Below are 82,974 nucleotides of genomic sequence, written 5' to 3' on the forward strand. Positions count from 1 at the left end.
ATTCAGGAAGTACGCGTTATCGTTGGCATTTTTCGCGAGCAAGCTCGCTCCTACAGGGGAGAGCCTTCAGGCCAGGGCTTGTTCGGTGGCTTCAATCACGCTGTAGCGGTTCGCTGGCACCTCCAGGCCGAGGTTGTCGCGCAACGTATGGCCGCTGTACTCGGTACGGAACAACCCCCGCTGTTGAAGCACCGGCACCACCAGCTCAGTGAAATACTGCAAGCCATCCGGCAGCACCGAATTGATGATGAAACCATCGCTGGCGCCGCTCTCGAACCAGGTCTGGATCGCGTCCGCGACCTGTTCCGGGGTGCCGACAAAGTCGCGCTGGGGCCGCGAGAAACGCAGGGCCACTTCGCGCAGGGTCAGGCCTTCGTCACGGGCCAGTTGCTTGATACGCTCGGAGCCACCTTTCTGGCTGTTGGCGCCCAGGTCGCCCAGTTCGGGGAAGGGCGCATCCAGCGGGTACTGGCTGAAATCATGGTCGTTGAACGGCCGGCCGAGGGCGACGATGGCGTCTTCCACCGTGACCAGCGCCACGGCTTGCTGGTAGCGGCTTTCCACTTCGGCCGCATCACGCCCGACAATCGGGCGAATGCCAGGCAAAATCGACAGGCTGTCCGGGTCGCGGCCAAAGCCCTTGGCGCGGCGTTTCAAGTCGGCGCTGTAGGCCTTGCCCTCGTCGATAGTGTCCACATGCACGAAAATCGCATCGGCGTTTTCAGCGGCAAAGTTACGCCCATCCTCCGAAGTGCCCGCCTGGAAAATCGCCGGTTGGCCCTGGCGCGAACGCGCGATGTTCAGCGGGCCTTTGACCGAGAAGAATTCGCCCTTGTGGTTAAGCGCATGCAACTTGCCTGGGGTGAAGAATTCGCCGCTGTGTTTGTTATAGGCAAAGGCATCGTCCTCCCAGGAATCCCACAGACCCTTGACCACATTCAGGTGTTCCTTGGCGATGCGGTAGCGCACGGCATGGGGCGGGTGCTCGGCCTTGCCGAAGTTATCGGCGGTGCCACTCAGCCATGAGGTGACCACGTTCCAGCCAGCGCGGCCGCCGCTGATATGGTCCAGCGAAGCGAACTGGCGTGCCACCTGGTAAGGCTCGGTGTAGCTGACGGTCACGGTGGCGACCAGGCCGATGTGAGTGGTCAGCGCGGCCAGGGCCGAGAGGATCGTCAGCGGCTCAAAGCGGTTGAGGTAATGGGGGCTGGACTTGGGGTGGATATGCAGGCTGTCGGCGATGAACACGAAGTCGAACCGGGCGGCTTCGGCCAGTGCGGTCTGCTGCTTGTAGAAGCCGAAATTGGTGCTGGCGTCGGGTTGTGCCTGCGGGTGGCGCCATTCGCCCCAACCGTGGCCGACGCCGTGCACCATGGCACCGAGTTTCAATTGACGTGGCTTACTCATGTTCTGCTCCTTAGCGCGAGGCTTGTTTGAGGGGGATACGCTGGGCGTTGAAGCTGGAATCGAAGCCCTGGGAGACGTCGATGTGTTGGCTCAGCAGGCCTTCTTTTACATAGGTGTCGGCGGTGGCTTGCAGGCCGTGGATCACCGTATCGTCAATCGTGACGGGCGACAGATGAGTGTCCTTGGCCACTTCGATATGCACGGCCAGTGGCAGGCCAGTGATCTTGGCCTGGGCAGCGGCGTATTGTTCGGGATGGGTATTGGCCCAGGCGTAGGCGCGATCAATGCGGGCGACAAAGTCGTCCAGTTGCACGCGCTTGTCGGCAATGGCTTGGCCTGTGGCGGCGAAGTACAGGTGATTGCTCAGCAGGTGCTTGCCGCTGACCAACACACGAGCATCGCTTTGTGAGGTGACCACGGTGGTGTAAGGGTCCCATGTCGCCCAGGCATCGGCGGTGCCGTTGTCGAGTACCAGCCGGGATTCGGCGGGCAGCAGGAAGATGAACTGCACATCCTGGGTGGTCAGCCCGGCATCGTTCAGGGCCTTGATCGCCAGGTAATGCCCGATGGAGCCGCGCCCGGTGACGATTTTCTTGCCCTTGAGATCGGCCGCGGTCTTGATCGGTGAATCCTTGGGCACCAGCAGCGCGGTGGTATTACGGCCTTCGGCATGGATGATGCTGATCACCTTGATCGAGGCACCGGCGCCGAGGGCGAACACATAAGGGGCATCGCCCAGGGCGCCGACATCCACGGCACCGGCATTCAGCGCTTCGCCCAGGGGCGAGGCCGAGGGGAATTCCGACCATTTGATCTCGTAGGGCACGTTCTGGCTTTCGCCCGAGGCTTCCAGCAGCGCCTTTATCGTGGATTTCTGGTTGGCCACGCGCAGCGGTTGCAGGTCGCCAGCCTGGACGGTAGAAAGCAGGCCGAAGGCGAGGGCAGCGCCCAGCAATAGGCGTTTGAATGGAATGGCGTACAGCATGGGCAAAACTCCAGGCGTTAGGTAAAGGAAAGTACCTCCGCCTGGAGAAGGGGTCGGTTGAGCGAAACGGTGCGGCGGTGAATCAGATCACGTAGAAACCATGGGTGCCGTCGCGGGCCAGTTGTTCCACGAGGCCGAACTCCCAATCCAGGTAAGCCTGCATGGCTTCCCGTGGGTTGTCGGTGCCTTCGTAAGGGCGGCGGTAGCGGTCAATACGCGGGGACGCCAGGTGGCTTTCGCCTGACTCAAGGGGCAGTTGCGCCTGGATCCAGCCGGCCGTGCCGTCCTGCAGCAAAAAGACCGGCTTGCCGGTGAGCGCCTCGACTTCCGGCACCGCCAGGCGCGCCAGTTGGCTGCTGCCGCAGGTCAACACATAGCGCTGGGCGCTCGGTACCTTGGCCAGAGCCTCTGGCAGTTGCGCGCGAAGCACCCACCAGGCGCCGGGGATATGACGTTTCACGTAGTTGGCGCTGGCGGTGAAGTCCAGCACCAGGGTGTCGCCATGGCCGAGCCAGTCGGCAAGGGTGTGGGGGCTGATCAGTTCGGCCTGGGGCGGTTGCGGTACTGGCGCGACCCATGCCCCGCGCTCGCTGAAGTGCTCCGCTTGCAGGTCATCCAATACGTACACCTGCCAGCCCAATTGGGCCAGCCATGACGCGGACATATTGGCGCGCACGCCGTCGTCATCCACCAGTACCAGGCGCGCACCGCGCACACTGGCAACGTGGTCGGTTTCCTGCACCAGTTGCCCGCCCGGGGTGGCGCGGGCGCCCGGCAGGTGGCCGGCTTCGAATTCTTCTACGGTGCGCACATCGAACAGGTAAGTGGTGCGTGTCGCGTCCTGTTGCCAGCGCTGCAGATCATTGAGGGTGGCACGTTTTACCGAGGCTTTGTCGGCAACACCACGGGCCTCTTGGGCGGCGAGCTGGCGATGGTTTTCCGAGGTCGGCGCAAAGCGGCGCGCCTGCCCATGGGCGAGGGTCTGCCCGGCCAAGGTCCAACCGATGGTGCCGTTGCGCAGGGCCGCCACCGGGTTGGGGAGGCCGGCATTGATCAACGACTGGGTGCCGATAATGCTGCGAGTGCGCCCGGCGCAATTGACGATGATGCGCGTGGCCGGATCGGGCGCCAGCTCACGGGCGCGCAACACCAACTCGGCCCCCGGCACGCTGATGCCCGTGGGGATGCTCATGGTCTGGTATTCGTCGAAACGCCGTGCATCGAGCACCACCACATCGGCCTGGCTGTCGAGCAAGGCCTGGACCTCTTCGGCGGCCAGGGACGGCGTGTGACGCTGGTTCTCCACCAGTTCGCCAAACGCCTTGCTCGGTACATTGACGTCGATAAACAACTCGCCACCGGCCCGGCGCCAACCGTCCAGCCCACCCTCCAGCAGGCTGACCTGGGTGTAGCCCAGTGCAACCAGGCGTTCGGCGGCGCGCTGGGCCAGCCCTTCGCCGTTGTCGTACAGGGTGACCTGGGTATCGCGGCGTGGAATGCGCGCGTACACCTCCAGTTCCAGCTTGGACAAGGGGATATTCGCGGCGAACAGCGGGTGGGCCTCGGCAAAAGGGGCTTCCTCACGCACGTCGATCAGGGCGACTTCTTCGCGTGCCAACAGGGCCTGGCGAAGCTGCGCAAAGCTGCGGGTCGATAGGGTGGTCATAGGGCAGGGCTCTTTTCTTTGGACAGGTCCCAGATGTTCGGGAGATAGGCGTTGGAATAACCGGAGATAAACAGTTTTTCGCTGCCGTCGGGTTGATACACCGCCCGGCGCACCGCGCCGATATTGGCGCCGTATACGTGGATGCTGATGGACACCTGGTCGTCGTGGGCATTGCTGACCTGATGGATATCGCCGACCTTGGGCGACACCGCCTCGACCTGGCCGGGCAGCAATTGCACGGGTTCGCCTTGCGCTGCCAGGCTGCCGCCCGACGCCCGGGCAAACCCCTGGGAAAACTCCGCCCCGCGCAACATGCCGATCAGTCCCCACACCCTGTGGTCATGAATCGGCGTGCGTTGCCGCGGCCCCCACACAAAGCTGACCACGCTGAAGCGCTGGCGCGAATCGGCATGCAGCAAGAATTGCTGGTAGCGCTCGGGGGCGGGCTGGGCGAATTCGTCGGGCAGCCAATCATCGTGGCTGACCAGTTGCGCCAGCAGCTTGCCGCCACGGTGCAGCAGGTCGCCTTCACGCGGTTTGCCGTCGATCAATTCCGCCAGGGCGCCTATGAAGGCTCTGAGTCTCTCGGGGTGTCGGGCCTGGGTCATGACCATTCCATCGGGCTGTTGGTGTGCCTTTATCTAAGCATAATGTTTATTTTTAATATGCTATTTTTTAATGATTAGCTTATAGCTGAAGGTAATTTAGAACCGGTTTGAATAGCGTTAGACGTTATTGATCGCAGGGTGGGCTATCCAGACCTGTGTGCGGCCACTATGCTTCACGCACATCTTAATGACTGATCTGTATGTGCGGCCCAAATGAAAATTGACGATATCGATGCCTTTGTCGAAGTGATTCGTTGCCAGTCCATCAGCCATGCCGCCGCGTCGTTGCAGCTGACCCAGCCAGCCATCACCCGCCGCGTGCAGAACTTCGAGCAGGCCCTGGGGGTGGAGTTGTTCGACCGCAACACCAAGCCCCTCAAGCCGACGCTGATCGGTACCCGTGTCTATGAGCAATGCCGGTTGATCCTGCGCGAGATGGATGCCCTGCGCGAACTGGTGGCCACCGATGCTCCGCCCACCGGCGTGCTGCGCCTGGGTGTACCGCAGACCATCGGCGATGTGGTGCTGCTGGACGCGCTCAAGCACCTGCGCAGCGAATACGCCGACTTGCGCGCCCAGGTTGCCACCGGTTGGGGCAGCCAATTGGTCGGCAAGATCGAACGCGGCGAACTGGATGCGGCGGTGGCGTTGTTCCCTGCGGGCAAGATCTTCCCGGACAACCTAGTGGGTGAGTCCATCGGCAAGATGGAGTTGGTGGTGGTGTGTGCCAAGGCGCAACTGCCGAAGAAGCCGTGCAAGCTGGCTGACGTGTACCAGAGCGGTTGGATCCTCAACCCGGACGGCTGCGGGTTCCGTGCGGGGTTGCAGCGCACCTTGTCTGACCAGGGCCTGGCGCTGCGGGTGAACCTGGAAACCTTTGGCACTGAACTGCAACTGGGGCTGGTGGCTGATGGCCTCGGCCTTGGCCTGGTGCCACGTCCGTTGCTGGAACGCAGTGCTCATCGCGAGCACTTGGCGGCGATGCCTCTCAAGGACTTCAAACCGGTGATGGATTTGTGGCTGATCTATCCGCATTTTCTCGGCAACCTGCAAGGGCCGGTGGATGCGTTTGGTCAATGGGTGGCGGATGCTTTGCACAAGATTCGCAGCGCTGCCTGACGGCCTCCCAGCCGACACCTATCTACCTGACGCCCCACAATCCAAATGTGGGAGCGGGCTTGCTCGCGAATGCGGACTGACAGTCAACACAGTTGGATGGTGTACATATCCATTGCTGCGGTAACGGCCACTTAGGGTTCCGCCCTGACGGCGGCTCACTTTTGAACAGCGCAAAAGTAAGCAAAACGCTCTTGCCCCACCACTCGGCACCTCGCTTAGGCTCGGTGTGCCCGTAATCCGCCAGTGATTTGGGGGGCCGCCGCCACGCGCCATCCATGGCGCGGGGCGGCTAAACCGGCATCCCTGCCGGTTTACCCCCCAAATCCCTGTCGAATTCCGGCCAGCGTGGTTTGACGGGGCGCCTGAGATCAAAAGCAAGATCAAGAGCGGCTCGCTTCGCATCGTGGTTACCGTTCCCAGATGGCTGGCTTGCCCTTTTTGTAGGAGCGAGCTTGCTCGCGAAAAACGCTCAGGCGCCGCGTTCATTCAGGAAGACCGCGTTATCGTTGACGTTTTTCGCGAGCAAGCTCGCTCCTACACAAGGGTTGCATCACTGCACGTCCACTCGCTGCACCTGCAGCCCTAACTGTTCATACGCCTGCACATCCGGCGCGTCCCACTCGGTAATCAGCGTATGAATACGGCTGCACGGCGCAACCACAAAGGGTTCCACTGCGCCGAGCTTGTCTGAGGTGGTCACGGCGATGACGTGGGACGCGCTGTCGAGCAAGGCTTGCTTGACGGCCACTTCACCAAAGTGCAGCGAGGTGATGCCCACTTGCGGGTGCAGTGCGCAAACCCCTGTGAATAACAAGTCGGCCTTCACGCTCTGGATCAGGCGCACCGCTTCATGGCCGCCGGTGGAGAGGGTGGCTGGGTTGAGTTGGCCGCCGGCCAGGATGATCTTCACGTGCGGATGGTCGGCCAGGGCGATGGCGATCATCGGTGAGGGGGTGACCACGGTAAGGTGCAGTGCAGGGGGCAAGCACTGCGCGATCTGCAAGGTGGTGGAGCCGGAATCGAACAGCACGATCTGGCCGTCTTCAACCCGGCCAGCGGCCACGCGTGCGAGGTGGCGCTTGACCTCGTTGGTCTCGCCGACACGGGTAAAGAAATCCTTGCCGGTATCCTTGGGCCGGGGCAGGGCGCCGCCGTGTACGCGTTGCAACAGGCCGGCGGCGGCGAGTTCGCCGAGGTCGCGGCGGATGGTGTCCTGGGACACGGCGAAATGCTCGACCAACTCGGAGGCGGTGACCTTGCCGTCGCGTTCCAGCAACAACAGAATCTTCTGCTTGCGCAGGGAAGGCAGGTCGATGGCTTGATGGATGTTGTGCATGTTTATGCGCTTTATTGCGGGTTTGTGCGAGATTAATCGCCAGCCCATCTAAACGCAACGGCTGGTTGCCCACGCGCCTGCCGGTTACTCTCTGTGTTCAGTTCAGGGAGAGGTGACCCGATGCCGTTGATCACAACCATCGAAGACTTACGCAAGCTGGCGCAAAAGCGTGTGCCCCGCATGTTCTACGACTACGCCGATTCCGGCTCCTGGACTGAGAGCACCTACCGCGCCAACGAAATGGATTTTGCACGTATCAAGTTCCGCCAACGGGTGGCGCGCAATATCGACGAGCGTTCGATCCGCGCCAGCATGATCGGCCAGGACATGGCCATGCCCGTAGCGCTGGCGCCGACTGGCCTGGCGGGCATGCAGCATGCCGATGGCGAAATCCTCACTGCCCGTGCCGCTGCTGCGTTCGGGCTGCGCTACACCTTGTCGACCATGAGTATCTGTTCGCTGGAAGACATCGCCGAGCATGTCGGCCAGCCGTTCTGGTTCCAGCTGTATGTGATGCGCGACCGCAGTTTTATCGAGCAGTTGATCGAGCGCGCCAAGGCTGCCGGGGTGGATGCATTGGTGCTGACCCTGGATTTGCAGATTCTGGGGCAGCGCCACAAGGACTTGATCAACGGCCTGTCCGCGCCGCCCAAGCTGACCCTGCCGAACATTCTCAACATGATGACCAAGCCGCGCTGGGTGATGGGCATGCTGGGTACTCAGCGGCGCGGCTTTGGCAATATTGTCGGGCATGTGAAGGGCGTGGCCGACATGAGTTCGCTGTCGTCGTGGACCGCCCAGCAATTTGACCCGCGCCTGAGTTGGGACGATGTGGCGTGGATCAAAAAGTGTTGGGGCGGCAAGCTGATCATCAAGGGCATTCTCGATGTGGAGGATGCACGCTTGGCGGCCGATTGCGGTGCCGATGCGCTGGTGGTGAGCAACCACGGTGGCCGTCAGCTCGATGGCGCGCCGTCGAGCATCAGCCAATTGCCGGCGATTGTCGAAGCCGTGGGCAACCGCATTGAAGTGTGGCTCGATGGGGGGATCCGTTCCGGCCAGGACGTGCTCAAGGCCATGGCACTGGGCGCCAAGGGCACCATGATCGGCCGCCCGCATTTGTATGGGTTGGGGGCGATGGGCGAGGCGGGCGTGACCAAGGCGCTTGATATCATCGCCCGCGAACTGGACGTGTCCATGGCGCTCTGTGGCTATAAGGATATACGCGAGGTGAATCGCGAAATCCTGTTGCCCGGTACCTTTCCTGGAAGCACGGCTTGAGCAAAAAAAACGCAAAAATATAAAAAGAGTTGTCCACGAAAACCGTGGGTATCTCTGTGGATAACTTTGCGAAGGCCCGACAGCGTTGGCGATTTCCGCGAAGATCATTATTTGATCAACTTGCATTTCGGGCCAACATGGCCAGGGTTTGCGCTTGACAGCCAAGCGCGAACCCAGTGCCGAAAAGCGAATTTATGAGGCGTTATCGCGGCCTGTGGAGTGTGTCACCACCTGGGCGGGCATCTTTGTGCGCATCAGGTTTTCCAGCGCCTGGCCATAACTGCGCCCGGCCAGGTTCATGCTGTTGTTGTGGCTGGCGCCTGGCACCAGCAACAGGTGCTTGGGTTGCTGGGCGGCTTCGAACAACTGCTGGCTGAAACGCGGCGGTACGTAGCGGTCGTCGAGGCCGTGGACCACCAGCAGCGGCATGTGGATGTCGGCAATCTTGTCGATGGAATCGAACTTCTGCGACAGCAACCAGCGCACCGGAAATGAGGTGTTGGCAACGGCCGTGGCGACATCCGCCAGGGAGGTGAAGGTGGACTCGATCACCAGCCCGCGCACCGGCAGCGGCACCTGCTTGCCCAGCTCGGCGGCGAGGTCGATGGCGACCGCGCCCCCCAGGGAGTGCCCGTAGATCAGGCGTTTGCCGGGGTCTGGTTGCAGGGTCTGGAAACGTTCCCAGGCAATGCGCGCGTCCTCGTACACCGTGGCTTCCGAGGGCAGGTCGCCCTGGCTTTGGCCAAAGCCGCGATAGTCGATGGCCAGGACCGAAAAGCCCAGGGCATGCAATTGCTCGATGCGAAACAATTGGCCCGTGAGGTTCCAGCGTACTCCGTGCAAGTAGAGGATAGCGGGCGCGTCTTTGTTGGCTGTCGGGTACCACCAGCCATGAATGTTTTGCCCTGCTTTGAAACTGGCGGGCTTGAGTTCAAATTCCTGCACCGCCTTGGGCAGGCCGGTGTACCAGCCGGCGGTTCCCGGCTCGATGCGAAATACCAGTTCGCGCTCTTTGTGTTGCAGCACGGCGCAGCCGACTGGCAGGCCGACAATCAACACCGCCATGCACAGCCAGACAAACCAGCGCAGGCCCCGGCGAGGTATAAAAGCAGAAGACATGAAGGTTCCAGAACAAAGGTGAAGCACGGGTTTTACCAGATGGCCTGGGCGGGCAGGCATTAATGCGACGATCGTGGCCGATGAAAGTGTTACAGCATTGAACAATCCTCGTGCGGGTTGATAGGGTGGATGGCTTGAACCTGCCCCACCTGCAAAGGCCCACACATGAATAACAGCCCCGTGCGCATCACCGCCGAAGAAACCCTCTCGGACAACTGGTACCTGCTGAAGAAATACAGCTTCGACCTGCGCCGTCGCGACGGCAGTTGGCAAGCCCAGACCCGCGAGGTGTATGACCGGGGCAACGGTGCCACCATCCTGTTGTACAACCGCGAACAACGCACGGTGTTGCTGATTCGCCAGTTCCGCATGCCTACGTTCGTCAACGATTACCCCGGCTACCTGATTGAAGCGGCAGCCGGTTTGCTCGACAACGCCAGCGCCGAAGAGCGCATCCGCCTGGAGGCCGAGGAAGAGACCGGCTATCGCGTGGGGCATGTGGAGAAAATCTACGCGGCGTTCATGAGCCCAGGATCGGTAACCGAGCGGATTCACTTTTTTATCGGTGAATACCAGCCAGGCGACCGAGTGGGGGCGGGTGGTGGCCTGGAAGAAGAGGGCGAGGATATCGAGGTGTTGGAGCTGGGCTTCGAGCAGGCGCTGGCGATGGTGCAAAGTGGGGAGATTGTGGATGGCAAGACGATTATGTTGTTGCAGCATCTGGAGGTGCGGATGTTGAAAGAGGGGTGGTGAGGTATGCCTTCCTGTGCATAGGTATCTACACAACTTCGGCACGACGCTGAATCTGTGGCGAGGGAGCTTGCTCCCGTGACGATTAGGCAGCCGACGCCTATCAACCTGACACACCACGATCAAACTGTGGGAGCGGGCTTGCTCGCGAAGGCGGTCTGACAGTCAACACAGTTGGATTGTGTACCTATCCATTCCTGCGGTAACGGCCACCTAGGGTTCCGCCCTGACGGCGGCTCACTTTTGAACAGCGCAAAAGTAAGCAAAACGCTCTTGCCCCACCACTCGGCACCTCGCTCAGGCTCGGTGTGCCCGTAATCCGCCAGTGATTTGGGGGGCCGCCGCCACGCGCCATCCATGGCGCGGGGCGGCTAAACCGGCATCCCTGCCGGTTTACCCCCCAAATCCCTGTCGAATTCCGGCCAGCGTGGTTTGACGGGGCGCCTAAGATCAAAAGCAGATCAAGAGCAAGATCAAGAGCGGCTCGCTTCGCATCGTGGTTACCGTCGTCGGCTACAACCTACAGAGTTATGTAGATACCTATGCCTTCATGTGGGAGCGGGCTTGCTCGCGAAGGCGGTGTATCCGCTAGCACATGTGACAACTGACCCACCGCTTTCGCGAGCAAGCCCGCAGGTATGTGGCAACGAGCAGACTGACGGTTATTGTCAGAAATTTCCCACAGGAGTACAAATGTACTCCATGACAAACCTGACTCCCCGCCGCACCGCCATCCTGACCTTCATCCGCGAGCGCATCGCGCAACAAGGCCAGCCTCCCAGCCTCGCCGAGATCGCCGAGGCGTTCGGCTTCGCCTCGCGCAGCGTCGCCCGCAAGCATGTGGTGGCGCTGACCGAAGCCGGGTTTATAGAGGTCAACCCCAACCAGGCCCGTGGCATTCGCTTGCTCAATCAACCGGCGCGTCCCGAGTGGCTGGATGTGCCGGTGCTCGGCCGCGTGGCGGCCGGTCGGCCGATTGGCGCCGATGCCGAGGTGCACAGCCGCTTGCAACTGGACCCCGCCACCTTCGCCAAAACCCCCGACTACTTGCTGCGAGTGCAGGGCGATTCGATGATTGAAGATGGCATTCTCGATGGCGACCTGGTGGGCGTACGCCGCACTGTCGAAGCCTTGAACGGGCAGATTGTGGTGGCGCGCCTGGACGGTGACGTCACCATCAAGCGTTTCGAGCGCCACGGCGACAGGGTTCGCCTGTTGCCGCGCAACCCGGCGTATCAACCCATCGTGGTCGGGCCCGAGCAGGACCTGGCCATCGAAGGCGTGTTCTGCGGCCTGGTGAGGCAAGGCTGATGGGCGCCGTGGTTGCCCTGGACTCGCTGTTCAATGGCGGGCGAGTCTGGAAGGGCCGGCCCGCCGCGCCACCGGCCAGCGTACATCCCACGGGGCTGGCGGCGCTGGATGCGGTGCTGCCTAGTGGCGGCTGGCCGGAATCGGCCTTGAGTGAAATCCTGATGGCCCAGGACGGGGTGGGCGAGTTGCAACTGGTGCTGCCCACACTGGCGCGCTTGTCGGCCCTGGGCGAGCGCATTGTGCTGGTGGCGCCGCCCTATACCCCCTATCCCCATGCGTGGCAGAACGCCGGGGTGGATGTGCGCCAGTTATCCATTATCCGGGCCGAGGAGCGCGACGCACTGTGGGCGGTGGAGCAATGCCTGCGTTCGGGCAGTTGCGGTGCGGTGTTGTGCTGGCCGCGCAAGGCCGATGATCGCGCCTTGCGGCGTTTGCAGGTGGCGGCCGAAACCGGGCAGACCCTGGCGTTTGCCTGGCGCTCCCTTAGCGAGGCGATCAATGCCTCGCCCGCCGCTCTGCGCCTGGCGGTCGAGGCCAGGCCCGCGCAAGTGCGGGTGCTCAAGTGCCGTGGCGGGCTGGCCCATCCGGCGCCGATTGCCCTGGCGGGGCATTGAGGTTGCCATGCGTTGGGTGTGTATTGTCTTCCCGCAATTGGCGCTGGACGGGGCACAGCGTGTGCACCCCGAACCCGAGCAGCCGCTGGCTTTGCTGGCCGGCACGCCGCAGCGGCGCGTGTTGCAAGCCGTCAACGCCGCCGCCCGCGCCTTGGGCCTGCGCCCCGGGCAATCGTTGACGGCAGCCCATGCCCTGGCCAAGCAGTTTGCCTGTGTCGAATACGACCCGTTGGAGATTGAGCGGTTGCAGCAGTTTCTGGCCGCCTGGGCCTATCGCTTCAGCTCCCAGGTCAGCCTGTATTACCCACGGGCCTTGTTATTCGAGATCGAATCGAGCCTGGGCCTGTTCGGGCCCTGGCCGCAACTCGAGGCGCGTTTGCGCAAAGAGCTGACCGAGCTTGGCTTTCGTCACCGCATCGTCGCTGCGCCCAACCCGGCGGCGGCGCGGGTATTGGCAAACGGCTACGACGGCCTGGCCGTGGCCGATGACAGCGCCTTGATGCAGGCCCTGGCGTCGCTGCCTATCGACCGGGCGGGCCTTGAACCCCAGGCCGCCACCGCCTTGTCGCGCATGGGCCTGCGCAGCCTGGCCCAGGTGCAGGCCTTGCCCCGGCATACCCTGGCGCGACGCTTTGACGCCAGCCTGCTCAAGCACCTCGACGCCCTGAGTGGGCAGCGACCATTGGCCCTGGATTTTTATCAACCGCCGGACCAGTTCGATGCACGCATCGAGTTGAATTTCGACGTGCAATCCCACCAGGCGCTGTTGTTCCCCTTGCGGCGCTTGACCGGCGACCTGTCGGCGTTCCTGTGTGGCCGCGACAGTGGCGTGCAGCGCTTTGACCTGCACCTGGAACATGCCCAGACACACGACAGCGTGATCAAGGTGGGCCTGCTCAGCGCCGAGCGCGAGCCTTCGATGTTGTTCGAACTGGCCCGTGGGCGCCTGGAGCAGGTACAGGTCACCGCGCCGGTGCGGGGCGTGCGCCTGGTGGCCGAGGACTTGCCGGTGTTCGTGCCGCAACGCCAGGACCTCTTCGACGACCGCCCGCAACAAACCCTGCCGTGGGAACAATTGCGCGAACGCCTGCGTGCGCGCCTGGGGGATGAGGCGGTGCAGGGCCTGCGTTTTCAGGCCGACCACCGCCCAGAATGCGCCTGGCAGGCCGCGACCGACAGCCAGCCGTGCCCGAGCTTGAACAAGGTCCGGCGCCCAGGCTGGTTATTGCCGCAACCGACCTTGCTGGCCGAACACGGCGTACAGATCCTGATGGGCCCGGAGCGCATTGAATCCGGCTGGTGGGATGGTGCCGATGTGCGCCGCGACTATTACCTGGTCCAGACCCGCGCCGGCCAGCAGGGTTGGGCCTATCGCACGGTGGGGCAAGGCGATGGGCTGTGGTTGCAAGGGTGGTTTGCATGAGCCTTGGGCCGTCACCTACTGTAGGAGCGAGCTTGCTCGCGAAGGTCGTCAACGATAACGCGGGAAACCAGGATGAACGCGGTGCCCTCGGGTTTTTCGCGAGCAAGCTCGCTCCTACAAGGGAGGGCGGTGCATGAGTTATGCCGAGCTGCACTGCCTGTCCAATTTCAGCTTCCAGCGCGGCGCCTCCAGTGCGCTGGAACTTTTCGAGCGCGCAAAACGCCAAGGCTACAGCGCCCTGGCGATCACCGATGAATGCACGCTGTCGGGCATCGTGCGGGCCTGGCAAGCTGCCAAAGCCGTTGACTTGCCGTTGATTATCGGCAGTGAAATGCACATCGAAAACGGCCCGAAACTGGTGCTGCTGGTGGAGAACCTGAGCGGTTATCAGCACCTGTGCCGGCTGATCACCCTGGCCCGGCGGCGGGCTGAAAAGGGCCGCTATCGCCTGCTACAGGAAGATTTCGAGCAACCGCTGCCCGGCCTGTTGGCGTTGTGGGTGGCGCAAGACAGCGACACCCAGGCCAGCCTCGACTGGCTGCGCCGCACCTTCGACCAACGCCTGTGGCTGGCGGTGCACCTGCATTGTGGCCAGGACGATGCGCGCCATCTGCAACAGCGCTTGCAACTGGCCCACAGCCTGCAAATCCCTGCCGTGGCCTGCGGCGATGTGCATATGCATGCGCGGGGCCGCCGGGCCCTGCAAGACACCATGACCGCCATCCGCCACCACGTGCCGGTGGCCGAAGCCGGCACGCGCCTGCACCCCAATGGCGAACGCCACCTGCGCAGCCTGGATGCCCTGGCGGCGCTGTACCCCCAGGCCTTGCTGGACGAAACCCTCGCCATCGCGCGGCGCTGCACTTTCGACCTCGGCCAGCTGCGCTATCACTATCCACGCGAGCTGGTGCCCGCAGGCCATGATGCCCAATCCTGGCTGCGCACCCTCACCGAAGAAGGCATCGCCCAGCGTTGGCCCGAAGGCATCGACGACAAGACCTTGCAGCAAATCCAGCGTGAACTGCAGCTGATCAGCGAACTGGGCTACGAAAGCTATTTCCTCACCGTGCATGACATTGTGCGCTTCGCCCGCAGCCGTTCGATCCTGTGCCAGGGCCGAGGTTCGGCGGCTAACTCGGCGGTGTGTTTTGCCCTGGGCATCACCGAAATCAACCCGAGCCTGACCAACCTGCTGTTCGAGCGCTTCCTGTCCAAAGAGCGCAACGAGCCGCCGGATATCGACGTGGACTTTGAGCACGAACGCCGCGAAGAGGTGCTGCAATACGTGTTCCAGCGCTATGGCCGCACCCGTGCAGCCTTGACGGCGGTGGTCAGCAGTTACCACGCCACAGGCGCAGTACGCGATGTGGCCAAGGCCCTCGGGCTGCCGGCAGACCAGATCAACGCCTTGGCCGATTGCTGCGGGCGCTGGAGCGATGAAGCGCCACCGTTGGAGCGCCTGCGTGAAAGCGGCTTCGACCCGGACAGCCCACTGCTGCGCCGGGTCTTGACGCTCACCCAGCAACTGATCGGTTTTCCCCGGCACCTGTCCCAGCACCCTGGCGGCTTTGTGATCAGCGAATACCCGCTGGACACCCTGGTGCCGGTGGAAAATGCGGCCATGGCCGAGCGCACCATTATCCAGTGGGACAAGGACGACCTCGACGCCGTTGGTTTGCTCAAGGTGGACATCCTCGCCCTGGGCATGCTCAGCGCGATCCGCCGCTGCTTCGATTTGCTGCGCCGGCATCGCCACCGAGACTTGAGCCTGGCCACGATTCCCAAGGAAGACCCGGCCACCTACGCCATGATCAGCAAGGCCGACACCATCGGTGTGTTCCAGATCGAGTCGCGGGCGCAGATGTCGATGTTGCCCAGGCTCAAGCCGCAGACGTTTTATGACCTGGTGATCGAGGTTGCCATTGTGCGCCCCGGGCCGATCCAGGGCGGCATGGTGCATCCGTATTTGCGGCGGCGGAACAATGAAGAGCCCACGACCTATCCGTCGCCGCAATTGAAAGCCGTGCTGGAGCGCACCCTGGGCATCCCGCTGTTCCAGGAACAGGTGATGCAAATCGCCATGGTCGCCGCCGACTACAGCCCCGGCGAAGCCGACCAGTTGCGCCGTTCCATGGCCGCCTGGAAACGCCACGGCGGCCTGGAGCCCCATCAGCAGCGCCTGCGCACCGGCATGCTCAAAAACGGCTACACCGAAGCCTTTGCCGCGCAGATTTTCGAGCAGATCAAGGGCTTTGGCAGCTATGGTTTTCCTGAGTCCCACGCCGCCAGTTTTGCCTTGCTGACGTATGCCAGTTGCTGGCTCAAATGCCATGAACCGGCGGCCTTCGCCTGCGCCCTGATCAACAGCTGGCCCATGGGCTTCTACAGCCCGGACCAGATCCTGCAGGACGCGCGGCGCCATCGCTTGCAGATCCGCCCCGTGGATGTGCAGGCCAGTGACTGGGACTGCAGCCTGGAGCCCATCGACGGCCAGCAACCGGCGATTCGCCTGGGCCTGCGCATGATCTCGGGGTTTCGCGAGGACGATGGGCGGCGTATCGAAGCGGTGCGTCAGCGTCGACCATTCAGCGACATCGCTGACCTGGACGCCCGCGCCGGCCTGGATGCACGTGCCCAGGCGCTGCTCGCGGACGCCGGGGCCTTGAGCGCCCTGGCCGGCAACCGCCATCAGGCGCGCTGGGACGTGGCCGGTGTGCATCAGCAACTGGGCTTGTTTGCCGGCCTGCCGAGCCCCGATGAAACGCGGGTGGCATTGCCCGAGCCCACGGTAGGCGAAGATTTGCACGCCGATTACGCTAGCCTCGGTACCACCCTGGGGCCCCATCCCCTGGCGTTGTTGCGCGCCGAGTTACGCCGGCGCCGCTGCCGCAGTTCCCAGGAGTTGCTAATGGTGGAACATGGGCGCAACGTGAGCATCGCCGGGCTGGTCACCGGCCGCCAGCGCCCAGGCACGGCGAGCGGCGTGACCTTTGTTACCCTGGAAGATGAGTTCGGCAACCTCAATGTGGTGGTCTGGCGCGACCTGGCCGAGCGTCAGCGCCAGGCGCTGGTAGGCTCGCGTTTGCTCAAGGTGGACGGCCGTTGGGAGGCGGTGGGTGAGGTGCGGCATTTGATCGCCGGGCGGCTCACCGATTTGACGCCGCTGCTGGAGGGGATTGTGGTGCGCAGCCGGGATTTTCATTGAGTTCAGTAGTTTCTGCATTCCTGTGTATTCAAGATGAAACCATCCATCGCCGGCGCGCTCCAAAACTTGCGACTGTCTTGTCCCCGCACAGAGCCCAATCATGCAATTTTTATCCAACCCCCACGGCTGTGAAGGCTGGGCCGGCGAAATGGCCCAGCGGATTCGCACATTTGACTGGTCCAGCACCGACCTTGGCCCCTTGGATCAGTGGTCCACGAGCCTGGCGTGCACCGTGCAAATGATGCTGGCCTCACCCGTGCCGATGGTGATGCTGTGGGGGCGGGCGGGGTACATGATCTACAACGACAGCTATTCGGCATTTGCCGGCGGGCGCCATCCCTACCTGTTGGGTACACCGGTGGAACTGGGCTGGCCGGAAGTGGCCGAGTTCAATCGGCATGTGGTGGATACGTGCCTGGCGGGCGGCACCTTGTCGTTCAATAACAAGGAGCTGGTGCTATCGCGTCACGGCCAACCGGAAAGCGTATGGCTGGACCTCTATTACCGCCCCGTGGCCGGGGACAACCAACAGCCGGCCGGGGTGCTGGCGATTGTGGTGGAAACCACCGAACTGGTGAAGTCCGAGCGGGTGCGCCAGGAGCTCACCCATAATCTGGAGCAACGCGTGGCCGCTGAAGTGCAGGCGCGGTCGGCCGCCGAAGACCAGTTGCGCCAGTCACAGAAGCTGGAAGCGATTGGCGGCCTGACCGGTGGCGTGGCCCATGACTTCAATAACCTGCTGCAAGTGATCGCCGGCAACCTGCATTTGCTTGCCCGGCATGAGCCGGACAACCCCCAGGTGCAACGTCGCGTCACCGCCGCCATCGCCGCCGTGGAACGTGGGGCCAAGCTGTCCTCGCAACTGCTGGCCTTTGCCCGTCGCCAGCCCTTGTCGCCGGCGGTGTACAACCCGCAGCGCATCTACGCCGGCCTGGGCGAGCTGTTGCAACGGGCGCTGGGGGAAACCATTCATATCGACGTGCAATTGCCCCAGGATTCCTGGTGCATCAATGTCGACCGCAACCAGCTGGAAAACGCGTTGCTCAACCTGGCGATCAACGCCCGGGATGCCATGCAGGGCGAGGGTGTGATTCGTATCACCGGGGAAAACGTCATCCTCAACCCGCACGATTGCGTCGGTAAAAGCATCAAGCCCGGCGAATACGTGCGCCTGGCGGTGGCCGACACCGGCGTGGGCATGTCCGAGGCGACCCTCAAGCGTGCATTCGAACCCTTCTTCACCACCAAGCGCGAAGGCCACGGCACCGGCCTGGGCCTGAGCATGGTGTTCGGTTTTGTGCGCCAGAGCGGCGGGCATGTGGACATGTGGAGCGAGGAGGGCAAGGGCTCGGTGGTGCAGATGTATTTTCCCCACTGCCTGGAGCCTGAATGCTTTGACGACGACAGTGATGCGGATCCGCAAGGCAGCGGCCAGGAAACCATCCTGGTGGTCGAAGACAACGAAGGCGTGCGCCTGACGGTGGTCGAGTTGCTGCAGCAGTCGGGCTATACCGTACTGACCGCCGAAGATGGCGACCGCGCGATGCAAGTGTTGCAGCGCGGCGTGTCGCCGGACCTGATCTTTACCGACGTGGTGATGCCCGGTCGGGTCAAGAGCACCGACCTGGCCACTTGGGCCCGCGCGCAGAACCCGCCGGTGCCGGTGCTGTTTACCTCTGGTCATACCCGCGACATTCTGTCTTCCAATAATCTGCTCAGCGCCGATATCCACCTGCTGAGCAAACCCTACAGCCCCGATGCCCTGACCCAACGCGTGCGCAGGGTGCTAAGCGCAAGACAAGGTTGCCCATGACATCAACGCGCAACATCCCGCCGCTCACCGCCCAGCAAACGGGCTTTGTCAGGGTGCGTGGCGCCCGTGAACATAACTTGCGTAATGTCGATGTGGATATTCCCCGGGACGCCCTGGTGGTATTTACCGGCGTGTCTGGCTCCGGCAAATCGTCCCTGGCGTTTTCCACGGTGTATGCCGAGGCCCAGCGCCGCTATTTCGAATCGGTGGCGCCCTATGCGCGGCGCTTGATCGACCAAGTCGGCGTGCCAGATGTAGACAGCATCGAAGGCTTGCCGCCCGCCGTGGCCCTGCAACAGCAACGCGGTACTCCCAGTGCGCGCTCGTCGGTGGGCAGTGTCACCACCTTGTCGAGCTTGATCCGCATGCTCTACTCCCGCGCCGGCCGTTATCCGAAAGGGCAGGCCATGTTGTACGCCGAGGACTTCTCGCCGAACCTGCCCCAGGGCGCGTGCCCGCAATGCCACGGCCTGGGCCGCGTGTATGAAGTGACCGAGGCGCTGATGGTGCCCGATCCGTCCTTGACCATCCGCCAGCGTGCAGTGGCGTCCTGGCCGTTGGCGTGGCAGGGCCAGAACCTGCGCGACATCCTCGTGACCCTGGGCTATGACGTGGACATCCCGTGGCGCGAGCTGCCGAAAAAGCAGCGCGACTGGATTCTGTTCACCGAAGAAACCCCCACCGTACCGGTGTACGCCGGCTTCACTCCACAGCAGACCCGCGAGGCATTGAAACGCAAGTTGGAGCCCAGTTACCAAGGCACCTTCAGCGGCGCTCGGCGCTATATCCTGCACACCTTCGCCCACACCCAAAGCGCGCTGATGAAAAAGCGCGTGTCGCAGTTCATGCAAGGCAGTGCCTGCCCCTTGTGCGAGGGCAAGCGCCTGACCCAGGCGGCGCTGTCGGTGAAGTTTGCCGGGGTGGATATCGGCGAGTTGTCGCAATTGTCCCTGGCGCAATTGGCCGACTTGCTGCGGCCGGTGGCAGCGGGGCAAGACACCATGAAGCTGTCGGTGGAGAAACGCCTGGCGGCCCAACGCATCGCCCAGGACTTGCTCGAGCGGGTCAACACCTTGATCGAGCTGGGCCTGGGCTATCTGTCCCTGGAGCGTAGCACGCCGACCTTGTCGTCCGGGGAGTTGCAGCGTCTGCGGCTGGCCACCCAATTGGGTTCGCAGTTGTTCGGCGTTATTTATGTGCTCGATGAGCCGTCGGCGGGTCTGCACCCGGCGGATGGCGAGGCGTTGTTCACTGCGCTTGATCGTTTGAAAGCCGCAGGCAATTCACTATTTGTAGTGGAACATGACCTGGAAACCATGCGCCGCGCCGACTGGCTGATCGACGTGGGCCCGGCTGCCGGCGAGCATGGCGGGCAAGTGCTGTACAGCGGGCCACCCGCAGGGTTGGCGGATGTCGAGGCCTCGCAGACCCGCGAATACCTGTTTGCCCAACCTCGCCCGACCAATGCGCCAAGCCGCGAGCCGGCCGGGTGGCTGACGCTGGAGGGCGTGACGCGAAATAACCTTAAAGATTTGAACGTGGATTTCCCACTGGGCTGTTTCACCGCGGTGACCGGTATTTCCGGCTCGGGCAAATCCAGCCTGGTCAGCCAGGCGCTGTTGGAGTTGGTGGGCACGGGCCTGGGGCGCGTGCTGGAAAGCGACGACGAACCGAGCCTGGAGGATGCCGCACCGCAAGCCAGTGGCGGGCGCATCAGCGCCGGGCTGGAACACATCCAGCGCCTGGTGCAGGTGGACCAGAAGCCCATCGGCCGCACGCCGCGCTCCAACCTGGCGACCTACACCGGGCTGTTCGACAACGTGCGCAAACTGTTCGCCGCCACGCCAGCGGCCAGGAAGCGCGACTACGATGCCGGGCAGTTCTCCTTCAACGTCGCCAAGGGCCGTTGCCCGAACTGTGAGGGTGAAGGTTTTGTCAGCGTTGAATTGCTGTTCATGCCCAGCGTGTACGCGCCATGCCCGACCTGCCACGGCGCGCGCTATAACCCCGATACCCTGGCGATCAAATGGCAGGGCTTGAACATCGCCCAGGTGCTGGGGCTGACGGTGGAGCAGGCGGTGCAGGTGTTTGCCGAGCAGCCGGGCATCCTGCGTTCGTTAGTCGTGCTGCGCGATATCGGCCTGGGTTATCTGCGCCTGGGGCAGCCGGCTACCGAGCTGTCCGGCGGTGAAGCCCAACGCATCAAACTCGCCACCGAACTGCAACGTAACGCCCGGGGCGCCACCTTGTATGTCTTGGACGAACCCACCACCGGCTTGCACCCCAAGGACGTCGATCGTTTGCTCAGCCAGTTGAATCATTTGGTGGAGGCAGGGCATACGGTGGTTGTGGTGGAGCACGAAATGCGCGTGGTGGCCCAAAGTGATTGGGTGATTGATATCGGCCCGGGGGCAGGGGACCTGGGCGGGAAGGTGGTGGCGTGCGGTACGCCGCAAAAGGTTGCCAAGAGCAAACACAGCCGCACCGCACCTTATCTAGCCCAATCACTGATCTAACGGGTGCTGATGTCCAAAATGTGGGAGGGGCAAGCCCAGATGCCAGTCCTGTGGGAGCGGGCTTGCTCGCGAAAGCGGCAGGTCAGTCAACATCAATGTGTGCTGGGCCGACGTCTTCGCGAGCAAGCCCGCTCCCACATTAAGCCCAGTGTTAGTCAGTGAGGTTGTGCTGGATCTGCTCTTTGGCCAGCTTCACCACATTCTCCAGGGTAAACCCGAACTTCTCCTGCAACTTGGCCAGCGGGGCCGAGGCGCCGAAGCTGTTCATCACCACTTTGGCGCCGGTCTGCCCGACGTAGCGGTCCCATCCCAAGGGCCCCGCTTGCTCCACCACTACGCGGGCTTTCACCGCCGGTGGCAGGACGCTGTCACGGTAGGCTTGCTCCTGGTCTTCAAACAACTCCCAACTGGGCATCGACACCACCCGAGCGCCAATGCCTTGCTCTTTGAGCTGCTCATACGCGGCCACCGCCAGGCTGACTTCGCTGCCGGTGGCGATCAGGATGACTTCAGGTTGATCTGCACCGGCCAACACATAGGCACCTTTGGCCGCACCGGAGGCGGCGGCATAGTGGTTGCGGTCGAGGGTCGGCAGTGCCTGGCGCGATAACACCATACAGCTGGGCCGATGGGTTTGTGCCAGTGCCACCTTCCACAGTTCCAGGGTTTCATTGGCATCGCCTGGGCGCAGGGTCAACAGCCCCGGGGTGGCGCGCAATTGGGTCAGGTGTTCGATAGGTTGGTGTGTCGGCCCATCTTCGCCGACGCCGATGGAGTCATGGGTAAACACGAAGATCACCGGCAACTCCATGATCGCCGCCAGGCGGATCGGCGGTTTCATGTAGTCGCTGAACACCAGGAAGGTCGAGGTGTACGGGCGTAGGTAGGACAGCGCCATGCCATTGGCAATCGCGCCCATGGCGTGTTCGCGGATACCGAAGTGCAGGTTGCGCCCGCTGTAGTCATCGGCGCTGAAACGCCCGGCACCGTCGAAGGTGAGGTTGGTCTTGGTCGAGGGCGACAGGTCTGCCGAACCGCCCAGCAGCCAGGGGATCTGTTGGGCGAAGGCATTCAATACCTCGCCGCCCGAGGCACGGCTGGCGACGCCTTTGGCATCGGCGGCAAAGTCTGGCAGGTGCGCTTGCCATTGTTCGGGCATTTCCCCGGCGCGCATGCGTTGCAGTTCATCGGCTCGTTGCGGGTCGAGGGCGGCCAGAGTCTGGTTCCATTCGGCAAACAGCGGTTCGGCACGTTCGTAAAGAGCATCGCGCAGCAGTGTGCGGGCCTCTTCGGGCACCAGAAAACTTGAATCCTGCGGCCAGCCATAGGCGGCCTTGGTCAGGCGAATCTCGTCCTCGCCCAGTGGCTCGCCATGGGCCGCAGCGGTGTTGTGTTTGTGCGGTGAGCCGTAGCCGATCACGCTGTCCACCACGATCAAGGTGGGGGCACCAGTATTGGCCTTGAAGGTTTCCAGCGCCACGCTCAACGCCTGCAAGTCATTGGCATCGGTGACGTGTACGGTGTGCCAGCCATAGGCCCGGAAGCGTTGGATCACGTCTTCACTGAACGCCAGCTCAGTGTGGCCCTCGATGCTGATGGTGTTGTTGTCGTAGATCCAGCACAGGTTATCGAGCTTCAAATGCCCGGCCAGGGACGCGGCTTCGCTGCTGATGCCTTCCATCATGTCGCCGTCACCGCACAGGGTGTAGACGTCGTAGTCAAACAGCACCTGGCCGTCGCGGTTGAAGCGCTCAGCCAGCCAGCGCTCGGCCATGGCCATGCCCACGCTGTTGGCGCAGCCCTGGCCCAACGGGCCCGTGGTGGTTTCCACGCCGGTGGTCATGCGGTACTCGGGATGGCCAGGGGTCTTGGAGCCGATCTGCCGGAACTGCTTGATATCGTCCAGGCTGACAGCCGGCTGGCCCGAGCGCTGGCCATGGGCATCGATCTCCACCACACCGGCCAGGTGCAACAGCGAATACAGCAGCATCGAGGCATGCCCCACCGACAATACAAAACGGTCACGGTTGGGCCAGTCGGGATGCTCGGGGTGATAACGCAGGAAGCGACTCCACAACGTATAACCCACCGGCGCCAGGCCCATGGGCGTGCCCGGATGGCCCGAGTTGGCCTTCTGCACGGCATCCATGGCCAGGGTGCGCAGGGTGTTGATGCATTGGGTGTCGGCAGCAGTGGCAACGTGATTCATAAAACCGTTCTCCCTGGGGTGGCGATCTACAGTTGAGGGCAGGGTGGGGCAAAGGTTTGATCCCATCGCATGCGCCGCGACGAACGGGATGCGATTGATCTCAAACATGACAAGACCGGTTGGAATGGGCTAGCTTCAAGGGCGTAGACCATCGATCAATCTGTGGAGGTACGCCATGCCAGTGAAACACGACCTGTATCAGGACTTGGGGTTGAGCAAGGAAGTTGTTCACGAACGCAGGGCGCAGGACAAACGGTTGGATTCGTTGCTCACCCAATATGATGCTGCCGACGGGGAGGTGCTGGCGGCGGAAAAAGCCAGTGCCAGCGATGAGGAGGTGGAAAAGCTGAAGAAGAAACGGCTATTGGTCAAAGACGAAATTGTGGGGCGGCTGGGTTGAGCAATCCCTCGCCACACATTTGGAATGTGCACATTTGTTCAGAATTGTTTGGAGGACAAGTGCCGTTTCACTCCTTATGATGCGCCCCGTCCACTCGGCTCTGGGGCTTGTTGCGGCGCAAGGATTGCGTTGTTGAGCCGGGTGGGCATCCTCAGAATTCATGCAACACAGGGCTGAATCGGTCGGGATGGAAATGCTGCCTGTGGGAGCTGGCTTGCCTGCGATGGCGGCCTCCCAGCCGACGCCTATCCACCTGACACCCCGGCAGTCCAAATGTGGGAGCTGGCTTGCCTGCGATAGCGGCCTGTCAGCCAACACCTATCTACCTGACACTCAGAGATCAAACTGTGGGAGCGGGCTTGCTCGCGAAGGCGGCCTTGCAGGCAACACAGTTGGATGGTGTACATATCCATTGCTACGGTAACGGCCACTTAGGGTTCCGCCCTGACGGCGGCTCACTTTTGAACAGCGCAAAAGTAAGCAAAACGCTCTTGCCCCACCACTCGGCACCTCGCTTAGGCTCGGTGTGCCCGTAATCCGCCAGTGATTTGGGGGGCCGCCGCCACGCGCCATCCATGGCGCGGGGCGGCTAAACCGGCATCCCTGCCGGTTTACCCCCCAAATCCCTGTCGAATTCCGGCCAGCGTGGTTTAACGGGGCGCCTGAGATCAAGATCACAAGCAGATCAAGAGCCAGATCAAGAGCGACTCGCTTCGCATCGTGGTTACCATTAAGGCCGTGGCGCCTGGCGTTCAGTCATTTCAACAGCGTTTCAACGCATATATCCATAGAGCGCTGCTGCGTCTGCTGATACAACTGCAACTCATCAATCGTCCTGCGTCCCAGCGCCTGTTCGAAGGCCGCTCGGTTGGAGTTGCCCGCGTAGTGACTCTGCGCCCCATCCCCCAGGTTTGACTGGAAAATTCCCGCCGCACTGACCGGCAGAAAATCCTCGTACACCAGCGGTTCCACCGCCACATGGCCGGCGTTGACCAGCCCCTCCAATGTGCGGGGCTGGTCGGCATGGCTGCGTGCTGCCAGGCCTTTATCGGTGACGAAGTAGCGAAAATACGCCAAGCCCTGTTCGCGCATGTGCGGGTAGTTATCGGGGAAGGCGTGAAAGTGCTGCTCCATCAAGTGCACATAGCGTTCGGCGTTGGCTTCATTGGGGAAGGTGCCGAGTTCGTCGCGGGCGGCGTTCAGCAGTTGGTCGTACAGGGCGCGGCCTTTGGGCGTGAGCGCGACGCCGCGTTGTTCGATTTCGCCGAAGCGCGCGCTGTGGCTGCCGTGGGCGTCGGTGAAGGCGATGGGTTCGTCCAGGGCCTTGAAGCTGGTCTGGCGCAGCAGGATCGGGCACTGGCGCCGGGGTGGGCCTTCGATCACGGCTTTGGGGGTGATGCCTTTGCCGGGCATGGCGGCCTGCACCTGGTCGATGTCCAGGGTGCGTGGGGTGAGGTGGTTGATGTGCGGGCCCTTGAAGGCGACGACATCGGCGATCAGGCGGTGCTGGTCGCTGAGTTGCTGGTACTGGGCACCGGTGACCGTGGCAGTGTGGTGCCAGCGGAACGTCTCCAGGGCCTGGCGGATAAAAGCCTCGGCGTCGCTGGCATTCAAGCCGCCTTGGGTTTCTGCTTGTTCGATCAAGGCCAAGGCCTCGGCGGTAAAGATCGAGCGCTTAGCCAGGGCGCTTTCGGCGAAGGCGCGCAGGTCGGGGTTTTCGATCAGTTCCAGGCGCAGCAATGAGGTGAACACGCGAAACGGGCTGGTTTGCAGCGCGTGTTCATGTACGGCGCGAAAGGCGGTGGAGTGCACGGGCACGCCGGCGGGGGTGAGGTCGTAGTAGCCCACCGGTTGCATGCCCATCACCGCGAATAAACGGCTGATGGTTGCCAGTTCCGCAGCGGTGCCCAGGCGGATGGCGCCGTGGCGTTCCATGTCCAGGCGCTGGATTTCGCCGGTACGTTGCAGGTGGTGCGCCAGGGCCGGTTCGCTGTCGAGCACGCGGGCATTGGTCTCGGCCACCAACTCCAGCAGCGCGCCATACAAGGGCACTTCATCTCGATACATGTCGGACATGGCCTTTGAAAAGCCCTTGCGGATCTCATCGGGGCTGACATGGGCGGTGGCGTGCATAGAAAAATTCCTGATGACTGGAGCGATGAACGTGGCCTTTGCCTGATTTTGTTGAGCCGCCGGCTGGCTTGCAAACGAAGATTCCTCTGGACTTCATTCTGCAAATGAATGAGTTGACCCTGCGTCCAAGTCTTCATGTGCAAGCGGGCGTCATTGCGCTCTACACTGCGCCTCACTGTGTAGGTGAAGGAGGACCCGATGACGGCCAAACCCGCAACCAACCTGCTGGGCACCATTGAAGGCCAGCGCCTGGCAACGCAACACGCCGAGCGGTGGCGCGAGTGGGGCCCGTACTTGAGTGAACGCCAATGGGGCACGGTGCGCGAAGACTACAGCGCCGACGGCGACGCCTGGGCCTACTTCCCCCATGAGCACGCACGCAGCCGCGCCTATCGCTGGGGCGAGGACGGCTTGGCCGGTTTCAGTGACAAGGCACAACGCTGGTGCCTGGGCCTGGCGCTGTGGAACGAGCGCGATGCAATCCTCAAGGAGCGCCTGTTCGGCCTCAACAACGCCGAAGGCAACCACGGTGAAGACGTCAAGGAACTGTACTTTTTCGTCGATGGCGTGCCGAGCCATGCCTATATGCGCATGCTCTACAAATACCCCCATGCGGCCTTTCCGTACGCCGACCTGATCGCCGAAAACGCCCGTCGCGGGCTGACGGACGCCGAGTATGAAATCCTCGATACCGGTGTGTTTGCAGACAACCACTACTGCGACATCAGCGTCGAATATGCCAAGCATCAGCCCGACGATATCTTCATGCGCGTCACCGTGCATAACCGTTCGGACCAACCCACACGCCTGCAGGTACTGCCCCAGCTCTGGGCGCGCAATGACTGGAGCTGGACGCTCGATGCACCCAAGCCCAGCTTGACGCTGGACGGTGAGCGAGTGCTGGCTCGTCATCATGAACTCGATGATCGCCACCTCAGCGCCTGGGGCCAGGAGGGGGGGCAATGGCTGTTCTGTGAAAACCAGACCAACCGACCCAAACTGGACGGGCAACCGGCGCCGGGGCCGTTCAAGGATGGGATCAACGATTACGTGGTGGGCGGGGTTGAGTCGGCCATTCGCCGGGACGCGGGCACCAAAGTGGCCGCGCATTTCACCCTTGAACTGGCGGGCCAGGAAAGCAAAACCCTTTACCTGCGCTTTGCGCCTGTGGACGCGCCCGATGTCAATGCGCGCAAGCTGTTCGAACAGCGCCGCCAGGAGGCCGATGACTTCTACGCGGTCTTGCAACAGGGCCTTACCGATGACGATGCGCGCAATGTGCAACGCCAGGCCCTGGCAGGCCTGCTGTGGTCCAAGCAGTTGTACTATTTTGACGTGAACCAGTGGCTCGACGGTGACCCGGCCCAGCCGGCGCCACCGCCCGAGCGCTTGCACATCCGCAATACCCATTGGCGGCACCTGTCCAACTTCGACATCCTCTCCATGCCCGACACTTGGGAGTACCCGTGGTACGCCTCCTGGGATCAAGGTTTCCAGGCAGTGGCCATCGCGCTGATCGATCCTGGTTACGCCAAGCAACAGCTGTTGTTGCTGGTAAAGGACCGCTTCATGCACCCCAACGGCCAATTGCCGGCCTATGAATGGCGCTTTGACGACGCCAACCCGCCCGTGCATGCCTGGGCCAGCTGGCGCGTGTATCAGCAGGACAAGGCACTGACCGGCGTGGGTGACATGGATTTTCTGGAGCGGATCTTTCACAAACTGTTGTTGAATTTCTCCTGGTGGGTCAACCGCAAGGACGCCGAGGGCCGCAACCTGTTCCAGGGCGGTTTCCTGGGCCTGGACAACATCGCCTTGTTCGACCGTTCGGCCACGTTGCCGCCGGGCTACCAGTTGGACCAGGCCGACGGCACCGCCTGGGTGGCGGCCTATGCCCTGGACCTGATGCGCATCGGCCTGGAACTGGCCAAGCGTAATGGGGTGTATGTGGATATTGCTGTGAAGTTTTTCGAGCACTTTCTCTACATCGCAGGCGCCATCAACCGCGTCGATGACAGCGCCGAAGGCTTGTGGGATGAGCAGGACCAGTTTTTCTACGACGTGCTGCACCGCCCTGATGGCCAGAGCGAACCGGTGCGCCTGCGCTCCATCGTCGGGTTAATGCCGCTGTTCGCGGTGCTGGTGCTGGAACAGCGCGAGCACGAAGGCCTGGAAGGCTTGCGCGAGCGCCTGCTGGGTTTTATGCATCATCGGCCAGACCTGGCCAGGCTGGTTTCGCGCTGGACCGAGCCGGGGCAGGGCAACCGCCTGTTGCTGGCGCTGCTGCGCGGTGAACGCACCAAGGATTTGCTGCGGCGCATGTTGGATGATCAGGAGTTCTTGTCGGCCTTTGGCGTGCGCGCCCTGTCCAAGGCCTTCGCTGAGCAGCCCCTGGCGCTGAAGATGAATGGCGACACCCTGTGTGCCAGTTACCAACCCGGTGAATCCGACTCACGCTTGTACGGCGGCAACTCCAATTGGCGCGGGCCGCTGTGGATGCCGGTGAACTACATGTTGATTGAATCGTTGCGCGAGTTTCATCGCTATTACGCGGAGCATTTTTCCGTGGAGTACCCGACGGGCAGTGGGTATCTGGCGTCACTGGAGGAGGTGGCTGACAGCCTCAGCGAGCGGCTGACGCGGTTGTTTCTCAGGGATGAAAACGGGGTGCGGCCGTCGATGGCGGGGTATGCGCAGTTGCAGGAGGACCCGGCCAGTCGTGACCTGGTGTTGTTCCATGAGTATTTTCATGGGGAGACAGGGCGAGGGTTGGGGGCTTCACACCAGACCGGCTGGAGTGCATTGGTGGCGTTACTGTTGCAACCAAAACCCTGAGCACCCCTGCGGATTTGCTTTTCTGTGGGAGCTGGCTTGCCTGCGATACAGGCGCCGCGGTGTGTCCGGAAAAGGGAGTAGATGCCATCGCAGGCAAGCCAGCTCCCACAGAGGGCTTTATTCACTGCGAGAATGCAGGCAAAAAAATCCCGCCTGGTGAGGCGGGATCAGCATTCAGGGTTGCCCTTGAATCAGGAAGGGAACAGCTCGCTCAGCTTCATCGCCAGCATCATGTCGCCTTCGGTGCGCAGCTTGCCGCCCATGAACGCTTGCATGCCGTCGGTGGAACCGTCGACGATGCCTTCCAGGGTTTCGCTGTCCATCACCAGGGTGACCTGAGCGTCAGGGTTTTCACCTTCTTTAAGCTCGCAGGTCTGGTCCTTGACCACCAGCGAGAAATTCTTGGTGTCGTCGATACGGAAACCGAATACCAGGTCCAAGCCTACGGCAGCGCTTGGGTTGAATTTGGCTTTCATTGCTTCTACTGCTTTAGCTACGTCAGTCATGGTTTCGATCCTTAAGGGTAGAGTCCAGTGACCTTGGGGTCACGGTTGGCCGCAGTTCATCGGAAAGTGATGAGCTGCGGCGCCTTCAACAGTTGCAAGTGGGCATGACTGTTGAAGGAAGCCAGTGCCACCTCGCGACCACGGAACTTCAGGTGGTTGAGCGAGGTGTTAACAATTTGCCAGTTCATGTCGAAGGCCTGGGCGGCAGGCATTCGGGTAATCAGGTGGAGCAGGGCGGTGATGGTGCCGCCGGAGGTGAATACGGCGATTTTGTCGGTGTGGTTCGCGGCTTCAAGGATGCGCTGCAAGCCACCCTGGACCCGCTCGACAAACCCCAGCCAGCTTTCAAGCCCCGGTGGATCATAGGTGCCGGCCAGCCAGCGTTCGATGATGAGGGCGAAAATGCGCTGGAACTCGCTGCGGTTCTGCGGGCCATTGCGCAGGATGTGCACGGCATCCGGTTCACTGCCGAGCAGGTCGGGCAACAGGCCGCGAATAATCGCTTCGCCGTCGAACTCGTTGAACGCGCTGTCTGTTTCCAATGCTGGCACCGGCAAGCCCAGGGCGCGGTACTGATCGAACGTGGCGCTGGCGGTGTGCTGCTGGCGACGCAGGTCGCCGGCGATGCAGCGGTCAAAGGCAATGCCCAGGTCTGCCAGGTGGCGACCGAGCACTTGCGCTTGTTCCACGCCAACGGGCGAGAGGACGTCATAGTCGTCTGCACCGAAGGAGGCCTGGCCATGTCGAATCAGATAAATGCTGCCCACGTCCGTTTTCCCGGTACGTTGAAAGTCTGGCGAGGTTATGAGGATGCCTGCGAGCTGTCAATGAAAAAACATACGCTTGTTTTAAAAGCGCGTTGGAGCCCGCCTGCTGGCGGTTTGATCACTGGCTCCTTCGCGGTGGCGTCGGTATGCTGGGGCCATCCGCGCCTGGCGCAGTGCTTTTTTTAAGGAGACATATGGATTTTCTGGCCGAATACGCGAGCTTTCTGGCGAAGACCGTCACCCTGGTGGTCGCTATTCTGGTGGTACTGATCAGCTTTGCAGCACTGCGCAGCAAAGGTCGTCGTAAATCCGCCGGCCAATTGCAGGTCAGCAAGCTGAATGATTTTTACAAGGGCTTGCGCGAGCGCCTGGAGTCGAGCCTGCTCGACAAAGACCAGCTCAAGGCCCTGCGCAAGTCCGAAAGTAAAGCCGAAAAGAAGAAAGACAAGAAGAAGCCCGAGGCCAAGCCACGGGTATTCGTGCTGGATTTCGACGGCGACATCAAGGCCTCGGCCACCGAAAGCCTGCGCCATGAAATCACCGCACTGCTGAGCCTGGCCACGCCCAAGGACGAAGTGGTGCTGCGCCTGGAAAGCGGCGGCGGCATGGTGCACAGCTATGGCCTGGCCTCTTCGCAACTGGCGCGTATTCGCCAGGCCGGCGTGCCATTGACGGTGTGCATCGACAAAGTGGCGGCCAGCGGCGGCTACATGATGGCGTGCATCGGCGAGAAGATCATCAGCGCACCGTTCGCCATTCTCGGCTCCATTGGCGTGGTGGCGCAGTTGCCCAACGTCAATCGCCTGCTGAAAAAGCACGACATCGACTTTGAAGTGCTGACGGCCGGTGAATACAAGCGCACGCTCACCGTGTTCGGCGAAAACACCGAGAAGGGCCGGGAGAAGTTCCAGGAAGACCTGGACATTACCCACCAGTTGTTCAAGAACTTCGTTTCGCGTTACCGCCCACAGTTGGCGATTGACGAGGTGGCGACCGGTGAAGTGTGGCTGGGCGTCGCCGCCCTCGACAAGCAACTGGTCGATGAGCTGCAAACCAGCGACGAATACCTGGCGACCAAGGCAAAAACTGCCGAAGTGTTCCACCTGCACTATGCCGAGCGTAAGAGCCTGCAAGAGCGCGTTGGCCTGGCGGCCAGCGGTTCGGTGGACCGGGTGCTGTTGACTTGGTGGAGCCGCTTGACCCAGCAGCGGTTCTGGTAAGCCAGTACTGAAAACCAGGTAATCCCTTGTGGGAGCGGGCTTGCTCGCGAATGCGGTATATCAGTCAATAGATTTGCTGGCTGACACTCCGCATTCGCGAGCAAGCCCGCTCCCACATTGGTTTTCGGCCATGTCAGGTCAAACGGGGTTTAATCGAGTCCGCCAACTGCGTAAGGATCAGGCAGCACGACACCGCCCCCGCATCCAGCACCCCCAGCGAACGCTCACCCAAACGACTGGCCCGGCCAATCTTGGCCACCAGGTCCTTCGTCGAATCCCGCCCCTGAGAAGCAGCGCTTTTCATCGCTTCGAGCGCATCGTTGAACGACGCTCCCGACGCCTGCGCCCGTTCAAAAGCCTCCACCGCCGGGATCAACGTATCCATCAAGCACTTGTCGCCCACGCCCGCTTCGGTGATGTCCTGCAACGAGGTCAAGCCGCCGCGCAGCAGGTGAGCAAAGGTGGCGGCGTCGATGTCTTCACGGCCGCGCACTTCGTCGGCCATGCCGATAAACAGGCTGCCATACAACGGCCCCATGGAGCCGCCGATGCCTTCCATCAGGCTCAGGGTCAGTTCGTCCAGGGCTTCGGCCAGGGTCAGTTGGCGGCCTTGGATCGTGCGGCCGCAATGGGCAAAGCCCTTGGCCATGTTGATGCCATGGTCGCCGTCGCCTATGGCGCCGTCGACTTCGCTGAGGTACTCACGGTTGGCCACGATCACGCTGACCAGGTCGGCGACAATGGCGCTACCGTCATGGGTGGAAAAATGCTGGCTCATGGATCACTCCGCCTGGGTCATGCCGATGGAGCGGCAGGGTTGGTCGATCAGAGTTTTCAGCTCGGCGTCGAGGCCGAGCAGGGTCAAGGTCACGCCCATCATTTCCAGGGACGTGAAGTAGTTGCCCACGTAGCAACGGTGAATCTTCAAGCCTTTGGCCTTGAGCTGTTTTTCCACCTCGGCGTAGAAAATATACAACTCCATCACCGGCGTGGCGCCAAGGCCAGAAACCAACACCACCACGCTGTCGTCCTGGCTGAAATCGCGGTCAGCGAGGATCGGCGCCAGCATGCGCTCGGCCATGGCGGCGGCCGGTTCAATCGGGACGACTTCAATGCCCGGTTCGCCATGATGGCCGATACCCAGTTCCATCTGGCCGTCGGGAATCTGGAAGTTGGGCTTGCCCACCGCGGCGATGGTGCACGGTGTAAGGCCGATACCAATCGAGCGGCAGTGGTCGACGGTTTTCTGTGCCACCCGAATCACGCCGTCCAGGTCGTAATGCTGGGCAGCGGCGGCACCGCCGATCTTCCACATGAAGATCTCCCCGGCCACGCCGCGACGCTTGGCGATGTCGGCCTTGGGCGCGGACGCCACGTCGTCGTTGGCGACCACCGTACGGATGCGCATGTCTTTGCTGGCGGCCATTTTCATCGCCAGCTTCACGTTCATGTTGTCGCCCGCGTAGTTGCCATACAGGCAGGCAACGCCTGCACCATGGTCGGCAGCGCGGAAGGCGTCGAAAAAGCTTTTGGCGGTGGGCGAGGAAAAAATCTCGCCGACGGCCACCGCATCCACCAGGCCTGGGCCTACATAACCGAGAAACGCCGGCTCATGCCCGGAGCCGCCGCCGGTGACAATGCCGACGCGGCCTTGGGCGGATGGCCTGGCCTTGACGATGACCCGTGGGTTGGTTTCGTACTGACGCAGTTCAGGGTGCGCGACCAGGATGCCGCGCAGCATGTCTTCGACCACTTGGTCGGGATCGTTGATGACTCGATTCATAACGCGGGTTCCTGTGTTCTTGTTCTAAGGGGCGGCACTATTCCCCTGTGGGAGCTGGCTTGCCTGCGATGGCGGTGTGTCAGTTGGCGCATTTTTATCTGGTGCACCGTCATCGCAGGCAAGCCAGCTCCCACAGGGTTGTGTGTTGTCGCTGCAATCAGGGTTCGAGCACAACCTTCAGCGATTTATCGCCGCGCTCCATCACCGCAAACGCTTCCTTGAAATCCGCCAGCGCAAACTTGTGGGTCACCACATCGCGCATGTCGATTTTGCGGTTGCCGATAAAGTCGATGGCCCTGGGGTACATATACGGCCCCAGGTGCGAGCCGAGAATATCCAGCTCCTTGCGGTCGCCGATGATCGACCAATCCACCGTAGCCTCGTCATTGAACACGCTGAACTCCACAAAGCGCCCCAGCTTGCGCAGCATCGCCAGGCCCTGGTTCACCGCCTTGTGGTGCCCGGTCGCTTCGATATAGATGTCGCAGCCGTAGCCATCGGTGATCTCACGGATTTTCGCCAGCACATCCACCTCGGCCGGGTTCCACACTTCGTCGGCGCCCATCCGCAGGGCGAGGGCGGCGCGTTCGGGTTTCATGTCCAGCACGATGAGCTTTTTGGGGTTGCGCAACCGCACCGCACCGATGATGCCTAGGCCCAGGGTGCCGGCGCCGGCAACCACCACGATGTCGTCATGGTCGACGTTGGCGCGCTCCGCTGCGTGCAGCGAGCAGGCCAAGGGTTCGATCAGGATCGCTTCATCGGGGGCGATGGATTCCGGCACTTTGTGGATGATGCCTTCCTTGGTGAAGATCATGTATTGGGCCATGGCGCCCTGCACATTGTTCTGGAAGCCATACAGGTCGTGCTTCTGGCACATCCAGTACTGGCCGTGGTTACAGAAGCGGCAGCCCCAGCACGGCACGATCTGCTCGGAGATCACCCGGTCACCCACGGCCACGCCACGCTTCTCGGCGCCTGGGCCAAGGGCGACCACGCGGCACACGAACTCATGGCCGGGGATCATCGGTGGTTTCACGTAGCGCGGTTGCTCGGCATCGCCCCAGAACGACGGCGCGCCGCGATAGGTCTTGATATCGCCCATGCAAATGCCGCACAGCTCGACCTTGGTGAGGATCTCGTCGGGGCCGGGGGTGGGCACGTCGACGGTTTCCAGGCGGTAGTCTTCCGGGCCGTGGCAGACCACGGCCTGCATGGTTTTCGGGATGCTTGGGGCGAGTTGTTCAGGTGTGCGTTCGGTGACGGTGGACATGACAAAACCTCACGACATAACGATGAATTACTGAATGCTGTAGCCGCCGTCGATCACCATGTTGGCACCGGTGATCATCTGCGCGGCATCGCTGAGCAGGTACAGCGCCAGCCCGGCGATTTCTTCCGGCTGGGCAAAGCGCCCCGCCGGGATCTGCAATTTGGCCCGTTCACCCACCTCGCCGGCCCAGGCTTTTTTGCCCAGGGCGGTTTCGACGATGGTGGGGGAGATGGCGTTGACGTTCACCTGCGGCGCCCACTCCATGGCCAACACTTTGGTCATGCCGACGATCGCGGCTTTGCTGGCGCAGTAGGCGACGTGACGGTCCAGGCCAATCACGGCGGCCTGGGACGCCAGGTTGACGATGCGCCCGCTGCCTTGGGCGAGCATATGTCTGGCACAGGCCTGGGCCACGAAGAAACTGGCCTTGAGGTTGATGTCCAGGGTGGTGTCCCAGGCGCTTTCGCTGACCTCGATGGCCTTGTCCAGCAGCACTACACCGGCACTGTTGATCAGGTAATCCAGGCGTTGGAAATTCGCGAATACACGGTCGATGGTGGGTTGTATCTGGCCGACCTGGCCGAGGTCGACGGCAATGCCCAGGTGCCCGGCACCCAGGCTAGCGGCCACCTCGACCACGGCCGGGTCGCGGTCGAGCAGCGCCACCCGGGCGCCGCGTTCCGCCAGCAAGGTGGCGCAGGCCAGGCCGATGCCGGCGGCGCCACCAGTGATCACCGCGCAACGACCGCTGAGGTCGAAGGCTTGGTTCCAGAAACCAGACATGAATGACTCCATTTCGAAAATGGTGAAAATCCACTGTGGGAGCGGGCTTGCTCGCGAATGCGGTGGATCAGTTGACGAATGTGCTGCCTGGCACACCGCATTCGCGAGCAAGCCCGCTCCCACATGTGTGATGCATCAATAGGTCGAAACCGTTACTTACCGCCGCTGACTTGCTTGTACAGCGCATCCGCATTGGCATTGGTCACCGGCACCCAGGGCAGGATGTAGTTCTTGGCCGTGCCGTCGGCCCATTTCACATCCTTGGCATAGCGCTCCCAAATCACCGATTGCGGCTTGTAGTCCTTGCCGGCCAGGGCGCGCAGTGCCACGTCCAGCGCGCCTTGGGACTGGGCCTGGGCGTCCTGCAGGAAGGTGGTGACTTCGTCCTTTTTCGCCGCCTGGATCGCATCCGGCATGCCGTCGATGGAGGTGACGGGCACGTCCTTGGACGTAAGGCCATGGGACTTGAGGGCCTGTACGGCGCCCAGGGCCATGTCGTCGTTCTGAGCGATCACACCGTTGATGCCTTTGGGGTGGGCGTTGAGCCAGTCTTCGGTGAGGGTCATGGCCTGGGCGCGGTCCCAGTTGGCGGTTTTCTTTTCGATGATTTTGATGTCCGGGTGTTTGCCCAGCACTTCCAGCTCGCCTTTTTCCCGGTCGATCTGGGCTGACTGGCCAATCGGGCCCTGGATGATCACCACGTTGCCCTTGCCATTGAGTTTGTCGACCATGGCCTGGGCCTGCAGGCGGCCACCTTCCACGTCGTCGTTACCCACATACGGCACGCTGGCATCGGCTACTTTCGTATTGGAGGCGATGACCACCACGTCGTTGTTCATGGCGGCCTTGACGGTGCCGACGCCGGCCTTGGTATCAATCGGCACGAAGAGAATCGCGTCGTAGCGTTGGGTCACCATGTTTTCGATCTGGTTGTTCTGGGTCAGGGCGTCGTAGTTGCCGTCGAACACGGTCAATTGCACGGTGCCATCCTTGACCGCCGGGTGTTCCTTGAGCTCGCGGACCCAGTTCTGCATGAACTGGCCCTTGAGGCCGTAGACGGCCGCGCCGATCTTGTAGGTCTTGCCATCGGCGGCCAGGGCGATACTGCTCGCGAGCAGGGAGAGGGCCGCCGCGGCGGCCAGGGTGGTACCCAGTTTCATAAGTAGAACTCCGGTTATTGTTATGGGTCGTTCTTCAGCGTTTCTTCTTGCGCCACACGTCGATCAGGACTGCGAACACGATGATCAGGCCCTTGGCGACCTGCTGGTAATAGGAGGACACGCCGAGCAGGTTCAGGCCGTTGTTGATCACGCCGATCAACAGTGCCCCGAACAAGGTGCCGACAATGCTGCCGGTACCGCCCGACAGGCTGGTGCCGCCGATCACCACTGCGGCAATCGCGTCCAGCTCATAGGAAACCCCGGCCTGGGGCAGGGCAGAGGTGGTGCGTGCCGACAGCACCACGCCGGCCAACCCGGCGAGCAGGCCCGAGACCACGTACACCGAGAACATCACTTTGCGCACGCCAATGCCGGAGGTGCGCGCGCTTTTTTCATTGCCGCCCACCGCGTACACATAACGGCCATAGGTTGTGTAGCGCAGCACCATCCAGAAAATCAGCGCGACCACGGCGAAGATGATGATCGGCACGCCCACCGGGCCGACCTTGCCGATGCCCAGGGCCAGGTAGGTGTCGGGCAGGTCGGTGATCGGGCTGCCGTCGTTGAGGATAAAGGTCATGCCCCGGGCGATGCTGAGCATGCCGAGGGTGGCCACAAACGGCGGGATCGACAGGTTGGCGATCATAAAACCATTGACCACGCCGAGCATCGCGCCGGCAAACATCCCCGCGCTGACCGCCGCCAACAGGCCGTAACCCTGGGTGGCGACCATGGCGCTGCACAACCCGGCGAACGCCAGGATCGACCCCACCGACAGGTCGATGCCCTTGGTCAGGATCACGTAGGTCATGCCCACGGCGAGAATGCCGTTGATGGAGGTCTGGCGCAGGATGTCCATCCAGTTGCGCCAGGTCATGAAGTATTCACTGGAAAACGCCATCACCACGCACAGCAGGATAAACACCAGCGGCAGGCCGAAGCGGTCGAGGGACAGGCGCAGGCGATTGCGCGGCGCGGCGGTAACGGGGGCGACGATGGTTTTGGCATTCATGAGGCAAGACTCAACAAGGCTTCCTGGGAAAGGGCGGTGTCGGTGCTGACGGTGACCAGCCGGCCGCCTTTGAAGACGGCGATGCGATCGCTCAAGTGCAGCAGCTCCGGGGCTTCCGACGACACCACGATGGCTGCGCCGCCAGCGCGCACGAACTGGTCGAGCAGGTGGTAGATCTCCTGTTTGGCGCCTTCGTCGATGCCGCGGGTGGGCTCATCGCAGAGCAGGCACACCGGCTCGGTGGACAGGCATTTGGCGAGCACCACCTTTTGCTGGTTGCCGCCGCTCATGGACGCCACCGGTAGCTCCAGGGAGCTGGTCTTGATTTGCAGGCGCTTGACCATGTCTTCGGCCAGTTGCGCTTCCTTGCGTGCGTTGATCAGCGACCAACTCGACAGGCGCTTATAGGCCGACAGTGCAATGTTGGACAGGATGCTGCCGGTCAGCACCAGGCCGCTGTCCTTGCGGTCTTCGGTGACCAGCGACATGCCGGCGTCGATGGTTGCCTTGGGCTGGCCGATGGGCATGGGTTTGCCTTGCAAGGTAACGCTGCCTGAATCCGCCACGGTCAGGCCGTAGATGCAATTGAGGAATTCACTGCGCCCGGAACCCATCAGCCCATAAATGCCGAGGATCTCGCCACGGCGCAGTTGCAGGCTGATGTCGTGGAACTCGCCGTTGCGGCTCAGGTTATCGACTTGCAGGCAGGTGCTGGCCGCACATTCGCGGCCGACCTTGTGGTCGATGCGCGTCAGTTCCTGGCCGACAATGCCGCGCACCAGGTGGTCGCGGTCGATATCGGCCATGCGCCCGCTTTCCACAAAGGCGCCATCGCGGAAGATGCTGTAGTCATCGGCGATCTGCGCCAGTTCGCTCAGTCGATGGGACACGTACACGATGCCGGCACCGCGCGCGGTAAGGCGGCGAATGGCCTTGAACAGGGTTTCGGCCTCGCGCTCGCCGATGGCCGAGGTGGGCTCGTCCATGATCATCACCTGGCAGTCATGGCTGAACGCCTTGGCGATTTCCACCAATTGCATCTGCGCCACGCTCAGGCGGTGCATGGGGCTGGTGGCGTCGACGTCGAACTCCAGGCTTTCGAGCAGTTCGCGGGTGCGGCGGTTGAGGGCCTTGCTGTCGACGATGCAACCGGCGCGGCGCGGTTCGCGGCCCAGCCAGATGTTTTCGGCGACGGTCATGTAGGGGATGGGTTCGAGCTCCTGGGTGATCATCGCGATCCCCGCCGCCAAGGCTTCACTTGGGCGATTGAACTGCACCGGTGCGCCGTTGAGCAGGATGCTGCCAGCGTCACGCTGGGTGATGCCCATCAGGATGCTCAGGAACGTCGACTTGCCAGCACCGTTGCCGCCGCACAGGGCGTGGACGCTACCGGCGCGCAGGGCAAGGCGCCCGTCACGCAGGGCGGGCACCCCGGCATAAGCCTTGGCGACATGTTCAGCCTGGAGCAGTAATGGCGTGGCCATCGGCGTGTCCTCGTGCTGTGAATTCTTATTAGGTCGCACAGTCATGTTTCGCTGTGATCATATGTGTATCAAATGAAATTCTGATCAGTCAATCTCTTTCACTTAAAAGGTGTGATTCTCATCTGCGAGCCGTTGATTGCCGTTATATAGGGCTTTGACTGGCGGGTCAGCTAAATCTCGCTTGACATGAAGGGGTGAATGCTTGCGAAATGCGTGAGAGTTATTTCACTAAGTGATCATTTGATCAGTGGAGCCAAGCGCTATGAACACACCTTTCCCGGTGGCTATCGGATGTGATGAAGCGGGTTTTGAGCTCAAAGAGCTGTTGAAGCGCCATATCGAGGGGTTGGGATACCCGGTGACCGACTTCGGTACGCATTCCATGGCGCCGGTGCTGTACCCAGACATCGCCCTGGCCGTGGCCACGGCCATCAATGCCGGGCAACAGCGCCTCGGTGTGCTGGTGTGCGGCACCGGGATTGGGATGGCCATCTCGGCCAATAAGGTGCTGGGCATTCGTGCGGCCCAGGCCCATGACACCTATTCGGCGGAGCGCGCGCGCAAGAGCAACGATGCGCAAATCCTCTCCATCGGTGCGCGGGTCATCGGCGCGGAGTTGGCCAAAAGTATCGTCAGTGCGTTTTTGGCCTCGGAGTTCGAAGCGGCGCGGTCCGGGGCCAAGGTCGAGCGCATCAATGCGATCGAGCGTGATGGGCATCAGTAGTGGACGGCGCAGGGCAAGAGTCGGGAGAATGCGCCTTTGACGCCGAAACGGAAGCCCGTCCCCATGAGTGACAGTACCCAGCGCATGGCCAGTGATATCGATCAAATGACCGAAGTGGCGATGCTCTATTACCTTGAGAACGTCACTCAGGAGGCCATTGCCAAGCGCTTTGACCTGTCGCGGGCCAAAGTCAGCCGCCTGCTCAAGCGTGCGCGCGATGAAGGGATTGTCGAGGTGCGCGTGTTGCAGCATCCGGCGATGAACAACGAGCTGGAGCGGGCGTTGGTAGAGCGCTTCAAGCTTGACCGCGCCTTGATCGCCGTCGACCACAGCGACCCCGACACCCAGCGCTCGGCGGTCGCCAGCCTGGTGGCCAACTACCTCAACAAGACCCTGGGCGACGGCATGATCGTGGCCGTGGGCATGGGCCGTAACGTCGGCGCGGTGGCCGACAACGTGTTTCTGCCGGTGACCCGCAACTGCACCTTCGTGTGCGCCATCGGCGGTTCGCTCAAGGCTGGCGAATACATGAACCCTGACCACATCTGCCGACGCCTGGCCCTGCGCTTTGGTGGCGAGAGTGAAAGCCTCTACGCCCCGGCGCTGGTGGCCAACCCGGAACTGCGCGGAGTGCTGATCAACAACGATACGGTGCGTTCGACCCTTGACCGCGCCCGGCGTGCCGATATTGCCCTGATCGGCATCGGCGACATGAGCGAGAACAGCAACATGGTGCGCATGGGCTGGTTCTCGCCCCAGGAAATCGCCCAGGCGCGTTTGTCTGGCACCGTGGGCGACATGATGGGCTATGACTTTATCGACATTCATGGCCAGCCGGCGGTCAACGCCATTCAAGGGCGCGTGATTGGGTTGACGGTGCAGGAGCTGTTTCGCATCCCGGATGTGGTGGCGATTGCCAGTGAGAACACCAAGGCGGCGGCGACTTTGGGGGCGTTGCGCTCGGGAGTGATCAATACGCTGGCGACCACCGTCACCAATGCCCACACCATCTTGGCGCTGGATGATGCTACTCGTAAATCCTGACTCAACAGAGATCAGAATGTGGGAGGGGGTTGTGTGGGAGCGGGCTTGCTCGCGAAAGCGAAGTGTCAGTCACTGAATCTTTGACTGGGCCACCGCATTCGCGAGCAAGCCCGCTCCCACACAAGCCCGCTCCACAGGAGTTTTATTTCGGCCTGAAATACAGGTTTTGTAATAGTTTTGCGCTGTGGGAAATTTGTATTTCGAATGTAGGATTCAAGTCCTTTTGTCATCTCAGGACTTGCATGAACACCCTCTCGGAGCCTCCCAGTCGTCTTTCCCCAAGACCACCGCTGTCGCTGTTCCCGCTCAAACACCCCGTATTCCGTCAACTAACCTTGTCCCGGTCTTCTGACCGCACTTTGCCGTGCCTGGCGTTCTGAACCCTTTAAAGACAGAGAATTTATAAATGGAATGGTTAGCGGATCCCACGGCCTGGCTTGGCCTTGCGACTTTGATTGTGCTGGAACTGGTGCTGGGTATCGACAACCTGGTGTTTATCGCGATCCTGGCGGACAAGTTGCCACCGGAGCAGCGTGACCGTGCGCGGTTGATCGGCTTGTCCCTGGCGTTGTTGATGCGCCTGGGCCTGTTGGCGAGTATTTCCTGGCTGGTGACCCTGACCCAGCCGCTGTTCGAGGTGTTCGACAAGAGCTTCTCCGGCCGTGACCTGATCATGCTGTTCGGCGGTATATTCCTGCTGTTCAAGGCCACCATGGAGTTGCATGAACGCCTTGAAGGCCATGTGGCGCAGCACAAGGGCAACGTGGCTTACGCAATGTTCTGGCCGATCGTCGCGCAGATCGTGGTGCTGGATGCGGTGTTCTCCCTCGACGCGGTGATTACCGCCGTGGGCATGGTCGACGAGCTGGCGGTGATGATGATCGCGGTGATCGTGTCCATCGGCCTGATGATCGTGGCGAGCAAGCCGCTGACCCGTTTCGTCAATGCGCACCCGACCGTGATCATGCTGTGCCTGGGCTTCTTGATGATGATCGGTTTCGCCCTGACCGCCGAAGGCCTGGGCTTCCATATTCCCAAGGGCTACCTGTACGCGGCCATTGGTTTCTCGATTTTGATCGAGGTGTTCAACCAGATCGCCCGCGCCCGTCGCAAGAAATCGGCCCAGGGTGTGTTGCCAGTGCGTGAGCGTACCGCCCATGCGGTGATGCGCTTGTTGGGTGGCCGTAGCCTGGCGGTGGAAGAGGTGGATGAAGAAGTGGCTGACCTGTTGGGCGAGCCGGATGCTGCCCAGGGCCCGCTGTTTGACCGACGTGAACGGGTGATGATCAGCGGCGTGCTGCAACTGGCCGAGCGGCCGATTCGCACCCTGATGACCCCAAGGGCCAAGGTTGACTGCATCGACCTGGCGGACGACCCCGAGACAATCCGTCTGAAACTGATGCATTCGTCCTACTCGCGTCTGCCGTTGATCCGTAACGGTGCAGTGGATGAGCCCCTGGGTTTTGTGCACAAGAAGGAACTGCTCAAGGAGTACCTGGCCGGCAACGAGCCGAACCTGGAACACCTGGCGCGTCGGGCGATCAACCTGCTGGACAGTTTTTCGATCCTCAACGCCCTGGAGCAGATGCGCCAGGAGTCCACCCACATCGCCTTCGTGATCAACGAATTCGGCGACTTCATGGGCGTGTTGAGCATGACGGACATTCTGGAATCCATCGCCGGTGAATTGCCCGATGCCAGCGAAATCGAAGGGCCGGACATTGTCGAGGAGGGCGCGGGCTTTCGTGCCAATGGGGCCTTGAACCTTAATCAGGTGAGTCGACGCACCGGCTTCAAGGCCGTGGCGACGGACGATTATCAGACCCTGGCCGGGCTGGTGATGAGTCTATTGGATCGTTTGCCGGTTGTGGGCGATAGCCTGGAGCACGAGGGGTGGCGCTTGACGGTGGCAGCGGTGGAAGAGCGGAGGGTGACGCAGGTCTGTTTGTCGCCGCTAACGGCGCCTTGATCTGAAGGCGAGCGAACCGCTTGAACGCGTCTTCAAGCGCTTGCTCGCCGAGTCCGGGAACGGCTTCTTTTAATTGTTGATCCTTATAGATCAGCAACATTGGAATACGGTCCACGCGTGGATGACGCGGGGTTTCGACACAGTCGAGGATCATCACCTTGACCTGGCCCTCGTAGCGCTGGCTTATCCGCATGAAACGTGGCATTGCGTCAGTGCATGCCGCGCAATCATGGGAAATGAACACAACGAATACCGGTTGCTCCGTATCGAGTTCGCGGTCAAATTCCGCTTTATTTGCGATGACCGCATTGACGTAGTTCATCGGGCGTCTCCTTGTCACTCCTTGGCTCAAGCTAAGTTGGAAAATCGTCCAGGTCTACTGTCAGCCTTCACAGGTCCTTCTTCGTGCGCTAGGCACCTGTAGCATCATTCAGGTGCGCCCAGTAACATCATTGTGGGGCGCTGCGTAGCAAAGCCATCCACTGACGGCGCAATGCCGTTTACCGCTTCAATCCCTATCACGCTGATCCATAAAGCATTTTTTACTCCCATAGGTTTCTTCCGACGCCTGTGGCACACTTTCTGCTGTCTATTCCGTTGTTACATACTAGGTTCCGGTATAGCGGAATAAACAATCCCTGGAGTACTTGTCATGCATCACCGACCTTCCGTATTCAAAACGTGTGTTTTTCTCGTCGCTGCATCGGCTTCCCTCGCCAGCGTGGCGCAGGCGGCGGACAGCAAGCTTGATGATGTGCTCAAGCGCGGGCACTTGATCGTGGGTACAGGCAGTACCAATGCGCCGTGGCACTTCCAGGGAGCGGATGGCAAGTTGCAGGGATTTGATATCGACATCGGCCGCATCGTGGCCAAAGGCTTATTCAATGACCCGAGCAAGGTGGAGTTTGTGGTGCAGTCGTCTGATGCACGTATTCCCAACCTGCTCACCGACAAGGTCGACATGAGCTGCCAGTTCATCACCGTTACCGCCAGCCGTGCGCAGCAAGTGGCCTTTACCCTGCCGTACTACCGCGAAGGCGTCGGCCTGCTGCTGCCCAACAACAGCAAGTACAAGGAAATCGAAGATCTCCAAGCCGCAGGCGATGACGTTACCGTGGCCGTGCTGCAGAACGTGTATGCCGAAGAGCTGGTGCATCAGGCACTGCCCAAGGCCAAGGTCGATCAGTACGACAGCGTTGACCTGATGTACCAGGCCGTGAACTCAGGCCGCGCCGATGCCGCCGCCACCGACCAATCCTCGGTCAAGTACCTGATGGTGCAGAACCCCGGTCGTTATCGCAGCCCCACTTATGCCTGGAGCCCGCAAACCTACGCCTGCGCGGTCAAGCGCGGCGACCAGGACTGGCTGAACTTCGTCAATACCGCGCTGCACGAAGCCATGACCGGTGTGGAATTTCCCACCTACAAAGCCTCGTTCAAGCAGTGGTTCGGCGTGGACCTGCCAGAACCGGCGATTGGTTTTCCCGTGGAATTCAAGTGACCCGCAACAACAGGGGCGTGCCTGAACACGCCCCATACAGGTACTGCTGACCATGAACTATCAGTTGAACTTTGCCGCCGTCTGGCGTGATTTCGACACCTTACTGGCGGGGCTCGGCCTGGGCCTGCAGTTGGCGTTGCTGTCGATCGCCATCGGCTGCGTGATCGGCCTGTTGATGGCGTTTGCCATGCTCTCCAGGCACCGCGCGTTGCGTATTTTTGCCTCGGTGTATGTGACGGTGGTGCGCAATACCCCGATCCTGGTGTTGATCCTGTTGATCTACTTTGCCTTGCCCTCCCTGGGTATTCGCCTGGATAAGATCCCCTCGTTCATCATCACCCTGTCGCTGTATGCCGGTGCCTACCTCACCGAAGTGTTCCGCGCAGGCCTGGTGAATATTCCCAAGGGCTTGCGTGAAGCCGGCCTGGCCATCGGGCTGGGCGAGTGGCGGATCCGCGCTTACATCACCGTGCCGGTGATGCTGCGCAACGTGTTGCCGGCACTCTCGAACAACTTCATCTCGCTGTTCAAAGACACCTCCCTGGCCGCTGCGATCGCGGTGCCGGAGCTGACCTATTACGCCCGCAAGATCAACGTCGAAAGCTACCGGGTGATTGAAACCTGGCTGGTCACGACCGCGCTCTACGTGGCTGCCTGTTACCTGATTGCCATGCTGCTCCGTTACCTGGAACAGCGTTTGGCTATCCGTCGCTGAGGAAGGGTCCCCATGTACGAATCCCCCAGTTGGCTGCATGAATTGTGGATCGCCCGCGAGACCCTTTGGGCCGGCTTCCAGGCCAGTGTGGCGGTCTCGGCGCTGGCGATTATCTGTGGCACCCTGATCGGCATCGTCGCCGGCTTGATCCTCACCTACGGCAAATTCTGGATGCGCGCGCCGTTCCGTCTGTACGTCGATTTGATCCGTGGCACGCCGGTGTTTGTGCTGGTGTTGGCGTGTTTCTACATGCTGCCGGCCCTTGGCTGGCAAATCAGTGCGTTTCAGGCCGGTGCGGTTGGGCTGACCTTATTCTGTGGCTCCCATGTATCGGAAATCGTGCGTGGTGCGCTGCAAGCCATTCCCCGTGGGCAGTTGGAAGCGGGCAAGGCCATTGGGCTGACGTTTTATCAGTCCCTGGGCTACGTACTGTTGCCCCAGGCGCTGCGGCAGATCTTGCCGACCTGGGTCAATTCCTCCACGGAAATCGTCAAGGCTTCCACCTTGCTGTCGGTGATTGGCGTAGCCGAATTGCTGCTCAGTACCCAGCAGGTGATCGCGCGCACCTTCATGACCCTGGAGTTCTACCTGTTCGCCGGGTTTCTGTTCTTTGTCATCAACTACGCCATCGAATTATTCGGGCGCTACATTGAAAAGCGGGTGGCCTTGCCATGAACCAAGCTCAAACCAACCCAGCGCTGCTGGACATACGTGGCCTGCGTAAACAATACGGCCAGGTGGAAGTGCTCAAGGGCGTCGACCTGTCCATGCAGCGCGGCAATGTGGTGACGTTGATCGGCTCCAGCGGCTCGGGCAAGACCACTTTGCTGCGCTGCGTGAACCTGCTGGAAGAGTTCCAGGGCGGGCAGATCACCCTGGACGGCGAGTCCATCGGCTACAGCGATGTCGGCGGCAAGCGCGTACGCCACCCGGAGCGGGTGATCGCCCAGCACCGTGCAATGACCGGCATGGCGTTTCAGCAATTCAACCTGTTCCCGCACTTGACCGCGCTGCAGAACGTTACCCTCGGCTTGCTCAAGGTCAAGAAGATGAGCAAGGATGAGGCGGTAGCCCTGGCCGAAAAATGGTTGGACCGCGTCGGCCTGCTGGAGCGCCGCAATCACTTTCCCGGCCAACTGTCCGGCGGCCAGCAACAGCGTGTGGCGATTGCCCGCGCCATTGCCATGAACCCCAGCCTGATGCTGTTCGACGAAGTCACCTCGGCCCTCGACCCGGAGTTGGTGGGCGAAGTGCTCAGCGTGATCAAGGGGCTGGCAGAGGAGGGCATGACCATGTTGTTGGTCACCCACGAAATGCGCTTTGCCTATGAGGTTTCGGACCAGATCGTGTTCATGAACCAGGGCCGCATTGAAGAGCAGGGCAGCGCGAAGGACATCTTCGAACGGCCGCAGTCGCCGCGCCTGGCGGAATTTCTCAAGAACATTCGTTTTTAACAAGGAGCAACTTTTATGAGCATTACTCGTTACGGCACCGGCAGCACCGCAGGTGGCGGCCAGCCACGTCCGTTCGCCCGCGCCGTGGAAGCCGATGGCTGGCTGTATGTGTCGGGGCAGGTGCCTGCGGTGGACGGTGAAATCATCAATGGTGGCATCATTGAGCAAACCCGGCAGACGATGCGCAATGTGGTGGCGATCCTTGAAGAAGCCGGCTACGAGCTCAAGGACGTGGTGCGGGTGGGCGTATGGCTGGAAGACCCACGGGACTTCTGGAGTTTCAACAAGGTGTTCGGTGAATACTTCACCCCGGAACACGCCCCGGCGCGCGCCTGCGTGCAGGCCAACATGATGGTCGATTGCAAAGTCGAGATCGATTGCGTGGCCTACAAGAAAAAGGGCTGAATACCCACTTTAAACCCACGACAAATCAATTGTGGGAGGGGGCTTGCCCCCGATAGCGGTGTGTCAGTCAAAAATGTATTCACTGACACTCCCTCATCGGGGGCAAGCCCCCTCCCACAGGGGAATTGTGTCGTACCCAACAACTTGACGGGGCCAGAACCGCCATGACCGAAGACACCATCAAACGCCGCGCCAAAGGCCTGGACCGTGCGTTCGATATCCTCGATTTTCTCAAGGAAATCGGCCAGCCCCTGCGCCCGAATGATATTGCCAGTGGCATTGGCAGCCCCAAATCCACGGTCTATGAACTGGTCGCCTCGTTGCTGGAGCGGCGCATCCTGGAGACTGTGGGCAAGGACGGCCACGTGTACCTGGGTCGGCAGCTGTATTTCCTCGGCCAGGCACACTTGCGCCACTTCGATCTGACCCGCGAGGCCGACCACGCCTTGCAGGAGATTGTCAGCCAGACCCACGAAACCGCGCAGATGTGCCTGCTCAACGGGCGCAAATACACGGTGGCGCTGATGCGCGAAGGCCAGCGGCATTTCCGTATATCTTCGGATATCGGTGAAAACGCGCCCATCCCGTGGACGGCCTCGGGGCGCTTGTTGCTAGGGCATTTGAGCGACCAGCAGATCGTCGACCTGATCGACCCCGACGATTTCATCCTGCCGGACGGCCTGCGCCTGCCGCTGGACACTTTCCTGGCGCAGATCCGCCAGGCCAGCCTGGATGGGTTCTTCTCCTTCGACAGTGTGGCCGACACCTTCACCCATTGCTTTGCCGCCCCGGTGCGCGATGCCCAGGGCATCAGCATCGCGACCCTGTGCATCGTCGCCCCCCGGGCCGATGCCAGCAAAAACTACCACGACTATCGCCGGGTACTGATTGACAGCGCCAACAGCCTGGCCCGGCGCATCAACGAATAGGAGTTTTCCATGTCTGCCCTCAATGCCGTTGAAAAAGGTGCCGCCGCCGTCGGTGCTCATTTGGTCCGCGATGTCAGCCTGCCGGCCCTGGTGCTTCACCGTGATGCCCTGGAACATAACATTCGCTGGATGCAGGACTTTGTCCGCAGCAGCGGCGCCGAGCTGGCGCCACACGGCAAGACCAGCATGATGCCCGCGCTGTTCGAGCGCCAGATCGCTGCCGGTGCCTGGGGCATCACCCTGGCTACCGCCGTGCAGACCCGTGCAGCCTACGCCAGCGGCGTGCGTCGCGTGCTGATGGCCAACCAGTTGGTGGGCGCGCCGAACATGGCCTTGATCGCTGACCTGCTGGCCGATAAGGATTTTGACTTCCATTGCATGGTCGACCATCCGGACAACGTCGCCGACCTGGGCCTGTTCTTCGCCGCCCGTGGCCAGCGCCTTAACGTGATGATCGAGTACGGCGTGGTTGGCGGCCGCTGCGGTTGTCGCAGCGAGCAAGAAGTGCGTGAGCTGGCCAAGGCGATCCAGGCCCAGCCGGCATTGGCCCTCACCGGTATCGAGGGTTACGAAGGCGTGATCCACGGCGAGCATGCCATCAGTGGCATTCGCAACTTTGCCGCCAGCCTGGTGAGCCTGGCGGTCGAGCTGCAAGACAGCGGCCTGTTCGACCTGCCCAAGCCGATCATCACCGCATCGGGCTCGGCCTGGTACGACCTGATCGCCGAGTCGTTCGAGACGCAGAACGCCGCCGGCCGCTTCCTCAGCGTGTTACGCCCTGGCAGTTACGTGGCCCACGACCATGGCATCTACAAAGAAGCGCAGTGCTGCGTACTCGAACGCCGCAGCGACCTCAACGAGGGCCTGCGCCCGGCTATGGAAGTCTGGGCACACGTGCAGTCGCTGCCGGAGCCTGGTTTTGCGGTGGTTGCCCTGGGCAAGCGCGACGTGGCCTACGACGCCGGTTTGCCGGTTCCGCTCAAGCGCTACAGGGCCGGGATCGTGCCTGCGCAAGGGGATGATGTGAGCGGGTGCAAGGTAACGGCGGTGATGGACCAGCATGCGTTCATGACCGTGGCGCCGGGAGTGGAATTGCGCATTGGCGACATTATTTCGTTTGGTACGTCCCACCCTTGCCTGACCTTTGACAAGTGGCAGGTGGGGTGCCTGGTGGATGAGCAGTTGCAGGCGGTTGAGTCTCTGCGTACCTGCTTCTAGACCGCGTCGCGTCCTTCGCGAGCAAGCCCGCTCCCACATTCAACTGCATTCCTTCAGTTGAGATACGGTCAACTGTGGGAGCGGGCTTGCTCGCGAAGAGGCCATCAGCCACACCAGAGAGCCAAGGCATGAACACCCACCCCCGCATCGCCCTCATCGGCGAATGCATGATCGAACTGCAACACCGCGCCGACGGCAGCCTGCACCAGAGCTTCGGCGGCGATACCCTGAACACCGCGGTGTACCTGCGCCGCGAGCTGGGCGATGCCGGCAGCGTTGACTACGTCACCGCCCTGGGCGATGACAGCTTCAGCGATGCCATGTGTGAGCATTGGCACGCCGAAGGCCTTGGCCTGGGGATGGTCCAGCGCCTGCCTGGGCGCCTGCCGGGCTTGTACTGCATCCAGACTGATGCCCAGGGCGAACGTAAATTCCTCTACTGGCGCAACGAAGCGGCCGTGCGCGACTGCTTTACCACACCGGCTGCCGAGCCGGTCCTGGCGGCCTTGCCGGGCTATGACATGCTGTATTTGAGCGGCATTACCCTGGCGGTGCTGGGAGATATCGGACGTGAGCGCTTACTGCAGGCGCTGATCGAAGCCCGTCGGCGCGGCGCCAAGGTGGTGTTCGATAACAACTACCGGCCGCGGCTGTGGGCCGATGTGCAAACGGCCCGTGAGGCGTATCGCAGGGTGTTGGTCGAGGTGGACATTGCCTTGCTCACCGAGGATGACGAACGCGCGTTGTTTGGCTATGAGAATAGCGAGCAGGTATTTGCGGCGTACCCGTCGATTGCAGAAGTGGTGCTCAAGCGCGGAGCGGATGCCTGCCTGATTCGTTGCGCGGGCGAGCGCTTTGCGGTGCCGGCGTTGAAGGTGGAGAAGGTGGTGGACACCACGGCGGCGGGGGATTCGTTCAGTGCGGCGTATTTGGCCAGTCGGCTCAAGGGTGGCTCACCGCAAGAGGCTGCATTGGCGGGGCATCGGTTGGCGAGCCGGGTGATTCAGGTGCCGGGGGCTTTAATACCGAGATGAATGGCCGCCTGCGGCGGTTCGCGAGCAAGCCCGCTCCCACAGTTAACGCGGTCGAATGTGGGAGCGGGCTTGCTCGCGAAAGCGGTCTGGAGCCAAATGCTCAATCGCGGTAAAACACCTGCACCAGGTGATAGCCAAACTTGCTCTTGATCGGCCCGTGCACCACCTTCACCGGTTTCTTGAAGATCACCGCATCAATGGCCCCCACCATCTGCCCGGGCCGCACTTCGCCCAGGTCACCGCCGCGTTTGCCTGACGGGCAGGTGGAGTACTTCTTGGCCAGCACATCAAAGGCTTCGCCCTTGGCAATGCGCTGCTTGAGTTGTTCGGCTTCTTCGCTGGTTTTCACCAGGATATGACGGGCTTGGGCTTTCATGGGGCTCTACCAGCTGTGCGACGGCGCGCGATTATGCCTGAACTCAGGCCTCGACGCCGATCATGCTACGGATTTTGTTGGCCAACAGGTCAATGGAAAAGGGCTTGGCGACCATGTCCATGCCGTCTTCCAGGAACCCCTGGCGCTCGGCGGCTTTCTCGGCATAACCGGTCATGAACAGCACGCGCAGGCCGGGGCGATGCTGGCGGGCGATTTCCGCCAGTTGCCGGCCGTTCATGCCGGGCAGGCCGACGTCGGTCACCAGCAAGTCCACACGCAAATCCGACTCCAGCAACGGCAGCGCCGCACGGGCATCCGCCGCCTGGTGCGCGGTGTAGCCCAGTTCGTCGAGCACATTGACCACCAGCATACGCACCGCCGGGTCGTCCTCGACCACCACCACCGCTTCACCGGCCAGGGCCACGGGTGCTTCGGTCAGGCTGGTGGGCAGGCTGCTTTCCAGCGCCGTGCCATACAAACGCGGCAGGTACAGGCGCACGCAGGTGCCCTGGCCGGGCTCGCTCTGGATGGTTACGTGGCCGCCGGACTGCTGGGCAAAGCCGTAGATCATCGACAACCCAAGGCCAGTGCCTTGGCCGATGGGCTTGGTGGTGAAGAACGGGTCGAAGGCCTTGGCGAGGATTTTCGGCGCCATGCCACTGCCGTTGTCGCTCACGCCAAGCATCACATAGTCGCCGGCCTTGACCGGTTCCAGAGTGGTGATGTCGGTGCCGTCCAGGTAACTGTTGGCGGTTTCGATCAGCAGCTCACCGCCGTCAGGCATGGCGTCGCGGGCGTTGATCACCAGATTGAGCAGGGCGTTTTCCAATTGGCTGGCGTCGGTATTCACCGGCCAGATGTCCTTGCCCAGTTGGACCTTGAGTTCGATATGCGCGCCCTTGGTGCGCCGGAACAGGTCTTCCAGGGATGCCACCAGTTGGTTGGGGTCGGTAGGGCGACGGTCCAGCGACTGGCGCCGCGAGAACGCCAGCAGCCGGTGGGTAAGGGCGGCGGCACGATGGGCGGAGGACACGGCGGCATCGGCAAAGCGGCCGATATCGTCGCTGCGCCCGGCGGCAATGTAACGCTGCATCAGGTCCAGGCTGCCGATGATGCCGGTGAGCATGTTGTTGAAGTCATGGGCGATACCGCCGGTGAGCTGGCCGACCGCTTCCATCTTCTGGGCATGGCGCAGGGCATCTTCGGCACGTTCGCGCTCGAACATCTCGTTTTGCAGGCGCTGGTTGGCCTCGGCCAGCGCCTGGGTGCGCTGGGCCACGCGTTCTTCGAGGTTCTCGTTGAGGTGGCGCAGGGCTTCTTCGGTGAGCTTGCGTTCGGTCTCGTCGATCACAAAGATGTAGAAACCATTCACCGAGCCGTCATTGCTAAAGCGCGGCAGGTACTTCATCAACGCATGGCGCGGGCGGCCATCGCGATGAGGCGTCACCGTCATGAAGCTGCACGCCTTGCCCTTGAGCGCGGCGGCGATCTTGTCTGCGCGCCCGGCATACACCTCGTCGCCGAGCACTTCGCGGATGGTCTTGCCGTACAGTTCCTGGGGCGTCTTGCCGTACCACTCCAGGTAAGCGCTGTTGTTGAGGCGAAAGCGCTGGTCGTGGTCGACGTAGCCGATCAACACGGGCATGGCGTTGATGATCAGTTGCAGCTCGGTCTGGCTCTGGCGCAAGGCCTGCTCGGTGTTTTTGCGCTCGGTGAGGTCCAGTGCGGCGCCGAGGAACCGCGCCGGCCGGCCGTGATGATCCTTGTAGCAGCGGCCACGGGCGAATACCCAGCGCACCTGGCCATCGGCTTGCTGCAGGCGGTACTCCTCGGCGTATTCGGTGCCGTGGGTGATGCAATGCTTGATGCTGCGCGTCACCGTGCCCCGGTCTTCAGGATGCACGCCGTGCAGGTAAGCGCTGATAGGCAGCAGGCTTGAATCATTGGGGTCGACGCCATGCAGATAGGCGAAATGGGCGTCGGCGATGAAGCGGTCTTCACCGATATCCCAGTCCCAGGTGCCCACCGCGTCGGTGGCTGCCAATGCGAGTTGCAGGCGTTGCTCGGTGTTGTGCTGGGCCTTGAGGCTTGCTTCGGAACGCTGTTGCAGTTCGAGGGTTTTACTGCGCCGCTCATTGGTTTCAATGGCGGTGACCAGGATGCCGGCCACCTGGCAGCTTTCATCGCGCACCGGGCTGTAGGTCAGGTCCAGCCAGATTTCGGTATCGCAGCCCTGGCGGTGCAGCACAAAGCGTTGCTCGCTGAAGGTGCGCACCTGGCCGCCGAGCACGGCGTCGTAGACCGGCGCGGCGAAGCTTTCAAGCTCCGGCCAAGTGTGGTGCGCCGGCTGGCCCAGGGCGCCGGGGTGTTTGCTGCCAATCAGGTGGGCAAAGCCATCGTTATAGAGTTGCGTGAGTTGCGGGCCCCACAGCAGCACCATCGGCATGGGTGAATGCACGACAATATCGACGGCAGTGCGCAGGCTTTGCGGCCACTCACTGGCCTCACCGAGTGGGCTTTGTGCCCAGTCCAGCCGCTTGATCAACGCAGCGGCTTCGCTACCGGTGGATGTTCCATTCATAAAAAGCCCTGAGCATGACGCTTTGAAAAATGACAACACCCATTGTCCCAAGGAAAGACAACGGGTGACTACCCCCGAAAAATAGCATGCCTTGAGGGTTTTTCTTCAAAACGCTGCATCAGCGCTGAAACCTTTCATCTAATCGGCCAGCTCAGCCCTGTCGCGAAATTGCTCCAGCGCCTGGGGGTTGGCCAGGGCATCGGTGTTTTTCACCGGCTCGCCATGCACCACATTGCGCACCGCCAATTCGACGATTTTGCCGCTGATGGTGCGGGGGATATCCGTGACAGCGAGGATCTTCGCCGGCACGTGCCGCGGTGTGGTGTTGGCGCGAATCACCTGGCGGATCTGCTGTTGCAGCGCCTCGTCCAGTTCGATCCCGTCCTCCAGGCGTACAAACAGCACCACGCGCACGTCGTCCTGCCAACGTTGACCAATGGCGAGGCTCTCCAGCACCTGCGGGATTTTTTCTACCTGGCGATAAATCTCGGCGGTGCCAATGCGCACGCCGCCGGGGTTGAGCACCGCGTCGGAACGCCCATGAATCAACAGGCTGCCGTTGGCGCGTTGCTCGGCATAGTCGCCCTGGGCCCATACGCCGGGGAACTGGTTGAAATACGAGGCGCGCAGTTTTTGCTGCTGCGGGTCGTTCCACAACCCGATGGGCATGGCAGGGAAATGCCGGGTGCACACCAGTTCGCCTTTCTCTCCGATCAGGGGCCGGCCCTGGTCGTCCCACACTTCGATGGCCATGGCCAGGCTCTTGCACTGCATCTCACCGCGCCGCACGGGCAGCACAGGGTTGCCGATCACAAAGCAGGAGACAATGTCGGTGCCTCCCGACATCGACGACAGGCACAGCTCGGATTTGATCTCGCGGTACACGTAGTCGTAACTCTGGGGCGACAGCGGCGAGCCGGTGGAAATCAGGCCCTTGAGGCTGCCCAGATCGTGGCTCAAGCGCGGCTGCAACCCGGATTTTTCCAGGGTGGCGAGAAATTTTGGGCTGGTGCCGAACACGCTGATTTTTTCCGCATCGATCAGGTCGAGCAAGCGTTCGGGGCCCGGGTGGAACGGCGAGCCGTCGTACAGCACCGCGGTGGCGCCGATCGCCAGCACCGACACCAGCCAGTTCCACATCATCCAGCCGCAGGTGGTGTAGTAGAACAGGCAGTCCTCGCGGTTCAGGTCGGCATGCAGGCCGTGTTCCTTGAGGTGCGTCAGCAATACGCCGCCCGTGCCGTGAATGATGCACTTGGGGATGCCGGTGGTGCCGCTGGAATAAAGGATATACAGCGGGTGATCGAACGGCACCGCGACAAATTCGGGTTCGCCGCCGGCTTGATAGAAGTCGTCCCACAGTGCGACGTGGGCGTGGGTGGTGTAGTCCCCAGCCTGAGCCTCGGGCTTGGCGTAAGGCACGATGATCAGCTGTTGCAGGGAGGGCAGGCGCTCAAGGATTTCATTGAGCTTGGCGCTCTGGTCGATGCGCTTGCCGGCATAGCGGTAGCCTGCGCAGGTGATCAGCACCTTGGGCTCGATCTGGCCGAAGCGGTCGATGACGCCCTGGGTGCCGAAGTCTGGCGAGGAGCACGACCAGATCGCGCCGAGGCTGGTGGTGGCGAGCATGCCCACCAGGGTTTGCCAGGTGTTGGGCATGCAGGCGGCCACCCGATCCCCCATGCCGACCCCCGCCGCCCGCAGGCTTTTTTGCACGCCGGCCACGTGTTCCGCCAGTTGCGCATAGCTCAACTGTTCACGTTGGCCGTCTTCGCTGATGGCAACCACTGCAGGATGATCGTCGCGGCGGCGCAACAGGTGTTCGGCAAAGTTCAGGGTGGCGCCGGGAAACCACTGGGCGCTGGGCATCTCGATGTCTTCGATCAGGGTGACGCTGGGCGGGCTGCGAAACTGCACGTCAAAGAACGCGACAATCGCCTGCCAGAAGTCCGGGCGCTGGTCGATGCTCCATTGGTGCAGGGCGGGGTAGTCGTGGAGCTGAACGCCGTGGCGTTGGTTGATGAAGCGGCGGAACTGGTCCATGCGCGTGTTGGCGATGCGTTCCGGGGAGGGTTGCCAGAGGATGTCGGACATAAGCTGCCTCTTGTTAAAATTGTGGGAGCTGGCTTGCCTGCGATAGCGGTGTATCAGTGATAGATCGGGCAACTGACCCAATGCTATCGCAGGCAAGCCAGCTCCCACATTAGATAGGCTGTGTGTGAATTACTGGGCCAGCCAGCCGCCATCGATGTTCCAGGCCGCGCCGCGCACCTGGGCGCCGGCTTCGCTGCACAAAAACAACACCAGCTCCCCGAGCTGCGACGGCGTCACAAACTCCAGCGACGGCTGTTTCTCCGCCAGCAGATCCTGTTGCGCCTGCTGTGGGTCGACCCCGGTGGCCACACGATCATCAATCTGCTTCTGCACCAGTGGCGTCAGTACCCAGCCCGGGCAGATGGCGTTGCAGGTCACATTGCTGGTGGCGGTTTCCAGGCCCACCACTTTGGTGAGGCCGATCACCCCATGCTTGGCCGCCACATACGCCGCCTTGCCCACTGAGCCGACTTGGCCGTGCACCGAAGCGATATTGACGATGCGCCCCCAGCCCTTGGCCTTCATGCCCGGCAAGCTCAGGCGGGTGCTGTGGAACACCGAGGACAGGTTGATGGCGATGATCGAATCCCAGCGTTCCACCGGAAAGTCCTCCACCGCTGCCACATGCTGAATGCCGGCATTGTTGACCAGGATGTCCACGCCACCGAACTCGCGCTCGGCGTAAGCGAGCATGTCGGCGATCTGCGCGGGGTCGCTGACGTCGGCCGGGTGATGCCCGACCTTACCGCCAAACGCCTGCACCTGGGCGATCACCGCGCTGGCGTCGCCAAAGCCGTTGAGAATCAGGTTGGCGCCAGCCTTGGCCAGGCTCAGGGCAATGCCTAAGCCGATGCCGCTGGTGGAGCCGGTGACCAGGGCGGTCTTGCCATTCAAAGTCGTCATGAAAACCTCACACAATGCCGGTGGCGTAGAAAGTGCCGATCACCACGAACACCGCAAGGGTCTTGATGATCGTGATACCAAAAATGTCCTTGTAGGCTTCGCGGTGGGTCAGCCCGGTGACCGCCAGCAAGGTGATCACCGCGCCGTTGTGGGGCAGGGTGTCCATGCCGCCGCTGGCCATGGCCGCGACCCGGTGCAGCACCTCAAGGGGGATATTGGCCGCGTGGGCGGCTGCAATAAAGCTCTCGGACATCGCGGCGAGGGCGATGCTCATGCCGCCGGAAGCAGAGCCGGTGATACCGGCCAGCAAGGTCACGGTGATCGCTTCGTTGACCAGCGGGTTGGGGATGCCCTTGAGCCAGTCCGCCAGTACCAGAAAGCCCGGCAGCGAGGCGATCACGGCGCCAAACCCATATTCCGAGGCGGTGTTCATCGCCGCCAGCAATGCACCGCTGACCGCGCTTTTACTGCCTTCGGCCAGCTTGCTCTTGATCGCCGAAAAGCCGAACACCAGCACCACGATAATCCCCACCAGCAACGCTGCCTGCACCGCCCAGATCGCGGTGAGCTTGGCGATTTCGGTGGTCACCGGCGCGCTCATGCCCGGCAGGCTGAGGCTGTGGGTCTTGCCGTACCACTGCGGGATCCAGTGGGTGAACAACAGGTTCATCACCCCCACCAGGATCAGCGGCGACAGCGCGAGCCACGGGTTGGGCAGGCTCAGGTTGTCGGCGGTTTCCGGCTCATTGCGCAACTCGGTGCCATAGCCTTCACCGGCACGCTTGGCCTTGTTGCGCTGGCGTGCGAGGTAGAGCATGCCGGCGCAGAACACGAAGATCGTACCGATCAGCCCCAGCCACGGCGCCGCCCAGGCGGTGGTGTTAAAGAAGGTGCTGGGGATGATGTTCTGGATCTGCGGGGTGCCGGGCAGGGCATCCATGGTGAACGAAAACGCGCCGAGGGCGATGGTCGCCGGGATCAGGCGCTTGGGGATATTGCTCTGGCGGAACATCTCGGCGGCGAACGGGTACACCGCAAACACCACCACGAACAGCGACACGCCGCCATAGGTGAGCAGGGCGCAGACCAGCACAATCACCAGCATCGCCTGGCGGGTGCCGAGCAAGCGGATCGCAGCGGCCACGATCGAACGCGAAAAGCCTGACAGCTCAATGAGCTTGCCGAACACCGCACCGAGCAGGAATACCGGGAAATACAGCTTGATAAAACCGACCATCTTTTCCATGAACACCCCGGTAAAGGCAGGGGCGACGGCGGACGGATCGGTGAGCAGCACCGCGCCAAGGGCGGCGATGGGGGCAAACAGGATAACGCTATAGCCACGGTAGGCGGCCAGCATCAGCAGCGCGAGCGCAGCCAGGGCAATGATCACACTCATGGTGTGTCTCCATCGGATTGTTATTTTTGTGGGGTAACACTGGGGAAACGCTATAGCTAAATGCGTGCCAAGCGTATAAATATTTGAAAAATAACGATTTAATGGATGTTGATTCAGGCGCTGTCTCCATTGTGAGACTGTGTGCTGGCGGGGTGTGATCAAACCAACTCGATTTCCAAAGCACGCGCTGCGGCGCTGTCTGTGACAACGGACTGTCTCTTTTATGAGGCTTTAGTCTCTAGATAGAGAGTTTTTGCGTTTGCGCCGTAGATCGCCATAGCGGATAGACGTCAGACAGGTAGATGGGGGTGCGGTAGTAAGTATAAAGGTGAAAAGGGTGGTTCAGCGTCAATGGCTCAGTGTGTGCCAAGCGTCGCGCCAGGGCAGCACGCAACTCTGGGCGATTGGAGTTAGAGTTCCAGAGGCCGTTCTGGTGTGCAACGCACACCATGGCGTAGGCATTTTCAGCAGCAAGGTCAGTGGCGCAGGCGATGATGCAATCGAGGAGTTCATCGACGAGTGCGTTGGTCGCGTAATGCTTGATCGGGTTGATGCCGCGAATCAGCAGAGCAGGCTCGTTGCCAATGGTCAGGGTATACAGTTGTACATTGCCCACCAGGCGCCCCCGTCGCTCGCTGAAAATATTCAGGTGAAAGTGATCGTCTCTTTCGAACAGCCCGCGGTTGATGTCGGTACAGATACCCGTCGTTGATTTGGCAAAAAAAGACGCTGCATTTTTTGAAAGATAAATTCGGAGGCGGTCATAAGGCTTGCGCTCTTGATTGATGAAATAGCGATAGCCTTGCAAATGCGGTACAAAGCCTCGGTTGAATCGTTTCAAGCCTGCACGTTCTACGTGCCCGCAATGATCCCGTAACTCGCACAGCGTTTGTTGCAGATCACTGATGCCGACGGTAATTGGCCTGAACAGGGTATAGATCGTCTCTGCGAGCGACGGTTGGGTATCACCTTCGTTCCCCGTCGACGAGGGCAATAGCGGATGGTTGCCCAATACGCGCTGGCTGGCTTTTAGATTGTTCAGGTACAGCTCATTTACGAGGGACGAAGGGTCGTCGCAGTCCAGGCATCGTGACAGCCAGTAAGGCGTAGTCAGACCATGTTTCACCGCGTTTTCGAGTTTTTTGGTCTGTGCGATGGCGGTGATTGCGTCAGCGGGGGACATCGCGCCCAGGGTCGTCAGTAAAGTGGCGAGTTCAGTCGGGGTTCTGGCAATTACATTGCGCAGAAGTGTGCGAAGGCGCCCCAGGATATCTTTGTCGCGTATGTGTTCAAACAGGCTTCCCAGTGCGTCAATTGCGCCGGGGTGGATAAACACGAGCTGGCGAACGTCCGTCAGGATTCTTTGATCGACGAATACCGCCAGTAGACGATCACGGTGGGCGTTGCTGTCAAGCAGGCGCTTGGCTGATGGGTTGCCCAGTACGGTCCACAGCAATTGGAACAATTCCACAGGGCAAGCGGGGCTGCTGGAGTCTGGATGCAGTTGTGCCTGGAGCGAGAGAAAGCGTTGCGCCATGCCCGGGTCGATACCGTAGTGATCCAGGGCCGGTTCCATGTAGCGCAACGCTGCCTGGGCTGAGGTGCGGGCAGTTGCAATGTGCTGCGAGGGGTTGAACCCCTGCAGGGATTGCTCGACCAGCAGCATCTGGTGTTCGGATTCCAGTTTTGAATATGCCTCATAGGACTCGGCGTGTTCGGGGTGGGAACCCGGCTGAAGCTCTTGTGCGAGTACTTTGCCTCGTTTGGGCGGACATGCCGCCTCCAGGTTCTGGCTGAGTGCGTCCAGTGACACGCTCAAGGTTGAAGCCATGTCGTCAAAGGGGGGCAGGGCACTCTTGAGGCGTCTGCGCATGGCGATCCGTTGTCCTGCAGCCCATTGCCCAGAGGGTTCGAGGGATTGCCGGTCGCCAGTGTGGCCTGTGATGTGCATCGAAGGCTGGTTCTGCAGCATCAGTGCAGGCCAGTGTGGCCGGGCCGCATCCAGTCGCCAAGGCGTGTCGGGGGCGAGCAACTCCACGACCTGCCGGGCGATGGCGCTCAATATCCCTTCATAGCCGTCAGGACCGCATTGGTGATGAGCAATCACAACGTGTAGCAGGTCAGGCAGGTTGCCGGCGCCGTCGATAAAGAAGTAGAACCGCTGGGTGCCAAACATTAATTGTTCGGTCGTATAGGCACTGAACAACGGCGAATCACATTCGCTGCTGTCGCAGAGGGCGACCAACTCGCGAACCCGTTGCTGTTCATGAAAGCCCAGTGACGCGGGCGGTGGCAGTTGCACAAAACCCTGGCGTTCCAGGTGCAGCTTGATCAGTGCAACGAGTTGACTGTTCTGGTGCCGGCGATGCCGGTGAAAGTGATGGTTTTTTGCTTCCGAGCTCGGCACGAAGTCGATTTTTTGCGCTGGCAAAAGAATCGAAAATTGCTCCAGAACCACTTCGTACTGATTCGGATGAGTTCGCGGGTCGACGCTCTCCTTGAGCACATCCGGTCTGATTCTCAAGCGGCCACTGACTGAAATGATGTCTGCCTGGCGAATCTGCGCCGTGGCATCCCGCAGCGCCGCATCCAGGACAATCACTTGTAATGAAAAATAGTGGCTGGCCACGCGCAAGAAGGTCATGCCGCCCAGATGCCGTACCGCTTCGCAGCGCCCATTAAGGGAAATGACCCGGTCTTTATGCTCAGGCAGCTCATCCGGGTATAAAACCAGCGAAGCGTCAGGTCTGTCAGCGGTTTCAGTAAAGTGGCCCATTACAATGATCGTCCCTGTAAAAAGGTGCATCGACACGGCGACAGTGCCGGTTGCCACTAGGCGATGGTCAGCAATTGATTCAATGCTTGGTGGAAATCCGCCAACAACGCCTGGGCATTCACCTGCGAGATCCCATCGCGGTAATAGGACAGACTGCCGATCAGCCCGCTGTCGGTGCGCACCGTGTTAAGGGACACATCGGTCTTGATGCCTGTGGACGGCACGCCGATCCCCCGCAACGGCGCATCACCCAAATGGCGCTGCCTTGACGGGTAGTTATGGTGGTTGTACCAGTAGGGAAACCGGGACCCATAGGCACTGGAGCGTGGTGAGCAGTTGGCTTCAAATAAGTGTGGAGGCAACAACGCATGGCCGTAGGCATCGAGCACGCAGTGATTGATCTGCTCAAGAAGGTGCAGGGAAGGTGACCAGTGGCTAAGCTTGGGTCTGATGACCATGGGATGAACGAAGTACCCCACCACGGATTCAAGGGCCGCATCGATCCGATTGGCGACTGGTGAGCGCACATACAGATCCTCGGTGCCGGTGTTTCGGGCCAGTGCCACCAGGAATGCGCTCAGGATGATGGTGTACAGGCTGAATCCGCTGCGATTGCACAGGTGTTCTATAGCGGGGTACTGCGCATCCAGGTTCAATGGGATGACCGCGCTGCGAAACGTAAACGCGTCCGGTCGCTGGCCCGCTCCGCGCAAGGCAAAAGGTTCGGGTAAATGTTCGAGTGCCTGTCGCCAGAAATCCAGATGCTTGTCCAGCAACTTCTCGGTAAAGCGTTGATGCTGGGCATCCGTATAGTCTGAGTAGCTGAGGCAATGCACGATCTGCTCGGGTGCGACGCTGCCCCTGGGTGCCTGATAGTGCGCGCATAGCTGCTCCATCAGCACCGCGCCTGACCAGCCATCGAAGGCAATGTGGTGAGCAGTGATAATCAGCACATCATTGGCCTCAGGGCACTGAATATAGGTGGCCCGGATCAACGGGGGGCTGCTCAGGTCGAAGGCGGTCAGTGAAGCTTGCACCACCAGATCTGTAACGGTGTCGTCGGACTGGTTTTGCGGCTCAAGGTTGATGACGTGAAACGGCAATGGGAAATCATCGATAACGTGCTGCGTGCGACGCCACTGGCCGTGTGCGTTTAGCGTGAAGCTGCAGCGCAGTGCCGGTTGCTGTGCCAGTACCGTAGCAAATGCCTCGCGCACCCTGATCGCTGAACAAGTGCCCTGAATGTAGAACGCCAGCACTACATTTTCCAAGTAGGCCGGGGTTTGCGCGGGTTTATCCAGTATCTCCAACTGAGCCAGCCCGGGCGTCTGTTCACCCACTCGTCGGCGCCAGGCATAAGCGTCGAGCAACATAGCGTTTTCAGCGCCATGGCTGGCACATTCGCCGAGTAGCGTCACTTGTTGAGCCAGAACCGGATGATCGAAAATATCCTTGGGGCTCAGATAGACGTTGAACAGGTTCGCAATCCTGCCCAGCAGCATCATCACCGAGAGGGAGGTCGCCCCGCGTTCAAAAAAGTGGCTGTCAGAGGAAATCGATTGCTGATTGAGAACTTCCGTCCAGATGGACTGCAATTGCACGGCCGTCGAGGTTTGCGCGTCGATTTCGGTGGGGCCGGTATCCGGTTGAAAAGCCAGTTCACGCAAAGTGTTATGGTTGATTTTGCCATTGGGCAACAGTGGCAGTTCGCTCAGTGCCTGTATTCGGCTGGGGTGCATATAGGACGGGAGCTGAAGGGAGAGCGCCTGCCTGATGCGTTGCTCAACGGCGTGTGTATCCGCATCGCCCTGTGGCACAAACGCCACGCAAATCTGTTTTTCTGCGCTGACGAGCGTATCAATGTAGGCGGCGGCGCTGTGCACGCCGGACGTCTGCTGCACGATTTCCTCTATGGCCAGAAGCTCTACTCGGTGCCCGTTGATTTTGTACTGGCTATCGCGACGTCCCAGGTAGTGAAGATCGCCTGTGGTGGAAAAAAAGCCAATATCGCCCGTTTTGTAAGTTCGCAGAGCGTGTCCATCGAGGTTAAGCGATGTGAAGCGCAGCTCATTTTCATGAGGGCTGTTGACGTAGCCAATGGCGACACCCGGTCCCGCAATGACTATTTCGCCTTCTTGATGCGGTAGAGCAACAGGTTTCCCCTGCTCATCCAACAGGTATACCTGCATACCGCGAATGGGCTGGCCGATGGGGGCAGGCAACGCCCTGTCGGCATCTGGGTTCACCCGCCAGAAGGTCGCGTCTATAGTGGTCTCGGTAGGCCCATACAGGTTGACCAACGGGGTGCGGGTTTTCGCCAGGAACAGGTCCGCCAACTCCCAGGTCAATGACTCACCACCACAAAATACCAGCCGGCAGGGGATGTGTTCGAATTGCCTCAGCCTCACCAGCTCGCGCAGCAGTGTAGGTACAAACTGGGCGATGGTTATATGTTCTCTCTGCAGTGTCAGCAAAATCCCCAGCGGATGCTTGGCATAAGCTGCGGGGAGCATGACGGTACATGCGCCGGCCGCCAGCCCCGTCCATAGCTCCCAGACCGACGCATCAAACGCTATCGAAGTGCGTTGCAAGATAATGTCAGCCTCGTTGACAGCGAACGCTTCTATGAACCACTGCGTATGGTTCAATAACGCGCCGTGGCTGATCAGTACGCCTTTGGGGGCGCCGGTGGAGCCAGAGGTGTAAATACAGTAGGCGCACGTACTGGGTCGTGGCCCGCTGATGTTTTTACGAGGGTAGGCTTGGCTGAAAATTGTGTGTGGGTTGACGGTCGTGGCGCAAAAGCCCTGACGAGGGAATGACTCTGCATCGCTGAAAATACATTCAACCCCGGCGTTATCCAGAATGTTTTTGATTCTGTGCTCAGGGTTGTCGATGTCAATGGGTAGATAGGCACAGCCATGCTTCATTATCCCCAGGCAGACAGCCATTAGCTGGACGGTTCTTTCCATGGCGACTGCAACAATAGCATTACGTGGAACGTCGTTATGCTCCAGGTAACCGGCAATCAGATCTGCCTGCTGGTCCAACTGTCGATAGGTCAAGTGCTGCGCACCGCATTTGACGGCGATACGATCAGGCGTGGAGTTCACGTGATATAAGATCATGTCTAAGATACTGTCGTAAGTGCCATGATTCATATCAATTTTCTCCTAGGGTAGATAATAGCCGGTGGCGTGATATTTATCCTGCTGAATAGGCTCTCGCCCTGCAACTACCAAGTTTGGTAGTTGCGCTGACTTCGTTGCAAAGTATGCTTTGTCCATTAGCGCCGCAGCACGGCAGTTTAAACTGGCGCGGCCTCACTAGAGTGACAAACCATGTTTGCAAGTTATCTGGACGTTGCCAAAAGCATCTCTTATATGTCAGTGCCCATTGCCGTCGGCATCGTTATCCAATCGTTATATTTGCTTATCGATTTGTTCTTTGTCAGCCACTTGGGGGCAAATGCAGTCGCAGGCGTCACGTCGACTGCCACTGCCGCGCTGCTCACCGGCATGCTTGGGCAACTCTTGGGTATCGGGGCGGTCGCGTTGATTGGTCAGGCACTGGGGGCCGGCCAATTTGCACTGGCGCGACGGATCTTTGTCCATGCGGGCCTGATGGCTGTTCTTTGCAGTTGCGCTGTGGTCGCTGCCGGATACATGGGCGGGGCTCACATGCTTTCCAGGTTGGCCTCGGGCGCGGCGGCCCAAGAGCTTGGCGAGTCCTACTTGAACGGGTACATACCAGGATTGGCCCTGCAGATAGTCATGACTGTCGCGACTTTCGGGTTACGTGCCGCCGGCGAGCCCTATGGGCCTTTGATCGCTCAATGTGTTTCGGTCCCCATCAATCTTGTCCTAGCGCCTTTGTTGATTTTCGGCGTGCCGGGTGTCAATGGCTTGGGCACCTTCGGCGCCGGCCTGGCTACAACGGTCGCCACCGGGGTTGCTGTGTTGATAATTCTTCGCAGAGCATTTGATCGCTACCGTCAGTTTGCCCAACCACCAATGGCGTTTCGGTGGGAATACTCGACTGCCAGAAGGATCTTTTCAGTCGGGCTGCCTGCCGGTATGGAAACCCTCGTTATTTATATGTACACCGCGCTGATGTATTGGGCCGCTGCAAAGTTAGGTGCGCCTGTGCAAGCGGCGATCGGTATAAGCCTGATGCTCATCCAGGCACTTTTTATTCCGTCTGTTTCCGTGGCGCACGGTTGCGTGCCAGTCGCTGCGTACTATATCGGCGCGGGTAACAGGCGAAAGGTCAAAGAAATATACGTTGTCGCATTCGCGCTGGTGACCAGTGTGATGGGCTGCCTGACGTGGGTATGTAACCTATGGGGACATAGCCTGGTGTCGTTTTTTTCCAGCGACCTTCAGGTTCTCGATGACGCAACTTATGTGCTGGCGTGCCTGGCCTTGAATTTCGTCACATCGGGATTAAGCCATATCAATAGTTCCATATTGCAAGCGGCCGGGCGAACCATCTGGTCGCTGCTGGCGATTTGCACGCGTTTGGCAATATTCATCGTGCCGTTGTATCTGCTGATCGACGCTGGCCAAGTGACTTTGCAACGTTTGTGCCTGTTATCCAATCTGGCGTTTTTGTCCCAGGCACTGGTCAGCAGTTACGCGGCCTACCTTGTTATTAAACATCCTGTTTTCACAGCATCAGTGCCTGAGGCGGCTACTTCACGAGGGTTTGATTCGTTGTTAATGGAAAAGGAGCAATAGAACTCATGAGCAACTCAACAAACTTTGAAAACAGATGGCATTCAGCGTCTGAACTAAAGCAATTCGAAAATCGCTACGCGATCAGCTCAACACTATTGAGAGAGTACAAGATTTTTTTATCGTGTGATGTCATGTTCGACTCATCTGAGTTGCTCGGATCACTCATTGATACACGCTGCGCCATGGTGATTTATACGCCAACTGTAAAAGCATTATATGGCGAGGCCATTCGTCGAAAGTTTTCCCAACTCGAGTGCGGCGAGCGGGTGTGTTTTTTCGAGCTTGCCGTTACCGAGGAAAATAAAGATATCACTATGTCGCTCGAGGTCTGTCGATTAGCCAAACAGATCAATTTACCCCGCCATGGCCAGATTATCGCAATTGGCGGCGGCGTATGCCTGGATATTGTCGGCTTTGCCGCGTCCATTTACAGGCGTGGGGTCAGGTGCATAAAAATACCGACGACATTCATTGGCATGATTGACGCAGCAGTCGGCATCAAGAACGGCATTAACTATGAAGGGAAAAAAAGTGTCCTCGGTTCGTTTTATCCGGCGGAGTACACCATTGTGTGTCCCAGCTTTTTAAAAACGCTAGCGGTAGAGCATTTGAAAGCAGGGTTTGCCGAAGCGATCAAGATAGCCGTCATCAAGGATCCAGTACTGTTCCGGCAGTTGGTCAACGTCTCAACGACCCTGCATGAGGAAAAGCTTCAGGGTGGTGTGGGCTGGGACGCGATTGATCGGTCGGTAGCGGGCATGCTGACGGAGCTGTCGGAGAATCTGTATGAGCTTGACAGCTATCAGCGCTATGTCGACTTCGGCCACACATTCAGCCCTCATATCGAGGCAGCGACTGCCTATAAAATCAGCCATGGTGAAGCGGTCGCAATCGATATTGCATTGTCGGCTGTCATCAGTGCCCAACGCTCGATACTTGCCTGGCAAACCTGCGATCTGATCGTCAATACCCTTAAGAGCGTAGGGCTGCGCGTCAGCGTTCCGGCTGAAGTGGATACCCCGGCACTTTATGATTCCCTGGCCGCAGTGGTTGCCCATCGTGCTGGTGCGCTGAATCTGGTTATTCCCCTCGCGATTGGCGCGGTCGGCTACTTGGAGCAGTGGCAAGAGCTGACGTTTGAGCAACTGCAACAGGCTGTCACTTACCTGGCTGTCAATAATGACTGATCTGGGCTGCGCAACCTGGAGTTTGCCCCAATCCTGCCGGCCTGCTGTGTTGCCCCAACACCTGGTGCTGCATGCTGGCGTTCAAACATTGGCGCAACTGCGTCTTTTGAGGGCATGTCCAGTCAATGATGAACAAGCCCTGAATGTAGGCCTGGGTGGCTACAGCGGTAGCCATAAAGTCAGTGCCATCGGCTTGAACCTGGTTGAGGCGTTCGGACTGAACGGGCAGGGCGCACGCAGGTTTCAAACCGAGTTTTTTGAAAGTGCCGTGCATATTGTCAAGCAAGCGGCGTTTCTGGAAGTGCCTGCCGTTTATATTCCCAGCTTCAACAAAAATGAAATAGTGCAGGCGAGTGACTTCGCCGCGACCGCTACGTTTTTCCGGCGACTGTGCCGCGCCGTTCGGGGACTGCCGGTGATGATCGCCAGCGAAAACAGTCTGTCCGCGGGGCACCAATCAGCACTGGTGCATCAGGTAGATGAACCAAACTTCAGAATCTTGCTGGATATCTTCAACCCGTTGCGTTGGGGACATTCGGTTGAAGAAATTCTTTGTTCAGTCCATCCCTATCTGCTTGATCAAGTGCATGTGAAGGACGGTATCTTGCCAGCGTATGACAATGTTCCCCTTGGGCGGGGTGAGGGCAATGTCGCAGGAATTATCGACACTATTGAACGTCTTGGATTTTGCAATACCTACATTCTGGAAAATAACTACTCCTTGCTGTCCATTGCTGGATTGAATGCGGACATCGCGTTTGTGCGCTCGCGTTTATCTGGTGTGCAAAGAACACCGTAACCGGGGTGAAAGACAAGAGATGTTTGAACAAAAGAGACTGCGTCAGCTGTTAGAACACTCAACGCCAATGGCCAGGGTTTCATCTTGCCTATCTGTCGACTGGGAGGACCGCTATTGCGTGTTCGTCAATCGCTTGGGCGCTGCGCCGCAAGGCCAGACGTCCCGACCTAATTCGTCAGCTCCCGGGAGCGGGCCACTGGCCGGCGTAGGGTTTGTTGTCAAAGATAGCATTGACGTTCTTGGGTTTGCGACAACCAACGGCACCGCGGCTCTGAACAACAACTATCCGACGTCTGATCATCAACTGGTCGCTCGTCTTAGATCCATGGGCGGCATCTGTGTCGGTAAAGCCAACCTCGATGAAATGAGCTATGGCTGGGCGTCAGACAACGCCTATTTCGGGCAGGTGATCAACCCGACCTTTCCCGAGCATTCTCCCGGCGGCAGCAGCGGTGGATGTGCTGCCGCAGTGGCGGGCGGTGCTGCCTGTTTCGCGGTGGGCGAAGATACCGTGGGGTCTGTACGGATTCCCGCGGCGTTCTGCGGGCTCAGCGCTTATAGAGCGCTTTGCGCGCAGCCGGCCAGCCATGAGGTTTGTCCGTTAACGTCCTCTGGCTACGATCAATTAGGCCTGATTGCCCCCTCGATCGATGATATCTCCAAGCTGGAAAGCCTTATTCATGACTATGAAGAGTTGCCCGTCTTAGCGCCTGGGGAACTTTCTATTGCTGTCGCCGCGAATTTCTCGCTGTCGGCGCTGGCGCCAGAGGTTGAAGCCAGTATGCATGACGCGATCTTCAAGCTTGCCGGCGCCGGCGCCACGTTGGTGATGCATGAGGTGCCAGACTCATTCGGCTCGGCCGCCTGCGCATTAACCACGATTGTTAACTACGAATTTTTACCCGCGTTCAATAGTTATCTGGAGAGCCGGGCAGGTGAACCTGCGACGCTGGAACGACTGCTCGACCACCGACACACCCTGGCCGCCCGCCGCATCAGATCATTGGCACTCCCAACGGGTAGGCCAGTACAAGCGGTATATGAGCGTGCCCGGCTCACTGCAAATCAAATAGAACAGGATGTAGTTGATTATTTCCAGCAGACCCAGTGCCAAGTGCTCATCCATCCTACAGTCGCAATCAATGTGGCCACGTCGGACATTCACAGTCACGCGTCGACAGACCCTCTTGCGCTGGCCCGGCATGTATCGGTCGCGACCTGTGCCCGGACCATTGCGATGAACTTTTCCATGACCAGTCCGAAAGGGCTGCCGGTCGGCATTGAAATGTTATGCGCGCCGACAATTGATTCAAAACAGGCACTGGCAATCTGCCGCACTATCGAAACTATCGTTAAAGACTGAACCAGCACGAGGGACAGTAGTAAGCCCTGTCATCCACGTTACGAGGCGAAGTTTTATGAGACTTTTAAATATTGAAATTGAAATAAATTCGCGGTGTAACCGTAAATGCAGCTATTGCCCTGTATCGATTATGCCGTTTCCGCAAGTGCCACGCTTGATTCAAGAGCACGTGCTATCTGCCTTTATCGAGCGGCTGGTTGAAATAGACTTTGATGGCCGGATCTCATTTCATTTCTACAATGAACCGTTAATCCATAAAGGACTGGAAGAGATCATCCGCCGCATTTTCGCGGCAGTGCCAAAATGCCGTCCTGTATTGTTTACGAATGGAGACCTCCTGACCCAGCAGCGCTATGACTCGTTGATCGAAGCTGGCCTGCAAATGATCGTTATCACCTCCCACAGCGGTAAATCCCACCCGCCCCGGCCCAAACAGGTTGTTCAGTTTTCAGACGATCTGGTGCTGACCAATCGCGGTGGAACCATGGAAGACCTGCCCAAGGCCACCGGCGAGGACGTTTCGCAGCGCTGCTTTGCGCCGACAGAGATGCTAATCGTTACCATCACCGGCGACGTGGTGCTTTGCTATGAGGACGCTCATCGCAGCCATGTCATGGGCAATATCTGCGAGCAATCCATTACCCAGATTTGGAATAGCCACGATTACTCGCGCATCCGCGCAGCGTTGGAAGCCGGCAATCGTCAAGGCGCCTGTGAAATGTGCACGCACTGTACAAACCGCGCGCATACCACGGTGGGTATGTCAGACCGATCCGAACCTTTTTGGGACCTAATTTCCTGAGCACTTGCTCGCAACCAGGCACTTTTCAGTCAACAGGTAAAACCCATGAGTATTCACATCGACGCAACAAGCCGTTCTCTCCACACTCCGGCAGGGGCGACTGTTAGCTGGCCTAAATGGCCTTCACACGACAGTGACACGCTGAAGATTGTCAGTGAGGTTCTGGAGTCGACACGGTGGACAATCAGTGGCGCCTACACAGGGCAGGAGGCGTACGAACGACGCTTTGCCCGAGCGTTTGCCGACTACTGCGGCACGTTGTATTGCACACCTGTCACCAGCGGCACCTCCGCGCTCACCATTTCGCTGCTGGCGCTTGGGGTCGGGGCGGGGGATGAAGTCCTCGTGCCTGGATTGACCTGGGTCGCTTGCGCCTCCGCCACCTGCAGCGTTGGTGCGGTGCCGGTGTTGGTCGATATTGATCCGATGTCCCTGTCGATGTCGCCGCAAGCCGCCCAGGCGCGGATCAACGCCAAGACCAAGGCGATCCTGCTGGTGCATCCTTATTGCCGAACAGCGGACATCGATGCCTTCCTGGATATTTCCGAGCGCTACGCCATTCCATTGATCGAGGATTGCTCTCAAGCCCACGGTGCAATGTGGCGTGGCCGCAAGGTCGGATCGTTTGGTGCGTTGGGCTGTTTCAGTATGCAACAAGCCAAGGTGCTGACCTCGGGCGAGGGCGGTGCAGTGGTGACCTCGGACCCTGTGCTGGCAGAAAAGCTTGAGCAGTTGAGAGCCGACGGGCGGCTATTTTCCGGTACGCCTGTGGAGAGTCGCTTGGAGCTGGTCGAACGGGGTGCGGTACAAGGACAGAACTTTTGCCTGACGGAGTTTCAGTCGGCCATATTACTGGACAGGTTGCAGCATCTGGACCAGCAGAATACGCAACGTGAAGCATGCGCAGAAACCTTGCGAGCGTTGTTCGAAGGAGAGGAGGACTTCATTACCTTCCTGCGCCGTGATCCACGAAATACGCGCTGTACCTATTACAACCTGGTGATGAAAGTTGGCCTGGAAAAATATTTCCCGGGCTGCACGATCGATGCCCTCGCCCTTGCCATGACCCAAGCGTTGAATGTTCAGGTAAGCCCGCTTTATCAACCAATGAATTCGTTCCGGCTGTACAACCCGCTATCAAGTCCGAGAATCAAACACTTTTCCAACAGGTTTGATTTCGAGCCCGCGCGCTATCCATTGCCCCAGGCTGAGTCCGCCCGGCTGGATCACATCACCCTGCCGAACTGGGTCTTGCTTGGCGGCGCCGACTCAGCGCACCGCATCGCGATGGCTCTCAGGGACCTGGCCGCGCAGCCGCACAAGGTGCTCGCCGCTCGGCAGGCTCCGACGGCTGACGCTTTTTAAATTACACCCAAGAGGGTACAGGTCATGAAAACCGTGAGCGTCACCATTGTCGGGCTCGGACCCCGTGGACTTTGCGTGCTGGAGCGTATCCTGTCGCTGGCGGCGCGACGCCCGCAGCAGCAGGTTCAAATTGTGATTGTGAACAAAGGGCTACCGGGCCAGGGGGTACATGGCCAGACGCTGTCCGACAGGTTCTTGCTCAATACGGTGGCGGGCTTGTTGACCCTGATCCCAGGCGACGAATTCCAACCGTCATTGGTCAAAGACATGTTCGCGGATTTTCTGCCCTGGTTGAAACAGCAGGGCGTAGCGGCGCAAAGTGGCGCCTATGTGCCACGACGCTGGTTTGGTGCCTACTGTCATGCGCTGTACCAGTTGTTGTTGGAGCATTGCCCGGCCAATTGCCAAGTCGAATATGTCGATGACGAGGCCGTCGATATACAACAGGGTGGCCCGCAAGAGATCACTCGTCTGCTGAGTGATCGCAGCATTGTCAGCGATTACGTGGTCATTGCCGTCGGCCATTTGCTGCCGGTTGCCAATTGCGCCGAAACGATCACGGACATCTACCAGGCCGGGCTTGATCGCCAGGACATACCGGCCGGTAGCACCGTCGGAATCCAGGGGTTTGGCTTGACGGCCATGGATGCGATCGCTGAGTTGACCCGAGGCAGGGGCGGTGTATTTGCCGACGGTGTTTATAAGGCAGCAGGTACCGAACCTGCCATTGTCCTTTTTTCCCGCAGCGGGTTGCCGTCGCGAGCACGACCGGTAGATGACGGACTCGCTGAGTTCGAACCCCAACTGCGCTTCGATGAGCGAGCTGCATTGGCAATGCGCGAGCAGCATGGTTGCGGAACGATTAATTTCATGACGCAAATTTATCCCTTGCTTGCTCAGGACGTCGCACGGTTCGCACTTGAACAAGATGTACCGGCCGAAACGGCAACGGCGTTGATGAGTCGCCTGCTATGGGCTGAGCTCCCTCAGGCAAGCAGCGAAGAATATGCCGCCGGTGTCGTTCAGTTCATCACCAATGATTTGCACCAAGCCCGCCTTGGCCTGGCGGGCAGCGCGCAAAAGCGCGCCCTTGAAGTCTTGATGAGCGCCCGGGAATCGATCAGGGCCATCGTTAATCATGGGGGGCTGGCGCCATCCTCCCATAATTGGTTCTACAACCACTTTGCCTCTGCAATCAATCGCAATGTGATCGGCCCGCAGTATGATCGACAGGAAGAGTTGCTGATGTTGATCGACGCGGGGGTTGTCTCAACGCCACTGGGGCCTGCACCTGAGTTGCATTGGGTTTCGGAAAAACGATGCTGGAATGTGCAGTCGACGGTATTTGCCGATCCGGTAAGCATCGACCTGGATCACCTTCTGCAAGGCTACACGGCCCAACCGACATTGAAGAACACAACCAGCGTCCTGTTCGCCGGGCTGATGGAAGGCGGGCGTGTGCACTCACGCAATGGATCTTGGCTCGCCACCCCGGGGGTTGCGGTCAGTGCCGGATCACACTGCATATCGGCCCAAGGCATAGCACAAGCACGGTTGTTCGCTACCGGCGTGATGAGTGAAGGCAGCACCTATTACAACTGGTATGTGCCCACCATCGCGAGTCAATCCAGGCCGTTCGTAGAGGCGCAAAGCATCGCCTGTGCGATATTGGGAGGTGGCGGTCTATGAGCGCAACTGAGCGTAAGATCGCCTGGGTAACGGGTGCCAGTTATGGCATTGGCCTGGCGATCGCCGATGCCTTGAGACAGGCAGGCTACGCTGTCGTGACCCTGCAGCGCAGCGGTGGTGATGTTGACTGCGATTTCTACCAGGCTGGCGATATAGGTCAGGCTTGGAGTGCGGCCGAAAAACTCTCCGGCCCCCCGGACCTGATGGTATTGAACGCTGGCGCCTGTGTTGATGACGATTTCGTCAACACCCACCTATCCACACTGAAGTCGACCTTTGCATTGAACGTCTTCAGCCCCATGTTACTTGCCCGGTTGGCTATTCGCAGCTGGCAGTCGCAGAGCAAGATGGGGCATATCATTTTCATTGGTTCCCAGGCGGCCCTGCCAGGGGCCAGGCAGACGGGCAATACCCTTTACACTGCCGCCAAAGGTGCCCTGCATGCGCTGATCGGGCCGCTGGCCTGGGAGTGTGGCCCGGCCATCAGGATTAACTGCATTGCGCCGGGTGATGTGATGACTCCGGGAGAAGAAAGGAGCCTGCAGGCGAGGTCGGACAAGACTGGAACGCAAGTGGCCGCATTGGTCGCCCTGACAGCGGAAAATACGGCACTCAAACGTTGGGTGAGGCCTGAAGAGGTGGCCCAGGCGGTCGTGTTTCTCGAACAATGTGGCGCAATGACAGGTACGCTGTTGAACCTGAGTGCCGGCTCTTGCATCCATTGAACGTTCCGATCACAAGCGCGTTACGTGGGGCGATTGCACGGCGATTGCATAACCGCTGCAAGTGGCGTCATTGTGAAGGGTCCTGTGATATCTACCATTTTTGAAGTGCAACGCAATGCCGTCATCGACGGCGTAGGCGGGATGAATGCGTTGGTTGCAAATCAGTTCGACAAAGGACGTTTCTCGCCCCTCTTCAGAATTGAAGTGCGGGCACAGCGCACCGGGCAGCAAGCCCAGTCCATCGATCAGCGCAAAAGCCCCCCCGGAATCCGAGTGGCCGAAATCGAACCAGCATATGGCACCCGCGCTGACGCCACACAGGACCTTGCCTTGGTCCCCGGCGGCTTTCAAAAGATCAATAACACCAAACTCGCGCCAGACCGCCAACATCGCACGGGTGTTACCACCGGCGACGTAAACGATGTCAGCCTTCTCGAACATCGATGAAATCTGCTGCGCGTGAGGGAAGGGCGGGGTGAAGAATGCGAGCGGGATGACTGGGCAGCCGACCGCAGCATACTTGTTTGAGAAATCTGAGATTTTCTCCGGGTCATCGCCATTGGCGGTGGAGATATAAAGGACCACGGGCGCTGCTTTTCCGGTTAACGAAATAATGTATTCATCAATCGGTGTCATGCACTTCACATCGTCATCGGACTCGCCTCCAATGACAATAATATTTTTATTCGACATATATTCTGTCCCGCTGTTTTAAAGGTATTGTTATTATGTTTGCTTCGAATAGAGACTTGTCAAGTCAAGACCGCAAATGGACTACAATTTGCCATAAAAATATCGCATTTAACCATTTGGTTCATAGGGTATTTCTATATCAGATGAGCACCGTATATCGGGTTCTCCATTTATTATTGATTTGCAATACAGTCTCTGCGCCGAGAGATAAAGGCTTTTGTAAGACGTTTCCCTATGATCTTGGGCGCTAGGTTTTGTCGAGACCAGCAAGAACCACTGGCGCTGCACAGCACAGCATCTACACTTAATATTTCACTTGAAATGCGTTCCGCGCACGACAAAGTATATGCCACGTTGTTAATGGCGTTTCCGCTTTAAACTCTAATCTTGGTAAAGACTAGAAAAGTGACCAGTGTGATCACATTTAATACAGGAGGTGGAGTGTGTATGCATGGATCAGCAGTTTGACTCAGCGATTTAAGACATGTGCGTGTGAAGAACATGCAACTGAAACCATGCAGGACGTCATCGGTGATTTGGGATTTTACTATTTTTCCTTCGCTGTTCGGTCGGCGACGCCATTCGTAAAGCCGATGACTAAAATTTCCGGGACTTATCCCTTACATTGGGTAACGCGATACCTGGACCTTCATCATTCTAGCAAGAACGAGCTTATTGCGAAGCACTCGAAATCGTCATCGCTGGTCGTCTGGGATCACCGCTTACTCGCGGGCGTCGATAGGACACTGTCCGATGAGGCTGTTCGGCACGGCTTAAAGTACGGTTGCACCCTGACCTTACGTGACTTTAATAACTCATTGTTGACCTTTTCTGTGGCTAGGCCCCTGAAAGCGATCAGCGCGAGTGAAGCGCAGGAGCTGACTTTGAAGCTCAGGGTATTGATTGAAGTTTTCAGTGAAGGGATGGACGTGAAGGAAACCGGTGAGAGTAGCGCTAGGGAACCGTTGTTGACGGAACGCGAACGCCAAATATTGCAGTGGACTGCCGAAGGCAAGAGTTCGGCAGAGGTGGCAATAATCCTGAGCATTTGCGCTGATACGGTAAATTACCATTTAAATAACGTTAAAAATAAGCTCGGCGTTCCGAACAAGACCTCAGCAGTTGCCTATGGCGTTGCGCTCGGCCTGCTTTGAGCTTGAGCAGGTATGGGCATGTACTGGATGTCGTCTACTAAGATGTCATGCCCAATGCGACAATTTTTTTGTATAGCGTAGATCGACCAATCTTCAGGCGCCTGGCCGCCTCCACCACATTCCCCGCGCACGCCTGCAACGCCGCGCCAATCACCTGCCGATCAAATCGTTCCCTTGCTGCCGTATAGGTTTCGCCCTCGACCGCCGCCACCTGCCCCTGTCGCACCGGCCTGAACGTGCCAATCGCTGCGCGAATCTCTTCGGCGTTCAACACTAGGTCATCACTCAACAGCGCCGCCCGCTCGAGCACATTGCGCAACTCGCGGATATTGCCCGGCCAGGCATGTTGGGCCAACAGCGCCAGCGCATCGCGGTCCAGTTCGTGCTGGCTGCGCAACTCCTCAAGGATCGCCTCGCTCAATGCCGGAATATCCTCCAGGCGTTCACGCAACGGCGGCACTTGGATCGGCAGCACGTTCAGTCGGTAATACAAATCCGCACGAAACTCGCCACGTTTGATCGCCGCCTCCAGGTCCATGGACGTTGCGGCAATCACCCGCACATCACTGTGCAGCATCTCGTTGGAGCCCACCGGTTCGAATTCCTTTTCCTGCAACACCCGCAGCAATTTGCTTTGCAGTGGCAGCGGCATGTCGCCGATTTCGTCGAGAAACAACGTGCCGCCCTGGGCGATCTGGAACTTGCCGGGGCGACCCTTGCGGTCGGCACCCGTAAACGCACCGGGTGCAGTGCCGAAGAATTCGGCTTCAAGCAGGTCATGGGGAATCGCGGCGCTGTTGATGCTCACAAAGGCTTTGTGCGCCCGGGGCGATGCGCCGTGAATGGCCTGGGCGAGCAGCTCCTTGCCGGTGCCGGTTTCCCCGAGCAGCAACACCGGCGACTCGGCACTCGCACTGCGCCGCGCCCGGCGCTTGACCTCAAGGCTGGCGGCGCTGGTGCCGATAAAGTGCGCGAAGTTGTATTTGCTTTGCCGCGAGCGCAGCAGTGAGCGCGTGGAGGCCAGCTCCTGCTGCATGCTCAGGTAGCGCTCGATCAGCGGCGACAGGTTGCGCAGTTCATCGAACAGCGCAAACCCAATCGCGCCGATTACCGCCCCTGCCTCGTCGTGGATCGGCAGGCGCATCACCACCAGCGGGCCCTTGGGGGTGTCCTGGATGTCCAGCAGGATCGGCCGGTCATTGCGCACCACCTGGCGCAGCAGGCTGTTGGAAATCACCTGCTCGCACGGCTGGCCGATGGCTTGGTCGGCGCTCTTGAGGCCAAAACGCTTGGCGTAACGCTCGTTCATCCACACGATATTCGCATCGCGGTCGACGATGACCGGGCCCTCGCTGGACTGCTCGATGATCTCGAACAGCGACTGGATGGCCAGGCCGCGAACCTGTTGGTAGTCCTTGAGGCTGGTACTCATGGAAACAAAATCCTGTAGGAGCGAGCTTGCTCGCGAAGGTCGTCAACGATAATGCGGTGCATCTGTAAAAACGGCGGGTATTTTAGTTTTTCGCGAGCAAGCTCGCTCCTACAAGGGGAGGTGGGCTGCAGCCAGCAGTTCTTTGGTGTACGGGTGTTGGGGCGATTCGAACACATCATGGCTGGCGCCACGCTCCACCACCTTGCCATCCTTGACCACGATCATGTCATGGGCCATGGCGCGCACCACCGCCAGGTCGTGGCTGATAAACAGGTAGGTCAGGCCGTATTTGTCCTGCAGTTCGCGCAGCAGCGCCACCACTTGTTTCTGCACCGTACGGTCCAGGGCCGAGGTGGGTTCGTCGAGCAGCATCAGCGCTGGCTTGAGCACCAGGGCGCGGGCAATGGCGATGCGTTGGCGCTGGCCACCGGAAAACTCATGGGGGTAGCGATGTCGGCTGGCGGGGTCCAGGCCCACGTCCTTGAGCACCTGGACCACTTGCGCTTCGCGGTCGGCCAGGCTGCACGGCGCGTGCACTTCCAGGCCCTCGCTGATGATCTGCTGCACCGACATGCGCGGGCTGAGGCTGCCATAGGGGTCCTGGAACACCACCTGCATCTGCTTGCGCCACGGGCGCATCTGCTGATGGTTGAGCGGGTCCAGAGCCTCACCCTGAAAGCGAATGCTGCCGCTGGAGTCGAGCAAGCGCAGGATCGCCTGGCCCAGGGTGGACTTGCCGGAACCGGACTCGCCGACAATCCCCAGGGTCTTGCCGCGCTGCACGCTGAGGCTGATGCCGTCCACCGCACGCAGGTAGGTCTTGGCGCGGAACAGCCCGCCGCCGAGGGGGAATTGCACGCTCAGGTCATTCACTTCCAATACCGTCTCACGCGGCTCGCTGCACAGCACATCGCCCGAGGGCTCGGCGTCCAGCAGCAAACGGCTGTAGGGATGCTGGGGGGCGGTGAACAAGGTCTGGCAGTCGGCCTGCTCGACGATTTCCCCGGCACGCATCACGCAGACCCGCTGGGCGATACTGCGCACCAGGTTGAGGTCATGGCTGATCAGCAGCAGCGACATGCCCAGGCGTTGTTGCAAGGACTTGAGCAGCAGCAGGATCTTGCGCTGCACCGTTACGTCCAGCGCCGTGGTGGGCTCGTCGGCAATCAGCAGTTCGGGCTCGCAGGCCAGGGCCATGGCGATCATCACCCGCTGGCGCTGGCCGCCGGACAGTTGATGGGGGTAGGCCTTGAGCCGTTCCTGGGGTTTCTGGATGCCCACCAGTTCCAACAGTTCGAGAATGCGCGCCTGCGCCGCCTTGCCGCCCAGGCCTTTGTGCAGCAGCAGGGTTTCGCCGATCTGCTTTTCGATGCTGTGCAGCGGGTTCAGCGAGGTCATCGGCTCCTGGAAAATCATGGCAATGCGGTTGCCGCGCAATTTTTGCAGGGTGCTTGGTGAGGCGCCGATCAGTTCCTGGCCGCGATACTTGATGGACCCCAGGGTTTCGGTGCCGGCTTGCGGCAGCAGTTGCAGGATCGAATGGGCCGTCACCGACTTGCCCGAGCCCGACTCGCCCACCAGCGCCAGGCACTCGCCGGGGCGCACGTCCAGGCTCAGGTTGCGCACGACGGTCTGGCCGTTGAAGGCGACGCACAGGTCGCGGATTTCGATCAGGTTCATACGCAGTCACTCATGAGCGGGGGTCGAAGGCATCACGCAGTGCCTCGCCGATAAACACCAGCAACGACAGAATCAGCGCCAGGGTGAAAAACGCCGTCAGCCCCAGCCACGGCGCTTGCAGGTTCTGCTTGCCCTGGCCGATCAGCTCGCCCAGGGACGCGCTGCCGGCGGGCATGCCAAAGCCAAGGAAATCCAGGGCGCTCAAGGTGGAGATCGCTCCGGTCAAAATGAACGGCAAATAGCTGAGGGTCGCGGTCATGGCGTTGGGCAGGATGTGCCGACGAATGATCTTGGCATCGCCCAGGCCCAGGGCGCGCGCGGCCTTGACGTATTCCAGGTTGCGCCCACGCAGGAACTCGGCGCGCACCACGTCCACCAGGGCCAGCCAGGAAAACAGCGCCATGATCCCCAGCAGCCACCAGAAATTCGGCTCGACAAACCCCGACAGGATAATCAGCAGGTACAGCACCGGCAGGCCAGACCACACCTCCAGGATGCGTTGCCCGAGCAAGTCCACCCAGCCGCCGTAGTACCCCTGCAGCGCGCCGGCGGCAATCCCGATGACGGCGCTGATGGCAGTCAGGGCCAGGGCAAACAGGATTGACACCCGTGCGCCAAAGATCACCCGCGCCAACACATCGCGGGACTGGTCATCGGTGCCCAGCCAGTTCACCGCCGACGGCGGGCTCGGGGCAGGGCGGGTGAGTTCGTAGTTGGGGGTGTCATCGCTGAACGGAATGGGTGGGAACAGCATCCAACCGCCCTCCTGCTTGATCAGCTTTTGCACATAGTCACTGCGGTAATCCGCCTGGAACGGCAATTGCCCGCCGAACTGCTGCTCGGTGTAGCGCTTGAACACCGGGAAATACAGCTCGTTCTTGAAACTGAGCACCAGCGGTTTGTCATTGGCGATCAACTCGCCGCCCAGGGTCAGGATAAACAGGCCGATAAACAGCCACAGCGACCACCAGCCACGCCTGTTTTTCTTGAAGCGCTCGAAGCGCCGGCGGGCCACGGGAGACAGGTTGAGCATTAGGCGTTCCTCGCGGCGAAGTCGATACGCGGGTCCACCAGGGTGTAGCAGAGGTCACCGATGAGTTTTATCAAGAGGCCGAACAGGGTGAAGATAAACAGCGAGCCAAACACCACCGGGTAATCCCGGGACACCGCCGCCTCGTAGCTCATGCGGCCCAGTCCATCGAGGGAGAAGATCACCTCGATCAGCAGCGAGCCGGCAAAGAACACACTGATAAACGCCTGGGGAATCCCCGAGATCACCAGCAGCATGGCATTGCGGAACACGTGACCGTACAGCACCCGGCGTTCGCTCAAGCCCTTGGCGCGGGCGGTGACCACGTACTGGCGGGTGATTTCATTGAGGAACGAGTTCTTGGTGAGGATGGTCAAGGTGGCGAAGCCGCCGATCACCAGTGCCGTGACCGGTAGTACCAAGTGCCAGAAGTAGTCGGCGATCTTGCCCACGGTGCTCAGTTCGGCAAAGTTTTCCGAGACCAGCCCGCGTACCGGGAACCAGTTCAGCGAGGTACCGCCGGCGAACACTACGATCAGGAACATCGCGAACAGGAACGCCGGCATCGCGTAACCGATGACGATGGCCGTGCTGCTCCACATATCAAAGCTGCTGCCATGGCGCACGGCCTTGCGTATGCCCAACGGGATCGACACCAAGTAGGTGATCAGCGTGGCCCACAGGCCGAGGGAAATGGTGACGGGCATCTTTTCCAGGATCAGGTCAGTTACCGTTGCGCCGCGAAAGAAGCTATTGCCGAAGTCCAGTTGGGCGTAGTTCTTGAGCATCAGCCACAGGCGTTCCGGCGCGGATTTGTCGAAGCCGTATTGTTTTTCGATGTCCTTGATCAGCTTGGGGTCCAGGCCGCGGCTGGCCCGCGAGCCGCTGATGCCTTCGCCGGAGGCGCCCGCCACACCACCGCCGCCAATGCCTTGCAAGTGCGCGATGGCTTGCTCCACTGGCCCGCCGGGCGCGGCCTGCACGATCACGAAGTTCACCAACAGGATGATCACCAGCGTCGGGATGATCAGCAGCAGGCGCCGTACGATATAGGCAAACATCAGTGGGCCTCTCCGCGTTTTTTCAACTCAGCCCGCATTTGTTCGTTCGTCAGCGGGGTGGGGCTGACTTCCCACCAGGTTTCCAGGGCTTCGTCGTTTTTTGCCTCGATGGCCGGGCGCCCGAAACGGTTCCACCAAGCGGCGGAGGTGCCCGGTGGGTAATAGTTGGGGATCCACAGGTAATTCCATTGCAGCACGCGGTCCAGGGCGTGGGCATAGGTGAGCATCTTCGTTTGGGTGTCGGCCTTGACCAGGCCATGGATCAGCGTATCGACGGCCGGGTCCTTGAGCACGATGTAGTTATTGGCGCCCGAATCGAACGCGGCGGCAGAGCCGAAATAGTTGTACAGCTCCATGCCGGGCGAGGTGGTGACCGGGAAACCCGTGACGATCATGTCGTAGTCGCGGGCCATCAGGCGGTTGACGTACTGCGAGGAGTCGATGCGGCGGATATTCAGGGTGATGCCGATCTGCGCCAGATTGCGCTTGTAGGGCAGCAACAGGCGCTCAAGGCCGTTCTGGACATTCAGAAAGGTGAATTCCAGCGGCTCGCCCTGGGCATTGACGAGTTTGTCGCCCACAGGTTTCCAGCCGGCGTCTTCCAGCAGGGCCAAGGCTTGCAGCTGTTTATCGCGGATCATGCCACTGCCATCGGTGACCGGGGCCTTGAACACCTGAGTAAACACCTCGTCGGGAACCTGCCCGCGCAGAGGTTCGAGGATCGCCAGTTCTTCCGGAGTGGGTAACTGGCTGGCGGCCAATGGGCTATTGGAGAAATAGCTCTGCTGGCGGATGTACAGGTTGCGCATCATCTGGCGGTTGGCCCATTCGAAATCCCACAGCATCGCCAGGGCCTGGCGCACGCGCCGGTCCTTGAACATCGGTTTGTGCACATTGAACACATAGCCCTGGGCCGGCTGCGGCATCTCCTTGGCCAGGTGCGCGCGCTGCAGGCGGCCATCGTCCAGGGCCGGGCCGTTGTAGCCGATGGAGTAGCCAGTGGCAGAGAATTCTCGGTTGAAGTCGTAGGCACCGCCGCGCAGCACTTGGCGCGCCACTTCGGTGTCGCCGAAGTATTCCAGGCTCAGGTGATCGAAATTGTACAGGCCACGGCTGACCGGCAAGTCCTTGCCCCACCAGTCGGGGTCGCGTGTGAAGGTGATGGTGCTGCCGGAGTCGATCTTGCTGACCTTATACGGGCCGCTGCCCAGCGGGGCTTCGTAGCCGCCGCCGTTGGCAAAGTCGCGGGTCTTCCACCAGTGCTGGGGGAACACCGGCAAGGTGGCGATATCCAGGGGCAGGGTGCGGTTTTCGTTGCTGGAAAAGTCAAAGCGCACCTGGCGTTCGCCTTCGACTTCGACGTGTTTGACGTCGGCAAACAACGTGCGATAGCGCAGGCTGCCTTGGGTCATCAACACGTCAAAGCTGTAGCGTACGTCTTGCGCGGTAATGGGCGTGCCATCGGCAAAACGCGCCTTGGGGTTCAGGTAGAAGCGCAGCGACAGGCCGTCGTCGGCGCGTTCCATCTTTTGCGCCACCAGGCCATAGACAGTGTAAGGCTCATCCAGCGAGCGCAACGCCAAGGGCGCGTACACCCAGCCGTCGACCTGGGACACGCCGATGCCTTTGTCGATATACGGCAGCACATGGTCAAAGCGCCCCACCTCCAGCGCCGAACGCCGCAGGCTGCCGCCCTTGGGGGCGTTGGGGTTGGCGTAGTCGAAATGGCTGAAACCTTCGGCGTACTTGGCCGGCTCGCCGTATACCGTCAAGTAGGTTTGCGGGGCCGCGATCACCGCAGTGCTGGCCATTAGCAAGGCCAGGGTGGAACAGAGCAGAGATGAAAAAGCCAATCGCATTATCAGCCTTGAGCGCCGGGTAAAGAATAATAAGGATTTGTACGCTAACGGCCTGGGCATCGCCAGTCATCAGATGCACAACGGCCCGCCAGAGGGCGGGCCGTTGTTTATAGCATCAGCGCAGATTGAATCAATCCTGGCGGCTGGTGACTTCCAGCAGGTGGTAGCCGAACTGAGTCTTTACCGGGCCTTGCACGGTGTTGACCGGGGCGCTGAAGACCACGGTGTCGAATTCCTTGACCATCTGGCCTGGGCCGAACGAACCGAGATCACCGCCTTGGCGGCTGGATGGGCAGCTGGAGTTGGCTTTAGCGACTTCTGCGAAATCAGCGCCGCCTTCGATTTGGGCTTTGAGTTCGTTGCACTTGTCTTCAGTGGCAACGAGGATGTGACGGGCGGTGGCTTTGGCCATGGTGAGTAACTCCTAGAGTAAAAAACGGTGAGCGTACCGGATTCAGGCGGTTATTTCTCGGCAAAGTTCCACTGGGTTTTAAGTCGCCACTGTTTAGGCCCTGCCGGTTCAAGGCAGCACGAGATAGTCATTGCGCTGCACGATCGGTCGGTGCGCCGCTTGCACCAGGTGAATATAGCGGCCGTCCACCAGGTCGATGGGCAGGCAATCGTCGATATCCAGCACCGCGTCGGTGTGGGCCTGGGACCAGTGGCTCAGCATCTGTTGCTTGCCTTTGCGCATGGCCTCCTGTTTGTGATGGGCGACCACCAGCAGGTAGTGATGGGCTTCGCCGAAGCTATTGGCCTCGTAGCCGCCGAGGTTGATGAAGTACAGGCGCGGCGCATCGCCGTGGGGCGCCAGGTGGCTCAGTTCAACCTTCCAGCCGTCGACGCCATCGACGGCCATCCATGAATCGATGTGTACGCCTTTGGGGCTGCCAAACCAGGCGTCGCGTAATTGCGGGTAGGTGGCTTGCAGGGTATCGGCCACTGCGAATACCACATCGTGTACTTCGATCCTGGCCCGCGGGTGCTTGCCCCCGAGCATGACGACAAACAGCATTACCGGTGTTTCCTGGGGAGTGGTGAGAGGGCAACCATACTGCGATTGAGCTGGTTTGTCCGGTTGGGATGGGGCCTTTGTGTCGCGACGCTGAACCTGTGTGTGGCTTGCCTGCGATGACGGCCTCCCAGCCGACGCCTATCTACCTGGCACCCCAGGATCCAAATGTGGGAGCTGGCTTGCCTGCGATGGCGGCCTTCCAGCCGACACCTATCTACCTGGCACCCCAGGATCCAAATGTGGGAGCTGGCTTGCCTGCGATGACGGCCTCCCAGCCGACGCCTATCCACCTGACACCCCACAATCAAACTGTGGGAGCGGGCTTGCTCGCGAAGGCGGCCTGCCAGTCAACACAGTTGGATTGTGTACATATCCATTGCTGCGGTAACGGCCACTTAGGGTTCCGCCCTGACGTGAACTGCCCCCCGAAAGTTGGACAGGGGACGCTATTGATTTAGTGCCTGGGTCCGAAATTGTACTGGACTCAAGCCATTCAGTCTGAGGCTTATGCGGTCTTGGTTGTAGTAGGCGATGTAATCCT

Annotated in this window: 66 protein-coding genes and 1 pseudogene; 33 read left to right on the forward strand and 34 right to left on the reverse strand. The window is 60.3% G+C overall.

What is annotated here, in order from left to right:
* Nucleotides 1-66: 66 nt before the first annotated feature.
* The 4 genes from MF6394_RS18895 to MF6394_RS18910 all read right to left on the reverse strand — a co-directional run bounded on the left by MF6394_RS18895 (nt 67) and on the right by MF6394_RS18910 (nt 4,666).
* On the reverse strand, nt 67-1,407 hold the full coding sequence (locus MF6394_RS18895; protein ID WP_044270768.1) for an LLM class flavin-dependent oxidoreductase: 1,341 nt from the start codon (nt 1,405-1,407) through the stop codon (nt 67-69).
* A 10-nt stretch (nt 1,408-1,417) separates the two neighbouring features.
* Nucleotides 1,418-2,392, reverse strand: a complete 975-nt coding sequence (locus MF6394_RS18900; protein ID WP_047711076.1) for an ABC transporter substrate-binding protein — start codon at nt 2,390-2,392, stop codon at nt 1,418-1,420.
* Nucleotides 2,393-2,474: 82 nt separating this feature from the next.
* Entirely contained in the window at nt 2,475-4,058 is a 1,584-nt protein-coding gene (locus MF6394_RS18905; RefSeq protein ID WP_044270770.1) for a rhodanese-related sulfurtransferase, read from the reverse strand.
* Nucleotides 4,055-4,666, reverse strand: a complete 612-nt coding sequence (locus tag MF6394_RS18910; RefSeq protein ID WP_078467273.1) for a cysteine dioxygenase — start codon at nt 4,664-4,666, stop codon at nt 4,055-4,057. The genes MF6394_RS18905 and MF6394_RS18910 overlap by 4 nt, the downstream gene beginning before the upstream one ends.
* Before the next feature lie 213 nt (nt 4,667-4,879).
* Here MF6394_RS18910 and MF6394_RS18915 point away from each other — a divergent pair, with 213 nt between their 5' ends.
* The gene (locus MF6394_RS18915) at nt 4,880-5,785 is read left to right on the forward strand and encodes a LysR family transcriptional regulator (RefSeq protein WP_032896831.1); all 906 of its coding nucleotides are present in this window, start codon (nt 4,880-4,882) and stop codon (nt 5,783-5,785) included.
* A 550-nt stretch (nt 5,786-6,335) separates the two neighbouring features.
* Here MF6394_RS18915 and MF6394_RS18930 read toward each other — a convergent pair.
* Nucleotides 6,336-7,121 (reverse strand): DeoR/GlpR family DNA-binding transcription regulator, encoded by a 786-nt coding sequence (locus tag MF6394_RS18930; RefSeq protein WP_047711075.1) that lies wholly within the window; start codon nt 7,119-7,121, stop codon nt 6,336-6,338.
* 120 nt (nt 7,122-7,241) lie between these two features.
* On the opposite strand from MF6394_RS18930, the gene MF6394_RS18935 reads away from it, so the two are divergent.
* A complete protein-coding gene (locus MF6394_RS18935) occupies nt 7,242-8,402 on the forward strand; it encodes an alpha-hydroxy acid oxidase (RefSeq protein ID WP_078467276.1) in 1,161 nt (386 codons plus the stop codon).
* A gap of 192 nt (nt 8,403-8,594) precedes the next feature.
* On the opposite strand, the gene MF6394_RS18940 is transcribed toward MF6394_RS18935, so the two are convergent.
* On the reverse strand, nt 8,595-9,521 hold the full coding sequence (locus tag MF6394_RS18940; RefSeq protein ID WP_078467277.1) for an alpha/beta hydrolase: 927 nt from the start codon (nt 9,519-9,521) through the stop codon (nt 8,595-8,597).
* A gap of 165 nt (nt 9,522-9,686) precedes the next feature.
* Between MF6394_RS18940 and MF6394_RS18945 the strand changes: the two genes are divergently transcribed.
* The 7 genes from MF6394_RS18945 to uvrA all read left to right on the forward strand — a co-directional run bounded on the left by MF6394_RS18945 (nt 9,687) and on the right by uvrA (nt 21,153).
* Entirely contained in the window at nt 9,687-10,274 is a 588-nt protein-coding gene (locus tag MF6394_RS18945; protein WP_034135859.1) for an NUDIX domain-containing protein, read from the forward strand.
* Between the two features lie 690 nt (nt 10,275-10,964).
* Nucleotides 10,965-11,582, forward strand: a complete 618-nt coding sequence (gene lexA / locus MF6394_RS18955) for a transcriptional repressor LexA (RefSeq protein ID WP_044274343.1) — start codon at nt 10,965-10,967, stop codon at nt 11,580-11,582.
* Complete coding sequence (imuA, locus tag MF6394_RS18960; protein ID WP_003191873.1) at nt 11,582-12,196, forward strand: translesion DNA synthesis-associated protein ImuA; 615 nt, start codon at nt 11,582-11,584, stop codon at nt 12,194-12,196. The genes lexA and imuA overlap by 1 nt, the downstream gene beginning before the upstream one ends.
* A 7-nt stretch (nt 12,197-12,203) precedes the next feature.
* Nucleotides 12,204-13,619, forward strand: a complete 1,416-nt coding sequence (locus tag MF6394_RS18965; protein WP_078467279.1) for a Y-family DNA polymerase — start codon at nt 12,204-12,206, stop codon at nt 13,617-13,619.
* A 133-nt stretch (nt 13,620-13,752) separates the two neighbouring features.
* The gene (locus tag MF6394_RS18970; RefSeq protein WP_078467280.1) at nt 13,753-16,824 is read left to right on the forward strand and encodes an error-prone DNA polymerase; all 3,072 of its coding nucleotides are present in this window, start codon (nt 13,753-13,755) and stop codon (nt 16,822-16,824) included.
* Nucleotides 16,825-16,924: 100 nt separating this feature from the next.
* On the forward strand, nt 16,925-18,637 hold the full coding sequence (locus tag MF6394_RS18975) for an ATP-binding protein (RefSeq protein WP_078467281.1): 1,713 nt from the start codon (nt 16,925-16,927) through the stop codon (nt 18,635-18,637).
* Entirely contained in the window at nt 18,634-21,153 is a 2,520-nt protein-coding gene (gene uvrA / locus MF6394_RS18980; RefSeq protein WP_078467282.1) for an excinuclease ABC subunit UvrA, read from the forward strand. The genes MF6394_RS18975 and uvrA overlap by 4 nt, the downstream gene beginning before the upstream one ends.
* A 151-nt stretch (nt 21,154-21,304) precedes the next feature.
* On the opposite strand, the gene tkt is transcribed toward uvrA, so the two are convergent.
* Complete coding sequence (gene tkt, locus MF6394_RS18985; RefSeq protein WP_047711070.1) at nt 21,305-23,362, reverse strand: transketolase; 2,058 nt, start codon at nt 23,360-23,362, stop codon at nt 21,305-21,307.
* Nucleotides 23,363-23,537: 175 nt separating this feature from the next.
* Here tkt and MF6394_RS18990 point away from each other — a divergent pair, with 175 nt between their 5' ends.
* Nucleotides 23,538-23,762, forward strand: coding sequence for a DUF465 domain-containing protein (locus MF6394_RS18990; protein WP_003191862.1), 225 nt, complete (start codon nt 23,538-23,540; stop codon nt 23,760-23,762).
* Nucleotides 23,763-24,518: 756 nt separating this feature from the next.
* Here MF6394_RS18990 and hglS read toward each other — a convergent pair.
* Entirely contained in the window at nt 24,519-25,895 is a 1,377-nt protein-coding gene (gene hglS, locus MF6394_RS19000; protein WP_047711069.1) for a 2-oxoadipate dioxygenase/decarboxylase HglS, read from the reverse strand.
* A 198-nt stretch (nt 25,896-26,093) separates the two neighbouring features.
* On the opposite strand from hglS, the gene MF6394_RS19005 reads away from it, so the two are divergent.
* On the forward strand, nt 26,094-28,730 hold the full coding sequence (locus MF6394_RS19005) for an MGH1-like glycoside hydrolase domain-containing protein (RefSeq protein ID WP_078467283.1): 2,637 nt from the start codon (nt 26,094-26,096) through the stop codon (nt 28,728-28,730).
* A gap of 191 nt (nt 28,731-28,921) precedes the next feature.
* Here the strand turns inward: MF6394_RS19005 and MF6394_RS19010 are convergent, their stop codons facing one another.
* Together MF6394_RS19010 and MF6394_RS19015 are read right to left on the reverse strand one after the other, a co-directional pair.
* Nucleotides 28,922-29,236, reverse strand: a complete 315-nt coding sequence (locus MF6394_RS19010) for an SCP2 sterol-binding domain-containing protein (RefSeq protein ID WP_078467284.1) — start codon at nt 29,234-29,236, stop codon at nt 28,922-28,924.
* Between the two features lie 56 nt (nt 29,237-29,292).
* Complete coding sequence (locus MF6394_RS19015; protein WP_047711066.1) at nt 29,293-30,003, reverse strand: histidine phosphatase family protein; 711 nt, start codon at nt 30,001-30,003, stop codon at nt 29,293-29,295.
* On the opposite strand from MF6394_RS19015, the gene MF6394_RS33915 reads away from it, so the two are divergent.
* Nucleotides 29,977-30,189: a hypothetical protein gene (locus MF6394_RS33915; protein WP_138183563.1), complete on the forward strand. Its 213-nt coding sequence runs from the start codon at nt 29,977-29,979 to the stop codon at nt 30,187-30,189. The two genes, MF6394_RS19015 and MF6394_RS33915, sit on opposite strands and share 27 nt — an antisense overlap.
* A gap of 8 nt (nt 30,190-30,197) precedes the next feature.
* Nucleotides 30,198-31,223, forward strand: coding sequence for a protease SohB (gene sohB / locus MF6394_RS19020; RefSeq protein WP_032896860.1), 1,026 nt, complete (start codon nt 30,198-30,200; stop codon nt 31,221-31,223).
* Nucleotides 31,224-31,356: 133 nt separating this feature from the next.
* Here the strand turns inward: sohB and dhaL are convergent, their stop codons facing one another.
* The 7 genes from dhaL to MF6394_RS19055 form a co-directional block, all read right to left on the reverse strand.
* Nucleotides 31,357-32,001, reverse strand: coding sequence for a dihydroxyacetone kinase subunit DhaL (dhaL, locus tag MF6394_RS19025; RefSeq protein ID WP_044274324.1), 645 nt, complete (start codon nt 31,999-32,001; stop codon nt 31,357-31,359).
* Nucleotides 32,002-32,004: 3 nt separating this feature from the next.
* The gene (locus MF6394_RS19030) at nt 32,005-33,006 is read right to left on the reverse strand and encodes a dihydroxyacetone kinase subunit DhaK (protein ID WP_078467285.1); all 1,002 of its coding nucleotides are present in this window, start codon (nt 33,004-33,006) and stop codon (nt 32,005-32,007) included.
* A 157-nt stretch (nt 33,007-33,163) separates the two neighbouring features.
* On the reverse strand, nt 33,164-34,279 hold the full coding sequence (locus MF6394_RS19035) for an MDR/zinc-dependent alcohol dehydrogenase-like family protein (protein WP_032876099.1): 1,116 nt from the start codon (nt 34,277-34,279) through the stop codon (nt 33,164-33,166).
* A gap of 27 nt (nt 34,280-34,306) precedes the next feature.
* Nucleotides 34,307-35,062 carry an SDR family oxidoreductase gene (locus tag MF6394_RS19040; RefSeq protein WP_047711062.1) on the reverse strand — a complete coding sequence of 252 codons (756 nt, stop codon included), beginning with the start codon at nt 35,060-35,062 and terminating at the stop codon, nt 34,307-34,309.
* 152 nt (nt 35,063-35,214) lie between these two features.
* The gene (locus MF6394_RS19045) at nt 35,215-36,222 is read right to left on the reverse strand and encodes a substrate-binding domain-containing protein (protein ID WP_047711061.1); all 1,008 of its coding nucleotides are present in this window, start codon (nt 36,220-36,222) and stop codon (nt 35,215-35,217) included.
* 34 nt (nt 36,223-36,256) lie between these two features.
* Nucleotides 36,257-37,234, reverse strand: coding sequence for an ABC transporter permease (locus MF6394_RS19050; RefSeq protein ID WP_003191840.1), 978 nt, complete (start codon nt 37,232-37,234; stop codon nt 36,257-36,259).
* Complete coding sequence (locus MF6394_RS19055; RefSeq protein WP_044274314.1) at nt 37,231-38,718, reverse strand: sugar ABC transporter ATP-binding protein; 1,488 nt, start codon at nt 38,716-38,718, stop codon at nt 37,231-37,233. The genes MF6394_RS19050 and MF6394_RS19055 overlap by 4 nt, the downstream gene beginning before the upstream one ends.
* Before the next feature lie 262 nt (nt 38,719-38,980).
* On the opposite strand from MF6394_RS19055, the gene rpiB reads away from it, so the two are divergent.
* From rpiB to MF6394_RS19070, 3 genes are all read left to right on the forward strand, one after another.
* Nucleotides 38,981-39,442, forward strand: coding sequence for a ribose 5-phosphate isomerase B (gene rpiB, locus MF6394_RS19060; protein WP_044274312.1), 462 nt, complete (start codon nt 38,981-38,983; stop codon nt 39,440-39,442).
* A gap of 63 nt (nt 39,443-39,505) precedes the next feature.
* A complete protein-coding gene (locus tag MF6394_RS19065) occupies nt 39,506-40,486 on the forward strand; it encodes a sugar-binding transcriptional regulator (RefSeq protein ID WP_005788844.1) in 981 nt (326 codons plus the stop codon).
* Nucleotides 40,487-40,892: 406 nt separating this feature from the next.
* Nucleotides 40,893-42,455: a TerC family protein gene (locus tag MF6394_RS19070; protein WP_078467286.1), complete on the forward strand. Its 1,563-nt coding sequence runs from the start codon at nt 40,893-40,895 to the stop codon at nt 42,453-42,455.
* 43 nt (nt 42,456-42,498) lie between these two features.
* Here the strand turns inward: MF6394_RS19070 and MF6394_RS19075 are convergent.
* Nucleotides 42,499-42,777, reverse strand: a pseudogene (locus tag MF6394_RS19075) (thioredoxin family protein); the annotation flags it as partial.
* 330 nt (nt 42,778-43,107) lie between these two features.
* On the opposite strand from MF6394_RS19075, the gene MF6394_RS19080 reads away from it, so the two are divergent.
* The 8 genes from MF6394_RS19080 (at nt 43,108) to MF6394_RS19115 (ending at nt 49,711) form a co-directional block, all read left to right on the forward strand.
* Entirely contained in the window at nt 43,108-43,956 is an 849-nt protein-coding gene (locus MF6394_RS19080) for a transporter substrate-binding domain-containing protein (protein WP_047711059.1), read from the forward strand.
* Between the two features lie 52 nt (nt 43,957-44,008).
* Nucleotides 44,009-44,671, forward strand: coding sequence for an amino acid ABC transporter permease (locus MF6394_RS19085; protein ID WP_003191828.1), 663 nt, complete (start codon nt 44,009-44,011; stop codon nt 44,669-44,671).
* Between the two features lie 12 nt (nt 44,672-44,683).
* Entirely contained in the window at nt 44,684-45,346 is a 663-nt protein-coding gene (locus tag MF6394_RS19090; RefSeq protein ID WP_078467287.1) for an amino acid ABC transporter permease, read from the forward strand.
* On the forward strand, nt 45,343-46,125 hold the full coding sequence (locus MF6394_RS19095) for an amino acid ABC transporter ATP-binding protein (protein ID WP_044274305.1): 783 nt from the start codon (nt 45,343-45,345) through the stop codon (nt 46,123-46,125). The genes MF6394_RS19090 and MF6394_RS19095 overlap by 4 nt, the downstream gene beginning before the upstream one ends.
* A 15-nt stretch (nt 46,126-46,140) precedes the next feature.
* Nucleotides 46,141-46,530 (forward strand): RidA family protein, encoded by a 390-nt coding sequence (locus MF6394_RS19100; protein WP_032896881.1) that lies wholly within the window; start codon nt 46,141-46,143, stop codon nt 46,528-46,530.
* Between the two features lie 164 nt (nt 46,531-46,694).
* Nucleotides 46,695-47,459 carry an IclR family transcriptional regulator gene (locus tag MF6394_RS19105; RefSeq protein ID WP_003191821.1) on the forward strand — a complete coding sequence of 255 codons (765 nt, stop codon included), beginning with the start codon at nt 46,695-46,697 and terminating at the stop codon, nt 47,457-47,459.
* A gap of 9 nt (nt 47,460-47,468) precedes the next feature.
* Nucleotides 47,469-48,677, forward strand: a complete 1,209-nt coding sequence (locus MF6394_RS19110; protein WP_078467288.1) for an amino acid deaminase — start codon at nt 47,469-47,471, stop codon at nt 48,675-48,677.
* Between the two features lie 128 nt (nt 48,678-48,805).
* The gene (locus MF6394_RS19115) at nt 48,806-49,711 is read left to right on the forward strand and encodes a sugar kinase (RefSeq protein ID WP_078467289.1); all 906 of its coding nucleotides are present in this window, start codon (nt 48,806-48,808) and stop codon (nt 49,709-49,711) included.
* A 100-nt stretch (nt 49,712-49,811) separates the two neighbouring features.
* On the opposite strand, the gene MF6394_RS19120 is transcribed toward MF6394_RS19115, so the two are convergent.
* From MF6394_RS19120 to MF6394_RS19150, 7 genes are all read right to left on the reverse strand, one after another.
* Nucleotides 49,812-50,087, reverse strand: coding sequence for a peptidylprolyl isomerase (locus MF6394_RS19120; protein ID WP_003174397.1), 276 nt, complete (start codon nt 50,085-50,087; stop codon nt 49,812-49,814).
* Between the two features lie 43 nt (nt 50,088-50,130).
* Entirely contained in the window at nt 50,131-52,668 is a 2,538-nt protein-coding gene (locus MF6394_RS19125) for a PAS domain-containing hybrid sensor histidine kinase/response regulator (protein WP_044274299.1), read from the reverse strand.
* Nucleotides 52,669-52,806: 138 nt separating this feature from the next.
* The gene (locus MF6394_RS19130; protein WP_078467290.1) at nt 52,807-54,762 is read right to left on the reverse strand and encodes an acetoacetate--CoA ligase; all 1,956 of its coding nucleotides are present in this window, start codon (nt 54,760-54,762) and stop codon (nt 52,807-52,809) included.
* A 129-nt stretch (nt 54,763-54,891) separates the two neighbouring features.
* Complete coding sequence (locus MF6394_RS19135) at nt 54,892-55,665, reverse strand: 3-hydroxybutyrate dehydrogenase (protein WP_003191811.1); 774 nt, start codon at nt 55,663-55,665, stop codon at nt 54,892-54,894.
* A gap of 7 nt (nt 55,666-55,672) precedes the next feature.
* Nucleotides 55,673-57,064, reverse strand: a complete 1,392-nt coding sequence (locus MF6394_RS19140; protein ID WP_078467291.1) for a GntP family permease — start codon at nt 57,062-57,064, stop codon at nt 55,673-55,675.
* A 238-nt stretch (nt 57,065-57,302) separates the two neighbouring features.
* Nucleotides 57,303-59,840 (reverse strand): hypothetical protein, encoded by a 2,538-nt coding sequence (locus MF6394_RS19145; protein WP_078467292.1) that lies wholly within the window; start codon nt 59,838-59,840, stop codon nt 57,303-57,305.
* 56 nt (nt 59,841-59,896) lie between these two features.
* On the reverse strand, nt 59,897-63,001 hold the full coding sequence (locus MF6394_RS19150; protein WP_078467293.1) for a non-ribosomal peptide synthetase: 3,105 nt from the start codon (nt 62,999-63,001) through the stop codon (nt 59,897-59,899).
* Between the two features lie 180 nt (nt 63,002-63,181).
* Between MF6394_RS19150 and MF6394_RS19155 the strand changes: the two genes are divergently transcribed.
* The 8 genes from MF6394_RS19155 to MF6394_RS19190 all read left to right on the forward strand — a co-directional run bounded on the left by MF6394_RS19155 (nt 63,182) and on the right by MF6394_RS19190 (nt 72,509).
* The gene (locus MF6394_RS19155; protein WP_078467294.1) at nt 63,182-64,579 is read left to right on the forward strand and encodes an MATE family efflux transporter; all 1,398 of its coding nucleotides are present in this window, start codon (nt 63,182-63,184) and stop codon (nt 64,577-64,579) included.
* 5 nt (nt 64,580-64,584) lie between these two features.
* A complete protein-coding gene (locus tag MF6394_RS19160; RefSeq protein WP_078467295.1) occupies nt 64,585-65,766 on the forward strand; it encodes a 3-dehydroquinate synthase family protein in 1,182 nt (393 codons plus the stop codon).
* Nucleotides 65,759-66,565 carry a sugar phosphate isomerase/epimerase family protein gene (locus MF6394_RS19165; protein WP_078467296.1) on the forward strand — a complete coding sequence of 269 codons (807 nt, stop codon included), beginning with the start codon at nt 65,759-65,761 and terminating at the stop codon, nt 66,563-66,565. Before MF6394_RS19160 ends, MF6394_RS19165 begins: the two co-directional genes overlap by 8 nt.
* A gap of 118 nt (nt 66,566-66,683) precedes the next feature.
* A complete protein-coding gene (locus MF6394_RS19170; protein WP_161952173.1) occupies nt 66,684-67,928 on the forward strand; it encodes an amidase family protein in 1,245 nt (414 codons plus the stop codon).
* 55 nt (nt 67,929-67,983) lie between these two features.
* Nucleotides 67,984-68,730: a radical SAM/SPASM domain-containing protein gene (locus tag MF6394_RS19175; RefSeq protein WP_078467298.1), complete on the forward strand. Its 747-nt coding sequence runs from the start codon at nt 67,984-67,986 to the stop codon at nt 68,728-68,730.
* A 45-nt stretch (nt 68,731-68,775) separates the two neighbouring features.
* The gene (locus MF6394_RS19180) at nt 68,776-70,095 is read left to right on the forward strand and encodes a DegT/DnrJ/EryC1/StrS family aminotransferase (RefSeq protein ID WP_078467299.1); all 1,320 of its coding nucleotides are present in this window, start codon (nt 68,776-68,778) and stop codon (nt 70,093-70,095) included.
* A gap of 24 nt (nt 70,096-70,119) precedes the next feature.
* Nucleotides 70,120-71,784 (forward strand): FAD/NAD(P)-binding protein, encoded by a 1,665-nt coding sequence (locus MF6394_RS19185; RefSeq protein ID WP_078467300.1) that lies wholly within the window; start codon nt 70,120-70,122, stop codon nt 71,782-71,784.
* Complete coding sequence (locus tag MF6394_RS19190; RefSeq protein WP_078467301.1) at nt 71,781-72,509, forward strand: SDR family NAD(P)-dependent oxidoreductase; 729 nt, start codon at nt 71,781-71,783, stop codon at nt 72,507-72,509. The genes MF6394_RS19185 and MF6394_RS19190 overlap by 4 nt, the downstream gene beginning before the upstream one ends.
* 9 nt (nt 72,510-72,518) lie before the next feature.
* Here the strand turns inward: MF6394_RS19190 and MF6394_RS19195 are convergent, their stop codons facing one another.
* The gene (locus MF6394_RS19195) at nt 72,519-73,202 is read right to left on the reverse strand and encodes a peptidase E (protein ID WP_032903861.1); all 684 of its coding nucleotides are present in this window, start codon (nt 73,200-73,202) and stop codon (nt 72,519-72,521) included.
* A 443-nt stretch (nt 73,203-73,645) separates the two neighbouring features.
* On the opposite strand from MF6394_RS19195, the gene MF6394_RS19200 reads away from it, so the two are divergent.
* Nucleotides 73,646-74,356, forward strand: a complete 711-nt coding sequence (locus MF6394_RS19200; protein ID WP_153046021.1) for a LuxR C-terminal-related transcriptional regulator — start codon at nt 73,646-73,648, stop codon at nt 74,354-74,356.
* 37 nt (nt 74,357-74,393) lie between these two features.
* Here MF6394_RS19200 and MF6394_RS19205 read toward each other — a convergent pair whose 3' ends face one another.
* The 8 genes from MF6394_RS19205 to MF6394_RS19245 all read right to left on the reverse strand — a co-directional run.
* A complete protein-coding gene (locus MF6394_RS19205) occupies nt 74,394-75,788 on the reverse strand; it encodes a sigma-54 interaction domain-containing protein (RefSeq protein WP_078467303.1) in 1,395 nt (464 codons plus the stop codon).
* Between the two features lie 108 nt (nt 75,789-75,896).
* The gene (locus MF6394_RS19210; RefSeq protein ID WP_078467304.1) at nt 75,897-77,468 is read right to left on the reverse strand and encodes an ABC transporter ATP-binding protein; all 1,572 of its coding nucleotides are present in this window, start codon (nt 77,466-77,468) and stop codon (nt 75,897-75,899) included.
* A gap of 10 nt (nt 77,469-77,478) precedes the next feature.
* Entirely contained in the window at nt 77,479-78,501 is a 1,023-nt protein-coding gene (locus MF6394_RS19215) for an ABC transporter permease (RefSeq protein WP_003191804.1), read from the reverse strand.
* Entirely contained in the window at nt 78,501-79,559 is a 1,059-nt protein-coding gene (locus MF6394_RS19220) for a microcin C ABC transporter permease YejB (protein ID WP_005788805.1), read from the reverse strand. The genes MF6394_RS19215 and MF6394_RS19220 overlap by 1 nt, the downstream gene beginning before the upstream one ends.
* Complete coding sequence (locus MF6394_RS19225) at nt 79,559-81,418, reverse strand: extracellular solute-binding protein (RefSeq protein ID WP_078467305.1); 1,860 nt, start codon at nt 81,416-81,418, stop codon at nt 79,559-79,561. The genes MF6394_RS19220 and MF6394_RS19225 overlap by 1 nt, the downstream gene beginning before the upstream one ends.
* 130 nt (nt 81,419-81,548) lie before the next feature.
* Entirely contained in the window at nt 81,549-81,830 is a 282-nt protein-coding gene (locus MF6394_RS19230; RefSeq protein WP_003208024.1) for a peptidylprolyl isomerase, read from the reverse strand.
* 108 nt (nt 81,831-81,938) lie between these two features.
* A complete protein-coding gene (locus tag MF6394_RS19235) occupies nt 81,939-82,433 on the reverse strand; it encodes a DUF1543 domain-containing protein (RefSeq protein ID WP_056788147.1) in 495 nt (164 codons plus the stop codon).
* A gap of 446 nt (nt 82,434-82,879) precedes the next feature.
* Nucleotides 82,880-82,974, reverse strand: a 95-nt coding sequence (locus MF6394_RS19245) for an IS3 family transposase (protein ID WP_143501162.1), incomplete at its 5' end; no start/stop codon positions are given.

Source organism: Pseudomonas sp. MF6394 (assembly GCF_002018845.1).
GTDB lineage: Bacteria > Pseudomonadota > Gammaproteobacteria > Pseudomonadales > Pseudomonadaceae > Aquipseudomonas > Aquipseudomonas lactis.

What these genes read in the sequence shown, in the direction of transcription:
- MF6394_RS18895 (WP_044270768.1), bottom strand. Translation starts at nt 1,407, where the DNA reads ATGAGTAAGCCACGTCAATTGAAACTCGGTGCCATGGTGCACGGCGTC.
- MF6394_RS18900 (WP_047711076.1), bottom strand. Translation starts at nt 2,392, where the DNA reads ATGCTGTACGCCATTCCATTCAAACGCCTATTGCTGGGCGCTGCCCTC.
- MF6394_RS18905 (WP_044270770.1), bottom strand. Translation starts at nt 4,058, where the DNA reads ATGACCACCCTATCGACCCGCAGCTTTGCGCAGCTTCGCCAGGCCCTG.
- MF6394_RS18910 (WP_078467273.1), bottom strand. Translation starts at nt 4,666, where the DNA reads ATGACCCAGGCCCGACACCCCGAGAGACTCAGAGCCTTCATAGGCGCC.
- MF6394_RS18915 (WP_032896831.1), top strand. Translation starts at nt 4,880, where the DNA reads ATGAAAATTGACGATATCGATGCCTTTGTCGAAGTGATTCGTTGCCAG.
- MF6394_RS18930 (WP_047711075.1), bottom strand. Translation starts at nt 7,121, where the DNA reads ATGCACAACATCCATCAAGCCATCGACCTGCCTTCCCTGCGCAAGCAG.
- MF6394_RS18935 (WP_078467276.1), top strand. Translation starts at nt 7,242, where the DNA reads ATGCCGTTGATCACAACCATCGAAGACTTACGCAAGCTGGCGCAAAAG.
- MF6394_RS18940 (WP_078467277.1), bottom strand. Translation starts at nt 9,521, where the DNA reads ATGTCTTCTGCTTTTATACCTCGCCGGGGCCTGCGCTGGTTTGTCTGG.
- MF6394_RS18945 (WP_034135859.1), top strand. Translation starts at nt 9,687, where the DNA reads ATGAATAACAGCCCCGTGCGCATCACCGCCGAAGAAACCCTCTCGGAC.
- lexA (WP_044274343.1), top strand. Translation starts at nt 10,965, where the DNA reads ATGTACTCCATGACAAACCTGACTCCCCGCCGCACCGCCATCCTGACC.
- imuA (WP_003191873.1), top strand. Translation starts at nt 11,582, where the DNA reads ATGGGCGCCGTGGTTGCCCTGGACTCGCTGTTCAATGGCGGGCGAGTC.
- MF6394_RS18965 (WP_078467279.1), top strand. Translation starts at nt 12,204, where the DNA reads ATGCGTTGGGTGTGTATTGTCTTCCCGCAATTGGCGCTGGACGGGGCA.
- MF6394_RS18970 (WP_078467280.1), top strand. Translation starts at nt 13,753, where the DNA reads ATGAGTTATGCCGAGCTGCACTGCCTGTCCAATTTCAGCTTCCAGCGC.
- MF6394_RS18975 (WP_078467281.1), top strand. Translation starts at nt 16,925, where the DNA reads ATGCAATTTTTATCCAACCCCCACGGCTGTGAAGGCTGGGCCGGCGAA.
- uvrA (WP_078467282.1), top strand. Translation starts at nt 18,634, where the DNA reads ATGACATCAACGCGCAACATCCCGCCGCTCACCGCCCAGCAAACGGGC.
- tkt (WP_047711070.1), bottom strand. Translation starts at nt 23,362, where the DNA reads ATGAATCACGTTGCCACTGCTGCCGACACCCAATGCATCAACACCCTG.
- MF6394_RS18990 (WP_003191862.1), top strand. Translation starts at nt 23,538, where the DNA reads ATGCCAGTGAAACACGACCTGTATCAGGACTTGGGGTTGAGCAAGGAA.
- hglS (WP_047711069.1), bottom strand. Translation starts at nt 25,895, where the DNA reads ATGCACGCCACCGCCCATGTCAGCCCCGATGAGATCCGCAAGGGCTTT.
- MF6394_RS19005 (WP_078467283.1), top strand. Translation starts at nt 26,094, where the DNA reads ATGACGGCCAAACCCGCAACCAACCTGCTGGGCACCATTGAAGGCCAG.
- MF6394_RS19010 (WP_078467284.1), bottom strand. Translation starts at nt 29,236, where the DNA reads ATGACTGACGTAGCTAAAGCAGTAGAAGCAATGAAAGCCAAATTCAAC.
- MF6394_RS33915 (WP_138183563.1), top strand. Translation starts at nt 29,977, where the DNA reads ATGTCGAATCAGATAAATGCTGCCCACGTCCGTTTTCCCGGTACGTTG.
- sohB (WP_032896860.1), top strand. Translation starts at nt 30,198, where the DNA reads ATGGATTTTCTGGCCGAATACGCGAGCTTTCTGGCGAAGACCGTCACC.
- dhaL (WP_044274324.1), bottom strand. Translation starts at nt 32,001, where the DNA reads ATGAGCCAGCATTTTTCCACCCATGACGGTAGCGCCATTGTCGCCGAC.
- MF6394_RS19030 (WP_078467285.1), bottom strand. Translation starts at nt 33,006, where the DNA reads ATGAATCGAGTCATCAACGATCCCGACCAAGTGGTCGAAGACATGCTG.
- MF6394_RS19035 (WP_032876099.1), bottom strand. Translation starts at nt 34,279, where the DNA reads ATGTCCACCGTCACCGAACGCACACCTGAACAACTCGCCCCAAGCATC.
- MF6394_RS19040 (WP_047711062.1), bottom strand. Translation starts at nt 35,062, where the DNA reads ATGTCTGGTTTCTGGAACCAAGCCTTCGACCTCAGCGGTCGTTGCGCG.
- MF6394_RS19045 (WP_047711061.1), bottom strand. Translation starts at nt 36,222, where the DNA reads ATGAAACTGGGTACCACCCTGGCCGCCGCGGCGGCCCTCTCCCTGCTC.
- MF6394_RS19050 (WP_003191840.1), bottom strand. Translation starts at nt 37,234, where the DNA reads ATGAATGCCAAAACCATCGTCGCCCCCGTTACCGCCGCGCCGCGCAAT.
- MF6394_RS19055 (WP_044274314.1), bottom strand. Translation starts at nt 38,718, where the DNA reads ATGGCCACGCCATTACTGCTCCAGGCTGAACATGTCGCCAAGGCTTAT.
- rpiB (WP_044274312.1), top strand. Translation starts at nt 38,981, where the DNA reads ATGAACACACCTTTCCCGGTGGCTATCGGATGTGATGAAGCGGGTTTT.
- MF6394_RS19065 (WP_005788844.1), top strand. Translation starts at nt 39,506, where the DNA reads ATGAGTGACAGTACCCAGCGCATGGCCAGTGATATCGATCAAATGACC.
- MF6394_RS19070 (WP_078467286.1), top strand. Translation starts at nt 40,893, where the DNA reads ATGGAATGGTTAGCGGATCCCACGGCCTGGCTTGGCCTTGCGACTTTG.
- MF6394_RS19080 (WP_047711059.1), top strand. Translation starts at nt 43,108, where the DNA reads ATGCATCACCGACCTTCCGTATTCAAAACGTGTGTTTTTCTCGTCGCT.
- MF6394_RS19085 (WP_003191828.1), top strand. Translation starts at nt 44,009, where the DNA reads ATGAACTATCAGTTGAACTTTGCCGCCGTCTGGCGTGATTTCGACACC.
- MF6394_RS19090 (WP_078467287.1), top strand. Translation starts at nt 44,684, where the DNA reads ATGTACGAATCCCCCAGTTGGCTGCATGAATTGTGGATCGCCCGCGAG.
- MF6394_RS19095 (WP_044274305.1), top strand. Translation starts at nt 45,343, where the DNA reads ATGAACCAAGCTCAAACCAACCCAGCGCTGCTGGACATACGTGGCCTG.
- MF6394_RS19100 (WP_032896881.1), top strand. Translation starts at nt 46,141, where the DNA reads ATGAGCATTACTCGTTACGGCACCGGCAGCACCGCAGGTGGCGGCCAG.
- MF6394_RS19105 (WP_003191821.1), top strand. Translation starts at nt 46,695, where the DNA reads ATGACCGAAGACACCATCAAACGCCGCGCCAAAGGCCTGGACCGTGCG.
- MF6394_RS19110 (WP_078467288.1), top strand. Translation starts at nt 47,469, where the DNA reads ATGTCTGCCCTCAATGCCGTTGAAAAAGGTGCCGCCGCCGTCGGTGCT.
- MF6394_RS19115 (WP_078467289.1), top strand. Translation starts at nt 48,806, where the DNA reads ATGAACACCCACCCCCGCATCGCCCTCATCGGCGAATGCATGATCGAA.
- MF6394_RS19120 (WP_003174397.1), bottom strand. Translation starts at nt 50,087, where the DNA reads ATGAAAGCCCAAGCCCGTCATATCCTGGTGAAAACCAGCGAAGAAGCC.
- MF6394_RS19125 (WP_044274299.1), bottom strand. Translation starts at nt 52,668, where the DNA reads ATGAATGGAACATCCACCGGTAGCGAAGCCGCTGCGTTGATCAAGCGG.
- MF6394_RS19130 (WP_078467290.1), bottom strand. Translation starts at nt 54,762, where the DNA reads ATGTCCGACATCCTCTGGCAACCCTCCCCGGAACGCATCGCCAACACG.
- MF6394_RS19135 (WP_003191811.1), bottom strand. Translation starts at nt 55,665, where the DNA reads ATGACGACTTTGAATGGCAAGACCGCCCTGGTCACCGGCTCCACCAGC.
- MF6394_RS19140 (WP_078467291.1), bottom strand. Translation starts at nt 57,064, where the DNA reads ATGAGTGTGATCATTGCCCTGGCTGCGCTCGCGCTGCTGATGCTGGCC.
- MF6394_RS19145 (WP_078467292.1), bottom strand. Translation starts at nt 59,840, where the DNA reads ATGGGCCACTTTACTGAAACCGCTGACAGACCTGACGCTTCGCTGGTT.
- MF6394_RS19150 (WP_078467293.1), bottom strand. Translation starts at nt 63,001, where the DNA reads ATGAATCATGGCACTTACGACAGTATCTTAGACATGATCTTATATCAC.
- MF6394_RS19155 (WP_078467294.1), top strand. Translation starts at nt 63,182, where the DNA reads ATGTTTGCAAGTTATCTGGACGTTGCCAAAAGCATCTCTTATATGTCA.
- MF6394_RS19160 (WP_078467295.1), top strand. Translation starts at nt 64,585, where the DNA reads ATGAGCAACTCAACAAACTTTGAAAACAGATGGCATTCAGCGTCTGAA.
- MF6394_RS19165 (WP_078467296.1), top strand. Translation starts at nt 65,759, where the DNA reads ATGACTGATCTGGGCTGCGCAACCTGGAGTTTGCCCCAATCCTGCCGG.
- MF6394_RS19175 (WP_078467298.1), top strand. Translation starts at nt 67,984, where the DNA reads ATGAGACTTTTAAATATTGAAATTGAAATAAATTCGCGGTGTAACCGT.
- MF6394_RS19180 (WP_078467299.1), top strand. Translation starts at nt 68,776, where the DNA reads ATGAGTATTCACATCGACGCAACAAGCCGTTCTCTCCACACTCCGGCA.
- MF6394_RS19185 (WP_078467300.1), top strand. Translation starts at nt 70,120, where the DNA reads ATGAAAACCGTGAGCGTCACCATTGTCGGGCTCGGACCCCGTGGACTT.
- MF6394_RS19190 (WP_078467301.1), top strand. Translation starts at nt 71,781, where the DNA reads ATGAGCGCAACTGAGCGTAAGATCGCCTGGGTAACGGGTGCCAGTTAT.
- MF6394_RS19195 (WP_032903861.1), bottom strand. Translation starts at nt 73,202, where the DNA reads ATGTCGAATAAAAATATTATTGTCATTGGAGGCGAGTCCGATGACGAT.
- MF6394_RS19205 (WP_078467303.1), bottom strand. Translation starts at nt 75,788, where the DNA reads ATGAGTACCAGCCTCAAGGACTACCAACAGGTTCGCGGCCTGGCCATC.
- MF6394_RS19210 (WP_078467304.1), bottom strand. Translation starts at nt 77,468, where the DNA reads ATGAACCTGATCGAAATCCGCGACCTGTGCGTCGCCTTCAACGGCCAG.
- MF6394_RS19215 (WP_003191804.1), bottom strand. Translation starts at nt 78,501, where the DNA reads ATGCTCAACCTGTCTCCCGTGGCCCGCCGGCGCTTCGAGCGCTTCAAG.
- MF6394_RS19220 (WP_005788805.1), bottom strand. Translation starts at nt 79,559, where the DNA reads ATGTTTGCCTATATCGTACGGCGCCTGCTGCTGATCATCCCGACGCTG.
- MF6394_RS19225 (WP_078467305.1), bottom strand. Translation starts at nt 81,418, where the DNA reads ATGCGATTGGCTTTTTCATCTCTGCTCTGTTCCACCCTGGCCTTGCTA.
- MF6394_RS19230 (WP_003208024.1), bottom strand. Translation starts at nt 81,830, where the DNA reads ATGGCCAAAGCCACCGCCCGTCACATCCTCGTTGCCACTGAAGACAAG.
- MF6394_RS19235 (WP_056788147.1), bottom strand. Translation starts at nt 82,433, where the DNA reads ATGCTGTTTGTCGTCATGCTCGGGGGCAAGCACCCGCGGGCCAGGATC.